This window comes from Sulfuricurvum sp. (assembly GCF_028710345.1).
Taxonomy (GTDB): Bacteria; Campylobacterota; Campylobacteria; order Campylobacterales; family Sulfurimonadaceae; genus Sulfuricurvum.
Genome location: NZ_JAQTUH010000001.1, coordinates 1 through 115,343, shown reverse-complemented (window position 1 = coordinate 115,343; position 115,343 = coordinate 1). Strand labels below are relative to the sequence as shown.

The window sequence follows — 115,343 nt, the reverse complement described above, 5'->3', positions numbered from 1 at the left end:
ATGTAGAAGCCAAGATCATGAATTTAATCAATGGACTTGCAGCTACTTGTTGCCATTCACCCTTCATTGTCAAGAGCATATTGATCGCAGAACCCCATGATGGGAGAATCAATACAACCGAGAATACAGAACCCATGGTTTGCATCCAATCCGGTACTGTAGAGTAGATCAAGTGGTGTCCGCCTGCCCATAGGTAAACAAACATCAATCCCCAGAACGCAAGGAGAGACAATTTATACGAATAAACCGCTTGGCCTGATTCTTTTGGAAGGAAGTAATAGATCATTGCAACGATAGGTACAGTAAACCCGAACGCAACCGCATTGTGTCCATACCACCATTGTACCAACGCATCATTAGTACCTGAGTACATTGAAACTGAGTGATACCACGCACCAACTCCGCCTGAAGCAAAATAGGTTGGAATTTCCATGTTATTGAAAAGATACAACATTGCAATCCCAAGGAATGTTGCAATGTAATACCAAATAGAGATGTACAATGATTTTTCACGGCGAATTCCGATCAAACCAAAAATTGACATACCCCAAATAACCCATACCAATACCACTCCGATATCAATTGGCCATTCAAAATCAGCATACTCTTTACCTGTTGAAACACCAAGTAACAATGTGCCGACAACAGCAACTACGACTACCATGTAAAGTGCAAAATGCAATTTAGCAAGAAACATCAAAAATTTTGATTCTGCCATAGATACTTTTAGTACACGTTGACCGACGTAATACCATGTTGCCCAAATACCACTTAGGGTAAATCCAAAAATGACTGAGTCAGTGTGTAGCGGGCGAAGACGGCTGAAGTTTGTATATTCTGCCACTCCTGATCCCGCAATGGTATTAACAGCAGGAAATGCCATTTCCCACGCCAAAATTACGCCGACAAGCATCCCGACAATACCGAGAACAACAGTTACAAGCATAAACCACTTAGCAACCGTGTAATCATACTCCAATGGACGATTCTCCATTTACGACCTCCTTAAAGATTCAAAGCATAAAAGCCTATATTATGTTTCTTAACACAAATGTAACATTTATAGGCTATTAGACACTCTAATGATAGCAATGGGTTCTTTTAACTAATCTTAAAAAATTAAAATTTCTTAACACTATTGTAACAAATGGATAATATTAAGATTTATTAAAGAAATAGAGGTGAAAAAGTAACACTTGAAAGTTTGTGTATCTCAGAGGAAGGGGAATTTTCCCCTATATATTGTATTAGCGTTGAATAAGTTGAAGAAATTCGTTAAAGATATAGCGACTCTCTTTAGGACCCGGGCTTGATTCTGGATGGTGCTGTACCGAAAATACCGGAGCATCTTTATAACGAAGCCCTTCGATTGTATTATCAAAAAGATTTACATGGGTTACATCGGCAATCTCACGGACTGATTCAGGAACATTATAATTATGATTTTGTGCAGTAATCTCAACCATCCCTGTTTTAAGATTTTTGACTGGATGATTCCCGCCGTGATGACCGAATTTAAGTTTATGAGTATCGTGCCCATGAGCTATACTGAGCAACTGATGCCCTAAACAAATACCAAATAATGGAACTTTATGTGCGATCAGTTTCTTGATCTCATCTTGCTCTTTTTTTAAGACCAATGGATCTCCCGGACCGTTCGAGAGGAAAACTCCATCGATCTCTTTATTCTCATAGCGTGCTATCAACTCATCGCCATTAAAACTATTCGGCAACACTTCAACTTCGAGACCTGCTTGAGTGAGTTCATTGAGGATATTACGTTTTACACCGAAATCAATAGCCGCAATACGTGCTTTTGGTGCAGGTGCATCATTGTAACGAAAGCTAAACGGATCATACACACCGCTGGTATGTTTGTAGGCTGCTTTAGTACTCACCTCTTCGATGTAGTTTACCTGTTCGATACGTGGTGAGTTTTCTAAAATCTTTTTGAGCTCTTCTTTATCTGAAACTTGTGTTGATGCAACCATCATCATTGCCCCCTCAGTTCGGAGCATTTTAGTCAAATAACGGGTATCAATATCACAAATACCGATAACACCGTGTTTTTCTAAAAACGTATGCAATGCCTCTTCTGCACGAAAAGAGGAGTGGTGAGGCTGGTACTGACGAACAAGCACCCCTTTACAATGGGCATGAGCACTCTCCATATCTTCACTATTTACTCCGACGTTACCGATTTCCGGCATTGTAAAAGTGATGAATTGTCCCGCATACGATGGATCAGAAATAATCTCTTGATACCCACTCATCGACGTATTAAAAACGATTTCACCGACACTGGTTGTATCCGCTCCAAAACTTTTTGCCTCTAAATAGATACCGTTTTCGAGATAAATCCACACATTTCGCATCATGCCATCCCTCTTCTCGTTAATTCATCTTTGTATAATTTCTCATACATGATCTCATATTCATCCGTCCCTGGAATGAGACGACGCTTATAGCTTTTGATTTTCTCATACACCGCATTTTCAATCTCGCTCGCATCGGCGATAAACGTGGTCATTGCATCGTAAATAATATTTTTTATACGATTTTCACTCACATCATAGTGAATCAAATCTTCTTCATATAATTGATCAAGAATTTTGTGTGCAATATCGGAGTAACGATCTTCATACGACAAAATAACCCCAAATTCAGGGGCTAATTTTTTCTTGATCATAAAAAAGAGTTGTCGCTCATCGGCAAGATAATAATCGATTTGCTCTCCATTAGCATTAACAATCTCTTTAACTTTTTCTTCAAGTGCCATTTCACGCTTAACACTCTCAATTAAGATCTTTTCAGCTTCATGTGCTGTTGCCTCAAGACCATGTGTCATCGTAACCAATCCGCTACGGGTGAGATCTACGGCAATGCGACTTGAAATATGGGGAATATGCGCGAGTGAAACTTTCATGATTTGCCCTAATGATGATACTTTTTTGGTATTGTACTAAAGATGTCCTCTAAAATGGCTTAGAAAGTTTTTGTGTGATAACGCAATGTCACCAAAGCAACGCTTCCCCCTAAAATAAGCCCTCCGATAACATCAATAAAAAGGTGCTGTTTTACCGCTAACGTGGAGTAGATTATTGCGCAACACCAAAGGAAACTAAGTGCATACAATATTTTACCGCCCCGCATCTGTTTTAACTGATAATTGAGCCAAATAAAAGAGAAGAAAGCACTCGCTACGTGCATCGAAGGGAATGCATTCCCCCCCATATCCATTGATTTAAGCCAAATCATATCGGCTGATCCCCCCCAATCAGCACTGTTTTGCTGGATTGTCGTAGGAAAAAAGATATAAAAAAATATCCCGATTAACGAGAGGATTGCAGCATACACTCCGTACTGTAATAACTCTTTTTTGCTCTTAGTTAATGCTGGCGGCAAAGATACATAAACCCATAATGAGAGGTAAAAATAGAGCCATGAGCCGTTAAACGATATCCATTCGTCCATCACAGTAGCTGGAATAACTGTTACATAAAAATAATGGTGCGTTAATAGATAAAAGTAAAGGACAAAAAATAGGGTGATGAAACTCATTGATCCGACCGCTTTTAAACACCACCATACCCACAAGCGATACAGTAAGTTTTTACCGAATGAGTGCGTATCAGTATAGTCAAAATGACCACACAGTTTTCTCCACATTATTTTTTCTTTTCTGGTGGCAAGGCACGCAAGGCGGCTGTTATCTCAGACCCTTTTTTCGGATCCATTTTCGCTAATATTTGCCCAACAACTTTAGAATTTAATGTCCCCATGATTTCCGCTACATCAGCGGTTTTCATATCGGCAAAAATAGCTGCTGCTGCACCCGGTTTCATTTTCGCAAAGGTTTGAGAGACTTTATCACTTTTAAGTTGCTTCATCTCTTCTAATACTTTTTTGTTTTCATCAACCATTTTTTTGGTTGACTCTTCACGTGATTTGATTTCAGCAAGCTTTTGGTCAACCGCAGACCCTTTCCCCTGAACCATTGCCTCTTTTTTCTTTAATAAATCTTCTGTTGCCCGCTTCAATGCATCAAGTGATTGCTTTTGCTCATCAATTTTTTCAAGCTCCAATAAAAGCTCATTTTTTCGAGATTCAAATACTTTTGTACATTCGTATGATTTTGTTTGGGCACCAAAAACAATCCCATAAGCCGCTATAAGGAGAAGTAAAATTTTCATAAAGGCTCTCTTTTGTGGGTCATCACCCCGATTTCATCGAGCATTTTAGCCTCTTCTTTTTTAATTTTTGCACTATGGGCTTGTAGTTCTTGCATTTCAAGGTATTTAAACTTTTCATACTCAATCATCGCCTCTTTAAATTGTTGTTGGATTAAGAGTTGATAGTGTTGAGCTTTTGCAAGATTAAGATTGCAGTTTTCTATCTCTTGATGTTGCGCTTGAAATAACATTTGTGCTTGGGTAAATTCACTGATACTACCGCTGGTAGGCAAAGAAAGAGACTGGAGAAGCATGTATGCTTCTTCACAAAGTTTGGTAGCAAGCTTGATACGATTATTAGCGGCAATAAGATCACGCTCAACACGGTCAAGCTCTTTTTTTTTGAGCTTGACCAATGGAGTGTATTTTGACTTCATCGAATCACTCCTTCGGAGTTAGATAAGCTTCTTACGAGATAAATTACCCCTATTATTTAAAAAACAATAGTGTCGTTTCGATCCGGTGAGGTGGAAATCATACCGATTTTAGTTTGCGTCAACTCTTCGAGTGCTTTTAGATAGATTTGTGCCGTTTCTGGAAGATCATCAAAGTTACGGACACCCTCAGTTTTATCCCAACCTGCAAATGTTTTATAGACCGGTTTAACGTTCTCAAGATCAAGCGGCATATAGTCGATCACTTCGCCGTTGACTTCATATCCGACACATACTTGGATTTCATCAAAGCCATCAAGTACATCGAGTTTCATAATAGAGAGATCATCACATCCGTTCAAACGGCTCGCGTAGCGACATGCTACCGCGTCAAACCATCCGCAACGACGAGGACGACCCGTAGTGGTTCCAAACTCATGCCCTTGCTTACGCAAACGCTCACCGATTTCACCATGATCTTCAGTTGGGAAAGGGCCGTTTCCGACACGGGTACAATACGCTTTGACAATCCCTGTCACTTTGCCGATGTCTTTTGGATTCACCCCAAGACCCGTACACGCACCCGCTGAAATGGTCGATGAACTCGTAACATACGGATAGGTTCCGTGATCGATATCGAGCATCGTCCCCTGAGCACCCTCTAGGAGGATTTTTTTATCCTCATCCATAAGTTTCCACGCCATCTGCGTCGTATTCGCCAAAAATGGAACTAATGCTTCAGCAAATATTGTTAACTCTTCGGTTAGCTCTTCACGGCTTGGTAATTTGATATTCAATGCTTGAAAAATTGCACTGTTTTGCTCGAAATATTCCATAACACGGTTCGTCAAAGTTGCAACATCACGAAGTTCTCCGAGGCGAAATCCTGCACGGGCGATTTTTTCGCTGTAGGCTGGTCCAATACCTCGACCCGTCGTACCGATCGCTTTTTCACCACGAAGTTTCTCTTTGGCTTGGTCAATCAACGTGTGAAACGTCAAGATCATGTGTGCCGACTCAGAGACAAACAAACGTCCGAGGAGGTTATCAAACTGCTTCATCTCTTTGATCAACGCTTCCGGAGAGACAACAACACCGTTACCGATGATATTGATTGCTTTAGGATTTAAAATCCCTGAGGGAATCAAGTGAAGTGCATGGGTTTTGCCATCAACAACGATGGTATGACCGGCATTGTGTCCCCCTTGGTAACGGGCAACACAATCGTATTTTTGCGCGAGTAAATCGACGATTTTCCCTTTTCCTTCATCTCCCCACTGAATCCCTACTATTAAATCCGCTTTCATTCTCATTCCCTATAGTAATATGTTATTGGTGTAATGCGTCAATCAACGCATCGGTGTAAATGGCGAATCCGACTGAAACGGTTTCATCGCTTTTATAGCGTCCGCCCATCGCATAGACTTCATTCGCCTCGATAACACGGAAAAAAAGCTCATCATAATAGAGCATTTTAGCGTAATACAAAGGGGCTATGACTACATTCGGATATTCGAGCCCTTCGCAGAGCTCTTTTATTTTCAAAAGCTCCGGTTTGATCGCGTCTGGGACGATTGCGGCAACAGCATCGATCTCATCAGCATGCTGCATGTAAACCAATCGGGTAAGCCAATCAATCTTCAAGGACAAAAATTTCTCGATGTTCACATGACGAAAATCATCCAAATTCAAATCCAACATCTCGGTAAGGAGTCGTGGAATATTAATATTAGATATTTGCAATAACGGCTTCATCTCCAACACGTTTAAAATCCGCGTTGCTTGAGTAAGGGCAACTGAGAGATTGGACTCATCAATGATCTCAACCCCGATTTGATACTGCTCATCAGCAGGATAACGGTACACCGGCTGAATATAGAACCATTTTTTGTGTTCCGTATTACCGCCGAGGCGTTTGTTGATGATACGGACGACATCGATCGTCGAATCAGCACGGAGGCTGATCGGATGATTTTCGCTGTCATTAACTCGGATCAATTCACGCTGATCGCAAACACTCATGTGCTGATGATATGAAAACAGCGGTGTAATGATCTCTTCAAATCCGGCATCGCTCAAAAGTGTGCTCGCTTTGGTTTCGATGAGTCGTTTAGTCTTTGCCGTAGCGGCAAAGTAGAGCTTGGAACCCTCAGGGATTTCGTGTTCAAATACCATAATATTAGAGTCCAAAATAAACGGTGTTAAACACGCGGTTAGCGGTTCCGTCATAGGTACGGCGTCCCATTTTATCGAGTGCCAATTCCACCGCGTTAGCTGCCCAACACGCTTCATACGGAGCAATCAGACCCATGTGGTTGATACGGAAAATTGAATCTTTGATATGGTCTTGTCCACCCGCGACGTTTACATCGAACGCTTTAAGAGTTGAGCGGATTTTTTTCGCTTCTGCGTCCCCTACCGTCGTCATCGAATCAGCGGGAGCTGTTGGATAGATAGAGAGACCGATTGCTATCATCGCTTCACGGGTCGCTTTTGCGCGACGTGCCGTATCGGCGTAAAGTTTATCCAAACCGCCTTCGGCTTTGATACGGTTAAGTACCGACTCTAAACCGATGGTAATCGTCGTTGCCGCCGTCCATGCGGTCGTGTTTTTGCGCTGATTTTTAATCTCGGTAACGAGGTTAAAATAATACCCTTTACCGCTTCCCATTTTTTCAATCGCCGCATTGGAGAGACCCATAATCGCAAGCCCCGGAGGGAGCATCAACGCTTTTTGGCTCCCTGAAATCAAACAGTCGATATTGGTTATGTCGATTTTCTCAACACCCACCGCCGTGATACCATCAGCAATTACCATGATAGATGGGTTGTGTGCTTTTACCGCATGTGCAATCGCTTCAACACTGTGGCGCAATCCACCCGCACTTTCACAGATTTGAATCGCAATCGCATCGATATCAGGGTTTGCATCGAGTGCCGCTTGCACCTCCTCTACTGTAGCAGGAGTGTCCCATTCGTGTTTGATCTCCACATTGGCGATCCCGTGAGCTACGGCGATTTTACCGAAACGCTCACCAAATTTTCCCGAATTAATCGAGAGAAGTTTAGAATGTGCGAGGTTAATCACTGCCCCCTCCATCGCTCCCGTGCCCGATGAAGCGAGCATCAACACCTCATCCATACCGAGAAGTTCAAACAACAATGTGCGAGTGCGCTCAAAAATCGCTTCAAATTCCGGAGTACGGTGGTGAAGAGTCTCACCTGCCATCGCAACGCGAACAGATTCAGGAACAGGGGTAGGGCCTGGAGTAAAAAGTAACATTCAAAAATTCCTTGAGGAAAGTGTCATAAATCCGCGCATTTTACCCTAGTTGAGGTTAGGGGAGGTTTAAGGTTAATAATCATGTGTTAAAATTCTACGAAAAAGAGTATTAATGACATTATTTGACTCGCTGATTTTGGGTGCATTAGAGGGGATAACCGAATTCTTGCCTATCTCTTCGACGGGACACCTTATCTTAGCCTCACAACTTTTAGGATTACAACAAACCGCCGCCCACAAAGCGTTCGAGGTCTCCATTCAACTCGGAAGCATCCTCGCCGTTTTATTTTTATATGCACAGCGCCTCATGCAAGACAAAACCCTTTGGTTTAAAATCGCCATCGCTTTTCTTCCGACAGGGGCACTCGGATTTTTGCTCTACAAACATATTAAAGCCCTCTTCGGTGTTGAAACAGTGAGTATCATGCTGATCGCGGGAGGGGTTCTGTTTTTAGTTATCGAGTATTTTCGTCGGGACAAAGCGATCGATGAGGGGAAAGATCTGAGCGAGCTAACGATCAAAGAGGCATTTACCATCGGCTTTTTCCAAAGTCTCTCGATGGTTCCGGGGACAAGCCGCTCAGGTGCCACCCTCATCGGCGGGTTGTTTATGGGGTTGAACCGCAAAAGCGCAGCGGAGTTTTCGTTTCTCCTCGCGATTCCGACGATGTTTATCGCCACCGCGTATGATCTGATCAAACACCGCCATGAGCTTGTCGTGGATGATTGGTCGATGCTCATCATCGCCTTTATCACCGCATTTGTCTTCGCATTTGCAACCGTCAAAGCGTTTGTCGGTTTTGTGAGCCGTCATACATTTGTCCCATTTGCGATTTACCGAATCGTTGTCGGGATTATCTTCTTTTATTTTGTTAGTGCGCTTCCGGTGTGAGAGCGTAAAAACTTGATCTGATCAATCAAAATCTTCGCCAATTCCAACGCTTTAGAGCGGTGTGATAGCCCTTTTTTTATATCGTTCGGCAACTCACCCAATGTTTGTTCAAATCCATCAGGAATAAAAATCGGATCGTATCCAAATCCGTTCTCGCCACGTAGCTCAGTGATAACATCCCCGTGCATCCACCCGTGAACGCAATTCTCCCCTTCTCGCGAAACAATCGCAATCGCCGCCGTATAGTGAGCGGGAGAAGTATTTAACCCTTTTTCTTGTAATGATTCCACGAGTTTAAGGAGATTATCCCGATCACACGAGCCCTCACCGCCGTAGCGAGCACTGTAAATCCCCGGAGCACCGTCCAATGCATCGACGCTGATACCGCTATCATCGGCAACAACAATCGCATTTTCATCCCCTAATGCCCTATAGACAGCGCGCGCTTTAATCAAAGCATTGGCTTTAAAGGTATCACCGTCTTCGATAATCTCAAACCCTTCTATCAAATCGGTATAAGGGAAAACTTCCCGATCGTGCAATAGTTCAATTATCTCTCGAACTTTCCCTTTATTTGACGTTGCCAAGACGATTTTCATTTCATTCCTTACAGTAGACTTTAACGTTCTGTGTTTACCCGACGTTTCATCTAAGGGTATATTATAATACTGAAAATTTTAACGTATTTAAGGTTGCACGGTGTTTAAAACGGTTCTCCCACTCTCCGCGATTTTATCGCTACGCTTTTTTGGTCTTTTTCTCGTCCTTCCGGTTCTATCGGCTTATGCGCTAAATCTTGAAGGTGCTACACCACTTCTTATCGGTGTTATCGTCGGAGGATACGCCTTGACGCAGGCGATTTTTCAAGTCCCTTTTGGAATCATGAGCGATAAAATCGGTCGCAAACCGACACTGCTCCTCGGACTCGTTATCTTCTTGGTCGGTTCCATCATCTGTGCGGTAAGTAACGATATTTACACTCTGATGGCGGGGCGATTTTTACAAGGAGCAGGAGCTATCGGTGCCGTTATTCCCGCGATGATCAGCGATTTGGTTAATGAAGAGTCACGCGGTAAAGCGATGGCTCTTATGGGGGGAACTATCGCAATCAGTTTCGCCGCCGCAATGGCACTCGGACCCGTCCTTGCCGCAGGGTTTGGATTTTCATCATTGTTTTGGATCGCAGCTGTTTTGTCGATTGTATCGATGATCGTCCTCTTTACCAATGTCCCGACCCCTCCGCGTATCCGTCATATCTACCATTCCACCACAACGACCAAAGATATTCTCAAAGATCCAAATCTCTTTAGTATGATTATCACCAACGGGATGCAAAAAGGGCTGATGACCGTCTCTTTCGTCCTTATCCCTATCTTTTTGACCAATCCCGAATACGGTTTTTTATGGGATAAAAAAGATCTCTGGCAGGCATTTGTCCCCGCAATGGTGATGGGGCTTTTGGCGATGGGACCCGCCGCTATTTTTGGCGAAAAATACAATAAACCGCGTGAAATTTTCCTCATCTCCATCGTCCTCTTCATCGTCTCATTTACCCTCATGGGCTTTGCGACCAAAGGGTGGGAATTTATCGTCGGAGTGGTGAGCTTTTTTATGGCATTTAATATGATGGAACCATTGGTTCAATCGATGATTTCCAAATACGCCAAAGTACACCAAAAGGGTGCCGCTCTCGGTATCGCCAACGGATTTGCTTATTTTATGACGTTTGTCGGAGGAGCGGCGGCGGGAATTGCGTTGCAGTACTCCAGCCGCGAAGTGTTCACCATCGCGTTGATCGTAATCACTACGCTGTGGTTGTTGTGGACACTCAAAATGCAAAACCCGCATAGATATTCCCATCTCTATATCTCGATGGATCATGTCGATATGGAGAAATTAAATAGCTTGGAACATGAGCATATCGCGGAATGGTTTATCAATGAAACTGAAAATATCGTCGCGGTCAAATACCGTAAAGACATGATTGAAGAAGAGGCGATTAAAGCGAAGATAGTGAAATAGTTGGTCATTGCGGACTGCACGTGCCCTTTTGGGTAGATCCGCAATCTAAGATCCTGAATCTAGTTCAGGATGACAAAATTATAGTTTGATAACGCGAACGAGTGTCCCCGCTTCCAAATCCCCATCCTCTTCACCACAAATCATCAATCCCGAGTTACCAAGAAGATTGGTCAAAATAGCAGAACTGCCTGTCTTTTTCCCCTCGAAATCGACCCAATAACGCCCATCTTCAAACGTCAGATTACACGCGGTAAATTCGCTTTTGTTGGAACGTTTGGCAAATGGTACTTTGAGCGTCGCTTCGATCACGTCATACGGATTAGCTACCCCTAACATCCGTGCGATAAGCGGTGCGGCGTAGAGGATAAAGGTAACGGTAGAAGAGTAGGCAAATCCAGGGAGAGAGACGATAAATTTTGACCCTCTCTGCGCTACCATCACGTGTTGACCCGGTTTGATATTGACACCTTTAAAAATCACTTCGGCACCGAGTTTTGGGACGATGTGTTTGACAAAATCGTAATCGCCGACACTCACACCGCCGGTACTGACAACGATATCGCTTGAGCGCAATGCCTCTTCAAACCGTTCCATAATATCATTTTTATCATCACCGACAATCCCCATCTGTAACGGTTCGCCTCCGAGCTGTTGAACCAACGATTGGAGGGTGTAGCTGTTGGAACTTCGGATTTGCCCCGCATGACGCATCGTCTCACCGACATCGAGAATTTCACTCCCTGTAGCAATCACCGCGACACGAGGTCGTTGAGCAACACGTATCATAACGCGGTTAATCCCCGCTAAAACACCGATTTGCGCAAATCCGAGAGTCGTTCCGCGCGGAATCAAAATCTCCCCTTCACGGTAACTCTCAGCGATTGGACGAACCGCAAACCCACGTGGAACCGGTTTTTCGATAATGATTTGCGACTCCTCAACACGGACGTTTTCGATAGGGATTAACGTATCGGCTCCCTGCGGCATTAATGAGCCCGTAAAGGTTTTAATGCACATTCCGCTCATCACCCCACCAACCTCATCGGCACCTGCGGGGTTGTCTCCCCATATTTCGAGCGAATCAAATTCCCCTAAATCACTGTGGAGGATTGCGTATCCATCCATCGCCGATGTCGGATACAGCGGATAATCACTATCGGCGATAATATCCTCTGCCAACACACGCCCCAATGCCGCCGTTAAAAAAACACGCTCGCTTCGGAGATTGCCGATACTGAGGAGACTAATCATATTTTGAGACGTTTCATACGAAATCATGAATCTCTCCCTAATAACCCAAAACCGCTAATCGCGGTAGAGCGTTCACGCGCATAGAGTCTCTCACCGCCACGTAAATCGTATTTCCAAATAGGGGCTGAGGCTTTAAAATCTTCAACAAATTGCTCAATCATCTCCAATGCCACACGCCGTTTCGGAGAGAATACCGCCGCGATATAAGAGCTCTCATGTACCAATACATCCCCTTGACTGTGCGCCATTTTGAGCTTTGCCCCAAGAGCCTCAGCCTTTACTTGCCATGAAGCAAACCAACTCGACAAAATCGGCTCATACACATCGAAACTCAGCCCCTCAATCCCATCTTCCTCACGTACCGTCCCGATAAAAGGGATATAGGCACCGTAGTTATACTCCGATTCCTCAGCATACCAGCGGGTAATGATTTCAGGAACATTCAATGCCCCATTATAGAGTTCTACCATACTCATCCGCCACATACCGGAGGGAGTAAGGATACTTTATCGCCCGACTTGAGCGGTGTATCGAGCGATGCAACCAGCGTATCATTGACCGCTACCGCACAACTTTCTAACCATTGCGCCATCTCACTATCTTGCTTTAATGCTTTAGCAACATCATGCAAAGATGCCGCATCCAACGTTAACGGAGCCTTTTGAATCGGGCCTAAAAATTCGATTGTCACCATGACAATTCCCCTTTTTGGTTCTATTAAATATTATGCACTAAAATGAATGCATCCGTTTTCTGAAGAAACATTTTTGTTTCACAAAAAGCGCTATGCTTGTTTTAGTGGCAACGACTAAAGTCCTTTGCAATCCCCTAAAGCTACAAAAACTACGTTTTTGAGAATTTAAGAGCTATCTATACATTCTTTTAATTATATCAAAAGAGAACTAACAGAGCCTTTGAGTATAATTTTATCTTTAGTTATAAGGAGTTCGTGTGATTTTTGGGAAAATTGATTTTTTAAATCTTCTGCCGTTTCATGTTTTTATAAAACGTTATGTCCGAAGCACCCAGTCTCACCAAAGCCTCCATTATCACAAAGGTGTCCCCTCCGCACTCAACCTCGAATTTGCCATGCGTCGAATCGATGCGGCGTTTATCTCCAGCATCACCGCCAAAAATTGCAGACATTTCGGGGTCGGTATCGTCGCACAACGCGAAGTGCTCAGTGTCCTCTCCCTCCCCAATGCCGACAAAGCCGATGAGGATTCAGCAAGTTCCAATCTCCTCGCTCAAATCCTTGACGTTCACGGAGAAGTACTCATCGGCGATAAGGCACTGCGATACTATTATGCTGGTGGAGAACATATCGATTTGGGGAAAGTTTGGCATGAGAAAACAGACCTTCCGTTCGTCTTTGCCCTACTGTGTACTCACCATCACACCGACGAACTTCGCCGTCTCAGTCGTGCGTTTATTGCTAAGAAAGTGAAAATTCCCCACTATATCCTGATGGAAGCATCTCGTAAAAGCAACCTAAGCCCCGCTCAAATCACCCATTATCTAAAATTTATCAGTTACAAAGTGGGTGTGAAAGAAGAGAGAGGGTATAAACGGTTTGTGAGTGAGGCGAAAAAGAGGGGGTTAAATCCCTCGATGAGGGAAATACGTTATCGTTAAATATGTTACTTCTAAAATCGATAGGTTACATGGAATGCAGGTAAAAAACCTAATGCCTCATCATAACCTACGTTTTGATAAGAATCATTGTAGTTAATTCCAATCGCATTTTTTCTAAAAATGGCATTAAGATTCATCAACTCAAGTGAAAACTCAACACTTTTATCATTAGCCAAATTTAGTTTTTTGGCTATTTGAAGATCGACATCAAAGGTATAAGGTAATCGTTCAGAGTATGGTTCACCATAGATTGGACGTACATAAGTACTTCCATTATAGTTATAATTTTCTGTGTTAATGATAGGTGTATAAGGGGAACCATCACTGTATTTAAAATAGCCACTTGTACGCCATCCATTATGAAAGCGATAATTGGCGCTTAATTGTAACGTATGAGGAATATCTCCCGAGAAACGATATTGTTGAGGGGAGTCGGTATTTAACTGTCGCTTTGCTTTGATAAACGTATACGCTGCAATAAGATCGAGATTGTCGATATTTTTCTTATAGGTTATGTCTACGCCGTAAGCTTCACCCTTTCCAACGGTTTCATAATTATGTAAATTATCACTAATCGCTAAATTATCAAATTTTTTAAAATATGGTTCAACACTCAAACTGGAACCATCAACAAACTTCATTTGCATACCTAGAATAAAGTGATTAGCAAACTCAAAAGTATCGATTAGTGGATTTCCAAATTCATCAATGACGGTGATAGGCTGAGGCATCTGCGAATAACGTCCTATAGATGCTGAAACACTTAGAGCATTAGAAAAATCATGCACATACGCAATTCGAGGATCCATTCCACTACCAAAATTTTGAAAATTCATATCCCACGTTCTAATTCCATAGCGTAGATGATCGGTTTCTGTCACATCCCACAAATCTTGTACAAAAATGACACCATAATTTGCCTTTAAAGTCTTGGTAAGCTTAATGGGTGTTTGGTCGGTTAGCAACGGATCATAATCTTCCATAGGAGGATTGACAACGTATGCATCGAGATCAGTTTTTATAGTGGTTACTTCAAATCCAACGGTAGGTTTATGATTCTTAAGTTCAAAAATACTTTCATGATAAAGACCCATTTTAGTATTAGTTTGATTGACATAATAATCTGCATCAAAAAAATTTGAATTTGCACTGCTGTTCAAAAGATACAAAAGGGTGTTCGCACTGTAATTATTTGCGGCAACCATCCACCGAGCACCTAAGGTTTGAGAGTCCTGAGCAAAATTAATCTTACCTTGAGCGATAGGATCTTTGTTTTTTTGCATGGTATCATTGAGCTTGAATTTATCATTGGCCAAAAATCCCTCTAGCGAAAAAGCATGATGCCCCAGTGTTTTAACAACGATAAGTTGAGCATCATAAAACTGTGGGAAAAGGGTAAATGTCGTTTTTTTCGTTGGATCATTCTCGTCTTTATTAAGTTCTTTAACCACTTTGTCGGCAATAAGATCAAAATAACTTCGTCTTCCCCCAATAAAAAAATTGGTTGATTCATTAATCTTCCCATCATAGGCAAAATCAGCATCATACATCCCGATATGCACCCGCCCTTTTCCACTCCCAGTTGGGTACTTTGGTGTGATATCAACTACTGCACCCATGGCATAATAGGTCGTATCAAATCCCCCAAGATACGCATCAATTTGTTCAGTAGCTTCAGGTGCAATTATCGAATAAAACCCTGCTAAATGATAGAGATAAGCGATAGGCAAATGGTTGATAGTGTACTGTGTTTCATAAGGTTTAGAACCATGAATATAAAGTTCACTGGCACTATCACCTTTACTTGCAACACCTGCAAAAGTTTTTAATGACCCTAGCGGATCGCCATTACTTCCAGCTTGTTCAAGTGCATTTTTGACAGAAATTTGCTTTTGCATGGGAGCAGATTGGAGATAGTTTTCTTTTTGGATAAGTCCGGAATCGTTAAGCCAACTCTCTTTCGAGATTACAGTGTTTCCTATGGTTTGATTTGTCTCATTGGTTATTTCTATTTTTTCGAGTTCAAATGTCTGAGCGGATAAGAAAAATGGTACGCACAATAAGATTAACCTTTTTGGCATGACAATTTCCTTATGGTTTGATAAACAATTATAGCACTATCGTTGAATTAACGCATCAATCCGTGCCAATGTCTCATCAAGACCGATAATCGCCATCACGGTATCGAGCCCCGGACCTGAGAGCTTACCGAGTAATGCGATACGGAGCGGTTGACCGATTTTTCCAAATCCGATTTCGAGCTGCGCGACGACAGCTTCCATCACATGGTGATAATCGGTCGGCAAATGGAGTTCAGGGGCATTTTTTAAAGCAAGAGCAAACGCTTCTAATATCCCTTTGCTCTCCTCTTTATACCCTTTCTTCAGTGCCGCTTCATCGTATTCAGCCGGTGCAACCAAGATTTCACTCACCAACGTTGCCATCTCTACCAATGTTTTTGCACGATCTTTGAGAGCATCGAGGAGAATCTCCCGTTTATCGTGGCTAATAAGCATTACCCCGTGAAATTCGAGTAATTCACACAATGTATCATTGGACATATTTTTAAGATAGTGACTGTTGAGCCAATCGAGTTTTTCAGTATTGTACACCGATGCCGAGCGGTTAATATCACTCGGATCGAACAGCTCCAACATCTCTTCCATCGAGAAAATCTCTTGATCGCCGTGACTCCATCCCAAACGAACCAAGAAATTGAGCAAGCTTTGCGGTGTGTACCCAAGAGTTTTATACATCATGACATCGGTCGCACCGTCACGCTTGGAGAGCTTTTTCCCCTCGCTGTTATGGATCATCGGTACATGGAAAAAGCGAGGAAGTGGAAATCCTAAAGCCTCATAAACAACAATCTGTTTTGGGGTATTCGAGAGGTGATCGTCCCCACGAATAACATCGGTAACTCCCATGAGGGCATCATCGACGGCGACAACAAAGTTATAGGTCGGTGTTCCATCAGCGCGGGCGATAATGAAATCATCCAAAATATCCTCAACGTTGAAAACCACGTCCCCTTTCACTCCATCGTGTACCGTAATAGAACCTGCAAGCGGTGCTTTGATACGGATAACCGCTTCACGACCCTCTGGAGGTGTCCCTGTAAAATCGCGGTAGCGGTTGTCATATTTCGCCCGCTCTTTACGTGCCATTTGCTCTTCACGCAGAGCATCAAGCTCTTCGCGACTCATATAACATTTATACGCTTTTCCACTATCAAGGAGCTTTTGCGCGTATTCTTGATAAATTGCCAAACGGCTCGATTGGTACTCTATAGTCCCATCATGTTCCAGTCCGACCCATTTAAACGCTTCGACTATCGCGCGGGCTGCCGCTTCATCATTACGGCTAAAATCGGTATCTTCTATCCGAAGTAAAAACTTCCCCCCATTACGACGTGCCCAAAGATAACTGAGCAATGCCGTTCGCAAACCGCCGATATGTAGATATCCCGTGGGACTTGGAGCAAAGCGTGTTACTATCATCAAAAAATCCTTTTTTACAATTATCAAATTTTAGTTAAGACTAGGTTAAAAGCGGGTAAAATAAAGGACTTTCCCTTTAGGAGCATATATTGCGTTCACTAGTTCTCTCATCTCTTCTTCTGACATCATTGTGGAGTGCCCCAATAGGAGGTGTTGCCATCATGGTTAAAAATAGCCCTATCACCCTCTATGAAGTTCAACAAGAGATGAAACAAAGCAAAACTTCCGCACAACAAAGCGCCGATACCCTTATCCGCAAAAAACTTGAACAGCTTGAAGCAAGTGAGAAAAAAATTACCGTCTCTGCTGCCGAAGTACAAGAGGAGCTTGAGAGAATGGCAAAACAAAACAATCTCTCAATGGAGCAATTTTTAGATGCCATGCAAACCGCACGCGGAGTAACACAAAGCGAACTCAAAACCAGAGTGGAAGAGTCCATTTTAGGACAAAAACTCTACAGTACTATCGCCTTTTCTAAGATTGCTCAACCAACTTCCGCCGAAGAGGAGGAGTATTATCAACTTCATCTTGATGAGTTTTCACAACCGGAACGCTATGATGTCACCACCTATCTCTCTAATTCAGCGGAAGCATTGCAAGCAAAAATTGATGATCCAATGCGTAATATAGAAAATGTCGTTTCCAAAGATGATAGCATCCCTTCTAAAAATATCAATCCCCAATTTTCTCAAATTCTCAATAAAATAGAAGTAGGAAAATTTGGTCCGATACTCCCCAATGGTAAAAATGGTTTCATGAGTTTTTATATGAAAGACAAGCCTAATATTATAACTGAATCGATTGATTCACTACGACCGCAACTAGATAATATGATTATGGGAGAGAAACGTAATCAAGTATTAAACGACTATTTCACGCGGCTACGTCTCAATGCAGATATTCAAGTAGTCCGCCTTCCTGAATAATAAAATGCTTTACTGACACCAAAGGGCTAATCCTTTGGTAACACACAATCTGCTTATGAATCTACCATAGCATTAAGGATATCGAAAAGCTCAACACTCGCTCTCTCAGCTTTCTCAAAACATTCTACAATTGCTTTAGAATTTTTCATTGGATTTTCACTCAGTAATTGCACCGCTTTTTTTACCTCGTCATGCACTTTTTTATGCGGTTCTAACAATCTTCCATACGAAGGGCTGGAGGAAAATACCGATTTTCCATCACCCGATTCATACCATTTTCCGAGCGCACATGCATGATGATCGCTAAATTCTTTATTGGTATTGCCTTCAAAGCCGGCAGCATACGCATTGTTTTTGAAAATCATATGGTCAATTTTAGCCATATTGGTAAATATCTCATAACTGATCGATTGGCTGTCTTCTTTTATCTGTTCAACATTACGAATTAGTTGTCCCATAACTGTTTTAAATTGATCGAGTTTTTGTGTCGAATCCATTGCATATTCTTCAACCCGTTCACTGTTTTCTAACATCCCGACCGAGTTTTGTTTCAGTATACTGATATTCGCTTCCACTTCACTGGTCGCTTTTTGTGTTCTTTCAGCAAGCTTTCGAACCTCATCGGCAACAACCGCAAATCCACGCCCGTGTTCACCTGCACGCGCCGCTTCAATCGCAGCATTAAGAGCCAATAGATTGGTTTGATCGGAGATATCTTTAATCAACGTAATGACATTCGAAATTTCACTGACATTATGGTTCAGTTGCTCAGAATTTGCTCGAGAATCATTGATCATCTCGGTAATTTTAGACATACTACTCATTATCTCATCGGTTTGATCACTTACCGTATCAACCACATTGCCCGTATCGTGATTGAGAGTATTTACTTCATTAAGATTTTGTACACTACTCTCCAGTGAACCTCGAAGGTTTCCAGCATTATGGATTGCACCTTGAATCATCTGATGTGCTAATCTCAATGACATCTCATTTTGTGCAACCTGCTCTTCTGATTTAGACTTTGCACTTATCGCTTCTCTCGCACGCTCTTCAGCAAGCAACGCTATACTTTCAACTTTTTCAATAAAAATATTAAAGCTTTTTGCTGCCTTTCCTATCTCATCATTCGAAGTGACATCCAAACGTTTACTCATATCCGCATCACCGCTTGCTAACTCTTTGGCAATTAAATCAAGATTCTCAATCGGATCAGTCACCGCTCGGCGAACAATGAGAATAAGTAAAACCAAAATAATTACATCTAAAACCGTCATAATAACCACTTGACGCAATAGTGAATCTTTCGATTGATTAATCAGATTTTCAACCGTTTCCAACTTCTTTGCTGAAAATGCATAGGCTACCGCTTCGCCCGAAAAATCTTTAATTACAATCGGCTCTATATAATAATTATCCGTTACAAAAGAGCCTTTTTTTGGGTCAAATTCACTTTTGCTCAATTCAGCCAAAAATTCTTTGTCTACAGCATCCTCTTTAACTGCCAATGTATAATCTTTACCAATTTTAGGTGAATCTTTGAGCTCTTTTGCATTCTCTAAATAACGATTATCAAGCGCTATAATCACCTCATCTCCAAAATTTTTATGCATATCTTTGATAATTGAATTAAGCCCTTGCATAAACTCAACCGATCCAACATATTCACCACCGGATAATATTGGAGCAATCCCACGCAACTCCAATCCTGCGACACCAATCTCTATCGCTACAAGAGGTTTTTTTGTCTCTTTTACTGCGAGAATCGTTTTGCGAAAACTGCTCAGATCATCTCCAAATTTTTCGGGTTTCCATACACGAAGAAAACTGTGAACATCACGATCATGCACATGTATTTTAACATTCCCGAATTTCGTATTCTCTTTATAATCCTTCGAAAGAGATTGTAGACTTTTTAATGTCCCTTCGCGATCACCATTCATAAGACCGTTGACAACAGCACTATTCTTGGAAATACCAATAGCATTGGTTATACCTACACTATTTTTAGCTTCGATTGCTTCAGCAAAAACCGTATTCATCTCTTTCGATTGACTCGCATAAATATCGTCACGGATATCATGAACAGAAAAAATATAGTTAATTAAAACTACTATAAATCCAACTATTATTGATGCTATCAATGGAATATGGACTTTTTGCGCGATACTAAGATTGTTCATAAATCCCTCCTGTATGTCATTTTATATTCGTTGATAGACATATTATAATACTATTAGACAATAAAATCAGCCTAAAATGTACTAAATAATCAAAAGAATAAAGATTTAAAAATAAAGAGAGGTTTTATAGTTATATTTTATGAAATTAAAAAATATACAATTACAACAGCGATTAGCCGTTGTAATTTTCGAGGTATTTGGTATCGAAGTTGTTATTGATAAAATCGGGATTTTTCATCATTTTTAGATGAAAAGGGATAGTTGTTCTAATTCCTGATATCCTAAATTCACTAAGGGCTCTGTGCATACGGGAAATCGCATCATTACGATCTTTACCATAAACAATTAACTTACCGATCATAGAATCGTACGTCGGAGGAACCATATATCCTGAATGGGCATGAGTATCAATACGAACATTACGTCCACCAGGGGCAATCCACTCAGTAATACGTCCCGGTGAAGGTAAAAACTTGATCGGGTCTTCTGCAGTAATACGGCATTCAATCGAATGACCAGTAAGGATGACACTCTCTTGAGGAGGGAGAGCTTCACCTTCCGCTACACGAATCATCATTTCGATTAAATCAAGCCCGCTCACCATTTCAGAGACACAGTGTTCTACTTGAAGACGGGTATTCATCTCCATGAAATAGAACTTTTTATCAGCATCAAGAAGATATTCAAACGTTCCCGCACCTTCATATTTGATATACTTGGTCGCACGAACCGCTGAAGCGTGCAACTCGGCACGGATTTCAGGAGTCAGCGCTACTGCGGGAGATTCTTCGATAAGTTTTTGGTGACGACGCTGCATAGAACAGTCGCGCTCACCGATATGAAGGACATTACCATGAGAGTCGGCAATCACTTGCACTTCAATATGACGAGGGTTTTTAATGAATTTCTCCATATAAATGGTTCCATCACCGAATGCACCGATTGCTTCTGCTTCTGCAGCTAAAAAGGCGTTTTCAATACCGCTCTCTTCTTCGACGACGCGCATACCGCGTCCACCACCACCGGCTGCCGCTTTAAGGATGATTGGATAACCCACCTCTTGCGCGCGCACTTTGGCTTCCGCGATATCTTTGATAGCTCCATCAGAACCCGGAACCACGGGAACACCTGCTGCAATCATGACATCTTTCGCTTTGGATTTATCCGACATCATCACCATAACTTCAGGAGTCGGTCCGATGAATTTAATCCCATGATGGGTACAAATCTCTACAAAATGTTGATTTTCGGATAAAAATCCATATCCCGGAAACACCGCATCGCATCCGCTAATTTCACATGCAGCGATAATAGAAGGGATATTAAGATAACTTTGAGAGCTAGGAGCGGCACCGATACAAATTGCCGCATCGGCAACCTTGAGATACGAGGCATCTTTATCGGCAGTTGAGTAAACCGCAACTGCCTCTTTTCCCATCTCCTGAATCGTACGGATAGCTCGCAGTGCAATCTCACCACGGTTGGCAACGAGAATACGTTTAATTTCTGCCATGATTAGAGCTTCTTAACGGTATATAAAGGCATATCATACTCTACCGCTTGACCATCGGATTTCAATACCTCAAGTATTTCACAATCAAATTCTGCTTCGAGCTCATTCATAATTTTCATCGCTTCAAGAATCGCGACAACTTGACCTTTTTTAACTCGATCTCCCACTTTTACAAACGGAGCTGAATCTGGAGAAGGGGCTGAGTAGAATGTCCCAACCATCGGAGAGAGGATTGCATCACCACTAAGCGGAGTTGCGACAGGCGCTGTTACAGCCGGTGCCGAAGCAACCACAGGGGCACTTACTGCTACAGGGGCAGCAACCATTGCAGGCGCTGCTACAACACCTACATTTTTCTCTAATTCAATCGAAAAAGCATCCATTGTAATTTTTAATTTTGAAAGAGTACTTGAGTCAAACTCTTGTACCAGTGTTTTGATTTGTTTCATATCCATGAGGTAATCGCTCCTAAAAGTAGGGTAATAGATGTGCTATACTACCATAAATAAAATTAACAATGGATTGTACATGGGTCTCAAAAGTGATGGATGGATTCGAAAAATGGCTCTCGAAGAGGGGATGATTTCCCCGTTTTGCGAGGATCAAGTGGGTGTTGGGGTCGTCAGTTACGGTCTCAGTTCATACGGTTATGATATTCGTGTGACGAATGAATTTAAAATTTTTACCAACCTCAACTCTACAGTTGTTGACCCTAAATTATTTGATGACGCTAATGTTGTCGATTTTGTAGGTGATGTATGTATCGTTCCACCCAACTCGTTTGCTCTGGCACGGACAGTAGAATATTTTAAAATTCCTCGTGATGTATTGGCTATTTGTCTGGGTAAATCAACCTATGCACGTTGCGGCATCATTGTCAACGTCACTCCGTTTGAACCTGAGTTTGAAGGACATATCACTATTGAAATTTCAAATACTACCCCACTCCCGGCTAAAATCTACGCTAACGAGGGGATTGCTCAGGTTCTTTTCTTACAAGGCGATGAGATGTGTGAAACTTCTTATAAAGATAAAAGCGGCAAATATCAAGGACAAGAGGGGATTACCCTTCCACGAATTTTAAAATAAATAATGATAGAATTTCATACCAACCTATTAAGGAGCTACCATGCTACATGAATATCGTGATGTTATCACCCATATGAAAGAAAATAATGCGGCAAATGCCCATTTTTTGAAAATTTTTGACCGCCACAATGCGCTTGATGATCAAATCACCGAAGCTGAAAAAGGGACTATTCCTCTCACCGATTTAGAGCTGGAAAAACTAAAAAAAGAAAAATTACTTCTCAAAGATGAAGCATACGCGATGATTATCGAGTACAAAAAAGAGCATGATCTCTAATTTTAATTTCAACCTCTCTCACCGATTGCGGAGATATTCCGCAATCACAATGATCGTCAATCTTCTTCCCTTTATTTTCATCAATTTGTCATCATTGAGTTAACTTTCAGCTTAGCAGTGATAGCATACTTTTTTATGTGTGAAAAAATTATTCCAGGAAATCACTATGGATCCACATCCAACTTTCACTAAATTAGCAGATTTTGGACGAGCCTTACTTAGTCGCCCTTCCATACATGAAGGACTCCCTATTATCTCAGAATATGCCAAAAACGTCAGTGGAGCAGAGCGGTGTTCTATATTTATCCGCAACTTTACCAATAAAACTCTTTGGACAACCCTTGCCGACGGAATAGAAACCATCACAATTCATGAATATGACGGGATTGCCGGGCACACCCTTAAAGAAGGTAAGCCATTACTCATTAATGATCCTTATCATGATGAGCATTTTTTATCTACTATCGATAGTAAAAGTGGTTTTGTCACGAAAAATATTGCGTCACTCCCTATATTTGACTCCAATCGTAAAATCATCGGAGTGTTTCAACTGCTTAACAAACCTAATGGATTTAGTGCCGACGATGCCAAATCGATGATATTTTTTGCCCACTATATTAGTTCGTATTTAGAACTTGCTATCTCTTATGACACCCGAGGAACACTACTTAAAAAGGAAACACATGGGTATTGAAACATATCAACGTATCGCCGTTTTTGGGAAACGGTTAGCACAATCAGAGAGTATAGAAAATACCCTTCCTGAGATTGCAGAAGAGGCAAAAGCGATTGTCAGTGCCGAGCGATGCTCTATTTTTATTGTTGATTACGAAGGCCATATGGTATGGAGTAAACTGAGTGATGGAATCGGTAAAATTGTTTTGGGGATGGATACCGGTATCGTCGGTGAAACCATCAAAGCTAAACAGCCAATTGTAGTGAACAATCCGTATGAAGACAGTCGATTTTCGCCAAAAATCGATGATAAAAGCGGATTTATTACACGTAATATTTTAGCCATTCCCATCCTAAACTCTAAACAAGAGGTAATAGGTATTCTTCAAATGCTCAACAAATACAACGGTGATTTTACCGATGCGGATGAGGGGATCATGAATTTTTTCGCCAACTATATCAGCGGAACATTAGAATTAGCACTATTAATAGAAAAAAATACAAAATAAACGATTATAGCAACTCCCGCTTTATCCAATGGCTGAGGACATAGAGTCCCCAGCTATGCTGTTTAAATTTCCCTCGGCGTGCTAAATCTATATATTTTTCAATCTCTTCGGGATAAAATAGCCCCGTTTTTTCATTCACTTCTCGTATCAATTCCAGACGTCCTGATGCAATCAGCCACTCCATATAGGGATTTGCAAACCCTTTTTTACGGCGATTTAAAATCTCATCATTTAGATACTTTTTTCCCAACTGTTTGAGTAGATATTTTGTTCCACCCTCTCCGATCCGCTCTTCGGGAGATTTAGCAAAGACACGCTCCGCTAACGTATGATCCAAAAAGGGGGTTCGAGCTTCGAGCGTATGTGCCATCGATACGGAATCGAGTTTACTCAGAAAATGTTCCCCGACAAAAAGTTTCAAATCGATAAAACTATACCAATGCGATGGGTGCGAGAAATCACTTTGGGCAAAACTCTCACGATAGGGTTGTAAAAATCGGAGCGATTCATTATCACGTACATTTTCACGCAATAAGAGATTTTGTTGCAAATCGGTAAATTTTTCTCCCGATGTTCGAAAAAGGAGGGTCTCATCAAAAATCCGCTTATACCACTCCCACTCACGATTCATCGAAAAATTACTGTGAAAATATTTTTTGAGCCAATTTTTGTGATGGAGTGATGCCGCTTTTTCGATATCGAGATACTCAAAATACTGCCGATACCCTAAAAATAGCTCATCCGAACCTTCACCGCTGAGAACGACTTTGTACCCATCTGAGCTAATTTTTTTCATCAGTAAATAGAGGGGTAATGCAGCGGGATCATTGAGCGGTTCATCCATTTGATCTAACACCTCATCCAAACAGGAGTCAAAATCGGTGCGTGAAATCACCACCTCGGTATTTTTTAACCCTAAAAATTCTGCCGTAGCTTTAGCGTTTACCCGTTCATCGTATCCACTGTATTCATCGTATCCCAAGGTAAACGTTGGGAGCCTTTTTCCCTGTTGAGAGGCGATTGCACAGATCATTGCGCTATCAATACCGCCGGAGAGCAGTGCCGCTACCCCGACCTCAGTATCGAGCCGTTTGTGGATACTTTCATGAAGCAGTTCTTCGAGTGTTTTGGAGCTAGTCGAAGAGGTGTGTGAAAGGTCATAATAGGTTGTTTTGGTGATTTTTCCCCTCTCAAAACAGAGATATTCCCCCGATTGGAGCTTTTCAATCCCCGCATAAAACGTATGGGGTGGGGTGGGCGCTAGAAATGAGAGATAGGAGCGCATCGCGTCACGATTCATTTGCAGAGTTTTCAAAAACGGTCGGAGGGCTTTGATTTCGGAAGCAAAGCTAAATGATTCACCGTTTTGATGGTAAAACATCGGCTTTTTACCGAATCGATCACGTACCAAATAAAGTTTCTCTCCATCAATCAGCGCGAACGCAAACATCCCCTCAAAACGGTGGATTGCTTCTATCCCCCACCTCTCATACGCCGCTAAAACAACTTCGGCATCACTGGAGGTTTGCCACGGATAATCAAGCTCGTGACGCAACGCTTTGTGGTTATATATCTCCCCGTTAAAACTCAAAAGGAGTTGTTTATGGCGCATCGGTTGATGGGAACGGGGATGATTATCGGTAATCGAGAGGCGGTGATGGGCTAAAAACAACCCCTCTTCTTCGATAATACCGCAATGATCTTGACCGCGATGGTGTAACGTTTTTAATGCTTCACGTGCGCGATGGGGTGAGTAGTTACCGATAATACCAAATACTCCGCACATACCATCCCTTTTTTTCGACATTATACGCTATCATAAGAAAAACACATTTAGGTCGAATAGAAACATAATGATACCTATTTCCATATCTCAAAAACAGATTGTCCTTGATTTTTTTGCCGAAGATATCAAAGTTGTCAAAAAATATTTTAATGCCATCGGATTTGATTTTGACGAGCGGTTTAAATTTGATGTTTTTAAGGAGTTCATCTACTCAGCGGCAGGGATGTTTAAAGACATTGACCCCACTATCTACAAAGAAGAGTTAGTCAAACAATTCAATACGATCCGCTTTCTCCATGAACGGTTCAGCGAATTTGAACAACGAACCCAATATGCACTGAAAGTGTATACCAAAGATTTTCTCACCGCTCAAGAGAATTATATGATTGAGAAAAAAAACTTTGACACCCTAAAAGCAGAATTACAGATGCTGATAACCAAAGAACAAGTACTCACTTCCAAGCGTGATCTTATGGAGCTTCAAACACCTACTATTTCACCTGATAATGAAAAAAGTTTTACAGAAGAGTTAAAATTTGTCCGTCGAGAACAAGTAGACACGATCCACTATATCGGTACCCATCGTCAAGAACTCGACACTCTCTATAACACGCTAAAAGCTTTTGAAGATCTCCACCGTGAAGAGTTTATCCGTTATTTTAATGAGGTAAAAGAGAAGCTCACATATCAATACAAAGAAGCACTTAATTATTTCGGCTTTGAATTTAACGAAGCCCTCTTTCGAGACTCCGAACGCTCCAGTGCCATCCAAAAGTTTAAAGCAGATGCCGGAATACAAGGAGCTATAAACCTCTGCAAATATGTTGAGTATTATCTACGTAACGTCGTACCCGAAGCACTCGCTGATGCCAAGCATAAAGAACGGTTACTACAAGCAAAACGATATTGTGAACAAAATAAGAAGAATGCGTAATAATACTTATGAAAAAACTTTATATTAACCTTTTCGTATTATGTTCAAAATAGTTTTAAATCTTGATTTTCGTTATGCAGCTATAAATCAAACTTGGCGACTTTTTTCAGGACTTGCACTTCTTGCTTTAATTCCTTTATATTTAAATGCTGAAACTCAAGGTTATTGGTATACATTTACAAGTCTTGCAGCATTAGCTGTATTTGCAGATATGGGATTCTCAACCATACTTCTTCAATTCTCAGCACATGAATTCGCTCATTTAAAATTTGAATCCGATAAAACGTTATCCGGTAACCACTTACATTTAGAAAGAATAGCTAGCTTGCTTCGATTCGCGATGAAGTGGTCGTGGGGTATTGGGCTTTTAACATTCCCAATTATTTTATTCTCAGGATTTGTGATACTCAGTCAAAAATACACCACAGTATTGTGGGGTTTACCCTGGATTATTTATGTTATGGCTTCCGTATTGGCTTTTATCAATAGTATTCTGCTATCGTTTATCGAAGGATGCAATAGCGTAGGAGAAGTTCAAAAAATACGATTTTTAATCTCTTTTATTACCATTATCTCTACTGTTATTTTTCTTATGATAGGTTCAGGACTTTACGCATTAACCGTTTCACTATGCATCGGTACACTAAGCGGTACAATGCTTATCTTTTATCGATATGCACGTATGTTAAAACAGCTACATGGGCTTGGTACTAAGATATCACATAGCTGGAAATATGAACTATTGCCACTTATGGGTAAATACGCTATCAGTTGGGCTAGTGGGTATTTTATCTTTTTTATTTTTACCCCTATAGCCTTTCACTATTACGGTGCCGTAGAAGCAGGCAAAGTTGGTCTTAGTATTGCTGTTTGTACTGCAATATATGGTATTTCAAATATTTGGATAACTATCATTACACCTAAAATAAATATACTAGTTGCACATCAAGATTATGAAACACTGGATTTTATATTTAAAAAGCATCTTAGTTTAGCCATTCTTACCTATATGTTAGTGATAACCGTACTTTTCATCGCCGTCATATTTCTTGGAAAATATCTACATTTTGCTGATAGACTTGTGAACCCATTTTCACTGACTATACTTTCTTTAAGTTGGTTAATGCAAATTACCATAAATAGCTTGGCTTTATATATACGTGCACACAAAGAGGAACCTCTCGCAATACCCTCATTTATAAGTGGAGTTTATATTACCACTACAACATGGCTCATAGCACTGTATTTACCTTTTGAGTATTTTTTTATTGCATTTTTAAGCAGTTACCTATGGGGAATACCTTGGGTTATAATGATATTTAAAAAATATAGAAAGAGAGATTCTGTATTATGATCGCTAATCCATTTTTATCAATTACCATCCCAACCTATAACCGTTCTGATTTCTTAGATTATTGTCTTGAAATTCATATTCCTCTTGTAAGAAAATTCAATATTCAAATATTTATTTCCGATAATGCTTCTACCGATTCGACAAAACAAGTAGTAGAAAAATGGCAACAAAAATATTCCCTACTGTATTATTATAAAAATGAAACCAATTTAGGTGAACTCAATTTTGAAATTGCACTCAAATATCCAAATACAAAATTTGTTTGGCTTTTAGGTGATACCGCCATTTTTCCTGCTAAAAGTTTAATTGAAATCATAAAACAGTTAAATTTAGACTACGATATGATTATTGTTAATAGTAATGCTAGGGTCACTAATGTTTCAGAAATGATCATTAGAGATAAAAATGCTCTGCTAAAGAATCTTGGATGGCACATGACCCAAATAGCCTCTTTGATTTACAATAAAAAGATAATAGAACAAGCATTATTTGATAGATACTATGATACAAACTTTATTCAAACAGGTATTATTTTTGAAACACTTGCAAAACAAAAAAATATTTTTGTTTTATGGTTACAAGAATGCTACACTCATGAAATACAATTGCCTGGTATCAGAAAAACAAGTTGGAGACCTTATACATTTGATATATGGATAGTACGCTGGTCCAATTTTATCCTCTCTTTACCTCCACAATACACACTTGAAAACAAACTATTCGCAATACAGCAGCACAACAACAAAACGAAGCTTTTTAAACTCAAAAATCTTTTAACACTAAGAAGTGACGGTTATTATAATTATAAAATTTTTAGTACATATAAGAGCATATTTTCAATAGCATTAAAAAATTATTCTATCTTTGTACTTTTCATTATTTCCATTCTTCCTTCCTTTCCGCTAAATATTATGATTAATATCATAAAAAAGTTAAAAAAATATGACACATAAGCGTTTAATCTTGCCTTGTAATTCAGATAGTATTGTTTGGATTATTGTTTTAAACTACAATAACTCGTATGACACTATTGAATGTGCAGAAAGCGTCCTTAAAAATGGATACCAAAACTTTCAGTTACTTCTCATCGATAATGCTTCTACCGATAACTCACTTCATGAGATTTGTTTATGGGCAGAATCTTATGGATATTTATTGATTAATGAATCTGATAGCAAACAATCATCCAATAAAATAACCATCATCAACAATAATCAAAATTATGGTTTTGCTGGCGGCAATGCAACGGGAGTTCGATACGCACTAAATAATAGTGCAGATTATGTTCTTCTTCTCAATAACGATACCATCGTCGAACCAAAGTTTATAGAACCCCTCCTCAATGTTTATCACTATGAAGAAAAAGCCGGTATAGTCGGAGGGATTATACGATATGCCGATGAGCCAAATCGTATTTGGTTTTCAGGAGGAAAAATCGGGTGGTACCGTGAAGCGATACACTCCACTGATCTCTTTTCAAACCCTTATCGGGAATCACCCTTTATTAGCGGTTGCTTAATGATGATACCTACAACTCTAATTCAAAAATTTGGCTTTATGGATGAGCGTTTCTTTCTTTATGTTGAAGATAGCGATTACTGTACTACCCTTCGTGAAAACGGTTATCAAAATTTTGTAGCACGTGAGAGTATAATCTATCACAAAATTGGTCGTTCAACCGGTGGTGATTTTGCCCCTTTTTCATACTATTATGGGACACGAAATCGGCTTTTGTATCACTATAAGCATAAGAAAAAAATAGGTTTTTTCTTTTTTCTCACCTTTTTTATCGGTATTAAATTCATTCGTACACTCCTCTTTAGCATCCAAGGTCGAATAGCAACTCGTGATGCAATGTTTCGCGGAGTACGCGACTTTTTTCGACTTATCGGTTCTTGAGAAAATGGTTATGAAAAAACTCCTCATTATTAAACTTGCTAGCTTAGGAGATGTTTTAGCTTCAACACCTCTTTTTAGCCACTTTGCGAGCCTGAACTATGAAGTGCATCACCTCGTCATGGAAAATTGTGCGATTATCACCCAACACAATCCCCACATTAAGGAACATGCTATCATCCATACTTTCCCCTCAAAATCGTTATTCCAAAATATCCGAACCATCTGGAGACTATTTCGTATCATGAGACGTGACAGATATGATGCGGCACTTATCCTCCACATTCATCCACTTTTTCAAATACTTTCTAAAATAGCGGGAATTAGAACAACGATAGGGTTTAACAACCGCATGTCAAGATTTTTAACCATCTCTATCTCCTATAACCACAATACTATCAATCGAACAGTACAAGAGTTTATATTGGCACAAAAATTTGAACCTGCTTTAAAAATGGGGGAAGGGTTAGAGTATTATCCCTCTCCCACAGCAACGATAACCCATCAACTCCCTTCACAATTTTTAGCCTGTAATATAAGTGGTGCCTCAAATATTCATAGCAGTATGCCCAATCGCCGTTGGCCGACTCAATCGTATATTGAACTTTTCAAACAGCTCTCTATGCCGATTGTTTTATTGGGAAATGGGGAGGAAGATACCTATCTGGCCTCTTTGGTTATGAAAGAGTTACCACATTGTATTAATCTCGTCAATCAAACTACGTTTGATGAAACTGCATTAATTCTTCAAAAATCGTGTCTCTATCTTGGTAATGACAGTTCACTTCTCTATTTATCCGCCGCAATGGATAAACCGACAGTAGGGTTGTTCGGTCCAACTCCATCTGAAGCAGCTAATCCCATAGGTAAACACCAATTTTCAATCGTATCCTCAATGGAATGTTCCCCATGCTATATCCCATTACACGGAATAAAAGGGCGTGCATACACATGTGATAATAATCTTTGCATGAAACAAATTAGTGTATCTTCCGTTTTAAATATGATTCAAACTCTACAAAAGAGCTCACCATGTTAACATTGAAACGATTTATCCAAAAGTATCTTTCCAAGCTATCTCTTTCTAAATCAAAAGTCGTATCCGGAGTCTATTTTATCAATCCCCCTCCCATCATTTCAAAAGTACTTTTTTATTTTAACGATCCCAAACGGTTCCATTTAGGAGATCACTTTTTTATAGAACCTCTCGTTCGACTCATGCGAGACAACCATATAGAGGTTGAGATTATCCCTCTTCCTCAAATGAACTTTTATTTTGAACGTATAGGGGTTATAGTTCCAAAACATTTCGAACCCTCTCATTATGATCTAATCATCAGCAGAATCGAGTTTTACCCTCTTTTAAAACAAATTTCAAAAACACTGTTGATTCTTGATACCACCGAGAACAGAATCAATCAACCTATTTGTAATTATTTTTTAGAACATGTGGCAACACTACTGCAACTTAATCCTAAAAACACCTCCTCAAAACCCTCTATCCCTACTTTTGAAACACTAAGTCATTTTCTTGACCCTTCCAAAAAGTATCTTATCTTTAATAATTACCTTGCATCATCGCGATTTCTCATCACTAAAAATGATCTCAACAACCTAGCACAAACCGCACTCAAGATTGCGCATGAAGGTAATATGCAGATTATCCATACGGGTACAGAACAAGAGAAACTGCACGATCCCGAGTTTTACAATTTTGTTGATATCGATTTACGTGGTCAACTTTCCGTTGAAGAACTTTTTATTTTGTATGCATCCAACAATGTTCTTCACAATGTTTCCTTTGATGCCTTTGGAATGCACCTATTTTTACTATATAATAAGCCTTCGCATATCCTTTTTCGGGGACGATTGTTAAGATGTAATCAAAAATATGTGCTCAATTATTTAAATCCACCATTTCACCTCGATGAAAAAGAGAAAAAAAAGTTAATAACCTATATAGGAACATCCGAATGAAACAATATTTACATCCAAAGTTTTCAGATACTATCACCAAAGCACAACTTACTTTACTCATTATTATCGCTTTTCTATTTAGTTTATCCATACGCTTAATATGGGTATACCAATTTCACGGAACTGACCCTTTTATATGGAATGATCAATTTATGATCAATACCAATGATGGCTACTACTGGGCAGAAGGGGCGAGAGATATTCTAAGCGGTACCCACCAACCAAACGATCTAAGCCCAATAGAGATGGCTCCAGCAATTCTGACAGCTATTTTTGCAAAAGCACTCCCTTTTTCATTCGAATCTATTATCTTTTATATGCCTGCAGTTCTTGGTTCGTTAATAGTTATTCCTATAATTTTAATCAGTCGTCTTTTTGGTCAAAGTGGTGCCGGGTTCATCGGTGCAGTTTTAGCTTCTATTACCTACAGCTACTACAACCGAACCATGGTTGGATACTATGATACCGATATGCTCAATATCGTGCTCCCTCTTTTTATCGTATGGGGAATCCTATTTGCCCTTATAGCTCAGCGTAACCGATATTTGCTGATTCCTACACTAGGGGTCATTGCTTATGGATGGTGGTACAACAGTAGCTATACATTAAGTGCTGCTCTTGGTATTGGGCTGCTTTTATATACACTGATATTTGAACGAACGAACAAATTCAACTATAAACTAATTGCGTTTTATCTCATCGGGATTTCACAAATTGCAATTTTACTCAAAGTGTTATTTTCATTAACTCTTTTTCTTGTTTTTCATTTCGAAAAAGGTCGTATAAAACACCTTGAATACGGAGCTCTCGCACTAACACTTATTGTATTCTTGGCAACAGGTGGATTTACCCCGATTATTAACCTTTTTGATGCTTATGCCCTACGCAACGGAAGTACAACAACTTCCGTAGCAACTTTACATTTTTATAATGTTATGGAGACGGTACGAGAGGCAGGACATATTCCGTTCGAAACACTTGCAGAGCGTATCAGTGGTCATGTAATCAGTTTTTTTCTCGGGTTAGTGGGGTACGCTTTACTGCTTTGGCGTTATCGACTTATGTTACTTACCCTTCCACTATTTGGGCTAGGGATGTTTGCTATTTGGGGTGGGCTCCGTTTTACTATTTATGCAGTCCCACTATTTACACTTGGTATGGGTTATGTTATTATCGTCATCAGTCAGTTTGTTTCATCAAAATTTGTCAAAATTCTTTTAGCTGGAATACTCACTATTCTACTAACTATTCCCAACATCCTTCATGTCCTAGATTATAAAGTACCATCTGTTATGCAAAAAAATGAAGTTGCTCCTTTAGTAAAACTCAAAGATATAACCACTCGAGAAGATTACGTCGTGACATGGTGGGATTTTGGCTATCCTATCCGTTATTACGCAGATGTCAAAACATGGGTTGATGGAGGTAAACACTCTGGTGACGTCAACTATCCGGCATCTTTTGTTTTAACTGCTCAAGATCAACTATCCGCTGCACACATGATGCGACTTTATACAGAATATACGGAAAAAGGTTTTACGGAAAACAATAAAACTTTTTCGACCGATTTTGAGTACATGATGACGAAAGAAGGGTATAATGACCCCGATGAGCTTTTAACCTCTATTGCCTTGCCTGAGTACAAACTACCGACAAAAGCACATAATGTTTACCTCTATTTACCGCTTCGAATGATGGAAATTTTCCCAACAGTAGCATTATTTAGTAATCTCGACTTAAAAGCACCGGATAATCGTCAACAACCTTTTTTCTATGCTTCCGATACAATTCATGATAATGGAGAAAGTATCGATTTGGGTCAGGGAATATCTATCATCAAAGCAAAAAACACCCTTAAACTAGGGGCACAAGAAGTACCGATAAAATCTTTTTATCAAGTAGGATATGTTCAAGACAACAAACTCCAAACAAATGAACAATCGTTTGCTTCTGAGGGACTTAATGTAATCTACCTAGCAAGCTATGGTAAGTTTTTGGTAGTTGATGATTTTTATCTCCATTCAACCTATTTTCAAATGTTTATTTTTGAACATTATGATAAAAATCTTTTTGAGCCTGTATCACTTGACCCGATGACAAAAATTTATCGATTAAAAATTTAAACGTGCATGAAAATATTAGTTATTGGGGGGAACAGTACAATTGCAAAAGCATTTGTTGCAAGTTCTCCTCCTAATATACAATGTGTTATTCTACGACGTGATTCATCACTTCGTGATTATTTCCATCTTACATCCGACACATTTAAAGGTTTTGATACCATCATAAATTTTACCGCAGCTGTTCATGATTCTATCAAAGACCCCAATCTTATCCATCGTATTAATGCCGATCTTCCTCTATTTTTAGCACATAAAGCAAAAGAGGCCTGTATACAACATTTTATACAAATGAGTACCATTGCCGTATATGGTAAAACAGCCTTGCATATTGATTTAAAAACCGCAGAGTATCCCGACACATTATATGCTAAAAGTAAATACGAAGCTGATAGTGCGTTACAAAACATTCAGAACGACACATTTCACGTTACAATCATCCGTCCCCCAATAGTTTACGGATACAATACCCCAGGCAATATGAAGCAACTCCAGAAAATCATTCGTACCCTTCCTATACTTCCCTTAGGATACAATAAAAATCAGCGTTCCCTTATCTACATTGATAATCTAGTCACCGCCTTATGGGCAACAGTTCGCTCTAAACCAAAAGGGGTCATTCTACTCCGTGATCATACTATGCCATCAATCCAAGAGATAACCGAACTGATAATCCTCAACATGAAGATCAAACGCTACATCCTACCACTTCCGGAGTTCCTTATTCGATGGCTCTGTAAATTTCAATCATTACCATTCTATAAACTTTTTTCTTCCCTAATTATCGATGATTCCTACGCACAAGAAAAACTGGGAGATTATGCCAAAATACCTATCCATCTTGCATTTACAAAGATGATTCGAGGGGAGAAATGATCTATCTTATCCTTTTCGCCCTTTCTATTATCATCACTTTTATCATTCGAAAATATGCATCTGTGCTCAAATTGATTGATATACCCAACGAGCGAAGCTCCCACACGATTTCAACTCCAAGAGGCGGTGGAGTTGCTATTATTATTACCTTTTACACCGCTTTCTTCTATTACCATGCATTTATAGAATCTCAACTTTTTTGGGCTATATGCATGGGGGTTCCTATCGCTATTATTGGATTTTTCGACGATATAAAACCACTACCTGTTTATGTACGCTTAAGCGTTCAAATACTAAGTGCACTAACCGTATTACTCATCTTAGGAGGGGTGAATGAAATTCAATTTGGTTTTTTCACACTACATGGTATGTGGTTAAATGGGATTGCCTTCCTGATGATTGTATGGTTTACTAATCTTTATAACTTTCTTGATGGAATAGATGGGTATGCCGCAAGCCAAACTATTTTTGTATCCATAGCTGCCTTTACCCTCTTCAAAGAGCCGACTCTTCTCTTTATAATACCCGCTACCGCTGGTTTTTTACTTTTTAATCGACCAAAAGCTTCCATTTTTATGGGTGATGTCGGAAGCACCTCTCTTGGTTTTATCTTTGCAATTTATATGATACACGATGCATCAACACTCCATTTTTCAGGATGGCTTGTTGTGTTAAGTCTCTTTTGGTTTGATGCTACCATAACCCTTATCAGACGATGGTTAAACCATGAAAAACTCTCCGTAGCACACAAGAAACATATGTATCAACGCTTACACTTAGCAAAATGGAGTCATCAAAACATCGTTTTACTTGGACTTGTTTTTAATCTTACCCTGTTTGGTTTACTACTAATAACTCCGGAAAAATATTTTCTTGTTATTTTAGGAGTTACACTTTTATTATTAGCTAAACTACTCTATTTTGTCGATTCGAAAAAAGAGTTCCTATGAATTTATTAACCCCCAGTTTTTTTAAACGGTTTGTATTTTTTTTATTGGCTGATTTTATCCTTTTCTTCTTATCACTCCGTTTTGCCTACGAATTGCGATTTGATTTTAATATTCCCACTGAACACATGGTAAAATTTTATACCGTATTTTTTGTATTAACACTCTTAAAATTGGGAAGTTGTTATCTCTTTGGTATTTATCGACTTACGTGGCGATTTTTTGGTTTAGATGATGCCAAACGACTTTTTTATGCCCTAATTGTTTCTTCGTTTGCATTTTTTATCCTCTATTGGTTGGATTCAACCATATTCTTACCCATGCCAAGAAGTGTAATCGGTATTGATTTTATCCTCTCGCTAACATTAGTAGGAATACTAAGATTATCAAAACGAATTTTATCAAGCCAGTCTAAACAATCTTCTCACAAACTAACCCTCATCATCGGAATTTCTCCCCATACAGCCTCACTTATCAAAACTTTGTTAGACAATCCACTCACCTACTATCCTGTCGGTATTATCGCTATCCAGCCAAAGAATTTTAATATGATTCGCTCTACCATCGGAAACATTAAAATATCAGGGATTGATGATCTACCTACATTAATACAATCCAAAAATATTTCCGCTGCAATCATCGACGGAACGCTTCCACAAGAGATATTACGCGACACCTACCAACAACTCAACACGCTTGGTATTCATACTATCAAACGCTCTTCCCTCCTCGAAGACAGGATGATTCAAGACTTCTCTATCGAAGATTTACTTGCACGTCATCCAAAAGACCTCGATACTCCGATTATCGAGAGTTTCATCCGTAATAAAACTGTTTTAATAACCGGTGCTGGAGGAAGTATCGGGAGTGAGATAGCCCTACAATGTCATGCGTTCGGTGCAACTAAACTCCTACTTGTTGATCACAGTGAATACAATCTTTATCAAATCGGAGAAAAGCTCCCTCACGCCACCTTACGACTTCTCAATATTTTAGATAAAGAGCCCCTAAATACTCTATTCCTCTCATCCAAACCCGATATCGTGATCCATGCCGCAGCATACAAACATGTACCTTTGTGTGAAGATAATATCAATGCCGCACTTACTAATAATATACTCGGAAGCCGTAATGTTATCGATACCGCCATTGAGCACAACGTGACTAAAATCGTCATTATCTCTACCGACAAAGCGGTACGACCGACCAATGTGATGGGTGCATCCAAACGGGTTGTTGAACTTTATGCCCAAAATGTTAATCCGAAAAACAGCGAAATCGTTGCCGTCCGATTTGGTAATGTCCTTGGCTCTAGCGGAAGTGTCATCCCGAAATTTAAAGCCCAAATCGATAGCGGAGGTCCCATCACCCTTACCCATCCCGATATCACCCGCTACTTTATGCTCATTAGTGAAGCGTGTCAGCTCGTCCTTCAAGCGGCAGCTATTGCGCGTGGAGGGGAGCTTTTCATCCTTGATATGGGAGAAAGCGTTAAAATTGCCGATTTGGCTGAAACCATGATTCGTCTTTACGCATCACAACCTATAGAGATTGTTTATACCGGATTACGCCCCGGAGAAAAATTGTATGAAGAGTTATTGATTAATGATAGCGAACAAAAAACAGCTTTTGACTCTATCTTGATTGCCGGTTCGACGCACTATCCGATTGAACAATTAAAAGAAGATATCGAAGAGCTTATAAAAAGCAATGCTCCAATTGAAGCGTTACGTGAGATTGTACCTGAGTTCAACCACACTTCTTAATATCATCCTCATAGTATTTAGAGTGTATATATCACTTCCATTTTAGTTTGATGTATTATAATAATCTATCAATATCAAGGATATGAAGTGCTCAAGGGGTCAATTTACCGTTTTTTAACCGCCAACTTCGAACCTATTGAGATGAGCATGATGCGATCATTAATGATGATCAATTCTTTTTTATTGATTGGGGTGCTTGCTTTTAGTACGTTTGCATACACTAATTTAGTAATTTTTCATTCCTATTTTATAGGAACCCTTGATACTGCCGCAGCTATCATATCTTTTAGTGCACTCATTGACCTACAGGTCAATAAAAAATTAAACCGTACCGTCTACATAGGGACAGCCAATTTTTTCTTTTTTTTTATCACTTTCTCCTATACCAATCAAAATAGCGATTTTGGGCTTATTTGGACGATTTTTTTTCCTATTTTTGTTATCACTCTCATGGGACACAAAAAGGGATTAGCACTTACTTCTTTTTTTTATTTAATTCTCTTTTCTATGGCTTTCTACCATATAGGAATATGGGATGAGGGGAGATGGAATATTCGTTCTTTTTTACGCTTTAGCATCGCATCTATTGTCTTAACTTATGTTGTATACGTATATGAAATGGCTATAGCTAGAGCTAATGAGACGCTTGCGGAAGTACGGAAGAAAGAAGCTATTTATCTCACAGAGCTAGAACGTCTCTCTTCTACTGATCCCTTAACAGGTCTTTACAATCGTCGTCAAATGGATGAAATATTGGAAAATCATTTTGAAGAAGCAAAACGATATTCGACCCCTTTCACGTTAATTATGTTCGATATTGATAATTTCAAACTGATCAATGATACTTATGGACACAATATTGGAGATGAAGTATTGACCACCATTGCCGATATTACACACTCTATATTACGAAAAACTGATCATTTTGCTCGGTGGGGTGGAGAAGAATTTTTAATCTTAGCATCAATGACAACATCAATCGATGCATTGGTTTTAGCTGAAAAAATTCGTGAAAAAATTCAAGAAACTATTTTTCCTCTTGATATCACAGTCTCGTGCAGTTTTGGCGTTACCCTCTGTAACCCATCGTTGGATATTTATACCCTTATTGATCAAGCAGATACCGCCTTATATCGTGCAAAAGGTGAAGGAAAAAATCGAGTTTGCGAATATCATGGAGAGCGTATTAATGCTTGATAAAGGGTATGGGGAGAACATTCATGCGGATTCAAATCTTTAAAAACTGCTAATCGGTTTAAATAAGAGCAATATTTCTCGTTATTAGAATCTCTCATCAAACGATACGCATAGACTAAATCATCTGCATTACTTTTAGAACAAAACCACCGTTTTTTATTATGCCATCCTAATCGAAAAACTTGCGAAAAGAAAATCCCGATCCAATCGTACTGCGTCCCGTTCTTTTCTAATTGTCGCTCTTCAACCCGCGCAATAATCTCATAGGGTAGCTCGATTTCACAGACATCCCAATCGAGGGGATTAATCTCCATAGTGTGCGTTCGAGAAATCAATCGAAAACGATCATTAGAGTGAAATAGCCCATCACTTCGCCTAAATTCACAATGGGCATACGGACTTTTAGTCCAAAGACGAATTATCTTTTCGGCTAAGGTTCCCTCCCCTTTATAAAAGACGATACTAACGGATTGAACTGTGCTCATAAATCTCAAACCGTCCATTATAATGTTCCACTATGGCGCTACACGATTCAACCCAATCACCGCAATTAAGGTATTCTACACCGTTAATATTTCGCATTTCGGCATGATGAATATGTCCACAAATCACCCCATCAAACCCTTTTTCTTCAGCATGAGAGGAGAGGATATCCTCATAATCGGTGATAAAGCTAACCGCTTGTTTAACACTCTGTTTTGCCATTTTAGAGAGTGACCAATAATGATATATCCCGAACCATCGACGAACAGTATTAATCGGTCGGTTAAGACGAAGCATAAAAAGATAGCACCAATCTCCCAAATGGGCAACCCATTTTTTCGTCATCGTTACCGCATCAAACATATCGCCGTGTACAACAAGATAGTGTTTGCCATTTGCACCGTAATGAACTTTTTCATGGCTAATCGTAATATTATCCCCCATAATCATCGGTAAAAAAGGGCGTAAAAACTCATCGTGATTACCGATAATATAGTGGATTTTTGTCCCTTTACGGGCTTTTCGGAGGATTTTTTGGAGTACATCCGATTGTGCTTGAGACCATCGCCAATTGCGCCTGAGCTCCCATCCGTCGATAATATCACCGACGAGATAGAGATTTTCACATTCGACTTGACGGATAAAATCTAAAAGTTGCTCAGACTGTGCATCACGAGTACCTAGGTGGAGGTCGGAGATAAATACGCTACGATAATTTAGTACATCCTCATTCATGCCCGAGAGTGTAATCTCGAAAGATTACAAAGCGGTGACGAAATGATTACAATTCGGTTTTAAGGGCAGCACCGTTAGAAGCATTCGAGACAAGGAGGCTGTAACGTTTGAGCCATTTAGACGGAATCTCTTTTTTGATCGGTTTCCAATGGAGGCGGCGTTGCTCCAACACCTCATAACTCACATTGAGTTGTAATAGATGGGTATCGACATCGAGTTCAATCTCATCACCATCTTCAATCAACGCGATCAAACCACCCTCAGCCGCTTCAGGGCTGACATGCCCTATAGAGGCACCGCGTGTCGCACCCGAAAAACGTCCATCGGTGATAAGAGCAACGCTCTCACCCAATCCCATCCCCATGATGAGTGCTGTAGGGGCGAGCATCTCTTGCATCCCCGGTCCACCCTTAGGTCCTTCGTAACGGATAACCACGACATCGCCTGCTTTGACTTTATGTCCTACAATCCCCGCAATCGCCTCTTGCTGAGAGTTAAAACAAACCGCGCTCCCTTTGAACTTACGCATATTCGGCGTTATCCCCGCAGTTTTGACAACTGCACCCTCTTCCGCAAGATTGCCAAAAAGGATAGAGAGCCCACCCACCGGAGAGTAGGCATTTTCATTGGTATGGATGATGTTAGCATCTTTAATCACCGCATCTTTGATACGCTCACCGAGTGTTTCACCCGTAACCGTCATCGCATCGGTGTGGAGGATTCCACCGCGTCGAGAGACCTCTTTCATTACGGCATTCACCCCACCCGCACGGTTGATGTCATCCATGTGCACGGTTGAGAGGGATGGAGAGATTTTCGCGATGTGTGCGACGTTTTCAGAGATTTTATTGATTTGGGTAATATCGAAATCAACACCTGCCTCTTTAGCGATACTGAGCATATGCAATACGGTGTTAGATGATCCACCCATCGCCATATCGACAACGAACGCATTATGGATCGCTTTTTCATTTAGAATATTTTGCATATTCCATTTACTAGAGTTTTCATCCATAACCATCTCGACGATACGTTTCGCCGCTGTTTTTACCATCTCGATTCGCTCAGGAGTCATCGCCAAAACCGTACCGTTCCCAGGTAATGCCACCCCCATCGCTTCACAGAGGGTATTCATCGAGTTAGCGGTAAACATCCCTGAACATGACCCGCCACTCGGACACGCTTCACACTCGATTTCATAGAGCTCTTCATCGCTCATTTTACCATCAGCATGTTTGCCGACCGCTTCAAACGCCGTTGCCAAATCGATCGGGGTACCGTCTTTTTTATGCCCAGCCTTCATTGGACCGCCTGAGACAAAAATCGTCGGAACATTAACGCGGAGTGCACCCATGAGCATCCCCGGAACGATCTTATCACAGTTAGGGATACAGATAAGCCCATCGAGCTTATGGGCATTCATCACCGTCTCGATACTGTCCGCAATCAACTCACGACTAGGGAGGGAATAGAGCATCCCATCATGCCCCATCGCGATACCATCATCCACACCGATGGTATTAAACTCAAACGGAACGCCTCCCGCTTCACGGATCGCCTCTTTGACAATACGACCGTATTCTTGGAGGAAAAAGTGCCCCGGGATGATGTCGATGTGGGAGTTCGCTACTCCGATAAACGGTTTGTTGAAATCTTCGTCTTTGAGACCCGTTGCACGGAGCAAACTTCGGTGAGGGGTTTTATCAAATCCCCGTTTGATGGTATCACTGCGCATGAAGTATCCTTATATATTTTGTCATTCCCACGAAGGTGAGAATCTAGCTCATATTATTATGTTACCGTGATTATACGGAAATTTTCTCTAAAAACTCTTTACACCGCCTATTTTTTTTGCTATACTTCCAGTCCACAAAAACAATGCGGGAATAGCTCAGTGGTAGAGCACAACCTTGCCAAGGTTGGGGTCGCGAGTTCGAACCTCGTTTCCCGCTCCATAATATCCCAGTTGAAACACTCTTTTTTGGATGTTTGAGCTGGGATATTTTTTTGTTATCGTTGCCCGGATGGCGAAATCGGTAGACGCAAGGGACTTAAAATCCCTCGGTGGTAACACTGTGCCGGTTCAAGTCCGGCTCCGGGCACCAACATTACATAGGTGGTGGCATGGCCAAGTGGTAAGGCGCTGGTTTGCAAAACCTTGACCCCCGGTTCGAATCCGGGTGCCACCTCCACCAATGTAAAAAAATATTCACTTTTCTCACGGGTCACTGGCAGAGTGGTCGATTGCACCGGTCTTGAAAACCGGCGAGGGTTATACCTCCTAAGGTTCAAATCCTTAGTGGCCCGCCATCACAATTTTCTTAAACTTCCCCCTTACTTTTCTATTTCTATCCATTTTTAATCCATTGAGTGTTACAACGTAAACTGAAAATTCCTATTAGGAGAGTTTTCATGAAACGGATTATTACAATCTACACCAAACACAAAAACAGTGTTCAACACTACCTCCGTACGACGATGAAAGATTTTCATCCTCCAACAAACAGTTCAAATGATTTACGCCGATTTTTTGAAACAGAGGTCGCAAGCGAAGTTATTTATACGGTCAATAGTAACTTTTTTCAATCTTCTCCAAGTTTTGGTAGAGACTATATCGAAGAACATCGTAATGGAACAGACAAGTCCTTTTATTTTAAATGGGTCAGCTTTAGCGAAGAACCCATCCATATCAGCAACCCATATCTCCATCATCTAACAGGACTACCGACACTCACTGCTGTCAAAGAAGCTCACGATGGGTATATTATTGTTGATTTTGATATGTTAAAACTCCTCGAAGAGCTCCGATTAATCGAGCACAATAGTGCCTTTGAGAAAGTAAACCGTTTAATCATGGGAAGTGGCGGTGTATTATTAGGATGTGTTGCTATTTTTTTGATTCTCTACGGTGCGTTTATCTTTCTTTCTATGCTCATCTTTCCCACCTCAAAAGAGCTCATTATGCATGAGATATTTACCTCTATCATTTCTATCACCATCGGACTTGCAATCTACGATTTGGCTAAAACCCTTATTGAGAATGAAGTTCTGTTTAAAACATTTAATTACGGTAATGATTTGCAGAGCAGAATCCTCAGTAAGTTCTTAACCTCCATCATTATTGCCCTCTCTATAGAGTCTCTAATGGCTGTCTTTAAAATAGTCCTCGATGATTACAGTAAGCTAATCAATGCTTTTTATCTTATCATCGGTGTAACCCTCCTCATTATCGGAACAGGTATATACAATAAGCTCTCAAGTCGAACTACATCCTAAGGAGTCATTTATGGAAACGCATTTTCAAAATTCACCGTTTAAAGCATCTCTTGAAGCGAATAAAGAGTATTGGTACTGCACGTGCGGGCAATCAAAAACCTTTCCATTTTGTGATGGGAGTCATGAAGGAAGTGATAAACGACCCCTCAAGTTTAGTGTCGAAATCGAGACAGACAAATGGCTATGTCGCTGCGGACGCTCAAACCGTAAACCCTATTGTGATGGATCGCATCAGCAAGGGGGCTAAAATACCCTCTCCATCACATACACTATTATCGGCAATGTCACTAATGAAATAATGATTCCATACCCCACCAATGCCGCGCTAAGTGCCGGAGCAAATCCCGATGCAATCGCAAGTGCTCCTGCTGTAATCATCGAGGGCATCCCCGATTCTAATACACCCGTTTTTAATGCCAAAGGGTCAGTTCCCATAGCCAATAGCCCTCCAAAGGCGATGAGGGGCATGATGATGAGTTTGATGATCAACGCTTTTGAAAAAATCCCATAATCCAATTCTCCCCCTAATCGGAGCGAATAGCCGACTGAAACGAGTGCAAGCGGTACAAGTGTCGAAGAGAGGAGAGTAATATAGGGGATACTTTTTTCAGGCATTGCTCCAAAAATAAGACCAAACACCAAAAACCCAAACGGGGGAAACAGCACCAATTTTTGGACAATCTCACGCACATTAAAAAATCCACTCTCATAGCGTGCCACTACCGCCGTCCCATAGAGGGATAACATCAAAAATGTCCCGAACTGATCGTACATCAAAACGTACGGAATCGCCTCTTCCCCCAACAACGTATGGATGATAGGGATTCCCACAAATGAGGTGTTTCCTAGTGGAAGAACGAGCAATAAGGCGGCACGAACATGGGTAGGCTGATGCTTGGTCATCCACAGTACAATTCCTACCACCATCGGTAACAAAAGCCACGGAATCAAAATCAGTGACATAGCGGAACTGTCAAAATGGACTTTCGGTATTTGAATCAATATCGTCGCGGGGAGAGAGATATAGATGATAAAAAAGTTGAGACTTTTGGAAAAATCAGCCGGTGCGGGAGTTTTTTGGAGAAGAACACCGATAGCCAATAATGCGATGATAAAAATAAACTGTTCCAAAAAACCCTCTGTAAAATAGTTTTCACATGGTAATCACATCCCCCTTTTAAACCTCTAAAAGGTACAATAACCTAAAAAATTGAGAGCTGGATGAGTAACCGTTATACCTCCCCGAAAATATCACTCCTCACTATCCTCAAATGGCAATGGTCGAAATTTCCCCATGCACAAAAATTACTCCCTTCCAAACTCCCATTTATCTCCCAAGAAAATCTCCCTAGCGGTGAATACGCCCTGTGGCTAGGGCATGCGACTCTTTGGTTAAAACTTGGAGAAACGACTGTCGCTATCGATCCAGTACTTGGCAAATTACCCCTCTATCGTCGATATTCCCCCCTCCCCATCTCAAAAGAGAAACTTTTTGCCGATGTGATTCTCATCACCCATTCTCACTACGATCACTATGACCACCCCTCTATACGCTATCTCCTCCAACAAAATCCCCAAACGATTATCGTCGCCCCTGCCGGATTTTGGCGTTATCTAAAAGGGACGATTAATCGTGAGAGGTGTTTTGAGATGGAGTGGTGGGAATCGGTGATGATTGGGGGGTTGTTTATCACCTTTGTCCCCAGTCTGCATTGGAGCAATCGGATCTATTTGGATAGGAATAAAACACTGTGGGGAGGGTACGTCATCCAAAACAATGACCACACCCTCTATCACTCAGGAGATACCGCTTATGGGGAACATTTCAAAGAGATAGGGGAGAAGTTTGCCATCGATGAGGCATTTTTACCCATCGGTGCCTATCGTCCCGAAGTAATCATGAAGCTGGTTCATACCAGCCCGCCCGAAGCACTTCAAGCGGCACATGATTTAGGGGCAAAAACACTCATCCCTATCCACTACGGAACATTTAAACTCTCCGATGAATCGGTGGATGAGCCAATAGAGTGGTTTGAAGAATTGACCGACACAAATATGTTTACTTTTCAACCGAGGACACTTCGTATAGGGGAGACTTATCATTTTAATAGCAAAGTACAGTAAACCCTTTATATAGGGCTTAATACGCCAAAATAGGGTAAAATTCTATTATTCAAATAATTTATAATTTATGTTTTAGATATTTTTGTGAGGTTTAGATGAAATTGCGCTCAAACACCCTTTTTCTTATTGGAACTTTTATCCTTTTTGCACTTGCAGTAGTAGCTTTTAATTACTATGAATACCAACAAAATAAAATCGAACTGTACCGGCAAATTGACGAAAAGCTTCTCGCTTCAGCGGAAGGGGCATCTTTGGTTTTATCGACCGATTTTTATGCGCGTGCGATTGATGCATCCTCTATTTCCACAAACGAAGATGAACACAATATAGATCGGTTAAGCCACTTTGCCAAAGCGATGCAAGTCGTTTATGTCTACACCATGATCCAAAAAAGCGACAAAATTTATTTTACCGCATCCAGTGCCACCGATGAAGAACGCAAAAGTGGGATTAATCTTACCCGATATTTTGACAATTATAACGATGCTAGTGATACGCTTAAAAATGTTTTCCGAATGCATACAAAACAATTTGCCGAATATACTGACAAATGGGGGACATTTCGAAGCATCTTCATCCCTATGAAAAATCAAAAAGGGGAAACATACGTTATCGGTGCAGATGTCCGAATCGATACTATCAACCACATTCTAAATGAAAGAACTCTAAATCGCTTACTAAATCTATCGATAGTTACCCTTCTCAGCCTCCCATTTTTTACCTGGCGTTTACGACGGATCAATAGCAATTTGCAAGAAGAAAATGACGTTTTGGGTAAAAAGGTAGAAATACGAGAAAAAAATCTCAAACAAAATGATATTGAACTGCAAGCTATCCTCGATGCTACACAAGAAAGTATTTTTTTACTTGATAAAAGCGGCATAGTTTTAACTATGAATTCCACTGCTGCAGAAAGATTAAACCGTAAATCGTCCGACATAATCGGACACTGTGTTTATGATTTTTTTCCTCTGGATGTTGCCAATCGACGACGCAGTAATGTGGAAAAAATTGTTTCTACCGGAGAAGCCTTAAGCACCGAAGATTGCCGTGAAGAGAAAATCTTCGCTCTTAATTATTATCCTGTCTTTGATGAAAACAAAAACGTCACCTCAATTGTCGTTTTCGCTCAAGAGATTACTGAGCGCAAGCTAGCAGAAGATCATATCTATCATCTTAGTAATTTTGATACACTGACAGGATTACCAAACCGGCAAAAGCTCTTGTTAGATATGGAACAGTCTCAGCCTAGTGGATGTGTTATATTCAACATCGATAATTTCAAAGAGCTGAATGATTTTTTCGGTATCAGTTCAGGGGATATTCTACTGCGAGCGGTTGGCGAATGGTTTAGAGAAATGGGATTTTCACCTTACCGAATCGGAGGAGATGAATTTGCTCTGTTATTTTATGACAATCTAACTCCTGAGAAATTACACATTCGTATGTCAGCACTTATATCAGCATTGGATGAAGAGCGCTTTATTGTTGAAAATGAAACCCTCGATGTCCGTATGAGTGCCGGAATCGCATTAGGAGCTCATAAACTGCTAACACGTGCCGATATCGCATTGCATACGGCGAAAGAGCGCAAAATCCCGATCGCTTTTTATGAAGAGTCGGAAAATGTCGAGAAACAATACCACATCAACATTGCCATGGCGACTACCATACGCAAAGCGTTGGCAAACGGACGTATTTTTTGCCATTATCAACCTATCGTCAATGTCATAACCGGAAAAGTCGATAAATATGAAACCTTGGTTCGAATGATCGATGATGATGAAAATATTATTATGCCCATGCAATTTTTGCCGATTGCCAAAAAAACAAAACTTTACCCCCGCATCACTAAAGAAGTTCTCCATCAAGCTTGTCATCTTTTTAGTTCCCGCTGTGAAGAGTTCTCCATCAATCTATCGATCGACGATATACATGATCCCTCTACCGTACAGGATATTCTTTCAACGATGACACAAACCGGTACCGCTTCACGAATCGTATTTGAAATTTTAGAATCTGACGGGATCGAAAATTACGGTGAAGTCGCCCGATTTATTGATCAGGTCAAAAAGCTTGGGGGAAAAATTGCAATCGATGATTTCGGAACGGGGTATTCCAATTTTGAGCATATTCTTAAACTAAATGTCGATTATATAAAAATTGACGGTTCGCTAATACGAGAAATTGCCGACAACCCGCGTCATCAAATTATCGTCGAGACAATCATCGATTTTGCACAAAAAATGGGAGCGAAAACCATTGCGGAATTTGTCAGTGATGAGAAAATATTCCAAACCATTAAAAGGTATGGAATCGACTATTCTCAAGGATACTACACAGGAAGACCTGATGCTCTTGAATAATTATATTTATCGTTTCAACGAGATATCAACATTCAAATCGACTTGATCGCGAACCGTCAAAAACATCATTTTGATTGGTTTGATTCCGAAATCAGTCATTTTGAGAGAGCTTTTTGCGACGATATGGACTTTGCCACCTGCTTCACTGACACTCCCTTCAAAGCTAATCGGCTTAGTAACACCATGTAAGCTCAAAGCACCTTTAAGGGTATATTTATCACCCCCTTTTGCCACCATCTCTTTAATATCAAATGAGATTTTAGGAATAGCACCTGATTCAAGAACCTCGTGCATATGTTCATCACGTTTTGCATTATCACTAAAAAGTTCAGCCGCATTCACCTCAATGACGCCATGTAATGAATCTGCTTTATCATCCATACTCAAACGAGATTGAGCTTTTTTAACCATTGGATCAATTGTGTTATCCCCAAAAACTTCAGTATGCGCTTTAATCATTCCTGAGTCAAAACTCAAATTTCCTGCGGTAAGCGATGATGCTAACAACAGTGCCGTTATACTTAATTTAATCATGAAATCCTCCTAAAATAAAATGGAACTATAAGGGTAAATACCCCTAAAACTACTGCTGCAATCCAAAGCTGATGCTCTAATGCGATCGCATTGGCAATGGATGTCGCAATCCAACCAACCCCTATCATCGATAACCCGATAAGGCGAATATCCGCTAAACGGATCAGTGCTTTAAATAACAGCACATTATAATACGAAATGGCAATCGGATAGATAATGGCAAGGGCAATTGGCTCTTTTACCCAATACAATGTGTAACTAAGAAGAAATAGACCCAAAATTATCGGTGTTTGGTTCATCAACTCTTTGCCATAACGGTATGCTAAAAATACCCCTATCAAATGCGATGCAATAATCAAATAGGTATAGTCACTCCAAATATCCATATCTCCCGATCGACTCAGCGTCTCAAAAAGTGCTGAATCGGCAAAAATCCACACCATCATCACCGCAAGCAACCACCCATGAAACGGTTTTTTTTCTTCGTAAAGGGTCTCTTCAAGCTTCGTAAAATACAAAGCACTCATCGAAACAAGGGGAAGAAGTAGTGCAATACCTCCGCGAGCCTCAAATGGATAGGTGTACAAAGCGGTGCCCACCGCATAGGAGATTGCTAATCCTATTGCAATGTGAGCTTTGCTTTGGGAGGTAAAACTATACAGAAGCAAAGGGGTTGTATATCCAACAAGAAACCCTAATGCCATTAACATCCCAAGCGAATAGTCTGGATAAAACCATGAAATCGCAATTTGTGCGCCAAACATAAGATAAAGCTCTCGCTTTAGAGCAGTGTGTCTCCGATAAGCACTCAGTAAACTCCCGATTATCCCCCCTATGGGAAGAGTGTAAAGGTCGTGAATGTGAGAATCAAATACCCCAACTACCCCCGTCTGTGCGATAAGGAGATAATAGAGCAGCTGTGAGCTGAGAACCAAAACGAGAAGATTCAATGTTTACCCCGTAAAAACAACCAGTACACCAGTGCAAAGCCAGCATCGTATAACGCTACCAAAAGGGCAATTCCATCGAGTGTTCCTGCTAAGTATAACGCTACGAATACCGAAGTGCACACGGCACGTACCGATGCAGTAAACTCAGCGAATCGGTGCGAATCATGATGTATCCCATACCAGTGTGCTAACCCCGTCCCGATCATAAAGGCAAAAACGATGTACTCATACGTTCCGCTAAAATGAAATCCCAGCAGTGGAAACAATGCCGCACCTGCGAGGATAAGAATCACCCCACCCCCTGCATCGCTCAAAAATCCACTCACATGATAGAGCTTTAACGGTGAATCAAGTTTGAATTTAAGCCTCTCAACGGTAATCCATACGATTATCCCCACAAGCAACGCACCAATCAACGCACGAATTTCTAAAAATGGCTCTATTGCACCACCCTCACCCCTTGCTTCGAGTACCCCCGCTATGGTGAGGGCAAGTGCCATCAATGCCATTAACACCGTCCAAGCAATAGCATAAACTCGACGAAAAAGGGCGGGTAAAAGATGGTGCAAGATGGCAAGTGCCATAAATGCGACCCCCAGTCCCATTGCGATATGGGCATGTCCCACCACCAAATCATTACGGTGAATCAATGCACGAATTTCAGGGATAAAGAGAAAGTTTCCCTCCACATCGACAAACACAAATGCCCAAATCGAGAGAATCAAATAAGGGTTGGTGTTAAAACTTACCCCTGCATCACGAAGCCACACCCACAATAGCGGCAGATACAAGAGGGTGAGATATTGGAAAAACCACTCTTCGTTGTAGCTTAGATTATGCAAAAAATTACGGATAACCAAAGAGATGACGTAACCGACAAGAGGGATAATCCACAACCAATGCCAGCGCGGTTTAAACTCCTGTGTGGTTACCAGTTTAATAAGGAGATAATAGATTGGTATCAGGGTAAAACTCATCCCCAACGTATTATCCCCATGCGGTCCGATAAGGGTTTTCTCCACCTGACCGTATTGGGGATTCATTAAAATCACTAACGCAATCGGAGCGGCGATGACGGCGACGAGCGAGACATTCACCCACAACGGTCGTTTCTCGTAGCGGCGAAGCGCATCGAGCAGAGCAAGGAGATAAAACAGACCGCTAAATGCAAGGAGAAAGTTCAGTTGATAGGGGAAATCGTAAAACGGCAACCCCCGAATATTTCCAAACAACAATGCCATGCTCATAAAAAGCAAAAAGAGGTTCCAAACGACGAAATAACGGCGTAAATGCCCTATCGCGGTTTCGGATAGAATCCCCTCTTTTTCGAAAAGGGCAAAAGGGAGCAATGAGAGCATCAGCGGGAAAAATCCGTACAGCATCTGTGAAATATGGAGTGACCGTGCACGCTCAGGTGATAGAAGCGTCATAGAGCCATCCAATCCCAACATCTCTATCGCATACACAAGCCCCGCAAATAATCCCAGAATCAACCAAACAAACGCTAAAGGAAGTTCATCATTTAAAAACTTTTTTAACAAGTCCATCCTCCATCTCTATAATTATGTCCGCATAATCGGCTATTTTTTTATCATGTGACGCGACCACGAAACCCGTCCCCTGATGTGAAAACTCTCGAAACAACTCATACACCCCAAGGGCATTTTTGCTATCAAGATTCCCTGTCGGTTCATCAGCAAACACGACCGAAGGGGCATTTACCAGTGCACGAGCGATAGCGGCGCGCTGACGCTCTCCGCCGGATACCTCATCACTGTAACGGCTGGAGAGTTTGGCAATTCCCAGTGATTGCAATAATGATTCGATTCGACTCTCCTCCATCGCCCCAAGAGCAATATTTTCACGCAAGGTCAAATAGGAAATCAGATAATGAAACTGAAACACAAACCCGATATTGTGACGACGAAAACGGTCGATATTTCCCAATTCATTCAACGTTTTTCCATCGTATCGGACACTTCCGCTTGAAGGTTGCAACAGTGTCGAAAGGATCGAGAGGAGTGTCGTTTTGCCACTCCCGCTCTCCCCGATAATAGCGGTAAAACTTCCCGAGGGGATCGTAATATCGACACCGTTTAGCACTTTTTCATGTCCGTAGAAGTGCTCTAGCCCTAGTGCTTCGATTGTCATGCACCACCTCGTTGTATCAAGCTCATAGGGTCAATTCGGGCGGCATAGATCGCGGGGAGCAATGTCCCAAAAAGGGCCATACTCACCGAAACAACAAAAACCTTGAGGGCTAAGGCAAAGGTGATCTCTCCGTTAATATAGCCTTGAAACTTATCGGCATGTTTAATCATCTCCAATACCGCTTCTGAGACACCATACGCCACCGCAAACGCCAACACAGCGATAATCAGCGTCTCACTGAGGAGTTTAAAAATAATGGTGGTTGAGGAGAGACCTATAGAGCGCATAATCCCAAATTCGGCTTTGCGGTCATTCACCACCATACTCATCATGCTCACAATCCCCAAAATTCCCATCAAAAATGCCATCGCTCCGATTACGTCGGAACTGGTTTTGATGATTTTGAACTGGTTATACGAGTCGATAAAACCATCGGTTGTTTTCGCCTCCATTTCGGGGTGTGTTTTGTTAATGTGTGCAATAAGGGAATCGCTTTTGCCCAAATCATTCAATGCCAATAAAAAGATAGAGGCACTTTTATGAAAGACCTCTCCCGCATCACGCAAAGGCATAACAACACCACCATCTTCAAACCCGATACGGCTTTTAAATACCCCGCTCACATGAAACTCTTTTTTAGAGAGAGAGATCGTTTTGGGGTGCTTGAGCGTTTCATAGATTTTTGATCCCAACATCACTTCACCCTCTTTAGGATAAGAGCCTTTTTTGAGGGTATAGCTTTTAAAACGGTTTTCACTCGCACCATAAATTCCGACAATAGGGAGAGGCTCGACCGGTGCCGCACCCAAGATCAGAGCACTCACCTCTTTGACCCCCTCCATCGTCGCAATCTCATTGGCGACGGAGCGGTTAATATCACTAAAAAAAGTATCGGCAATCCCTTTTTGAGTGACGATAATATCTCCATCAGTTTTAAGCATCGAACTGTACATACTCACAACACCCCCCGAAATGGCGCTGATCAGAAATATAGCGGCAATGGAGACGCTCATACTGATAAAGATGAGGGCAGTCTTAAACCGATTCTTCCGAAGTGCTTTGAGGGGTGTAATCACTGCTCAATCGCTTTTTTGAGTTCATCGGCAGTTGAAATGAAATCGATTTTGGTTAAAAAATTGCCCCGAAATTTCATCACAGTGATTTTTTCCTCCTGAAGCGGAAAATTCAACCCCTGCTCTTCATCACGAATTAACAATACCGTATGGGGGTATTTTCGCATTTTAGGCAAGGCAAACGCTTGGGTAATAAAGTTAGGCATTTGTGAGATATCGGCAACAAAAACGGCATTATTCTTTTTGAGATATTCTTTACCTTGAAGCGCAAGATATTCATTAACTGTCGCTCCCGTCCCTTTTTCAAATGCCATAATGAGTGTTTTAGGCATCAATTTGAGGGTACTGCGTTTTCCAAATTGATCTTCCAAATCCAACGGCATGACTGATTGCCCGATTTTATAGGGTGCGGCCATTAAGCTTATCGCCACTAAGGCAAATAAAACAACTTTTTTCATATTAATCCTTGATTTAATTCTTTCAAAGTGTAACCTATCAAGGGTAAATAGGGGAATTTTTTCGGAACTATAGAGCCAATTTATGAATTTTCAGTGAAAAGGGAGCTTGTCGCACCCTTCATGGTGAACGGACGTACTTTACTTATGTGTTATTGTCGCTAATTTTTTTTCAATCTCACGATGTTGTTCGAGAGTGAGCACAAAACTCTCATCCATCATTTTGTCCAAATGGTTCATCTCTGTGAGGGTGATCCCCAATGGATCTTTTTTGACCACTTTAGAGACACCGTTAACAAGGGTCACATTATCAAGCTTTTTACCGCTATGCCGAATAAAATAGGTGAGGAAATACCCTCCCGTATGATCTTTTTCGATTCCGACGATAACACGCTTCGCTGATGAGTTTTCAAACACCAAATCGGGTGCCAAGGAGAGGAAATCTGCTACATTCAAATACCCGATATAAATTTTGGTATAGATGTCATGATAACGTTGGGTTGCTGGGCGTGAGAAAAACTCCCAATCCATTGGATTTTTAGCACGAAGTGAACGCGTCATCCATGAGAGGGTTGCATAGTATTTAAATGATGCAGTTTTGATCTCTTCGGCATGTGCTATTTTATCGCTCTCAACCGCAATCATAGGGGCTTTTGGAGCTTTGGCGCTAATTTTATCGAGCAGATGCTGTGCACTATAAGGTTTTGTAAACCAAACCGATGCATACGGTGGCAGATCAGAGGTTCCCGTCGCCCCCTCATTGAGCACCAAAACAGCCTTCACCGTATAACGGGGAAATAACACTTCCAACAATGCTTTCTTTTTTCGTAACCGTTTTTTCAGATTGCTCGCCGATTTTACCAACGTCATTTCGATAAAATAGAGCTCTTTGTCGGTAAAGAGCAATCCGTCAAACTCCCCGATCTCTTTGTGCCTTGCACGGTAAATAATTTGCCCTTTCCAACTCACCGATAACGCATCGCTTTGAGCATGGGTACGGCTTTTATGGGGGCCTTTAATAATAAAACTTTTGATTTCTGGCTCATTTGTCGCATAACGGAGCAGTTTTTCATAAATGTAGTTTTCATACACCTCCCCCTCAAACGAGCGAAAAGCACTAATATACCCCTCATCTTCCATAGTCATCCCTTTGGCTTGGAGTGAGAGGAGATGATTGACATTGTAATCGTAGTAGAGGAGATTATCCCCGAGATCTTCGTCTCCGTGAGGAATTACAGTAGAATTTATAGTTAACACATAGAGCCTTTTTATCGCTATCTAGGCACATAGTATATGCCCACTGTATTTTAGCGAAATTGTGTCAAAAAAACTCTATTTCTCCATCAGAACCTAAATCTACCTCTTTTTCCGTAATGATTGATTCAATTAACATGCACGAACTAAAAAATGAAGCATCTAAATAATGGATATCTTGCGCATCTTGATGTTCAAATACATGTTCAATCCATGATGTAATATCATTTTTAAATCCATCTAAAAGCGATACTACTTTTCCCCTTTTTTCACTGTCCGTTGTCAATAACGTCGCATTTGTTTTAATCAAATTCGCTAACGAAACTATCGCGTACGATAAGCCTGAAAATTCATAAAGGCTACTGATTACACTCACATACACTCCCAATATCACATCAGCAAAACGGATAAAATCTTCTTCTTTACCATCAGATTCTAACAACATCATGCACGAACTCCATTGCACTTCCGCCATTTTCAAATCATGAATTTCCAATAAATCATCATTATCAATACTATCAATATACTCTCGTGCAGTTATTTTATTCACAAGGCTATCGCGCAAAACCTGCTGTTCCATCATCTCCAATGTTCGTGATGCCCCACTTTCCTCAGGCAACGTGCACTTTTTTTGCTCCGTTTCTACACCATTTAGTGAGATTCGAAAAGCAACCATCTTATCATTAATGATACATTTATCTCCCAAAACGAGGATTAAGTGTTCACTTATTGCATCCAGCGGAATCTGTTTGGGAAGCGGTGCATAGATAAAGAGTTCATCAAAACTCTCTTCAATCGTAATATCGAGTATTACTCCATTTCTAATCTCTTGATTAAGTAACCCATAAAGCAATTCAATAATCATATCGATATTACTGCATGCTATCGCATGGGCACACTCAAATCGCACCAGTAACCACATCCCGAAATCCATAATCGCATCAACGTTATAAATCGTAAAAAGTATTTTAAAATTACGGAGTTCATCACTAAAAGGGTTGAGCGTTTGGGGATGAACCGTGATAACTTGCTCTATCCCCGAACGGGTTAGCGCACCGGCATAACTTTGAAGTTTGAGACGAAACAACTCTTTATCAATCGGTTTTCGGATATACGCTGCTACTCCGATGGAAGCCATCTTTTCTTCCATCTTTGGATCAATAACAGCCGTAACGGCCATTATAACCGTCTCCGGATAACGCTCTTTTATCAATTTTGAGGCTTGAAATCCATCCAAGCGAGGCATCATAATATCCATTAAAATTATATGCGGTTGTATCTTGTCACACAAATCAACCGCATCGAGACCATCAACTGCCTCATATATCTTAAACCCTTTAAGGCGACGGCAAATGGCTTTTAAGACCAACCGATTATCTTCCACATCATCGACGATTAACAAACGTATCTCTTCCATCTTAGACCTCCCCTACCAGTGGTATATTTAACACGAAACGACTCCCCTCGCCCAACACCGAGTGTACCTCTAAGTGCATATTCATCCTTTTTGCATATTCATTCACTATACCGAGCCCAAGCCCTGTCCCCTGATCATGAAATCCTACTTGCTCAAACGGTTCAAATATTTTCTCTATCTTTGAGGCGTGAATCCCTACTCCAGTGTCTATGATTGAAATACGGCATTGATTCTGATCCGATTCAAGATGGAGGGTTACATTGCCGTGATAGGTAAATTTCAGTGCATTCGAGATGAGATTGATTAATATTTGGCGTGTTTTTAAAAAATCACAATAGACTATTATAGGTTCATTACTACTTTCAAGATTGTACGCAACGGTCGGCTTTGTATTGAGCGTTTCGGTCAAAGCATAAATATCTTCCACCAATCTTGTGATATTGCACTCTTCCATATCGTAGCTCTCTTTTCCGGCACGTAGTTTTGCCATATCGAGCAGTGAATTAATCAGTTTTAAAAGGTGCTGCGAGTTATTGTGTGCCCTCTCTATGTACATTTGCACCAGATCTCTACTCTCTTCATCCAACGCTATCTCATCGAAACTCTCCAACGCACTATCGGTAAAGTTAATAATAGCATTCAAAGGGGTACGTAATTCATGCGACACTTGATTGAAAAATTTATTTTTAGATTCAAGCATTTTGACAGCTGTCTCTTTTGCCTCAAAAACATCGGTAATCTCATGAGAAAGGGAAAAAAACTCAACAATATGATCCTCTTCGTCGTGAATAGGGACAAACGAGATATCAAAATAGTGATGCCCCTCAAATTTATCGGTGATCTCCAGCGTACTTCGGTAAATTTTCCCTTTTTGAATCTGTTTCCACAACTCTTCGCATACTTTATCAGTCGTACTTGCCCCGCGAAATATCGAAAAATGTTTCCCTTCAAGTTCGCCGTTTCCATACAAAAGTGCTTCACATAATGCTCTGTTAGCGAAAGTAATAATCCCCTCCATATCGCATTTAAACACTAACGTCGCTGCATCCATTGCTTTATCGTATTGGCGTAAAAGGTGTTGTGTTTTTTCCCGATTTTTGGCATTTTTTATCATACCGTTTTCTAATGCCGCTTTACACTCCATTATCTCTGATTTATCGCTCATATTCAGGATATAACTATCCGGATGATCGCTTATCGGATGCAGTGCTATACTAAAAGTGGTAATTTTCCCCTCTTTCTTTATCCCGACATAATAGATACTTTTCTCCCCTTTTAAAACCGTCTCATACCAAGGAAGATTATCGTGCCCTTCAAAAATATATCCGGCCATCTCTATCGGTTCAAAAAGATTTGAGAGAAAAAATGAGGGGCTAAAAATATCTACTTTAAGAGCATTGCAGAGTTCTATCATTTTCTGATTAGGATCAATAATCCGTTTTCCATCGGTAATAGCAAACAAATCAGAGGTAGCATTAACGATGGTTTCATAACAAGAGCATTCTAAACTTTCCATACATTCCCCATTTACACCTAAAATCACTGTTATAGAGAGACTATCGAAAACGACCATTTCAACTCTTTACTCCATCAACTACTGATGTTAGTGGAAATTAAAAGTCACATCATGGTCATAATTTAGTTATATATTGGTCATGTCATGATAACACTTATAGCTTGATAATTATTTAAAATTGTTCTTGATACTCTTTTATCCTCCCCTTATAGTATGAAATGCTATACTTATACTATGCAACACTACACACCGACCGATGATCAGATACGTTCCCAGTTTGTCACCTCGCTGATGAACTATTTTAAAATCGATGAGGACGTATTTTTACGCTCCCACATCGATGAGCTTATCCGCCCCATTCCGATTGCCCGTTATAGCGAATTTTTGCGTCGTCTCTCCACACGCGATTTGGCGTTTAAAACAGGAATCGAAAAAATATCCCTTATCGCTCAAGAGATGTTTGAAGAGCAACGCTCCCCACTTGAGCACCAAGCACACGAACGCTCTCAAAAACTCTACCAACTGATGTACGACCTCAGACGTCATGTCAGTGAAGAGAAAAACAGCGAGCATAGTGCGTTAGAGCGTTTTGAAAATATCCGCTTTACCTCGATTAAACAAGCAGATTCCACCGAAGCGTTACTCGATTCTCTCGATATCGATGTGGTTCGAATCCTCACCAAACGGTGGATTTACGATTATGTTTCGAATGATCGCGGTCTTTTTGAACTGCGTTGTGCCCAAGAGTATCTCAAAGCACTCATCGAGCGTCAACGCCTCTCCACTCAGCCCACCATCTCCAATACGACCAAAAAAGTGCTCAAAAACAGATGATTACCATACCGATTTCCCTCATCGACCGCGAAGATTTGAGCCTATTGGAGCGGGCATTACTCCCTCTTATTATCCGACACACAATGGTGTGGGGAGATAAACCCAAACCGCTTATGGCCTCTTTTTTAGCCGAACAGCTCCGACACAGTAGCCGTGAAGTGGTCGAAGCACTCGATGGACTCGTTGCCAAACAACTCCTTAAAATCGTCCGTGAAAAAACAGCTAACGGGGTGATGATTACCTATACCCTCATGCCGATTCAGCCTAATACTCCGATATCGACCTCACTAGCTCCCTCAGAGTACACCGATAGTAACTACTATCTCAACCTCTCCAATGAGGCATTTGAAGATTTGCACGCCTATGCTCTCGAAGTGTGTGATCGCGAGGGGTTACGACGAGATTTGTTTGAGGATTTTAATCTCTATCAACGGAGCCAAAACCGCCGATCGTTTGACTGGGCGGCAGAGTTTGAGCGGTGGATTCGTCGTGAAATCTCCTCCAAAGCTCCCGCATTGCTCCAATCATCCGATGAGAATAAACCCTCACCGGAACAATTTGAGATGGCACAATATTTTATCCGCCGTCTCGCCTCTATCGATCCCCAGTTTGAAGAGCCGTTTGATGTGATGAGCTGGGCGCGCCAAATTCAGTATCTCGCGGAGAGTGGAGGGTATTCGCTGTTGGAGATTAAATCAGGGATTGATTGGCTCTTTAGTGCCAAAGGGGATTGGTTCCGTCCAAATGTCCCCGATGCGTACCATCTGCGCAAACATTTTAAACGCCTTATTGCCCATACCCGAAACTTCCGCGAGGGGGCAGTGAAACTCCCCGATGGAATCAATATCTTCGATATTATTGGACGGGAGTGATTGAGATTTCGACTCTCGCTTTTTCGCTCGGTTTATCCACCACTTCACAGTGAATCTGCTCACTGCTCAACCCTAAGGCGCTCAACTCTTTAACCATAACTTCAGCACGTGCTTGGGAGAATTTCTCAGCACTCGGATAGAGTGTGGCGAGCCGTTTAGGGGGAACATGGTCTTGTAAAATCGTAACCATCAATTTCGATGAGCTTCCGACACGAGATACAAGCGTTTTAAGCAACTGCTTACCCTGAATACTCACGTTAATATCCCCTATCTCAAAAAGCTCTAAATTGGAGTAGACAAGCGTAGAGGGAGTTATAGATTTTGGGGTTAACTCTTTGGCTTTTGATGAGGGAGCAGACCCTTTTGCCAGCTCAAGATAGATACATGCCCCTTTGACCTTCGGGGCAAATAACGTATAGGTATTATCGGTAATCTTCCACTCTTTATTGGTAAGCTCTTTAAGATTATTGTCCAACCCTTTGTACCCGATAACACTATAGCCATCAGGAATCACTACGGTTAAAATATTGCGTCCGGTTAGACACTCTCCGGCGCAATCTCCTCCGCTCATCAGTAATTTAACACTATGTCCATTATTCTCAACGATAAAATCCTCTTTTTTAATCTGTTTCATGTACGAATAACGATCGGTCTTATCAAAACTCAATTTGACCTTTTTGTCTTTAAGTGTTTCGAGTATATAGTTATCCGGTTGGGCGTAAAGTATCTGTTTCGGGGAAAATTTCTCATCAAACAAAAATCCGTATTTTTCAGCTTTATCCCCTTGGTGATAAAAATGGGCAACCGCCGATGAAAAAGTAGAGTTTGGATACAAAACCATTTCCGAAACATCGGCGTGTAAAACAGACCATCCTAAAAAATTACACACCACCATCATCAACACGCTTTTTCTCATTCATATTCCTTCCTGATAAAATTAGCTTTATAACAATTTTTCAAACTCTGCTGCCGGAACCGGCTCACTTTTAAAGTACCCCTGATACATCGTACACCCTCTCTCTTTGAGAAACTCAATCTGCTCAATCCGCTCAGTCCCCTCAGCAAGAACCTGAAATCCTAACGCCTGAGCCATTGCAATGATTGCCGTAACTATCGCCATATCATCTTTCTCAAACGGCAAATCATCGACAAAACTTTTATCGATTTTTAGCACATCTATCGGAAAACGTTTAAGATAGCTGAGGGATGAATACCCTGTACCAAAATCATCAATTGCAAGCCGTATCCCCCGAGCTCTAAGACTATGTAACATCGCGACCGTCTCTTCCTCGTGCTGCATCAAAGCACTCTCTGTGAGTTCCAGCTCAAGCCTATCAGCAGGATATCCTGATTGTTTGAGGGCATATTCTACCATCTCAATAATATTTTGATGTCGAACCTGATGGGCGGAGAGATTCACCGCTAACGTAAGCCGATGTCCCTGATCGAGCCAAATTTTCCCTTGACGGCACGTCTCATTAAGCACCCATTCGCCTATCTCTCCGATTAATCCCGTCTCTTCTGCAATAGGGATAAACTCCGCAGGTGATACTATTCCCCTTATTGGATCATTCCACCGAACAAGCGCTTCAGCACCAACGATATGTCCGGTTAAAATATGGACTTGCGGTTGATAATAAACTTCAAACTCGTTATTCGTCACCGCTCTGCGCAATCGCATCTCGCACTCTATTCGGCGACGCGCCGATTCAGTCAACTCATCAGTATAATACCGATAGGTACCTCGCCCTTCATCTTTTGCTTTATACAAAGCGGCATCTGCATGTTGCAACAGTACAGAGGATTCCCCCCCATGCTCAGGAAATAAAACAATCCCTACACTCGCTCCGATATGAACCGATGAACCGCTTGAAAGTTTATACTCTAACGCAAGCGCACTAATCATCTCTTGTGCCAACCGACCTGCATCCTCAAAACGATCCAAATTTTCGACCACTATCGCAAATTCATCCCCCCCTAAACGGGCGATTAAATCTCCTTCTCGCAAACGTGAGGCAAATCGTTCTGCCACTAATTTTAGCACCTCATCCCCTGCGCTGTGACCGTAGCTATCATTGATATCTTTAAAGCGATCCAAATCGAACATCATCAAAGCAATGATGCTCTTATGCCGTTTCGCCTGATTGATAGAGTTTTGCAAATGCGAAAGCAAACGGGCACGATTCGCCAATCCGGTGAGAGGATCAAAATTAGCCAGTATTTCGAGACGTTCTTCGTATTTCTTACGCTCTGTTATATCGTGATATACGGCTATCATATAAGGATGTTTATCCAGTTCAACCGCAACAACGTTTACCCAGACGTTATACAATCTACCATCTTTCCCGCGATGGATGGTTTCAAAACGATCTTTACCCTCGCGCATAATAACGTCTATCCGTCGTTGTGTCTCATCGGGCAACTCAATACTTTCATAGTCATCAATACAAAGCTCTCCAAATTCCTCTGCCGTATAGCCCAAATGTTCATGCGCCGCTTGATTAAACTCTACTGCCCGAAGCGTTTCTCGATCAATCAAAAGAATACTATCAGGGAGTGCCTCAAAAAGCTTTCGAAGCTTTGTCTCATTTTTCTCAATCTCTTTCTTTTCATTGCCTAATATGCGCTTTCGTTCATTGATGCGTGCAATAGCAGCACTTTTTTCATCAATCACCCGAATCAAATATTCGAAATAAGCCCCATGAACTGCATGAAGTACATCATGACGGGTAAGAATACCCGAAAGGCTCCCCAATGCATCAACCACTATCAGCTGATGAACCCCATGCTCTTCCATCATTGATGCTGCATGATGCAGTGCTATCTCTTTTTCTACAATCACAATATCACTGTGAAATAAATCTTCAACCAGCTCTTCAGAAACACAACTATCTTTAGCGCATCGATGGGCAATATCCCGTTCCGTAATCACCCCTATAGGATTAACGCCCCGAAGGACGATTGCGTAATCACACTTACGCTCATTCATCAGAACCGCCGCTTCAACAAGGGTCGTTTGCAGTTCTACAATCAGCGGTGATTCACTCATCGCTTCACCGACTGTTTTAAATTTGGTCAGATGCTCCAACCCGATATGACGGAGAAAATCCCCCTCGGTAATCACACCTGCAAAATACCCCTCTTTATCGACAACGATAAGATGACGAAAATGCTTCTCTTCCATCAGGGCGTATGCATCATGCATCTGCATCGTTAGAACCACACAAAATGGATTTTGTGTCATCACTTCGCCAAGTTCGGTAGAGGTCTCGATTGCCTCTGCTACTACTTTTAGTGCATCATGTTCGGTAAAAATACCTATAGGACGCTTTTCATCATCGGTAATAACTACTGAACTGATTGCATAATCTGTCATTAATTCAAGAGCTTTGACAATAGTATCACTCGAATTAAGGGTAATGACTTTATGCGATAAAATCGTCTCCAATGTAACCTGTTTCATTGATGTACCTCACACGCTATTGTGCGGTTACGCCCCGCATCTTTTGCCGAATAAAGGGCGTTATCGGCTCGCTCTATAGCACTTTGAATCGTATCTTCAGAATTCACCTCGGTTATCCCTATACTGCACGTTATCTGCCCAACCATATCAAAGTTCTCCGCTTCAAGATATAAACGGATCTTTTCTCCGACACTATATCCCTCTTCACATCCGCTATTGCGCAGCAAAAGGACGAATTCCTCTCCACCCCATCTTGCAAAAAGATCGGATTCACGTACTAATGAGCTTACTAATTCTGAAAACTGTTTTAAAACCAAATCACCCATATTGTGCCCGTGAGTATCATTCACTCGCTTAAAATGATCCAAATCCATCATCAATAACGAAAGTTTTGTCGATTGACGTTTGAGAATGGAAAGTTCTTTGGCAAAAAGCTCCGTAAACATATGGCGGTTATGAATTTGAGTCAGAGAATCTTTGGTCGCTAGCTGTGTCAAGTGGTGATTTTTTTGTTGCAAAATTTGGGTAATCTCTTCAAACTGTCTAAAATGATCTTGCATCAATTGTGACCATTTTAGATACGTACGGGAGATAAGATCCTGTTGTGTCACAATCCCCATCACCTTCCCCTCATCATCGGTGACGACAATCCGTTTAAAATGACTGCTTTTAAGATACTCTAGCCCTTCGCCGATAGAAGCCGTTGCACTCAACGTATCAACCGGTGTAGACATAACATCAGAAATAGGCAATTTAATAGCACTTTCATCACCGATAAATCGGAGGATATCTTTGGAGGTCAGTATCCCCAGAGGTAAAGAACCCTCTTGAATGATGACACAATCACTCAGAGAATCTTTCATATATTCCAGCACCTCTATCATCGGAGTGTACGGCGGAAAACTTTTGTAGCCGTATTTTTTATCAAATATGGTGGCAATTTGAAGAGTATCTAAAATAACCTGCGGGTCAACACTGGCAACAATATCGCTATTAGTCACCAAACCATAGAGACTACCGTCAACGTTACAGACACAAATATGTTCATCCATCTCATTGGTAAGGTTGAGAGCGCTGATAATATTGCTATCTTTATCAACCATGGGGAGAGGACGGAGTGAAATTTGAGAAAGAGGGGTTGAAAAAGTGGTCCCCTCTAGCTTGAGACGGATAATATCTTTCGTCGTGATAATATAGTGGAGCGTTTTATTCACAACGACAACACTACGATGATTATGGTGATGCATTTTATCGAGCGCATCTTGAATAGTATGGTGGATATCGACCGTTATAACATTGGTTGTTGCAATCAGCCCAAGTGTAGGAAAAAACATTAAATAAGCTCCTATTTGATCTTTTAATAATACTGCTACTCATCTTAAAAAGAAAATAGAATCTTAAAAACTTTTTTTTCTCCATTCTAAGCTATAATTTTTCACCTATTTTTGCAGGATATTGATGTTCAAACTACTACTCTCTCTCACCATCCTTAGTGGTTTTATCTATGCTAATCCTCAATGTTACGTACAAGGGTATCCCGACCTTGTCCAAAGTGCTGATGAAAACACACTGATTCTAAAAGATGGAACAAAATTTCCGTATCATACAAATGATTCAAAATCCTCATGGGATGAAAAAATAAACCATGCCGATCTCGCAACCCAACTCGAACAACACTATGATGCAGGTGGGCACGATACCCCGCCATCGTATCTTTTCGATCCAGGGCGTTTACGTTATCAGCCTTTTTTTCAAGCCCTCTATGGCAAGGATCAAAAAGCGATAGAGAAGAATCTTGTCCAAATCAAATGGCCGACACTCAAGGGGTCTATTAACCTCCCCGTGACCAAAGTAGCCGGTGCGGATAAAGCCCTTTACGCCATCGGTCAAGAGATTGCGCGTCTTCCTAAAAAAGATCGCATCTGGGCTGAGGGGGCAACTACTTACTGCTACCGCGTCATCAAAGACACCGACCGCCTCTCAATGCACAGTTATGGTATTGCTATCGATTTAGCCCCCAACACGACACAATATTGGAAAGACGAAGCCCCCTCTGAAACGGCTCTCATTGGCTATAAAAACACCATGCCTCTCTCTATAGTCCAAATTTTTGAAAAACACGGCTTTATCTGGGGAGGTCGATGGTATCACTACGATACAATGCACTTCGAATACCGCCCTGAGCTTCTCGCCCCATCGTGCCAAAGAATACAATAATTAATGATACTAACAAAAAGTATTTCTTACTTTATTTTATGGTATTATAAATTTATTTGAAATCATAAGGATTACGAGTGCATCTAAAAAAATTTCTTTCTACCCTCATCCTCGTTTCCATCTCTGCACAATTATACGCTTATGAATTAGGGCATGGTGCCACCCTAAACGATACCTTAACAGTAGGGGGATATTTCTCTAGTGGGTTCCAATCAAATGAGCAAAAAGACACATTAACTTTTGATGATGTAGCCGTTTTGGCATACGGTGATATTAATTCACGTTTTTCGTATTTGGGAGAGCTGGAAGCGGTAGGTTTTTACCAAAAAAACTTTACCGATGGAAGCGATGGTGGAACCCAAAAATTTCACATCGAACGACTTTATGGAGATGCATGGATCTCTGATGCCTTTAATATCCGTTTTGGAAAACAAATCACCCCCATCGGATATTGGAATCTTGAACCTATTAATGTTTTACGCGATACTACCTCTAACCCTCTCTACAGTATGCTTTTATTCCCAAAATTTTTAACCGGTATTGATATTAATGGCTATATCCCTCAATGCGATTCAACTCGATATCATCTTTTTGGACAATCTACCCACGATATGGATGAAGAGTATATCAATATCCCTAATACCCATTTTTATGGGTTATCACTGGAACATGAATTCCCTTCAAATATAAGTGTAGGGGGAAGTATAGGGGAATTTACACCCCTTAATTCAAAAGAAAAAACACGATTTATCCAAGCAAACTGGAAATACGACAGCCAACCATTACTGCTCACCGCAGAAGGGGTTATTGCAAAAAAAGAGTATTCTGATAGTCAAAATGATTACGTTAGAAGCGGATATCTCCAAAGCGTTTACCATTTTTCAAACGAACATGCCCTTATCGGACGATATGAGTATTATAACGATCAGCATCAAAACTATACTGACAATATCGGTATCCTCGGATACAGTTATCGGCCACTCTATCCCGTCTCCATCAAAGGGGAATACCAATGGCATTCTCAAGAAAACCTTGATTGTGTCCTACTCTCTTTTTCGGTACTTTTTTAATGAAAACGCTAGTTTTACTTTGCTGCTTTATCGGAATCTTTTCAGCATCTGAGTACGCTGTAATTACCTCGAAAAAGTCCCCTTTTTCTACTGCTACAGCACAACAAATACGAGATATTTTCCTGATGAAACGCCACTCATTGGGAGATCAAAAAGTAATCCCTATCAATCTCGTGGGGCAAGAGGATTCACGTATCTTATTTGAATCACAGATTATAAGAATGAATCGAGAGAGCTTAAATACCTATTGGATAAAACAACACTTCCAAGGGATATCCCCCCCCATCACCCAATCCTCTTCCGAATCGGTCAAACTGTTTGTCCAAAATGTTGAAGGGGCTATCGGGTATATCCCTGCTTCTATGGTTGACTCGGGAGTAAAGGTTATTTATGAGTTTTAAACTCAAAACTATCCTCCTCTTTTTGGCAATAAGCCTCATCCCCTACGCTCTGACAATGTTTATGCTGGGTAACTCTTTTCGACAAGAGCTCTATGAATCGGCAACACAGGAGATGAACACCCAGCTAGGGATGAGTGTAGAGAGGATCAATCAGCACCTCCATACCCTTCATAACGATATGGACTTTTTAGCCAAATCTGATATCATGAACGATATTTACACAAAAGATTTGGACAGACGGATCAGTAACTCCCTTCTCTCCAAAAAAACAGACCTCAAAATTACCGGAGATTTTTATCTCTCCGATACCAAAGGGGTAATTGTCGCTTCAAGCGATTTTACGATGATCGGTAAAGAGACTCCTCAAAACCCTTTTTTTAGTATCCCCGTTTTTTCCAATATCTCCTCTGACAAAGTGGGGACACTTTCCCTTATCTACCCTGTCACCAATTTTTCCAATTTCTTTTCCAACACCGCAGATCGACACTACTATCTCCTCTATTTGGATGGACAAACGGCACTAAGACCTTCTGTTTTTACCGATTCGATTGAAGTCTCTAAAACACTGGAATCGACTCCCAATATCACTATTGTTCTCGAAGAAGAGAAAGCATTAGCCTATAAATTGCTATACAAATACGAACTATGGTTTGTCCTCTTGTTGTTAGGGGGAGGAATTTTTATCTCTATCGCCGCTTATTACATCGCAACTTACTTAATCCAACCAATCATCACCCTCTCCAATACCGCCAAAAAAATCACCCATACCCAAGACTATACCCAACAAGTGACCCTCAATCGTCACGATGAAATAGGGGAACTCGCCTTCTCATTTAATACCATGATTAACGGTATGGATCACGCTCTCCATGAAATAACCGACCTTAATGAAGAGATTGAAGAGACCCAAAGAGAAGTTGTCTTTACGATGGGTTCTATCGGGGAGAGTCGTTCCAAAGAGACGGGAAATCATGTCAAAAGGGTAGCCGAATACTCGAAACTTCTCGCCCTCTATTATGGATTAGACTCAGGGGAGGCAGAAATGATTAAACAAGCTTCTCCGATGCACGATATCGGTAAAGTGGCTATCCCCGATGCCGTACTCAACAAACCGGGACGTTTTGATGAAGAGGAGCGACGGATCATGGACACCCATGCGGCACTTGGGTATGAGATGCTCAAACACTCCAATCGCACCCTGCTCCAAGCGGCCGCTATCGTCGCTTATGAACATCATGAGAAATGGGATGGAAGCGGTTATCCCAGAGGTTTATCGGGGGAAGCCATCCATATTTATGGACGTATTACCGCGCTAGCCGATGTCTTTGATGCCCTTGGAAGTGATCGCGTTTATAAAAAAGCGTGGGAAGATGAACGTATTTTTACACTCTTTAAAGAAGAAAGAGGTCGCCATTTCGATCCTCAACTCATCGATATCTTTTTCGACCATTTAGAGGAGTTTTTACTCATTCGTGAGACCTTTAGAGATCACTGCCTTTAATAAGCTATCTTTCCCTAATATTTACCGCTCCCAATTTACTATTTTAATAGTCTAAAAGAAAAATTAAATAAAATCACTAATCACTTAACACAAATGTAACACTAGAATGAAATAATAACACTCTGAAATAACCAAATTAGAAGAGAGAAGGAGGATTAACGTCGTAGTAAGCCATCAAAACGATCCGTCTGCTGTGAAAATTGCAGCTCTCAAGCAAACGGAAAAACGTATTGCATAGCAACGTCTTATTATAGCAAATTTTTGGCTATTTCTCCGACGTTGTCGTGCATATACACCTTTCAAATGCACTCTTTTAAAATCTTTTGTATTTATGCAAAAAGCTTTAGGGAGTTGTAAGGGACATCTGTTCCCTGCCATGCCAATGGGCTTCGCTCATGGGCATGATATAAAACATAAAGGATATATATGTTCGATTTCCCCATATTCGAAATGCCTACGATTGGGCTAAGAATGCTCATGGCAATCAATGCGATCATCCACGTATTCGTCTCTCATGGCGGTGCTGTCGGAGGGTCTGTGGTGCTTGCTCTCGCCGCTTGGTGGACCAACAAGAAAAATGATTTGGCGGGGTATGAAACCGTCTATCGTCTCCTCATGGTCTTTTTTATCATCACTACCTCTGTCGGTGCCCTCACTGGAATCGGGATGTGGATTCACGCTAATATCATCAGCCCAAATGCTATCGGCGGACTCATCCGCGTCTTCTTTTGGAAATGGTTTATCGAATGGATCGTATTTAACTTCGAAGTCGTATTGCTCCTCTTCTGGTTTATGACATGGAAACCTAAAGCCGAAACAGCAGAAGGACGTTCTAAATCGGTTAAATTCGGAATTTTTTACGCCGTCTCTTCATGGGTAACAATGCTGATTATTACCGCGATTTTGGGCTTTATGTTGACACCGAACTTCGATGGTCAGCCATGGATTGATCCGGAAGTATATCCGGGAGTCGTTAATTACAACAATGCCCTTTTTAATCCGACATGGATACCGGGACTTATGATGCGAACCTTTAGTTCCATCGCGTTTGCCGGAGCACTTGCTATTCTATGGACGTGGCTCATAACCAGCTTCAGTAAAGATGAAGAGATTCGTGCAACCAAAGAGCGGATGATCAAATTTTTCGCAACCATTATGATAGTCACGGTTCCGGTTGCTGCAGCATTTGGATATTACTATCTGCTCCAAATCCCTGAAGCGGCGCGTGCGATGATCCCAACCGCAATGATGACGAGAGCATTTGCCGATAAAATGGATTTGATGCACATGATTATCAGCGGTATCGGCGGAACGGTTGTTCTTACAACGATTATTGCCTACTTCTCACCAAAACGTATGCCATACATTGCCGCTACTCTTATGGTTGCGGCATTTATGCTCTTTTGGGGTTACGAAGAGCGTACCCGTGAGTTTATCCGTAAACCTTACCTCATCTATAACTACATGTATGCCAACGGTATCCGTGTTACCGACGTGCCATACCTAAACAAAGTAGGGATTCTCAAACACGCCGTCTTTGTCGATGAAGATAAAAAAGTGCTCAAAGAGGATAAATCAAACCTCATCGAAGTGGGTCACACGATTGCCCAAATCGAATGTCGTGCCTGCCATACTGAAAACGGTATCAACGGTCTCAAATTCCTAACCAAAGGGTGGAGTCAAGAGGCGATTCGTAACCGACTCAACAACCTACCGGGTGGTGGAACACCGTATATGCCTCCGTTTACCGGAACCGAAGCCGAGAAAGACGCGTTAGCGGCGTATCTCGCATCACTTAATAAAAGAGGAGAGATCAAATAATGAACTGGAAACTCCCTTTTGACATCCCCCTCGTCGTACCGACGATGGGACTACCGGGCTGGTTTTTTGACAGCCTCGGTGTTATCGTTTTTGTCGTGCACATCGCATTTATCTATACCCTAATCGGAGCTTCGACGGCGTCGGTTCTCTACAATATCTTTGGGGTATTCAAAAAGTCCAAAACAAACGATTTGTTGGCATACAAAATGACCAACCCTACCACCATTAGTGAAAATATGGGGGCATTGTGGGGGGTCGCTCCACTCTTGGTTATCTCGGTACTCTATACCGGATTTTTCTATACGGCGATTCTCAAAGTATCTCCGCATATTTTGCATATCATTTACGGGAATATCTTCGCGTTCTTACTCTCGTATGCGTACAAATTTAGCTGGCATGCATTGCATGAACACAAAGGGTTCCATATCTCTATCGGGCTCGTTGCAGTATTGACGTTCTATACGTTGCCTCCGGTGTTTATGTCGATGTCAAATCTCTATTTGCAACCGGAATTATTTGCAACGGTGAAAAATATTTGGGACATTATGTTGACTCCGTTGACGTTCTTCCGTCTCATCAACTTCTTCCTCACCGCATTTGCTTTCACAGGGATCGTCATGATCTATCTTGGAGTCAAATGGGTTAAAGCGGGCGGAGAAGATGCAGAAGTAGGTCGTTTGGCGATTGATCAAGGTAAAAAATGGTTTATGTGGGCAGCACCTGTCAATATTGCTGTTTTACCGTTGGTATTTTTCGCCTTCAGCCCACGTATCAGTGAAGCGTATATTCATACACCGTTTGTCTTCTTGCCATTTGCGGCATCAGCGGTATTGTTGATTTTGTTTTTCTTCCTCCTCAAACGCTTTAGCAATGAAGAGTTTAATGGATCGGATGCAACCAAAGCAATGGTATTGATGATTGTAGCAGTAACATTGATGGCGACAGCTCGTCACGGTATCCGCGTGGTAAGTTTCGAAGAACCGCTTCAACTTCAAGCCGAAGCGACTCAAGAATACATGACCAACGTCATCACCGAGTACAAAGCACACAAAGAGGAGATGAAAAATGCTCCGGCTGTCGTTCTCGATCCGGCGGTATCACTAGCAGATTCGAAAGGGTGTTTAGCATGTCACAGTGTTGATACTAAACTCGTAGGACCTGCTTATAAAGAGGTTGCTGCCAAAGGCGAAAGCGCCGATGTTCTCATCGCCTCAGTCAAAAATGGTAGCCAAGGTAAATGGGGTGAAACTCCAATGCCTACACAAACACTCACCGATGACGAGGCAAAAACTCTCGTTGAATGGGTGTTAAAACAAAAGTAATATTCCCGTCATCCCCGTAAAACGGGATGACACCATCAATCTTCTATTCGTTATAAGCTTGTCAAACCCTAAATCAACTACTTTTTGACAAGCTCAGAGCGAATGAATTTTGAAATATTTTCAAAAGAGAACCCAATATGCAAAAATCGACCTCCTTAAAGATTCACAACGTATTCGGTTCTCTTGTGAGAATATTGTTTTTTCCTATTCTCATGACGATTTCGGCATTTAGCACCCCTCTTTCACTCAAAAATACCCCCTATTTTCAACCAAGCGCATCTGTAAACATTGTCACCTTTTACACTTCATGGTGTCCACCCTGCAAAAAAACACTCTCCTTAATGGAAGAGATGACAAAAAAACACCCTAATCTTCATATCAGCACTATCAATGTGGAAAGCCCAATGGCCCTAAAAGATGCCAAAAAATTAGGGTTGGGTGAAACTATCCCCTATATTCTTATCGCCGATCATAGCGGTATGGTGGTCAAACGATTTCAGGCGATTCCTGACAAAACAATCCTCAATGCTCTGATTCAACGACTCGAAGAGGGGCGGCTGGAGAATGGCACTCTCCCACCCGAACAACGAATTGATTCGTGGAAACAAAATAGAAAGGGGATGTAATGAAATTTTTACACCAAAACAGAGCATTTTTAGCCCTCCTCATCCCTTTTATGGCAATTCCGTGGATAATCCTCGGAGATTTTCATCTCTTGCTCTTCAATTTTTCCCATAACCGCCTCGAAATGGGTGGATTTGGTATCGAGATGGGAACCTACTCCCTCATTGCACTGCTCCTCCTTTTAGGAATCGGAATCGCACTCATCAGCACACTGACCCTATCGCGATTTTATTGCGGAACATTGTGCCCCAACACCTTTTTTGCCCATTTACTTACTCTGTTTAGTAGAAAGAAAAAATCGATACTCTCGAAAATCGGAGGCTTTACCCTCCTCACCGCTTTAGCTTCCATGCTGGCATTTTCAGTAGTGGCGTATGGAATCAGCACCAATGAGCTTATCGATGCGATAGCTCATCTCACTTTTGCGGGGTGGTTGGTCATCCTCCTCTCATTGCTGATGATTGCCGAGGTGTATATGGTGCAGGGGTGGTATTGCGCCTATCTGTGTCCTTATGGTGCGATGTGTGCCATATTGCCGATAGAAGATCGCCTCACCTACCGTTTTGATGATCCGAGTAGTGAGTGTACCGAATGCGAAGGGTGTGTTAAAATTTGCCCCATCCCCTCTCTCGATATTCGTCAAGGTTTTGACATCCGATGTATCCAATGTGGACTCTGTGAAGTGGCATGCGAAAAAACATTTGCCAAAAATCCCAATATTACGACGCTGATTTCACATGATCAACGCTCAAGTTTGAGAGCAGGAGGGAGAGGAAAAGGGTTTATGATTGCACTAATAGCCATTACCCTCTTTATGTTTGCCGGAGTGATATTTTTGAGCAACTCCAATCGACTCGACTCTTGCCGACTGGAGAATCAACATTTACATACTAATAGCTTTAAAGGTAACCAATGAGCGAATTACACGCATCACCAAAACCGATGTCGCCATCAAATAAAAAATTGACGACATTAACACTAGTATTGTCTATATTGGTGCTGCACTCAATACTCTTAATGTGGATGAATAATTAGACTCTCACTTTTTTCTTTGCAATAGTCAATGCTTTTTCATGCATCCCTTGAAACATATCCAATAGAAACTTTTTCACGACTTTAGGAGCTTTTTCCGGTGAGCCTGAGTTAAAGGGTGGTGCGGGATCGTATTCTAAATACAGTTGTATCGCTTTCGCATAGGTTTGGTTCCGTAGACGTTCGGTTATGGTTAATGCCAAATCAATTCCAGCAGTTACCCCGCCCCCTGTTATACGGTTACGGTCTACAACAACACGCTCATCGCAAACAATAGCACCAAATTCACTTAACACATCCTTGAGCGACCAATACGAAGTTGCTCTATAACCATTCAATAACCCCGCTGATCCTAAAATCAACGATCCGGTACAAACGCTCGAAATGTAGCGTGCTGTTTTCCCTTTTGTAGCTAAAAAAGATAACACTTCCAAATCTTCCATCATCGTAAACGTCCCTGGGACACCGCCTGGGACGAACAACACATCCAAATGTTCAGGACAATTTTCAAACGTGGTCGTAGGGGTGATTTGGATATGAGACGATGTACTAGAAATAGGTTCTGAATTTTTCCATATCAAATGTATTTCGCGGTTCATCAAGGATTCAAAAACGCTCAGGGGACCGACAAAATCCAAAAGATACATTTCTGGATAAACGAGCATACCGATTATGAGATGTTCACCACCACTTAAATCGCTGTATTGCGCCATCGCATCTGCGTGTTGTTTCTCTTCACTCACGTGTGTTGATTGTTGCGATGCGCAAGACGAGGTTGCTCCGCCAAAAAGCGAAGCCATCCCCATCATGGCTACTATTTGTGTAAATTTTCGGCGTTCCATTCTAGCTAACTTTTTAGAACGTAAACATTGCGGTAGCCATAACCGTTCTTGGAGATGCCGGTGTCACTTGCCCGCCACCGAAATAAGCTGAGGGGATGTAATACTCTTTACCAAGTAGATTGTTAATGTTAATTCCATAACGCGCATGTGCCATTTTATAAGAGAGCTGCGCATCCCATACAGACGCTGATGGGGTAAATGCCGTATTGGTTGTATTTACAGGGAGTTCTGAGCGATACGTCATCCCCAACCCCATCCCTAATCCATCCAATGTACCACCCATCACATCGTAGCGGGTTGCTATTCGTGCCGATTTTTCAGGGACGTTAAAGAGTTGTTTTCCAACCCTAGATGTGGTTGTATCTTCGGTAATTTTTGCGGTTTGGGTTGTGAAAGCACCGATCCATTTCCACGACGGGTTCACTTCCCATAATACGTCCAAATCAACACCTTTAGACTGTTGTATTCCGGTTTGTATTGAATAACCAGGGTGTGCAGAATCGGCAACCGCTGCATTTTTACGTTTCAAATCAAACCATGCTAAAGTTGCACTAATCCCTGCAAATTTACTCAAACGCAAACCAATCTCTTTTTGCTCTGATTCTTCGGGTTTTGGAGGGGTGGTAAATTTAGAGCCCGTAGGGACTTTTATCCCTTCGCTGTATCCTGAAAAAATCGAAAACTCAGGGGTAAATTCATAGGTTGCCCCTACACGAGGAGTTGTTGATGTGTTGGTGGTATGGTTGCTCGTACCACCGAAAAGTGGATCTGTATTGGCATCATCAATGTTGATTCTTGAATGTCGTACGCTTCCCAAAAGATGCAAATTGCCAATATCCATTTGATCTTGTAAATAGACGACGCTCGAACGATAGGTATTTTGTTGAGTAGGTGTAGAGGGTGCTACGGGTTCCACCCAGTTAGGATACGTCGGATTCGTTAAATTAACCGGAGTAAATCCGTTCAACGGTGAAATCATATATCCCAGTGGATCCGATACGACCATAAAGGCATCATCTTTTGTTTTTTCATAATCAATCCCTCCCATCAAGGTATGCTCGATAGAACCTGTCATAAATTTTCCTGTTACACTTGGAGAAAGCGTAGTTGTTTTCCATTTATCCCACAAACGCACCCCAAAAAGATTTGCTGATATATCCGCAGAACCATAGGACATTCCGAAAAAGTCGGCTGAAGTGGTCGCATATACACCACGCTCATCCACTTCGATCTCATTGTATCCTGCCACCAAATTAAATTTCCAATCTTTTACAATTACTTGATCGACTTGTAAATTTGCTCCCTTGGAAGTTGTGGTTGTTGCGGGAAGTCCATTCGCAGTAATGTTGGTACTACGTGCTAAAGTATGAGTAGAAGTATCAAGCGTCCCTTTGATCGGCAATCCACTGTAATCAAGCGTTTCATCATCCAAATAACGTAATCTTAATACGACACTTGTTTGTCCGCTTGGTCTCCATGAAAAGGATGGGAAAAGTGCTTTTTTCTTAAAATATACATTATCTGTTTCGCTGTCGCTATCCGATATTTCCCCAACCAATCGAACTGCCAACTCATTATTAATCGGTTGATTAATATCAAATGATCCACCTTTCTCTCCGTAGCTACCAAATTTCATCCCTAGCTTTTGTGTTGCTACCGCTTCAGGCTCACTGGTTGTTATCGCAACCGTTCCCCCCAGCGTTCCATAAGTTCCTGCACCTTGTGAACTGCCAAACAAAGCACCCGATGGTCCTTTGACAACATCGATACGCTCGACATTAACCAAACTTTCCTGATTTGGAAAATACCCCGGCATCGCAATCCCATCGATAACGGTTGCAGAGTTAAACCCTCGGATTTTAAATCCGACGATATTGGAGTCACGTTTATCGACACTATTCACATTACTCACATTTCGTAAAGCATCCGATAGAGTTTTTGATCCCTGATCCTCAATCACCTCTTTTTTAACCGTAATAATCGATTGAGGTATCTCTACGATAGAAGTATCTGTTCGAGTCCCCACACTTGCTGACGTAGCGCTATAGCTTTTTTCCGTATCTGCCGTTATTTGAATTTTTTCGATTTGCACCGTATCTTGTGCATTAGCAATACATAAATATCCAGCCGCCAAACTGGATAATACAGTTCGTCGTATGATGAAAGAAGAAGTCATGTCTAGTCCTATAAGAATATATGCTAGACAATAAAACAGAAGTGTTACAATAGTGTTAAGAGAGCCTCTTTAGGCAACTCAACATGACGTAAAAATTACTAAAATTCACACTATTGCTTTGAGAATCAAAATTTATACACATTTGGAGTGAAATAAACATAAGTTAATATAATATAACTTATTACGTAAAAATTATAAATTTTTCCCTCTTCTTAACACTAATGTAACACTTCTTATCCATAATTATAAGATAAATCTTAAATTTCAAGGAAATATAATGGTAAATAATCGTCGAATTGCTCATAGCATTCTACTTTCATCTTTAATTGTTAGCTCCTGTTTTGGGGCTGAAAACACGACCGAACTCCAGTTGGACAAAATTTCGGTTGTTGCAAACACCGACAATACCAGCGAATCCGTAATCAAACCTGAGCTATCAAAACTGCGTGCGGCAACCAGCGATACAGCATCGCTTTTGCGTGACGTGCCGGGTGTAAATCTCTACGGTGCCGGTGGTGTATCTAGTTTACCTGCCATCCACGGACTCGCGGATGATCGTCTGCGGATTAAAGTGGACGGTATGGATCTGATTGCCTCATGTCCGAACCACATGAACCCTGCACTATCCTATGTCGATCCGACGAATGTAGAGTCAATGAAAGTGTATACCGGCGTATCTCCGGTAAGTGTCGGCGGTGATAGCATCGGCGGTAGTATCATCGCTGAAACACGTACACCGAAATTTGCTCTGCCGGGACAAGGTAACTTATTTGAAGGTGAAGTCGGTGCATTCTACCGTAGCAACGGCAATGCTTATGGTGCCAACTTGTCGGCTACCTACGCTACCGAATCGTTAAACATTAGTTATAACAGCGCAACCGCCAAATCTGATAATTACAAAGCAGGTGGCGATTACAAACACTTTACCCTCACTACTGCCATCAATCCGTCCAATACCCTCAACGCCGGAACACCTACACTGCGCCAAGTAGATTCAGACGAGGTGGGTTCGACAGCGTATGAGACGCGTAACCACACACTAGGGCTTGCATTCCAAAACAACAATCAGCTGTTCGAGGCTAAATTCGGCTATCAAGATTTACCGTACCAACTTTATCCGAATCAGCGTATGGATATGTTAGATAATGAGGAAAAACGGCTCAATCTACGTTACGCCGCCTCGTTCGGATGGGGTAATTTAGAAGCGCGTGCCTACCACGAAACCGTAGATCATTTCATGGATTTTGGAGAGGATAAACTCTACAACTACGGTGCTCTTGTAAACAATACCTATCCCGTCAACGGTATGCCGATGTACACCGAAGGAAAAACCAACGGTGTTTCTATCAAAACAGATATCGAACTTAACTCCAGAGATCTGTTACGTCTCGGTATGGAAGGGCAAACCTACCGATTGAACGACTGGTGGCCACCGGCACCTGATTGTGGCTATACAGGCTCAACCGCCAACTGTACCGGAGGGATGGCACCCGATACGTTTTGGAATATTCGTGACGGCAAACGTGATCGTTTAGCAGCATTCGGTGAGTGGGAAGCCACATGGAGTCCTCAGTGGAAATCATTGCTTGGTTTACGCTTCGAACAAGTAAAAAGCGATAGCGGTGATATCCAAGGCTACAATACCGGTATGATGTATGCCAACAGCTCCGTAGGGACACGACAAGCTTGGAATGATTTGGATCACAAACGAACCGATAACAATCTGGACATAACACTATTGACACAAAATGCCCTCAATGAACAAAGTTCAATCGAGTTCGGTCTTGCTCAAAAAACCCGTTCTCCAAACCTCTATGAGCGATATCCGTGGTCAACCAACGCCATGGCAATGGAGATGAACAACTTTGTCGGTGATGGTAACGGCTATGTCGGAAATCTTGATCTCAAACCTGAAATTGCTCACACCCTCAGTCTCACTGCAAATTGGCACAGTGTCGGAGGTAAATATCAGTTTATGATGACACCGTATTACTCTCATGTCCAAGATTATATTGATGCTCGCCGTACATACCCTGGTGCTCCGGCAGCCAATGCAACCGCCACCAACAGTTTCGTCAGATTACAATACGTCAATCAAGAAGCACGCCTTTACGGTATCGACCTTGCCGGTAAAATGTCACTCGGAAGCGATTTTAGTCTAAAAGGTGTAGTAAACTATACCAACGGTAAAAATCGTGAAACAGGGGATGATTTATACAATATCATGCCGCTCAATGCGAAACTAGCATTAACACATACATCAGGCAACTGGGATAATGCACTTGAAATGATTGGGGTTAAAGCAAAAGATAGCGTCTCAGACGTGCGCAATGAAATCAAAACGCCCGGTTATAGCCTCGTTAATATGCGTGGCAGTTACTCATGGCAGAAAGTGCGTGTTGATTTCGGTGTAGAAAATCTATTCGATACCCTTTACTACTTGCCACTTGGCGGTGCTTATACCGGAGAGGGTGCAACCATGTCTCTTAACAAAGAAGCTGGTACAATCAGTTATGCAACACCAAATGCAGGCTCATACGGTGCCTCAGGAAGCGCATCCATGTGGGGTACTGCTGTCCCAGGTATGGGTCGCACACTTTACACTAGTGTGAATTATAAATTCTAATCTTCTTCTCTACTCTTCGCGTCGGCTCTTACGCCGACGTTTTACTAAAAATAGATAATTACCATTTCCCCTCAAGCGATAAAAACCTTAAAATCTTGGTATTTAGTATAGATTTATTGATTTTGATAGTATAAGATTCAAAATATATCATAGAAAAATGGTTAATTACGTCCTAAAAATCAAAATGGACAGCATGAAAAGCTACTAAAAACGATTTTTCCAGTAAAAAGGTTTTTGATTTTGATGCATTATGGCGATGATAATGATTTCATTGTTGCGTATTTGGTAAACAATACCGAAGGGAAAACGATTTGTTAAGCAGCGTCTTGTTTTTGTAGTCATAGCTTGCCATGCATTTGGAAAATCTACGACACGATGTATGGTTGCATAAATCTCTTGTGCAAACTCTAACCCTAAGTGTTCCTGACACTCTTCATAATAATCGATTGCTCGATTTAATTCAAGCTCAGCATCAGGATGAAAATGAAATTGCATCAAGCGAAGCGTTCTTGAATTTTACGAAATACCTCATTTCCATCGACAAGAGAGACTTCTCCTGATTCAATAGCATTCACTCGTTTATCAATCTCTTGTTTCCATAAAGTATCAATACTCTCAGAGTTAGGAGTAAGACTGCGTAAAAGTTTATCGATTAGTTTTGTTTTAAGATCGATTGGCATTGAATCAACCTCGGCTAATAATTGGTTAGCATTTAAAGCAATCATCAGTACCTCCTTTTATCATCATAATATTATAACGCACTAGAATATCAAATGTAGAATTTTGGGAGGGAAATCACCATTTCCCCTCAAGCGATAAAAGCACCTGTGGTTTTGAGTGCTCTTTGTCCACTTGGGTTTGCGTGATTGCCCCTGAGGTATCATACAAATGTGACGTTGTCTCTATCGTAGAAGCGGTAATATTTTTCACATTAAACTGCAATTTAAACGTTTTATCGAGCCGTTTATTAGCATAAAAATCGAGCGTACCGTACCCTTTTTGCGATTGGGATATAAAATACTCTTGCGGATCATCGTATCCGCCTACATAGCGATACGCCGCTCCATAGGTAATTTCAGACTCTTTTAGAGTGTGATCGAAACCAAGGTTACAGGTAAAACTCGGTGTTTGCAAAATCTCTCTTTTGACTCCGGTGAAGGTGTTGCTGAGCGATGAGTCTTGCAGTGTAGCATTGGCAAAAATGCCGAAACCTTCCACATACTCTTTGAGCGATTTTTTAAGCTCTAACTCAAGACCCCATAATGATCCCTCTCCTGCATTTGCAGGGGTTTGCTCATAACGTCCCGATATCGAGTTAAAACGAGTCATATTTTCAATTTTATCACTGATATTACGGTAAAACCCACCGATACTCGCCACCCCTTTATCGGCAAAAAAGTGCTCATATCGTAATTCATAACTCAAAGCTTTTTCTTCGGTTAGATTCGGATTTCCGATTACATCGGGGCGATGAATACTGTTTTCATCGAGGGTACTGTTGGTGCTCGCCGATAGTTGGCTGAGTCTTGGGAGGCGGACGGTTTGAGCGACACTTGCACGGATATTGTCTTTTGGTGTCACCTGAAACAGTGCGTGCAATGATGGGGCAAAGTAATCCAGATTCGAGGTTGAGCTATAGTCCCTCTTTAATGTCTCATAACGGAGTCCGGGTGTGAGAATAATCCAATCATTCATTGTGTATTCGTCTTGGACGTAGAGGGAGAGCTTGTCCTCTTTCATTTGAATTTTATCGTTTATAGAGGTGACATCTACCCCATTTAACACCCTTGTCGTTTCATCGATTTGATCGCTTCTTTTGAGCTCAAATCCCGCTTTGATAAAGTGCTCAGCTCGAAGTGCGGAATAATCCCCCTGAAGACCATAAAATCGGCTCAATACATAATCGTGTTCTTGACGGCTACTCCCCGAAGGGGTCGATAATGACTCCAAATCACCCCTCTCTTCGAACGAGTGGATTTTTGCCTTCCATTCAAAAATATCATCTCCGAATCGATGTTCTGCTCCCAACGCCGACCACAGCATCGTATTGGTAGCATCGTCATAACTATGGTATTGACGAGTGGGAGTGGCTGAGCCTTCGGTTAGGGTCGTTGAATTAATTCTATCGGTATCATGATTAAACGTTACAGAACCGTCATAGAGTATTTTAAGACGGGGAGAGGCAGTATAATTGAGCTTTGCTCGAAGCCCTACAGAGCGATTTTTATTTTTATCATCACGCTCCTCGGCAGTATTCAATACTGTTTTATCGACTAATATATCCGTCCGATCCTCTTTGACATTGTTAGACGCGTTCAGATTCATCAAATACGAAATTTTATCAATTTTCCCTTCTCGTTGAAGATACGCTGTTTCACTCAAATCCTCACCGTAGGCACCAAACGTTACCTTTGCAGAGCTTCGTCCCTCTGTCTTTGGTTTTTTGAGGACAATATTAACAATCCCCCCCATCGATTCAGCAGTATATTCCGCCGAACCGTTCGTCATTACCTCAATCCGCTCGATCATATCGGGTGAAATTTGTTCTAAAGGACTAACGCGCTTACTAGTTCCCGTCGAAGTTGCCTCACCGTCAATCATCACCACCGTATACCCCTTACCCGGAGCGCTAGCGGGTCCTTTGCCATTTGGAATCGTTACCCCCGGAGTGCGTCGGAGAATCTCTAACGCATTCGAATCCCCATACTGAGTCAACTCCTCTGCCTTGATAATCCGTTTGGCGATAGAGTTATCCCGTCGCTCGTCGATAGCGGTATACTCTTCGGAGATTTGGATTTTTTCTAACGTCACAATCTCTTGTGCACACACACTTGATAACAGTGTACTCGCTACCAATAAATACCGTATATAAGGTTGATGTTTCAAAGTAGCTCCTATTTATTTTGTTTGTCAGTGACAATATAGAGCTGTTCATGCCCCAGACGTTTGAGAACATCCATCACTCCGACGAAGTTTTGGAATGCCGCATCTTTATCGCTATAGAGGACGACAGTCATCTCTTTTCCCCCTGAAACAACCCGTTGTTCGAATTGTTCTAAACTCACCGTGGTGGTTTCATCAACCCAGAGGGTTCCATCTTTTTTGATGGTGAGTTTTAATTCTGATGGTTTATGCTCGGTTGCGCTCCCCTTGGCATCCGGTAAATCAACGGGGATAAGTCCGGTTCGTATAAAGGTCGCGGTGGTGAGTACCATGACGAGCAGTACGAGCATAATATCGATAAAGGGGATAACGTTGATGGTATCCATACGTTTCATTTTCATTTTTTCTCCTTAATACGCCATCGGAACTCGTCCCGATAGCTACGCTAACGCTAAGTTTACTTCAGCAGTAAGCTCATGCACGTTTACGTGCATTAATAAACTTACCCTTTGTTTTTAATTTCCCACATGGTGAGGAGTCTCTCCATTTTACGGAGCAGGATGTTATAGAACACGATAGAGGGGATAGCGACGACGAGTCCCATTGCGGTTGCTTTAAGGGCGAGTGCTAGTCCTGTCATAATTTTTTTGGGATCGACTGCTCCGATATCACCAAGGCTATAGAAGGTAATCATAATTCCCAGTACGGTTCCGAGTAGTCCAACGTAGGGTGCGTTTGATCCTATGGTGGCGATAGTACCGACGTTGTTACCCAAATCGAGTTCGAGTTCTTCTTTATTTTTGTACTCATCGAGTCGGATGGAGCCGTAACTCATCATTCTCTCTATAAAGAGCCATAACGAGGTGATACTCATGATAATAAGGATTCCGATGATTCCATAATCCACTCCCATATGGGCGAACTCTAACATGCTGCTGTTTTCCATTTTACTTTCCTTTTTATTGATGTTTCTAACTAATCTTACTATTTCATCGGAAGTGGGGCTTTAGCCCCGCCAAAAGCTTCGCAATCATTGAAACTCCTAACAAAGCAACTATGCGAGGCTAAAGCCTCACTTCCAAAAATAGCATTTGACCTGCAAATTTTACAAAATACAATAACATCAGTTTCTAACTCGCTGATTCACTCAAAAACGCATCACACGCCAACACCGCCGCGCCGTACGATGTCGTGATTTGCGGATACTCAGGGACAAATATTTTATGCCCCAACTCATTTTCGATAGCACTCACCAACCCATCATTGAGAGCCGGTCCTCCGTCGAAATAGACGTTCTCTTTGACCCCTACCCGTTTCACCAATTTTACAATCCGTTTGGCGATAGAGTAGTGCACCCCTGAGACGATGTCTTCGACGCTGTGATTATTCCCTAGCAACCCGATAATCTCCGATTCGGCAAATACGGCACACGTACTGCTGATTGAAAGCGGTGTCCCTTTGGATTTAAAATGATAATCACTCAGTTCATCCACCCCTATCTCCAAATTCATCGCTACGACATCGAGAAATTTCCCCGTCCCCGCCGCGCAACGGTCGTTCATGGCGAAATTAACCACATTCCCCTCGGCATCCAGTGAAATCGCCTTGCTGTCTTGTCCGCCGATGTTGATGATTGTTTTGATATTGCCATAACTTTTGGCGGCTTGTTGCGCACCGATTGCATTGGCGGTAATCTCACTGATATTTTCATCCGCCTCTTTAAAAAGCTTTCGACCATATCCCGTAGCCACCGTATAGACCACCTCGCTCTCATCAATACCTAACTCTTTTAACAGCTCTGCTAACGCCTCTTGGGCGTATTTGTAAAACATACTCCCGCTCGCGCTGATTTTATGCCCGACTAAGTTTTTATTCTCATCCGCGACACTGATTTTGATCGCGGTAGAGCCGATATCTATCCCTACAAAATATCTCATTTTTTCATTCTCTTTCGATTTTTTAATGACTCTATAAACGCTTCAACCCGCGTCGTAAGTTGTCCGTGTTGTGAGGGGCTGTAATCGCTCTCGATGTAGAGAATCGGAATCCCCTCTTTCTCCATTGCCGCCAAGACACTGCGTTGTTCCATCTCATACACTTGACACCCTGCAAACGCCTGATAGATCACCCCATCACCGTTATAACTGCGCACCAACTGGATGATTCTGCGGATTCGATCATCGTTTTGGGTGAATATCGGGCAAGTACACGCTTTGAGATATTTATCCGAAACCGAATCGATCATGTCATAGAGATTCCACTCATCCACTGCCACCATATCGTTAAACATACGGTTCGAACTGCACGTCTCATCGGCGACGATGATTGCATCGCTTTGTTCGATAATGAGGGGGATTTTATAGTTGGGGAAAATCGGCGGTGAACCGGTATAGACGATACGCGGACTCGCTTTTCCAGCCACGTTGACACCCTCACTCGCCCGTTGTTCCAACTCTACAACCAGTTTTTCGACCGCACTTATCCACTCATCTATTTTGTCAAAGAAAAAAGCGTTCGTGACCAAAAACATATCGACACCCAAAATCGGAACCGCTTTGTTTTTTCGAAATTCGGTGAGCTTATGATAGAGCGATTGTGCATACCCCACCTTTTTGATCGCACTCTCCAGATTGGACCGGGTCAGCTTTTTCCCCTGAAATTTAGAGAGTTTCACGGCAAAACTTTTGACACTCTCGCGCCAGTAGTGACGACTCTCTTCACTCTCTTTGGTACGGGGAAACCCGACATCGATCACGGTATGTCCGAAACTCTCGATGATGGCTCCCGCTTTGGTCTTTTGGTCACACGTCGTCGGAGAAAAAGTGATGTCGGGCTTATCGGAAAAATTATCCGAAGCGAACCATCCTACCGTTGCTTTGACCAGTGGACATGACTTTTGCGGTAATAAATCACCGCCGATTTCATCGTCGGTATAAAACCCGTTACATAATCTTATAGGCACCCCATCAAGTGCATAAATGATTTCCGAGGGGATTTGGATACACATCGTCCCGATTTTCGCTTTCCCCTCGTGGAGCGGTTGGTGATGACAATAGACTTTTTCAAACAAATCGTAAAAATAGCCCATACTGTGGATAGGGGATTTAAAATCCTCCCTGAGTGCATTGATGACGCTTATCGCCTCCATCGCTTTGTGGCGGTTTTGACGCTCTGCCGAGGTCTCAATCGTATGTTCAGTGTGCATGATTCTCCTTGTTTTGATCCATCGCCATCCGTAGAATGAATCCCTCTTTGGTCGATTCGAAAATAGTAGCTCCCATAAAATTAGCTTCCAAACACCCCTCCTCAGGACATGCCGCAACACATTTGAGACAGAGGGTACAATCTTCGGTGACTAAATTTTTGCTCGTCACGTCATCGGCGATTTCGAGGATATCCATATCGCATGCGCGGTAACAATCGCCGCATTTGGTACATTTTGAGCCGTCTTTGTAGAGTTTGAGTAATGCCGGTTTCGAGAAAACATACTGCAATGCCGCCATTGGACAAAAATAACAAAAAAACCGTTTTTTGATAAAACTTCCAACCAAAAACAGTCCCGTTATAATCATCCCCAATGTCGTCATCACCAAATCCGTTTTCGATGAAAAATCGATATAAAACTGATTAAAATGACCTGTAAATGCCGGAATCATCATCCGTCCGGGACAAATATCACAAAACGGCATCGAAAGACCGTTCGGGAGTTTCGGAAGTCCAAATACTGAGTTAGCAATCATCACGGGGAGCAGTAGCAACAAGATCAATAAAATGTATTTGATACTTTTAATCTTCCCGCGATTCGCCCATGAGTATTCACTGTAACGGATTTTTGTTTTTTCGCGTAACATTGTGAGCCAGTCTTGCATTGTCCCCAGAGGGCAGACAAAACCGCACCACCCTTTATTCAGTGCCCAAAACCACACCGCAAACATCCCCAAAGAGATGAGAAACGCATATCCCGCAAACCCCATAAATCCCTCAAGCGGATGTTTTAAATCGTGTTGAAGCTCTCCAACATAACATTTACCCCCTGTCCCCTCTCCGTTAAACACACACGCAAACGTCGGAAGTTTATCGCCTAAATCAAGCCCGATGTATCCCCCGTAAACGACCAAAGCAAATGCGACTATCTGAAACCAAAACCGAAACCGCACCAAATTCATATTATTGACAGCACGGCGGAGACTAAATTTATTCTTCGTCAAAATAGATCTCCTTGGGCGTTTTACGCTTGCGTCGTCGGTTATAATAAAACCCTAGTGAAAAGACGAGCATCACCCCGATTGCGGTTGCAAATCCTAATACTTGTGATTCGTATTCGAGCGGTGATGCACCAAACGAGAGGGGTAAACTCATCACATAACGGACACCATGATAGGCTTCTCCATTATATACCCCCGATTCGTTCACATCATACGACGCTTCGACAAGCATCTTTTCGGAACGCTTCTTCTCTTTTTCCGTTTTGGCATAAGTACTGCGCGGAATTTCAAATGAGAGTGCCCCCGCATCATCGGGTTGAATCGTAGCATTCCAGCCACTCTCCATACTCACACGCAACGGAACATCTTTACGTTCTTCTCCTTTGTAATAGACCTTGAAAGGGGCAATGTCACCCGAATAAAGACAGCAGTTAATATGGTGTTTACGGATTGGTCTCTCCATAATCAGTTCAAAAGGGAGTTGTGCGAGAGGTTCATGATCGTAATGCGAATCATTCGTTTTCCCTCGAATCTCTTTGAGGAGAGACTGTGAAATATTCCCCTCTTTGTTATGAATTCTCATCGAGGAGAGATTAACCTGCAAAATACCGTCCTGAACCGTTTTTTGTTCAAAATAGAGACGATAACCCCCCTTATGCACAGGGGTAAAAGAGATTTTCCCACCGCTCACATTCAGCTCAGTGACGGCATGATCCATATCACGAACATAGATAATGCTATTATTTAAATCACGGACCTTTTTATTCTCATCAAATGTCCCTTTTTTAATAACAAACTCTTTGGCTCCAGATTCTTTATCGGCACCTTTGCAGCACGATTTCTTTTTAACCTCATCGAGCCATACAAAATCATCCGCGAAAAGAGCTGTGCTTATGGACATTAGCATAACTACTAGTTGTAGTTTAATCATTAAGTTTTTCACTCATTCCTCCCCATTATGCTATCAATCAAAAACATTAGAATGTCACTTTTAACGTACCATAGACAACGCGTCCCGGAGATACATAATACTCGGTATACCCACTATCAAACAAATCGTTGATTTCCAAAGCCGCCTCAACCATTGATCCGATTTTTTTAGAAAGCTTCAAATCATACATAGTGTAACTGCTGTATTGCACCGTATTAACATCATCGCTAAAACGTTTCCCAACATAGCGTGCAGCACATTTCGCATCAAACCATTCAGGATTACTATAAGAGAGGGTGAGTGACCCTTTGTGTTTTGGCACTTCAATCAGATATTTACCCTCTAATGCGGTATTTTGTATGTATTCATCAATCTTAGAAACGTTATACGTGTAATTTGTCAACAATTGAATATTCTCATACAACGGATAGGTAAAATCCGCTTCAACACCGTGTATCTTTACCTTTCCGACATTGCTTTTTGTTTGAGCTTTTGTATAGCCTCCGCTCGGTGGAGTTGTCACAAAATAAAAGAAATCTTTTGCATAACTCTGATAAGCCGTAAGATTGATCTTTCCATCACCAATCTTTTGATCAAGCCCAATCTCGTACGACACTACTTTCTCAGGTTTTAAATCTGGGTTACCGTAGTAAATTAATGATCCTGAAACATAGGTGTTATACAAATCTGAGAGGGTAGGTGCACGATAAGCACTTCCTGCTGATGAGCGAAGCGATGTTGAGTCACTAACATGGTACACTGCCCCTATTTTTGGGCTAAATCCGGTAGTGGATGTTTTTGCGTAAGTAGTCTCATTTGGTGACCTAGAGGTATCATAATTGTATCCGTCATAATTGTCCCACGTATCGTAACGACCTCCGACGTTAATAATAAAATTATCTCCGATAAATGTCTCATCTTGTAAAAACAGTCCAACATATTGTTGTTTTCCCTGAACTTTAATATCTTTTCCACTGCCGTCTATATAAAAATTATGACGATTTATACTCCCCTGTCTCAAATCGACACCACTAACAAGAGTACTCGTTCCGAGCACCCCATTATCTGTTAGAGGAAGGGTGTATTGTAACCCGCCTCCTTGATCGAGATTTGTACTGGAACTTTGATATTGAACCGCTGTTTTAGCAGTGTTAGCAGAGTCATATTTGCTGTATTCGTCTTTATAAAATGCTCGTACTGAGAACTCTGCATGATTGTCAAATTTTTTGGTATACCCGGTAGAATAGTTCTTTAACTCCTGATGGTAAGGGTTATATCCCGCCAAACTCATAGTTCCCGTTGTTTGGTTATCATAATAGGAACCGGAAAGATAGATCGATGATGTCGGGTCGATATCGTACGTCACTTTTCCATTAAAATTGTTACGTTCCGCCCCTTTGTCGCGAGTATATGTTTTTGTATTTGCTGTCGTTTCCGGATTGTATCCATCACTGGTCATAGTATCGCCGGAGAAGATAAATCCAAAATCATTATATTTCCCTCCCGCACCCAGAGACGCTATTTTCGTATTCATACTTCCATAAGTGAGTGCAACATCGGCATTAAATTTCTCTGTAGGATTTTTCGTAATGATATTAATAACACCACCCATAGCACCCGAACCGTATAATGCTGATGAAACCCCTTTGACGATTTCGATACGCTGAATCATCGAAACGGGGATTCGGTTCCATTCTACCTCTCCACCATACATATCGTTCATGGGTACACCATCTATGAGCAGTAACACACGCCCCTCAGTAGAACCACCTAAACCGCGCATCACAATTTTATTGGTAGTACTCGCACTCATCACCCCGATATTGTGTTTAAAATCGATACCGGAGACCTCTTTGAGCAACTCATCGGCACTTCGTGCAACAGAACTTTCAATATCTTTTTGGGTAATAATTTCAATACTCGCGGGAACATCGATAACTTTACGTTCCGTTCGTGTTGCCGTAACCGACACATCTCCCAAATTAACCGCTTCACTCGCATAAACACTACTGCAAAACGCCACTGCTGCCAATGATAATGTAATTCTTTTCATCCTATCTCTCCGTTTATTTAAAATTTAAATGCCAACTCGCCGTATACCGTTCGTCCCGCGTTTAACCCATACTGATAAAACTCTTTATCAAAAATATTATTGACCGCCAACGAGCCGTTTAACCATTTTGTAAACTGATACCCTATTTTTGCATCCGCCGTAAAATAGGATTCATAAGCACCATACACCCCTTTGACTACATCAGTATTTGTCTCAGTTGTATAGAGATCATCCATATAATTTGCAATCAATGACCCGTTCCAAGAACCTTGTTTTCCCGTTACACCGATATTGAATTGTTTTTTAGGCATATAGGTAAGCTCTTTACCGACCAAAGCAGGATTAGCATCGTTTTGGGTGATTTCAGTATCGCTATAGGTAAAATTTGCAAATGCGTTAATTCCCTCTACTAACTCTTGTTTAACCTCTACTTCCACTCCATTAATTTTCGCTTTTCCTGCATTACGTTTTTCATTTAACGTCGTACTAACCTGTGTTGAATAGATTAGATTTGTAAGATTGTTGACATAATAGGTCGCTTTTAGTTCCGTTTTTGTACCAAAACGTTGATCAAATCCAATCTCCCATGATGTTGTCTTTTCCGGTTTGAGATCCGAATTTGCCTGATACAATGTACCGTTGCTACCAACATACGATGAATACAAATCGGATAATAACGGTGCTTTAAATGCTTGCCCTATTGATGTTCGAATAGTTGTATTGTGTGTAGGGAGATAGACAAGTGATGCTTTAGGACTGAATTGAGAATCTTTTCGGGTATCGTATGCTAATGAGTATGTAGGTGCTACATAACTCTCGGCTAACCCTTTGGTTTTCCATGTATCGTATCGACCTCCGACATATAAAACCCACTGTTCAGAAAAATCTATAGTATCTTGGAGAAACAACGCATTTGTTGTACTATCCCCGTTATTAATCGAGTTCAAAGTCGTCGTTGTTGAATCGTCTCTCCAATTCGGTAAGACTTTTACCGATTTATCCAGTTCGTTTTTATTGGTATCCACACCGATAACGATATAGTTCATTTCACCGAGAGGAAAATCAAATTGTGCCGATGCATACGTTTTTTTGTTGGGAATATCAGTAAATGTCCCTGCCCCACCATTCGATGTTGCCCCCGTAGATTGAGAAATATACCAATATCCAAACTCCGTATAATCAGCTTTAAATTTGGCTTTGACCGTGTTCATAAATTTTGTTTCGTACGCAAGAGTATACTTTTTCGTCTCTTCTCCGGTTGGACCTGAGAGATAATCTTTTTCACTCATAGATGCTACTTGTGTCGAATTTAATTGTGCACTTCCCGAATAAAACGGATTTCCTGCACTGTCTCTCAAATAGGTATTAAAACGATCATAATCATTTTTATGTTCATGATAGCTCATACCGAACGTCAGCTTTGAAACATCATCGAATCTATATATTAACTTGATGCCCGCATTGTTCATCCACCATGGTTTATTCCCTTTGTCTCCTACGATATAAACCGTTTTGCCTGTCGAATCCGTTGAAGCCTCTTGACCAAACACACTTGTCCCGCTTGTGCCATTGGAGGGAGACTTGGTTACTACTAAATCACCGACATAACCATCACTTTGTTGTCGGTTATAATCGAGCGTAATACCGAGTTTATCGGTAATTTTATCCCGATAAATAATTGAACCGTTTTTATAATTATTGCTTCCATAACCCGTTTTTACAGATATTTCTCTCTCTGTAGGCTCTTTAGTGATGATGTTTATAACACCCCCCATAGCATTCCCGCCATACAATGACGAAAAAGGTCCCTTAACTACTTCAATTTGTTGAATATCATCCACCATCATATTCGACCAGTTTACACCACCAGAAAATGCATTGTTCATAGGGGAATCATCCACCATAACAGCCGTTCTGTAATACCCCGGTATACCACGTAAGGTCACTTGATTATTATAACTGTTCGGAGCGTGATCCCCTGTTGAGCGCACCGTAACACCCGCGACATCTTTAAGTGCCTCATCCGCTCGCTGAACCGATTTTTGCTCGATTTTCTTTGCACTCACAACCTCAACACTTGCAGGAGATTCAAATGTACTTTGCGTTGTTTTCGTCGCTGTAATCGATACATCCCCCAAATCAACTGTTTCACTTGCATACGCACTACTACAAAATATGACTGCTACCATTGATAACTTAATTCTCTGCATTAATATCCTTGTATTAAATAAATCCAAGAATTATTTCAAAAGAGTGTTACATTACTGTTAAGCCTTAACACAAATGTAACACTCTTATCTCATAATTGCAGTAAATGTTATTTAAACCTTAAGGAAGTTATATGTTTACTATATATCAGATTAGTCACAGTATCATATTATTTTTACCTTTGGACAGCTGATGGAAGCTATAACATTTTTCTCCCTTTTTATCGTCGCTCTCTCCTATGGGGCAACCGCGTGTATGCTCACTTGTATGCCGTTGTTATCGCCGATTCTTTTAGCAAACAGCGGTACACGTCAACAAAGCCTCCGCGTGTTGCTCCCTATTAGCCTAGGGCGGATTAGCGGATATATTTTTCTCTCCCTTATCGCCTACGCGGGTGCGAGCATGGTTAAATCGATTCTCAGCGATACCGCTCTCATGGGATACTTGCTCGGAAGTATCACCATTATCCTCGCGGGGCGGTTATGGTTTTCACTCAAAGCCTCCTCTTCGTGTTGTTCCACCTCACCGCATACACCGCAAGGGCAGATTCCTCTGTTTATCACGGGAGCTCTTTTGTCGATGTCACTCTGCGCCCCCGTCATCACCATGATGGCACTGAGCGCATCATCGCATTCGCTTGTATGGGCGATAGCGTATGGTGCGGTATTTGGTCTTGGGGCAACACTTTTGTGGTTTCTCTTTTTCTCAGTGGTTCTCACACGGATACTCAAAGAGAGCCTGATTCACCTCTCCCGTTATCGAAATTTTCTCCAACACGCAGCTCCTATCCTCCTCGCGGGGGTCGGAATCGCTATATTTACAGGATGGATACACCTATGATGACAACTGCACGTAAATCATTTTTCCTCTCTCTCATGTTTCATTCCCTAATGGGTTCATTGGCATTTTTTGTCTTAGTCAAAATGCACACACCGCCACCGATGATAAAAATTGATACCAAACATATCATGGTTCTCTCACTGGCAGATTCGGCACCAAAACCCAAACACCAAGAGGTACGTGATATCCCCGCTGAGATTACACCCCCTACCCCTCAGCCGATAGTACAACAGCCGATTATTCCCAAACCAATCATCCCGATAAAGGCTCAAACGCCTCAACCCACCCCCCCTATCCAAACGCCGGTAGTGACAGCACCCCCAACCCCCATCGTCACGACACCGCCAGTAGCTCAACGGGTTCAAAATGCTCCCGCAGCCGAAGTGGTTCAAGCACCCTCAAAACCAAAAATCGATCTTGCATCTGAAAAACGCTCTTTTTATGCTCTGTTACGCAACGCTATCCAAAAAAATCTTCGCTACCCTCCCGCTGCACGGCGTCGTGGAATGGAGGGGGAAGTTGCGGTTCGATTTACTCTTTTAAACGATGGTTCAATCCGTAATATTTCGGTTCAGCACGGCGAAGATATTTTCCATAGCGCCGCCAAAGCAGCCGTTGGATCAACCGCCGGTATAGATATTCCTAAGAACCTCAACGACTCGTTACCGATGGAGATGGATTTAACATTAGAATTTAAGCTGACTAGCTAAAGCACACAATAAGGGAATAAAATGTCATCACTTTCACACCAACTCAGCATATTTTTGATGAGTCTTTATGTTGTAACAACACCGTTGTCTGCCGATACCTCAGGTGAAGCACTTTTCAAAGAGAAGTGCTCCCATTGTCATTTAGAAACACGACCATCCTATGATAAAATCAATACCATGATCGCACCGCCAATGATGGGAGTTTTGTTTCATGTTCAGCAATCAAAACCGACCAAACCCGAAGCCGTCGCATTTATCAGTGACTATATTATCAATCCACACCTCTCCAAATCACTTTGTCAAGAGAGCTCTATCAAGAAATTCGGTCTAATGCCCTCTTTGAAAGAGAATTTAACACCCAAAGAGGCAAACACCGTTGCGGAATATGTGTATGAGCGTTTTGCAAACAAAAACGAGTAAGCACTGCAAAACTCCTAAGCCTCTCTGTGGTATAATCGCGCCATTATTTAGCCCTATATAAGGTTTTTATTATGCGTCAAACCATTACCGAAAAAATATTCTCCGAGCACGTCGGGCACCCCGTTTACGCGGGTGAAATCGTCCGTTCACCCATCGATATGGTTATCGGAAACGACATCACCACCCCTATCTCGATCAAAGCATTCGAAGATTCAGGGGCAACGGCTCTCGCTAATCCTGATGGATTCTCGATCGTCCTCGACCACTTTATCCCTGCCAAAGATATAGCTTCAGCTAACCAAGCACGTATCAGTCGCGATTTTGCCAAAAAACATTCGATGAAAAATTTCTTCGATGAAAAAGATATGGGGATTGAACATGCATTGCTCCCTGAAAAAGGGTTGGTAGTTCCGGGAGATGTTATCATCGGTGCCGACTCACACACCTGTACACACGGTGCGCTCGGTGCATTCTCGACAGGGATGGGCTCTACCGATTTGGCATTTGCGATGGTGACAGGGGGAAACTGGTTCAAAGTTCCTGAGTCGATCAAAGTTATCTTAAGTGGCAAACCGGGCAAATACACGACAGGTAAAGATATCATCCTCGAAGTGATCCGGATGATCGGGGTAGACGGTGCACTCTACCGCACCCTCGAATTTGTCGGAAGCACCATCCCTCACCTCACGATGGATGATCGTTTCAGTATGTGTAATATGGCGATTGAAGCGGGGGCAAAAAGCGGTATTGTTGCGTATGATGAGATTACGGCTGAATTCTTAGCCGATAAACCTCTCGCACGTGAACCAAAAATCCACTACTCTGACGCCGATGCAACCTACGTTCAGGTGCTCGAAATCGATGTGGCTAATCTCGAACCGGTTATCGCTTACCCGTTCTTACCGTCCAATGGGCATAGTCTATCTCAAGCGGTAAGCGACCAAATCAAAGTCGATCAAGCATTCATCGGAAGCTGTACCAACGGACGCCTTAGCGATCTTAAAATCGCCGCCGAAATCCTAGCGGGCAAACGTGTCCATCCGGATGTCCGTCTTATCGTCACCCCAGGAACTCAGCGTATCGCACGCGAAGCGACGAAACTCGGATATATGGACATCATCATCGATGCGGGCGGTGTTGTCTCTAACCCGACCTGCGGTGCATGTTTGGGCGGATATATGGGGATTTTAGGGGACAACGAAGTAGCTGTTGCAACAACCAATCGTAACTTCGTAGGACGCATGGGATCACGTTCATCCAAAGTCTATTTGGCGAACTCTGCCGTCGCGGCCGCTTCGGCGATCACAGGGTACATTACCGATCCTTCAACCATCAAATAACCTCTTCTATGGGGTTATTATATCCCGCGTAAATTACTCATCCGTATCAAAAATAATATGCTCTTCTAGCATCAAAACATTTAGCGTCTAAAAGAGCCATCACCATTGTGAATAGGGATTGAGAATAAGATTAGAATTGTGATATTTACGCTCACTAGTTACTTCTTTGGTAACCCAGTCAGGAATATCAAACGTTTCATTTTCATCATTCAGTTCTATTTCTGCGACTATTAATCCTTTATTGATACCATGGAAGATATCTATTTCCCATACATGGTTTCCTACTTTTAGTTCATATCGTGTTTTATCAATCACAGATTTTAAACAGAGTTTTTCTAACATCACGTTCGCATCATCCAGTGGTATTTCATACTCAAATTCCAATCTTTTTATACCATTATTTTCACCTTTTATGGTTAAAAAAGCATTTTGATCTCGAATTCTTACCCTAACTGTAGTTTTATTGGTTGTCTCAATATAACCTTGTTTGATGATATAACCTTCGTCTAATGTATCGATTTTGCTAATATCCACTAAAAATTTTCGTTCTATTTCATACGCCATGTTTTCGACCCATCCTATAATTTAATTTTTGTTCGCTCTACAACCAAACAACTTCTTTCTGTATTAATTATATATACCTTTTTCAGCCACTAATCATGGAGCATATCAACCCTATTGTTGAAAAATTTTATCAAACTCCGGATTCGTCTCTTTGCGACAAGCAGCGCGTTGTTGCTCTATTTTCAGGCGATCATCGCGAAGTTTTTCAAGATGCTCTTTCGTAACCACAGTTTGGGGCAATAGTATAGCATCGGTACTGTACTTGCCGCTGTAGCCAAACATCGTTTTACCTATAACTACTTCAATATTCCGAATAATGTCAAGCCCGTTGCTCCCTTCACAATGGAACATAGCTCCATGACAATCGCATTGTTCACTCATCGAATAACTGCCTAATTGCCCATCAAAAGCTAAAAGAGGAACAGTTGATGGCAAATTACCGGAAATCTCAGTTCCTGGATTATAAGCTGAATAAACGATTGCCTCAATCTTGACTTTGTTAGGATTTTCAACAATCCAATTAACCCCACTGTAAGAGCTCAGCACCAAAATAACCGGCTCCTTATGCGCAGCCAGTTTCAGAATGATGTTTTGATCTTTTTGGCTGCTCTCATAAACACCGGCATATAAGATCTTGGCATTTGCAGAGACTTTGCTTTTCAAAGCAAATTGCAAATCATCGCGGTTATACTTCTTTTCTTTTGGTTTGATTGTTAACATAAAGCCCGTAGTATGCCAATTATTGACATATTCTACTTCGATCTTATTACTGCCTTTTTTAAATGTATAAGGGAAACTCGTACTGTTTCCACCTTCATAAACGACTCGCCCATCAATAATTACACGAGATTTTGCCCAGCTCTGTTCAAGACTGATCTCCATCGTCGTCTCTTCTGGATAATAGTAATCACCGACCCAATACCCGCCGAAATCTTCAGACTTTATACCGTGAAATTGATCCCAAGGGTAGTTAATGCTCACCTTAGGAACTTCTTCGGTAGCAATCACTTTATTCGGTTCTTTCGTATTGATATAAAACGCCTTAAAACGGTTGCGCGGCATAGTACCTAATGGATTGAGGTGCTTTCCCCACGTCTCAATTTTTTGAGACTTTTCATGTTTTGCTTTGTATGCTTTGTCATCAATTTTATAAATAATCTCGATAGAGCGAAGCCGATCTTCCATCAGTTCTACACCCTGATTATGACGATAGCTCATGCCCCCCTTATATCCGTTTTGCGGAGTCATGATAATACGCTCTATCGATGGTGCAGGATTTTCCCACAAAATCACGCTATCAGTCTGTAATGTCGGTTTTTTGTTGATTAACTCACTATTTTTTTTAGTGACCCATAAGCCTAGCGGCTCATCATTAACATAAAGTTTGTTCAAGGATTCAGGTTCAAAAGGCAATTCTCCGTTGTTCACCGCATTTCCGTATATAAAGAGCTTACTAACTCGTCCGTTGGTGTCATACAATATATCAAGACCATTAGCCTTTTTACAATATTCTTCACCTTTATACGGCTGACATTTTTGGGAAATACCATAACGATTTTCTACAAATGCCCGATCAGCATTCGCATAAGAACTGATATCGAACATCTCATGATTCATTCTATGAGATTCCAAAGCATTTTCATCGCTTATTCTCATACTGCGTCCATCATAGGACTCAATTTTTGCTTTTGAATTATAACACTTGATAAGACCGTTTCCTTCTCGTTTAAATACACTTCCCTGATCTAAAATCTTAGTAATACGCAGTTCTTGTTTAACTTGTATCCGCTGCTTGATCCCGTATAACTCTTCCTCTTTAAATTCGGCACCATAAAAAGCATTACATAGCATTGGTTCAGCCGTATCATTACGGATCTGTTCTGTATCTCCGAAAAGAACACCGACACTCATAAACAGTATCCATAACTTCCGCATATAAACCCTTTTGGTAAAAAATTGAATGTAACGCATCTAACATCTATTTAAATCATTTTAGCATATAGTTCTTCCAAAATGTTTATTTCTATTTTTTTTAGTCTGTGGAACATACAAGTTTGGAGGTTACACCCCCGTATTACACCCTTCCAATGTCCCTTTAGCAAACCCTCTTTTAAACCATTTCATCCTCTGTGCTGATGTTCCATGCGTAAATGCATCGGGGACAACATACCCCTGCGCCTGCTTTTGGAGCGTGTCATCGCCGATCTGACTGGCGGCGTTGAGGGCTTCTTCGATGTCTCCCTCTTCGAGTACCGCTCTCTCTTTTTGGGTGTGGTATGCCCATACTCCGGCATAACAATCAGCTTGAAGCTCTACTTTTACCTGCGTAGCATTTGCCTTGGCTTTTCCCATGTCACTTTGCTGTGCCCGATGTGCCTTATCCAATATTCCGAGCTGATTTTGGACATGGTGCCCGATCTCATGGGCGATCACGTACGCTTGAGCGAAATCTCCGGGGGCATTGTGACGCTGGGAGAGTTCATCGAAAAAGCTCAAATCCAGATACACTTTTTTATCCACAGGACAATAAAACGGTCCTACCTGAGCATCAGCATATCCACATCCGCTTTTTACACTTCCGCGAAACAGCACTAACTTTGGTTTGGGATAGCTCATCCCATTTTGCTCAAAAATCTTCGTCCAAATCTCTTCCGTTTGCCCCAAAATAGCAGCTACAAACTGTGCACTACGCTCATCATCCGATTGACTAACAACCGCATTAGTGCGTGTTTGGTTTTGAGCATCGAGTAGGGCAAGAGGATTGTATCCCATAAAATAGGCAACAGCCCCTATCACTAAAACAATCCGTCCAATAGTACTCCCCATCAAAAATCGGATAATTGGAATGAGCAGATTTGCCCCTCTTCCACTGCCGAGGTTCATCCGTCCCCCTGAGCCTCGATAGCGTAAATCTTCGACATTACTACTGCGCTTTAAATCTTCCCATTTCATAACACTAATCCCTATCTTCTTCTTTATTGATTCCAAAATTCTGTTTAAATATCTATCATTTTACCTAGAATATGAGCGCTATTACAATTCAAGTACATTCATTATCTATAATACTTATTATTGATAGCTGATTTCAAAATCTAATCAACATCATATTTTGGATTGGCTATACTTTATACCACTATACGAGGAATTATTAATGCGCTCTTTTTATGTCACTTCTTTACTACTACTTGGCTCTTTTACCCATGCCAATGCTTTTGATTTTGGTTCTGCCATGCAAACAGTTGCTCCGATTGCAACCGCTGTAGCCCCAAGTGTCGATACAAAACTTGCTACCAATCCATTGATCAGCACCCTTACCACCTCTTTGGGAGTCACTCCGACACAAGCAATCGGGGGAACAGCAGCGATTTTGAACGATACCAAAGGGAACATGAAAGCCTCTGATTTTAAAACACTCACCAAACAAGTCCCGCAAGTAAACGCTCTCCTCTCTGCCGTACCTGCGGGAATGCTCGCAACAGGAGATGTCGGATCACAATTTTCACTTCTGGGAATGGATTCTTCGATGATTTCCAAATTTTCTCCGTTCATACTCCAATACCTTCAAAGCGGTGCAAAACCGAGTATGGATAAAATACTTTCAGCGACATTCGCCCAGTAATGTTTACTATCCCGTGTGTCCTTTTTGCAGGGGGTAAAAGTTCCCGCATGGGGGAAGATAAATCACTCCTCCCTTTCGGAGACTACTCTTCGCTCACCGAGTTCCAATACAAACGCCTCTCAAAACTTTTTACCCACGTCTATATCTCCACCAAAACTGCCGATAAATTTAGTTTTGATGCCCCCTTTATCCTCGATTCCACCAGTGCGGAGTATGCACCGACTGCCGGATTTGTCAGCCTCTTTAGCACACTCTCAGATGAGAGAGTCATTGTCTTGAGTGTTGATACCCCGTTTGTGGATGAGACAATCTTCCGAAGCTTTATAGAAGCAGATAATGAGACAATCGATGCCGTTATTGCCAAAACCTCATCAGGTACACATCCTCTATGCGGTCTCTATCATCGATCTCTAAAAGAAGAGTTCGAACGTATGTTACGCGAAGGTGATCATCGTCTCGGTAAACTTTTATCCCAATCTGCTACACTTTACCTACCGTTTGAAGATGATACCGCTTTTGCCAATCTTAACCATCCTCATGAATACGAAGCAGCACTTATCCGCTATAATACTAAATAAAAATACGATAAAGAGCCCCTATGCAATTAACCCATCTCGATGAGCGTGATCGTCCGAAAATGGTCGATGTCTCCGATAAAAACACTACTTCGCGTATTGCCGTGGCGAGCGGACTTATCACTATGTCTCAAGAGGCATTTGATGCGGTTAACAACCAAACCGCCAAAAAAGGGCCTGTCCTCCAAACTGCCGTTATAGCCGCCATCATGGGGACGAAAAAAACATCGGATATGATCCCTATGTGCCATCCGTTAAACCTCAGTGGTGTACACTGTGATATCGATGAACTCCCTGAACTGCCGGGATTTCGTTTGAGCGTCACCGCCAAGCTTAGCGGTCAAACAGGGGTAGAGATGGAAGCATTAACGGGGACAAGTATAGGCTTACTCACCATCTACGATATGCTCAAAGCAATCGACAAATCGATGGTCATTGGGCCCATTCAATTAGAGAAAAAATCAGGAGGAAAAAGTGGCGATTACTTGCGAAATTAACGGACAAAAACTTGAGCTTGAATACCCTTGCACTTGGTGCTACAAAGTCGTAGCGACCGAACGCGCCGGTATTGAGATAGCGGTAATGGAAGTGTGTGTTGAGCGAAACTACACACTCGAACACTCCAATGCTAGCAGCAGTGGAAAATACATCAGCATGAACTTAGAACTCTTAGTGCATAATGAGGACGAACGTACCTATTTTTACGAAACATTAAAAGCACACCCCCATATCAAAATGGTCTTATAAGGATACCTATGAGTCTCGAAACTTTTGCACAACAATTTAGTGAACACAACATGAATTCCCTGTCGATGGAAGAGCTCAAAACACTCACAACGACTCTCGTTAAAAATGAAGCAGAAACCCTCCACAACGAACTCGAAGATCTTTTGGAACAAAAAGAGAAAATTGAGCGTCAAATCTCTCGCAAAAGTGAAGAGCTTCAACACCTCAAATACCAATGTTTTGAAATCCTAGAGAAAAAATTCAGTGACGATAATAACCTGTTAGAGAAACTGCATCAAATCAAAATACAATCGGTCGATTTGCTCGATATTCTCGAAGAGATGGTAGAATCCGCCATTATTACCACATTGGAAAAAAGCTCCGATATTGAAGAGACCCTCCATGAAATCATCAAAGAGATTACCTACCAAACCCTTAACGCCAACGTCCTCAACGCCGTGCGTATTCGTAAAATCTTTTCAAGTATCCTTCAAAGTGCACTCAACGTAGCCGAAGCGACACCGAACCAAGCCGAACCGATTTTACGCGGTACACTCTTGGGGATACGCTCTGCCCTTCATAAATCGATTGAAAAATTCCGTCAATATCTCCTCTACGTTCCTGATGAGATTAGAGCCCTATATCATAAAGAGTACCAAATGATCGAGGATGAGTTAGAACAGATTCACACCCTCTTTGGACAAATTGTCCACGGGCTCTCAAAAAACAACTCTTCCGTATTGATCGAAAAACTAACAGCAATCGGTACAGAAATCCGTCTTGATAGCGATGAGCTCTCAATACTCTCCCAAGAAACAGCAAAACTGCTCCAAGGTAAACTCTCTAAACTCCGCCAAGAGGTAACCCAACGCAGTGCGGCTCTCCTTAACTCACAATCAGCAAAAGATGCAAAAGCGATGGGGAAACGGGCATGGAGCGTTGCGAAATCAACGATGGAAGGGGCACTCAAAAGTGCCAAAGAGGCGATGGATAAAAAATAGCATCCTGTCATCCCCGCCTACGCGGGTATGACGAAAGCTACATATCCTTCGCTAACGTAAACATATTGCTAAACTCTTTTTTATACCCCTCACAACGATCGCATATCGGGTCTCCCCCCTTATAAGGGTAGGGACAACGACACTCGTGACACATCACCATATCGTAATGTACCAGCTGTTCGGCACGCTCATAAGCGATGCTTACCAAATCAAACCCCTCTTTTGAGGTGATTGCCTTTGTCTTACAAATATCCTCACAAATACCACATCCGATACATTTGCCTTGGGAGAAATAGATTCCCTGTTTATCCGATGTTGGGAACAGTGCATCGGTTGGGCAAAACTGGGTGCAATCACCACAATTGGTACATGCTTGAAAATCAATCTGTTTGTTAAAAAAGAGGGGAGAGTTCTCACTAAAACTCGTAATCTCCAATGAACCCACAAACTCTTTGAGGCTGTTTTTAAGCAATACCCGCTTCAATGGCATACGAACATTAGGAAGTGCATGATGTGACGCCGTCATACTCTTTTGCGGTTCACTCGGTGTATCGGCAATCACCTCTTTCGCTTTTTCAAACCCTTTGCGAAATAGGGCTCGTCGCGTGGCTTCTACCTCTATCTCTTCGAATATATCTATCTTTTTGTCAATAGCTATCTGTACCAAAAACTCATTCGCTAATCGTATATGTTCACGAATTGTATTTTCCATTTTTCCATTTTCATTTAACGGGCAACTCCCACAATGGCTAATATCACAAACCGGAACCATCTCACCGCGCAATGCCATAACCAGCAAATGATCAGCATCAAACACACCCAAACACGGTGTGGTACTTTTACATGATATCTGCGGATTATTTTGCGCTTGAAACGATACTGCAAACTCATTGGGATCAAAACTCTCTATCTCATACGCTTCGCTCGGACAGCTTCCGATACACCCTGCACATTCGATGCATTCATTATCAAAGAGTGTTAGTTTATTTCGGACAAGGTGAATTGCCCCTTTCGGACACAAATCGATACAGATATGACAATCGTTATGAAAATACTCATTTCGCAAACATCGGGTGGCACTAAAACTAAAAAGGTTGCTTTTTTGGACAAAGTTATGATTACCCATTGATGATCTCTTGGTGTAAATACTCATAATCAGCGCACAAAAACTCCACCATGAAATCGCATATATCACGATAAAACGGTGTTGATGCCATACTTTTCATCCCCAACATATAAGGGACGACCCACATAAAGAGATGTTCATCCATAAATGCTATTTGGGCACTACGATCTTCTCGAAATACCAACATCTGCATAAACGCCAACTCTATCGAGAGATGATCGGGTGCCATAAGCTCGGTTTGATCCATGTTGAGTTCAAACCCATGGGTGAAGTAAAATGCCATTACCGGATTTTGTAATCCCACAAGGGTTTCATTTTTAGCATCCAAAACAAATGATTCAATCGGCTGCGTATTAAGATAAAACATCGACGTAAAATCGGTATTAAGCTCATCATAGAGGATATCTTCACTGCTTTGGGTAAACCACACTTTGGTCTCTTCACCAATAACCTCAAGTAAATCATCATTGTTTTTGAGATCAGTGATAAAACGACGGTCAGGGATATTACTCATAACACGCGATAAAAAAGCATAGATATAGCGTCGATATTCAGTATTCATTCATTAGTCCTAAAAAGTAGTACAGGATTGTCTCACAGAGTGGCTTTCAAATAGCCTATGAAGCTAGATTATATCTAACCCGAAGGGGGTTAGATTAGGTGTTATAAACACCCTTTAAAAAATGATTTTTTTGGTGGAGGTGGAGCTTTAAACTCGGTTGCCGCGATAGTATTGGTTTTTTCATCCAGTACCCCAACGATAACAACACCATTTTTATTCATCCCTTCACCCAGCTCAGAAACTTTGAGTTTAGAAACATCAATTTCATAAACTTTTCCTGTCGCATGTTGGAAAAGAGCTAATTTTGGATGAGTTGTTTCACCCGCATTAATCTTTTTGAAGCACCCATCAGAACCGCACGTGTAGTTTTCCAAATAACAATCGTTAAATGCACCTTGTGCCGCACAAGCAGGTGTGGTTAACAACCCCTCAAACTCTTTACCTTCGTTTGCAAATGCACTTACAACGAGCGCAGCACATACTAGAGCTATCTTTTTCATTATTCTACCTCCGCTTTCAAGGTTTGAAGATAAGCAACGATATCATCTACACTCTTTTTGTCTAAATGACTAAAATCGGTCATAGTTGAGATACGCTTACCTTTTTCAATATTGTACCATGGTGTATTAGCGTGCGCATTACGATTATAACCTGGTACAACAACCGCAGACGGCTTTAAGATTGACTCGCGTAAATATGATGCCGTTGAATAACCACCGACATCTTTTAGTGAAGGTGCCATAAACGATTTAGGATCAGCCGCACTCATTTGGTGACAACCGTTACATCCATTGGTCTCTAAAGCTACTTTACCATTAGCAGCGTCCCCTTTAGCATCAGTTGTCAAATCTGCAACCAATGCAGCGTTAGGTTTCTGCCCTTCAAGATTCACCGCAACCCATGAAGATAAATTTTTTACCCCGTTGCGACCCATTTTAGATCCATCCCATACGGCAATAGCGACAGGGACTGTTCCGCTCATGTTCACATAATCATCTTTGAGAGGACGGACTAAAGTGCCTGACCATCCCTTAGTGTCATGACTCATTGAGCTATTTGATTTCACAGATTTGTCTTTAATCTCTGTCAATGAACGAAATCCTTCACCGACAAATACACGCTCATAATCTTTATTAGCTAAAGAGGCAACCTTAGCATCATACTCCGCCAACTCTTTTCCAAATACGCCTGTTTGTTGACGATTAAGCTGTGTAGAAACATCACCGTTTCCATTTGGCTCATACACTTTTTCATTTGCTTTTTGGAGGTGTACCACAACTGGACGACCGGTTGAACCCATTCCGATGTAAGGGAGCGGTTGAGCACCTTTGGTGATACCGGCGAATTGAATCGCGAAACCGTCTCCATAGGTTGTGGTTGCATATCCTGCTTGTACGTCTTTGGTTTTATCCAACCATTTCACGCTCAAAGCAATATTTTTACCATCATACAAAGCTGCAACCGATGCTGCTTTAGCTTTGTTATTTTCATTTGCTTCATTCGCATTTTTATCGTTCATTTCGATAGCCATTTGCGGATAAAGATTGACAGTGGTATATTTAGCTTTTGCCCATACCGCTGAATTGCCATCAACATTCGTTAAATCATCTGTTACTTTCACAGCACTAATCGCTGGATTGGCTGCCAATGCCGCAGAAGCGGCAAAACCTAATGAAAGAATTGAAGTAAGAAGCTTGTTCATTAGTGGTGCCCCCCCGCTTTTGTAAATTTACCGGCAATATAGCGTGTATCTACTGGTGCCAATGGTGTTCGTTTATGCTCTTTTGCTACCTCTTGGTAATAGTGGTTATCCAAACGGAACATATCAGCATGTTGATACGCAATCAAGATATCCATGAGCTCACTCACACCCGTCTCTTTACGTTTTTTCATCTCAGCTTTAAGCGTTTTGATAGAATCGTGAACTGCAGGACCAAATAATTTTTCCAACTCTTCGATTGGAAGACGCGTTGAGCCTTCAATGATTTTACCTTCAGCATCAAATTTTGCCGGAGATTCGGTTGGCGGTACATAATAAACATTTGGCTGAGTACCATAATCAGAACGAAGTCCGATAGCTACCTTATATTTGTTAACCAATTTATACACTTGTGATTCTTCATCATCCAAGAACCCTACGAAGCGGATACGACCGACACATTGTTGCGCACACGCCGGTGGAAGACCCTGCTCGATACGTGGGAAACAAAGGATACATTTCTCTGATTTAGAGATTTTTGGATTGAAATAGATTTTTTTATAAGGACATCCCGCGATACAATAGCGGTACCCTTGACAACGATCCAAGTCAACCAAAACAACACCGTCTTCTTCACGTTTAAAGATTGCGTCACGTGGACATGCACTCAAACAACCCGGATTGGTACAGTGGTTACAAATCCGTGGTAAATAGAAGAAATAGTTATCTTGTGGGAATGCACCCGCACCTTGGTCTTCATCCCAGTTTGGTCCCCATGTAGGTGATACATGTGGTTGGAAGTGGCTGTGATCTGCACTGCTGGTTACCAATGACTCATAGTTATAATCCCAAGGTACCCCATAATCTGCTTCGAGATTCGGGATGACACCCGGTTGAAGATCGCCGGCAGCGTCAAATCCACCGCCAAGCTCCATCCAATTTTTTGGATAACCTGTCCCTGGATAGGTTTCAACGTTATTCCAGTACATATATTCACGACCATTACGGTTCGTCCACTGTGTTTTACATGCCACAGTACATGTTTGGCACCCGATACATTTGTTCAGGTCCATGACCATTGCTAATTGTCTTTTAGACATCTAAACCCCTTAATATTTTACGTCAGTTGCTTTTTCATAGTTCACGGCACCATCATAAGCGTATTGGTTACCATCCCATAGACCACCGAATTTCAAGTGACCCCATCCATCAGCCATTTCAAGAAGGTTCAGTGCAGTAGGAACAACTTCATTATGACCTTTATTTTTCAAATACATGTACGGTTCCCATCCATGCTCTAAAACTAATCCATCAGCCGGTGCAGATGAAGAGAGTTTTGCCATTGCATAGAACTCACCAAGAGCATTATAAATACGGATAGTATCTCCATCTTTAATCCCTTTGGCTTCTGCAACGACACGATTCACTTGTGCCGCAGGAACACCGCGTTGTAGGCGTAGCAACGTACGTGATGTTTTATAGTTCGAGTGGATTGACCAACGAGCATGCGGAGTCATAAATACATACGGATAGTCTTTAGACTGTGGACGAATCCCTTGCATACCAGTGTTAGTTGCTGCACCCATTTTGATATACGTATCGTGGTCAACATAGAATGTTTGACGACCTGACAACGTTTCAAGACGCTCAAATTTATACAAGTGATACTCCATAGAGCTGTACGGACGATCAGAGTACAATGGAGATGATTTTGCCGCTTTTTCATTGATAAGTAAGAATCCACCCACTTTGTACATTTTTTCCATTGTCCACGGCTCATATTGCTCACATTTTTCCAATGCCGCTTGTACTGCCATTTTATCAGTACCGAGATAGTTTTCACCAGCTCCTTCGGATTCAGGGTCAGTGTTAGTGTACTCTTTATGGAAAATAGTCAAATCATGGAAACCCGGTTTTGCGTATTTCGGATGATCTTTAACTTTTGCTTTATCGATATTTTGAGGTCGGTTTGCAATCTCTTCCATTTTCTTAGCGAGGAAAGTAAACATTGACCACTCATCCATCGATTCACCCACATTTTTGATGTTGGCAACCGGTTGAGCAAGGTTCGTAAAACGGTGATAACCCGGAGAAGTACGCAAATCATACACTTCGTAGTGTGATTTTGCCGGTAATAAAATGTCGGCAAATTGCGCTGCTTCAGACATACGGTAATCGACATAACCGTAAAATTTCGTTTTATTCAAGAATGCTTTACGATATTCAGACCCTTTATTACGACGGAATTTAGAATCGGCTACGATGAGAGCACAATCAGGTTGCCACCATGGTTTGTTTACATTACCATGCTTAGAAGCTTTGTTGATTGTATCGTTTTCACCCGATTTAAGCATTTCTGATAATACAGCCATATACTCTTTTTTAGACATACCGTTTTGGGCACGCTTAACATCCTCGTCACTAAAATACTGATCGAATGTTTTCATCCCATCACCAAATACGAACTCACCTACGAATCCAGAACCGAAACGGGCATTGTATTTACCACTGAATCCACCAAGAACACCAAGTCCTGAGAGAGTAAACTCATTTTCAGTGTTAAGACCGCCGTACGGCCCCATACGACCTGTTAAACCACAAATAGAAGAGATATTCCAAATCGACATAACACCATTGAAGTATTTGTTTAATGAGAATCCGGTAGTAATTTCAACCACTTTAGGGATAGCAATATCGCGTGCAAGTGTACGAACGGTATCCGGATGGACACCAGTGATCTCTTTGGTTGCTTCCGGTGCAAATTTTGCCGCCGATTTTTTGAGCATTTCAAATACAGTGGTTACCTTACGTTTGTCACCATGCACATCGGTAATTTTCCATACTCCTTCAAGCTCCGGCTCAATCCCCTGCTCGTCAAGACGAAGCGATTTGATTTTAGACCCTTCTGAACCTGGCATCAATGCAACTTTACCCGTTGCTTTGTTCATACAATAGAACTCTTCTTCGTATTTATGATGATCTTCTTCATTAGCCGCATGTTCCATATCAGAACGGCGAATCATTTTTTGAGTTTCAACATCTACTAAAAATGGAAGATCGGTGAAGGTTTTCATAAATTCAGGTTTATAAAGTTTTTCTTCCAAGATAACTTGGATAACACTCATTGCCAAAATATTATCGGCACCCGCTTTAATCGGAATCCAAAGATCGGCTGATTTTGCCGTTGCATTGAACTCAGGGGTGATAACGATGATTTTTGCCCCGTTATATTTCCCTTCCCATACGAAGTGAGCATCCGGAATACGAGAAACCGATGGATTTCCACCCCACATTACCGCAGTATCAACGGTATACATGAAATCCCATGTACAACCTACGTTACCTTCACCGTAGGCAATCGCCGCACCTGAGAACATATCCCCAAGGTATGATGACGGATAGATACGGATGGCTCCAAGCTGAGTAGAGAAACGTAATGGAGCACCACGGCGACCTTCAGTCAAAAGACCGGTTCCCGCGTGAACCATCAATTTATCCGGTCCACGTTCAGGGTCTGTTAAACAATCAAAGATTTGTTGACATACCACTTCTGCCGCTTCATCCCAGCTAATACGTTTCCATTTCCCTTCTCCACGCTCACCGACACGTTGCATAGGATAGAGGATACGATCTTTTTGGTACATCACTTGTGAGTGCTGAACCCCTTTGTTACATCCTCTCGGGTTGAAGTCAGGGATTTTAGCATTGATTACCGGATAGCGAGCCGATTGGTTTTCACGGGTAACAACACCGTTATTAGACCAAACTTCCCACGCACAGTTACCTTGACAGTTTACACAGTGGTATGCAAACCCGTGTTCCTCTTTTTTGCCGTAGATAAAAGAGAATTCATTACGGTACATATTTTCGGTATAGTTGGTATTCGGGTAATTTTCCTTACCGTTTTCAACAGACATTACATTTGTTTTTGCAAAAAGTGAGCCTTGAGAAGCTACCAATGCAGCCGTCATCCCTGATACTTTGAGGAAGTCACGGCGATTATTATTCATTACTTTTGTCATATTTGAGCCTTATCGTTTAATCGGAAGATTCATGTCGTTACCCCAAACATCCCAGCTTCCTGTGAATACTTTGACGTTTTTGTAACCGAGCAATTGAAGTGCTGTAATATGTTCAGAACTTCGTCCAGCCCCTACATGACAATACGCATATATCGTTTTATCTTTAGTAACACCGTAATTGTCGTATACCTTTTGAATCTCATCCGCAGATTTAAAGGACATTTTTTTATCTGCATCCGAAATTTGACTCCACTCGATAAATGTCGCACCCGGAACGTGTCCTCCACGTGCTACATTATCCATTTTACGCTCACCGATGATCTCAGCAATACCGCGAGAATCGATAATCACATATTGTGAATTTTTCCCGTTTTTCAAGATATCTTCCATAGCGTGCTTAACTTCGTTTTTATCAGCAATGACGCTGTATTTGATTTTTTTAGGATCAATTTTGTACATTTTTGGGGTGTCAACTTCATCACCTTTTACAACCAAAAGGCGTTTTTCAACATCAGCCATTTTTGCTTTTAAATCTGCTGTATCGGCTTGTGCTTTTGCGATAGTCGCATCGAGAGATGCTTTGTCAGCTCCCTCTTTTTTCAATGCCTCTTTTGCATCTTTGAGTGCTTTAGTCGCCACTTTAAGATCTTTGTTTAGCCCGTCATACTCTTTTTGAGCTGGATCTATCGCCATAATAGCTGCACGTCCACCATTCAAAACTTTTACATTTTTATGACCGAAACTGTCAAAAAATGAGTATACGCCTGTTGCATTTGGTCCCTTAAAGTCATCATACGCAATAACCATCATGTCATTGCTAATCCCTTTTTTACCAATAACTTCCTCTGCATCATCGATACAACGATATAGCGGTGCACAATGCATCTCTCCGTCTATATCAGAGTGATGCAAATGGTGTGCATACATCTCAACTGAACCCTTGATGTGACCGAGCTTGTAAATATCTTCGTTATCACCCGATACAAACATCACTTTTGGGTTCCCGATAAGCTTAATCGCTTCTTCGGCTGAAATAAGGATATCCTTATTTACATAATCTGCAGCCAATACATTTGCTGCAGATAATGATGCCGCCAAACAGAGTGTTGTTAACAATCTATTCATCCGTGCTCCTTCATCTTTTATTAAAATTAATATTCTCAATATGTGCTGCATCATTAAAACAGCTATTTTACGGAATAACCGCATTTATTATAGATCGAGCACTCTTAATAACTCTTAAATCGTCATTCAAATTTCTTATATTGTTTACAAATTGTTACATTATTATCTCATTTTTTGTTTTATAAATAGCAACGTCTGTTTTTATGTTTTCTTATTTATCTATTAACTTTTCTTAACCTTAGCTATCAATATTAAAAGCAATTGTTTAATCAGTTTTTGATAGACTCACAATTACATTTATATCAAATTTCAAGGAGTTCTCGTATGAGTACTGCCATTATTTCCTCTGCTATTGAGCAATCTGACACCCAAAAGCTGATTGAATTACTTGAGGATAAAACACTTCCCATCGAAGATGTACGCTCTATTTACAATGCATTTCGTGATGATAAACAACTTGTAGGGCAAGTCGCAATGAACCTCTCATTACGAACCTCTGTCTATGAAAGAGAGAAAGAATACAGCCCCGTGATGGTTGAGCTTCTGATTGATATTTCAAAAAATCCTGTCGATATGGGGGCACGTTGGGCAGTTGCTAAAAACCCTCATACTCCGGTAGAAGTTTTACGTCATTTGGCAACCGATTCGATTAATCTTGTTCGTGCACTAGTTGCTACTAACCCCTCTACCCCTAGCGATGTATTGGATAAATTTTTCAGCGATGAAAAAATCGTTCGCGATGGGCTCTCCGGTAATCCCAATACCTCTCCTAAGCTTTTAAAAATTCTTGCAGACGATAACGATAAAATGGTTCGTATGCGCCTCGCTGAAAATCGTGGAGCACCCAGTGAAATTATCGAAATACTTCTCAAAGATCATGACATTGATGTTACCAAAGCAGCTCGTGCGAATCTGGATGGACGACAATGAAAAAAAATCATCAGGAAGCACCCAGTAAATTTCTCTCGCTAGAGAACCATTTTCTCAATACTTTTTTCTCAGGGCTCTACCTCAGTGCCGCTGATTTTATCACCATAGCAGATCAAAATGGGTTAGAACTTTCCATGCATTCACGTGAAATGCTTATAAAAGAGCTTCTCAACGAAAGTGACAAAATGGGAACAATCAATAGTGTTATAGCATCACTTAATACCCTTATCGATGAGCGTATTACCGCCTATCACCGCCTTAGTCTTGAATACCCATCAGCGCGTGTACCACTCTCTCGACTAGCACAAAAAGCAAGTGGTACCAAATCGCTTCTCGCACGTGAGAGCAGAGGAAATCCATATGAACGCTAAAACATTTGAACATTCTCTTCAGACTCTTAAATACCCAAATCTCGACCGCACCCTCGGTGAACTCAAGCTCATATCTACTGTTAAAGTGAATGATGGAAATGCCCATGTTGAACTCCTGACCGTCAGTGATGACTCCTATCTTGCAGTCAAAGCAGTAATTGAAACAGCCTTTACACATGAATTTAAATCTCTTAACGTCACCAAAAAAACACAAGCGCCAAAAGATACCAACTACGGGCATACTGCAACCCCAAATAACCGTGCCCCTTATGCCAAGAATGTTATTGCCGTTACCAGCGGAAAAGGGGGAGTCGGTAAAAGCACCGTCAGTGTTAATCTTGCTATTGCTCTTGCACAAAAAGGGTACCGTGTCGGTATTTTAGATGCCGATGTCTATGGTCCAAATATTCCCCGCCTCACCAATACCGATTTGGAAAAAATCCGTTGGAATGATGATAATAAAATCGTTCCAAGCGAAAATTATGGTCTTAAAATCATGAGTGTCGCCCTCACTACCCCCACCTCTGATACACCGCTTGTATGGCGCTCATCGGTTGCCGTATCGGCACTCATACAGTTTCTCGAAGATGTTGCATGGGGAGAGCTTGATTTTATGGTGATTGATATGCCTCCGGGAACGGGTGATATCCAACTTACTATGGCACAAGAGCTCCCTATCACTGCCGGCGTTCTTGTCACCACCCCTCAACTCGTCGCCTCTGATGATGTTAGTCGTGCCATAAGAATGTTCCAAGATATCCACGTCCCAATGGCAGGGTTAGTAGAAAATATGAGCTATTTCATCGCTCCAGATACCGGAAACCGTTACGATATTTTCGGTTCAGGAGGAGGAGAGAGATTAGCAGAACGCTACAATATTCCCTTGCTCGGTCAAATTCCGTTAAACATGGACATTCGTCAAGGTTCAGATAACGGAGAACCGCCAGTCGTTTTAGGAAACGATGAATTGAAAAGTTACTACAAAGATATTGTTGAAGAGATGTTAAAAGCGGTAAAGTTTAAAATCTAGGAGATGAGACTTTGCTCCCGTCTTGATGCGGGGTTAAAACCCCACTTCCTCAGTCATGCCGAACTTGATTCGGTATCTCTTAGAGCCTGAATCTACCCTAAAGGGCACGTGAAGTTCAGGGTGTCGAGATAGAGATTTTATTTAAACGATTTTTGAAGACTTTTTGTAACCGCATCAGGGATTGTCATAATGCCCATAAATCCACCCATGTCCAACAATGGATAGCTCACTGCAATATAATATTTAGCATTTAATGCTCTTGCTTGTCCACCTTCAATTAGTACAGCCCATGGTAAAAGTTCCCCATTTTGTGTACCAATTTTTTTAGGGAAAGCATTTGTACGCTTATCCAAATCAACGAAAGCAAGGTAACGATCATCACCCACTTGAACAACCGTTCCTTTTGCCGCTTTTGCACGAGCAACCAAATCAGCAGTTGAGCCTTCACCGACAATATCCATATCTTGATAGTATGGCATACTAATCATAAAACGGTAACTTCCTAGCCCCGTAAATTCCCATTGATCCTCAGAATTTTTTAACGGACCAAATGCTTTTTCTAGCGATGCCAATGTAGTAGACGCTAGTTTATGATTGTATTGATCTTGCATAAATGCAGCGCCGAAATAAATCGGATTCGCAATATGCACTTGCTTACGCTCATCATCAACTAAAATTCTTCCAACAGCTGCAAAACCTCTCATAGGCTTATTAGCATCCGCTTTCATAGCCGCATTGGTATACAAAATGGTTGTCCCATTCTCTCCTTGCTTAGAAGTACTTACAACTTCAAAACCATTAGCGATTAATTTTGCTTTTGCTGTTTCAACATCAACATACTCACCAATCTTATATGTTGCAACCATTTTCTCTATAGGAGCACCACCGTCAACCTTTGGTGCTGTCGCTGAACATCCTGAAAAGACAACAGCAAAAGCCAATGCCATTAATGATAGGGTTTTTTTCATAGCTCTTTTGCTCCCAGATCGGTCATAATAGTAGTGATCTCTTTGTCTAATTTCATAATTGAATCAACCATTTTAGGATCTTTAAGACCCATTACCGCAATCCATGTTTCCAAACGAGGCATACCCACCATCATTTTATTTGATCCTTTGTCAACATACATATACATTGAACACGGTGCGAATACACCCGCATCAGGACGTCCGTTATTGAAAATACCTTCCGAGAAACGGAAATGACACAATGAATAGACCCAATAAGCATCAAAACGGTCAAATTTAACCCCTAAATCATCCATAGACCCTTTCATGTCTTTATAGCCTGCGATAATGTATTTATGAGCTTCAAATGCCTCTTCAAATTTACTTTGAAAATCACTTTTAAATTTCTCTACACCACCTGCACGATCAAACGGTATTTCAAAGGTCATCATTGGTTTAGCAGGTAATGCTTTGTAATCAACATATTGAACTTTTGAGCCAACCTCTTTTTCGGTCATTTTATCAAGCTCTGCAAAAGAAGCATTAAATTGTTTACGCACATCTGCATCTTTTACTCCGACGATATCCAACATCGTATCTGGCATAACATGCCCTACATAAGTTTTATCTTCACCCATTTTTTTATAGATGTGGAGATTAAATGGCGAAAATCCACCCAAAGATGGCTCTTTCATCAGCAATGGCCCAACAGCCTTATCGTTAGTAATAGAGAAAAACCCTAAATTATCGAGGGTTTCTTTAAATGTAGGATCAAAATCCGGATGAGCTGATGTTACCCCTTTGATCGTTTGTGTCGGCGTTCCCCATTTTGTTTTGTAGGCAGAATTAATATGTTCGTGTGGATCAGACAAGACAAATCCGATAGAAGTGATCTTACTATTGACCAAATCCATATAAGGCTTTTCTTTATCTCCCTCACCAATGTAAAATTTAGCCCCTTGTGCACCAAATGCAACTGATGCTGCAAGTGATAATGCACATGCACTCATTAAAAGTTTGTTAAACATTTTTTCCCCTTGTATTATGTTGAGTAAAACTCATTTATATAGACTATTGTATCACAAAGTTATCTAATAAACGATGATAACACACCAACAATTTGATCTCTTATCATGACTTAAAATAGTGAATAGAATGTGAACCTCTCCAGAGTGGAGAGGAAAATAAGAAATAATTAAAAGTTGTAGTTAAGCTGTACACTTAATGCTGATTGAGAGTGCTTAACAGAAGTTGTATGATCATTTCCAAGACTATCTGGCATTGTCATAAGAGTTGTTGTTGTTTCAGGTGAATAGATATAGGCTAAGTCAAATGAAGTTGTTTTAGAGACTTCGTATGTACCACCAAGCGTATAGTGTGTTTCAACGATAGCAGGAAAACCAAGTAAATTAAACATATTCATTGCATTACCACCGAGATATGGATAAATATTTGGGCCACCTGCTGCTGCACCAGCTTGTGCTACCGTCATAGCACCTGCATCACTGATTGGACTCTTTGCATGATTATAACCCAATCGGATTGCATAGCCTTGTCCTGCATATTCATAACCAAGGGCTAAAACATTTTGATTATCCCAACCAAAATCTTTATATCCTTTAGCATCTGCCCATTTGATTTGTTTATAATCTACTGCAATAGTATTTCCACCCATTTTATACGATGCACCTACTCCAATTTCTGCAGGTTGCTCCAAATGATCACCCATTGCACCCGGAAAAATACCCATCGCCGCAAAAGGGGCAGTCGCACTTGATAGTTGACCTTTATACTCCATATCTATCGGCGATTTATATACCATACCCACTGTCGCGCTAGAAATTTCATAGGAAGCGCCCAATGTATATCCATATGCGATGTCTTGTGCAACACCATTTCCATAGTTTTCTGCTGTACCATCACCATTAGTGTCGGTTTTATAGTTAATATCCAATGCTCCGTATTGGATGATCGGTGTTACACCGAGACTAAATCCAGCGGCTTTAAACGCCATTGGAAGACCAAATTGCATTAGCTGAAGATTTGTGACCATATTCATATTAGATGTATAACCGGTACCATCTCTGTAGTCAACCCCCATACCTGCAGTTCCCCACATACCAACACCCATATAAAAATTGTCACTTAACTTAGATGCCAATGACACTTCAGGAATCATACTTAAATCTGATGCACTGTCTGTATATCCTGCACCCATATCAGCAGATACTTTAGGCATAAAAATAGTACCGCCGAATGAAACTTCAGTCCCTTTTACACTAGTGATCAAAGCAGGGTTAGCAAGTGCTGACTCAGCACCATGAGACACACCAATACCAACACCACCCATTCCACGTGCTTTTGCACCTAATCCAATTAGATGATCTCCGTTTGTTGCGAATGATGATGTTGCAGTTAACGCAACTGCTGCAGCTACTGCCAATTTAATAGAACGTTTCATTGATTCTCCTCAATCTGTTTAAAATTCAAATCGGTAAACGATTCGTTAACAGCACCATTATAGGGGCGATAAAATAAATTTAAACTTAACACGAAATTATCACAAAATAAGATTTTCAAATAGTAAGTATTACGTATGAAATACGACGGTGTTATTAGAGATTATTATCTGATATAACCGTCAGAATGGAGTAAAATACTTTACTATAGGAGAAAATTTAAAACTAGTTATTTGATAACAGCTTTTTTAAAATGTAATAATATTTTGAGAAAATGCTTTTTTGTTTCGAAAGGTAACAGTTATATTATTCAACCTAAAGTATACTTTAGTTGCGAAGGTGTGAAGAGCATTATAAAAGTACTTTGTAGATTAAACCTGCGCTTGCTAAAGGGTTAACATTGATATAAAAAGTATTTGATAAAAAGAAAGAATGTATATAAAAGAGTGTGATCGTAAAATGTAATTGGTATTGATTTTAATTTGAAAAGGAGGAGTTGATTTTGAAAGAAGAAAGAGTTTGAAATTCTAAGGCCAGGCGGCGACCTACGTTTCCACACCTGAAAGATGCAGTATTATGAGCGAAGAGGGTCTTAGCTTCCGGGTTCGGAATGGGACCGGGCGTTTCCCCCTCTCTATAGCCACCTGA

General features: G+C 41.4%; 107 protein-coding genes, 4 tRNA genes and 1 rRNA gene (1 of these 112 running past the window's edge). 50 read left to right on the top strand and 62 right to left on the bottom strand.

The features are described 5' to 3' along the window. From ccoN to PHC76_RS00520, 9 genes are all read right to left on the bottom strand, one after another. A protein-coding gene (gene ccoN, locus PHC76_RS00560; RefSeq protein WP_299969145.1) for a cytochrome-c oxidase, cbb3-type subunit I crosses the window boundary here: on the bottom strand, nucleotides 1-994 show its 5' portion. Its footprint begins 488 nt before the window's first position; 994 of the gene's 1,482 nt are visible here — the first part of the coding sequence; it begins with the start codon at nucleotides 992-994; its stop codon lies beyond the left edge, outside the window. A 253-nt stretch (nucleotides 995-1,247) separates the two neighbouring features. Continuing rightward, nucleotides 1,248-2,375 (bottom strand): glutamine-hydrolyzing carbamoyl-phosphate synthase small subunit, encoded by a 1,128-nt coding sequence (gene carA, locus PHC76_RS00555; RefSeq protein ID WP_299969368.1) that lies wholly within the window; start codon nucleotides 2,373-2,375, stop codon nucleotides 1,248-1,250. Then, nucleotides 2,375-2,926: a DUF507 family protein gene (locus PHC76_RS00550; protein WP_299969147.1), complete on the bottom strand. Its 552-nt coding sequence runs from the start codon at nucleotides 2,924-2,926 to the stop codon at nucleotides 2,375-2,377. The genes carA and PHC76_RS00550 overlap by 1 nt, the downstream gene beginning before the upstream one ends. 59 nt (nucleotides 2,927-2,985) lie before the next feature. Continuing rightward, nucleotides 2,986-3,669: a phosphatase PAP2 family protein gene (locus tag PHC76_RS00545; RefSeq protein WP_299969149.1), complete on the bottom strand. Its 684-nt coding sequence runs from the start codon at nucleotides 3,667-3,669 to the stop codon at nucleotides 2,986-2,988. After that, nucleotides 3,669-4,193, bottom strand: a complete 525-nt coding sequence (locus PHC76_RS00540; RefSeq protein ID WP_299969151.1) for a PDP protein — start codon at nucleotides 4,191-4,193, stop codon at nucleotides 3,669-3,671. The genes PHC76_RS00545 and PHC76_RS00540 overlap by 1 nt, the downstream gene beginning before the upstream one ends. Beyond that, on the bottom strand, nucleotides 4,190-4,609 hold the full coding sequence (locus PHC76_RS00535) for a flagellar FliJ family protein (protein WP_299969153.1): 420 nt from the start codon (nucleotides 4,607-4,609) through the stop codon (nucleotides 4,190-4,192). The genes PHC76_RS00540 and PHC76_RS00535 overlap by 4 nt, the downstream gene beginning before the upstream one ends. Nucleotides 4,610-4,665: 56 nt before the next feature. Beyond that, the gene (locus PHC76_RS00530; RefSeq protein WP_299969155.1) at nucleotides 4,666-5,913 is read right to left on the bottom strand and encodes an adenylosuccinate synthase; all 1,248 of its coding nucleotides are present in this window, start codon (nucleotides 5,911-5,913) and stop codon (nucleotides 4,666-4,668) included. Nucleotides 5,914-5,935: 22 nt separating this feature from the next. After that, a complete protein-coding gene (locus tag PHC76_RS00525; protein ID WP_299969370.1) occupies nucleotides 5,936-6,781 on the bottom strand; it encodes an ATP phosphoribosyltransferase regulatory subunit in 846 nt (281 codons plus the stop codon). Nucleotides 6,782-6,785: 4 nt separating this feature from the next. Further along, nucleotides 6,786-7,889: an alanine--glyoxylate aminotransferase family protein gene (locus PHC76_RS00520; protein WP_299969157.1), complete on the bottom strand. Its 1,104-nt coding sequence runs from the start codon at nucleotides 7,887-7,889 to the stop codon at nucleotides 6,786-6,788. Between the two features lie 112 nt (nucleotides 7,890-8,001). Here PHC76_RS00520 and PHC76_RS00515 point away from each other — a divergent pair, with 112 nt between their 5' ends. After that, a complete protein-coding gene (locus PHC76_RS00515) occupies nucleotides 8,002-8,781 on the top strand; it encodes an undecaprenyl-diphosphate phosphatase (RefSeq protein WP_299969159.1) in 780 nt (259 codons plus the stop codon). On the opposite strand, the gene rdgB is transcribed toward PHC76_RS00515, so the two are convergent. Then, nucleotides 8,754-9,380: an RdgB/HAM1 family non-canonical purine NTP pyrophosphatase gene (rdgB, locus tag PHC76_RS00510; RefSeq protein WP_299969161.1), complete on the bottom strand. Its 627-nt coding sequence runs from the start codon at nucleotides 9,378-9,380 to the stop codon at nucleotides 8,754-8,756. The genes PHC76_RS00515 and rdgB overlap by 28 nt on opposite strands. Before the next feature lie 100 nt (nucleotides 9,381-9,480). Between rdgB and PHC76_RS00505 the strand changes: the two genes are divergently transcribed. Further along, a complete protein-coding gene (locus PHC76_RS00505; protein WP_299969163.1) occupies nucleotides 9,481-10,803 on the top strand; it encodes an MFS transporter in 1,323 nt (440 codons plus the stop codon). Nucleotides 10,804-10,881: 78 nt separating this feature from the next. Here PHC76_RS00505 and glp read toward each other — a convergent pair whose 3' ends face one another. The 3 genes from glp to PHC76_RS00490 are packed head-to-tail and all read right to left on the bottom strand — an operon-like array spanning nucleotide 10,882 to nucleotide 12,748. Beyond that, nucleotides 10,882-12,081, bottom strand: a complete 1,200-nt coding sequence (gene glp, locus PHC76_RS00500) for a gephyrin-like molybdotransferase Glp (RefSeq protein WP_299969165.1) — start codon at nucleotides 12,079-12,081, stop codon at nucleotides 10,882-10,884. Then, a complete protein-coding gene (locus tag PHC76_RS00495) occupies nucleotides 12,078-12,524 on the bottom strand; it encodes a molybdenum cofactor biosynthesis protein MoaE (protein ID WP_299969166.1) in 447 nt (148 codons plus the stop codon). The genes glp and PHC76_RS00495 overlap by 4 nt, the downstream gene beginning before the upstream one ends. Before the next feature lie 2 nt (nucleotides 12,525-12,526). After that, complete coding sequence (locus PHC76_RS00490; RefSeq protein WP_299969167.1) at nucleotides 12,527-12,748, bottom strand: MoaD/ThiS family protein; 222 nt, start codon at nucleotides 12,746-12,748, stop codon at nucleotides 12,527-12,529. Between the two features lie 257 nt (nucleotides 12,749-13,005). Here PHC76_RS00490 and PHC76_RS00485 point away from each other — a divergent pair, with 257 nt between their 5' ends. Beyond that, the gene (locus PHC76_RS00485; protein WP_299969169.1) at nucleotides 13,006-13,689 is read left to right on the top strand and encodes an MqnA/MqnD/SBP family protein; all 684 of its coding nucleotides are present in this window, start codon (nucleotides 13,006-13,008) and stop codon (nucleotides 13,687-13,689) included. A gap of 11 nt (nucleotides 13,690-13,700) precedes the next feature. Here PHC76_RS00485 and PHC76_RS00480 read toward each other — a convergent pair whose 3' ends face one another. Together PHC76_RS00480 and gltX are read right to left on the bottom strand one after the other, a co-directional pair. Next, a complete protein-coding gene (locus PHC76_RS00480; protein WP_299969171.1) occupies nucleotides 13,701-15,770 on the bottom strand; it encodes a TonB-dependent receptor plug domain-containing protein in 2,070 nt (689 codons plus the stop codon). Between the two features lie 36 nt (nucleotides 15,771-15,806). Further along, nucleotides 15,807-17,189, bottom strand: a complete 1,383-nt coding sequence (gene gltX / locus PHC76_RS00475) for a glutamate--tRNA ligase (RefSeq protein WP_299969173.1) — start codon at nucleotides 17,187-17,189, stop codon at nucleotides 15,807-15,809. An 89-nt stretch (nucleotides 17,190-17,278) separates the two neighbouring features. Here gltX and PHC76_RS00470 point away from each other — a divergent pair, with 89 nt between their 5' ends. Beyond that, complete coding sequence (locus PHC76_RS00470) at nucleotides 17,279-18,115, top strand: peptidylprolyl isomerase (protein WP_299969175.1); 837 nt, start codon at nucleotides 17,279-17,281, stop codon at nucleotides 18,113-18,115. Between the two features lie 53 nt (nucleotides 18,116-18,168). Here the strand turns inward: PHC76_RS00470 and PHC76_RS00465 are convergent, their stop codons facing one another. The 3 genes from PHC76_RS00465 to accB all read right to left on the bottom strand — a co-directional run bounded on the left by PHC76_RS00465 (nucleotide 18,169) and on the right by accB (nucleotide 22,266). Continuing rightward, nucleotides 18,169-20,298 carry a methyl-accepting chemotaxis protein gene (locus PHC76_RS00465; protein WP_299969177.1) on the bottom strand — a complete coding sequence of 710 codons (2,130 nt, stop codon included), beginning with the start codon at nucleotides 20,296-20,298 and terminating at the stop codon, nucleotides 18,169-18,171. A 172-nt stretch (nucleotides 20,299-20,470) separates the two neighbouring features. Then, on the bottom strand, nucleotides 20,471-21,811 hold the full coding sequence (locus PHC76_RS00460) for an acetyl-CoA carboxylase biotin carboxylase subunit (RefSeq protein ID WP_299969179.1): 1,341 nt from the start codon (nucleotides 21,809-21,811) through the stop codon (nucleotides 20,471-20,473). A gap of 2 nt (nucleotides 21,812-21,813) precedes the next feature. Further along, complete coding sequence (gene accB, locus PHC76_RS00455; RefSeq protein WP_299969181.1) at nucleotides 21,814-22,266, bottom strand: acetyl-CoA carboxylase biotin carboxyl carrier protein; 453 nt, start codon at nucleotides 22,264-22,266, stop codon at nucleotides 21,814-21,816. Nucleotides 22,267-22,339: 73 nt separating this feature from the next. Here accB and dcd point away from each other — a divergent pair, with 73 nt between their 5' ends. The 4 genes from dcd (at nucleotide 22,340) to PHC76_RS00435 (ending at nucleotide 24,361) form a co-directional block, all read left to right on the top strand. Continuing rightward, entirely contained in the window at nucleotides 22,340-22,900 is a 561-nt protein-coding gene (gene dcd / locus PHC76_RS00450; protein ID WP_299969183.1) for a dCTP deaminase, read from the top strand. A gap of 40 nt (nucleotides 22,901-22,940) precedes the next feature. Continuing rightward, a complete protein-coding gene (locus tag PHC76_RS00445) occupies nucleotides 22,941-23,177 on the top strand; it encodes a DUF465 domain-containing protein (RefSeq protein ID WP_299969185.1) in 237 nt (78 codons plus the stop codon). Between the two features lie 166 nt (nucleotides 23,178-23,343). After that, on the top strand, nucleotides 23,344-23,871 hold the full coding sequence (locus PHC76_RS00440; protein ID WP_299969187.1) for a GAF domain-containing protein: 528 nt from the start codon (nucleotides 23,344-23,346) through the stop codon (nucleotides 23,869-23,871). After that, nucleotides 23,861-24,361 carry a GAF domain-containing protein gene (locus PHC76_RS00435; protein ID WP_299969189.1) on the top strand — a complete coding sequence of 167 codons (501 nt, stop codon included), beginning with the start codon at nucleotides 23,861-23,863 and terminating at the stop codon, nucleotides 24,359-24,361. The genes PHC76_RS00440 and PHC76_RS00435 overlap by 11 nt, the downstream gene beginning before the upstream one ends. 4 nt (nucleotides 24,362-24,365) lie before the next feature. Here PHC76_RS00435 and asnB read toward each other — a convergent pair whose 3' ends face one another. Further along, a complete protein-coding gene (gene asnB / locus PHC76_RS00430) occupies nucleotides 24,366-26,168 on the bottom strand; it encodes an asparagine synthase (glutamine-hydrolyzing) (protein ID WP_300209733.1) in 1,803 nt (600 codons plus the stop codon). A 46-nt stretch (nucleotides 26,169-26,214) separates the two neighbouring features. On the opposite strand from asnB, the gene PHC76_RS00425 reads away from it, so the two are divergent. The 11 genes from PHC76_RS00425 to PHC76_RS00375 all read left to right on the top strand — a co-directional run bounded on the left by PHC76_RS00425 (nucleotide 26,215) and on the right by PHC76_RS00375 (nucleotide 39,214). Continuing rightward, nucleotides 26,215-27,081, top strand: coding sequence for a hypothetical protein (locus PHC76_RS00425; RefSeq protein ID WP_299969193.1), 867 nt, complete (start codon nucleotides 26,215-26,217; stop codon nucleotides 27,079-27,081). 40 nt (nucleotides 27,082-27,121) lie between these two features. Continuing rightward, a complete protein-coding gene (locus PHC76_RS00420; RefSeq protein ID WP_299969195.1) occupies nucleotides 27,122-28,435 on the top strand; it encodes a hypothetical protein in 1,314 nt (437 codons plus the stop codon). Then, a complete protein-coding gene (locus PHC76_RS00415) occupies nucleotides 28,432-29,388 on the top strand; it encodes a glycosyltransferase family 2 protein (protein ID WP_299969197.1) in 957 nt (318 codons plus the stop codon). Before PHC76_RS00420 ends, PHC76_RS00415 begins: the two co-directional genes overlap by 4 nt. After that, entirely contained in the window at nucleotides 29,378-30,334 is a 957-nt protein-coding gene (locus PHC76_RS00410; protein ID WP_299969199.1) for a glycosyltransferase family 2 protein, read from the top strand. The genes PHC76_RS00415 and PHC76_RS00410 overlap by 11 nt, the downstream gene beginning before the upstream one ends. A gap of 10 nt (nucleotides 30,335-30,344) precedes the next feature. Beyond that, nucleotides 30,345-31,370, top strand: a complete 1,026-nt coding sequence (locus tag PHC76_RS00405; protein WP_300209731.1) for a glycosyltransferase family 9 protein — start codon at nucleotides 30,345-30,347, stop codon at nucleotides 31,368-31,370. Beyond that, nucleotides 31,364-32,308 (top strand): hypothetical protein, encoded by a 945-nt coding sequence (locus tag PHC76_RS00400; protein ID WP_299969203.1) that lies wholly within the window; start codon nucleotides 31,364-31,366, stop codon nucleotides 32,306-32,308. Before PHC76_RS00405 ends, PHC76_RS00400 begins: the two co-directional genes overlap by 7 nt. Further along, the gene (locus PHC76_RS00395) at nucleotides 32,305-34,431 is read left to right on the top strand and encodes an STT3 domain-containing protein (protein ID WP_299969205.1); all 2,127 of its coding nucleotides are present in this window, start codon (nucleotides 32,305-32,307) and stop codon (nucleotides 34,429-34,431) included. Before PHC76_RS00400 ends, PHC76_RS00395 begins: the two co-directional genes overlap by 4 nt. Before the next feature lie 6 nt (nucleotides 34,432-34,437). Beyond that, nucleotides 34,438-35,304 carry an NAD-dependent epimerase/dehydratase family protein gene (locus PHC76_RS00390; protein WP_299969206.1) on the top strand — a complete coding sequence of 289 codons (867 nt, stop codon included), beginning with the start codon at nucleotides 34,438-34,440 and terminating at the stop codon, nucleotides 35,302-35,304. Next, nucleotides 35,301-36,254 carry a glycosyltransferase family 4 protein gene (locus PHC76_RS00385; RefSeq protein WP_299969207.1) on the top strand — a complete coding sequence of 318 codons (954 nt, stop codon included), beginning with the start codon at nucleotides 35,301-35,303 and terminating at the stop codon, nucleotides 36,252-36,254. Before PHC76_RS00390 ends, PHC76_RS00385 begins: the two co-directional genes overlap by 4 nt. Beyond that, complete coding sequence (locus PHC76_RS00380; protein WP_300209729.1) at nucleotides 36,251-38,017, top strand: UDP-N-acetylglucosamine 4,6-dehydratase family protein; 1,767 nt, start codon at nucleotides 36,251-36,253, stop codon at nucleotides 38,015-38,017. Before PHC76_RS00385 ends, PHC76_RS00380 begins: the two co-directional genes overlap by 4 nt. A gap of 87 nt (nucleotides 38,018-38,104) precedes the next feature. Beyond that, complete coding sequence (locus PHC76_RS00375; RefSeq protein WP_300209727.1) at nucleotides 38,105-39,214, top strand: GGDEF domain-containing protein; 1,110 nt, start codon at nucleotides 38,105-38,107, stop codon at nucleotides 39,212-39,214. Here the strand turns inward: PHC76_RS00375 and PHC76_RS00370 are convergent. From PHC76_RS00370 to ilvD, 3 genes are read right to left on the bottom strand one after another with little or no spacing between them, the layout of a single operon-like run. Continuing rightward, on the bottom strand, nucleotides 39,190-39,699 hold the full coding sequence (locus PHC76_RS00370; RefSeq protein ID WP_300209725.1) for a hypothetical protein: 510 nt from the start codon (nucleotides 39,697-39,699) through the stop codon (nucleotides 39,190-39,192). The genes PHC76_RS00375 and PHC76_RS00370 overlap by 25 nt on opposite strands. Next, nucleotides 39,677-40,432 (bottom strand): UDP-2,3-diacylglucosamine diphosphatase, encoded by a 756-nt coding sequence (locus tag PHC76_RS00365; RefSeq protein WP_300209723.1) that lies wholly within the window; start codon nucleotides 40,430-40,432, stop codon nucleotides 39,677-39,679. Before PHC76_RS00365 ends, PHC76_RS00370 begins: the two co-directional genes overlap by 23 nt. Before the next feature lie 46 nt (nucleotides 40,433-40,478). After that, entirely contained in the window at nucleotides 40,479-42,167 is a 1,689-nt protein-coding gene (gene ilvD / locus PHC76_RS00360; protein ID WP_300209721.1) for a dihydroxy-acid dehydratase, read from the bottom strand. Nucleotides 42,168-42,312: 145 nt separating this feature from the next. Here ilvD and PHC76_RS00355 point away from each other — a divergent pair. From PHC76_RS00355 to PHC76_RS00330, 6 genes are all read left to right on the top strand, one after another. After that, a tRNA-Gly gene (locus PHC76_RS00355) sits at nucleotides 42,313-42,387 on the top strand. 63 nt (nucleotides 42,388-42,450) lie between these two features. Then, nucleotides 42,451-42,537, top strand: a tRNA-Leu gene (locus PHC76_RS00350). 13 nt (nucleotides 42,538-42,550) lie between these two features. Beyond that, nucleotides 42,551-42,624 (top strand) — tRNA-Cys (locus PHC76_RS00345). A 30-nt stretch (nucleotides 42,625-42,654) separates the two neighbouring features. Continuing rightward, a tRNA-Ser gene (locus PHC76_RS00340) sits at nucleotides 42,655-42,742 on the top strand. A gap of 102 nt (nucleotides 42,743-42,844) precedes the next feature. Further along, complete coding sequence (locus PHC76_RS00335) at nucleotides 42,845-43,708, top strand: hypothetical protein (RefSeq protein WP_300209719.1); 864 nt, start codon at nucleotides 42,845-42,847, stop codon at nucleotides 43,706-43,708. 10 nt (nucleotides 43,709-43,718) lie between these two features. Beyond that, entirely contained in the window at nucleotides 43,719-43,955 is a 237-nt protein-coding gene (locus PHC76_RS00330; protein WP_300209717.1) for a CDGSH iron-sulfur domain-containing protein, read from the top strand. Here PHC76_RS00330 and PHC76_RS00325 read toward each other — a convergent pair. Beyond that, entirely contained in the window at nucleotides 43,952-44,839 is an 888-nt protein-coding gene (locus PHC76_RS00325) for an AEC family transporter (RefSeq protein ID WP_300209716.1), read from the bottom strand. The genes PHC76_RS00330 and PHC76_RS00325 overlap by 4 nt on opposite strands. A 90-nt stretch (nucleotides 44,840-44,929) precedes the next feature. On the opposite strand from PHC76_RS00325, the gene PHC76_RS00320 reads away from it, so the two are divergent. Both PHC76_RS00320 and PHC76_RS00315 read left to right on the top strand, forming a co-directional pair. After that, nucleotides 44,930-45,832 (top strand): MBL fold metallo-hydrolase, encoded by a 903-nt coding sequence (locus PHC76_RS00320; RefSeq protein ID WP_300209714.1) that lies wholly within the window; start codon nucleotides 44,930-44,932, stop codon nucleotides 45,830-45,832. Nucleotides 45,833-45,927: 95 nt separating this feature from the next. Then, nucleotides 45,928-48,198 carry a GGDEF domain-containing phosphodiesterase gene (locus tag PHC76_RS00315; protein WP_300209712.1) on the top strand — a complete coding sequence of 757 codons (2,271 nt, stop codon included), beginning with the start codon at nucleotides 45,928-45,930 and terminating at the stop codon, nucleotides 48,196-48,198. A 6-nt stretch (nucleotides 48,199-48,204) separates the two neighbouring features. On the opposite strand, the gene PHC76_RS00310 is transcribed toward PHC76_RS00315, so the two are convergent. The 9 genes from PHC76_RS00310 to PHC76_RS00270 form a co-directional block, all read right to left on the bottom strand. After that, nucleotides 48,205-48,732 (bottom strand): YceI family protein, encoded by a 528-nt coding sequence (locus tag PHC76_RS00310; protein ID WP_299969233.1) that lies wholly within the window; start codon nucleotides 48,730-48,732, stop codon nucleotides 48,205-48,207. After that, entirely contained in the window at nucleotides 48,729-49,682 is a 954-nt protein-coding gene (locus PHC76_RS00305; protein WP_299969235.1) for a hypothetical protein, read from the bottom strand. Before PHC76_RS00305 ends, PHC76_RS00310 begins: the two co-directional genes overlap by 4 nt. Beyond that, on the bottom strand, nucleotides 49,679-51,229 hold the full coding sequence (locus PHC76_RS00300) for a hypothetical protein (RefSeq protein ID WP_299969237.1): 1,551 nt from the start codon (nucleotides 51,227-51,229) through the stop codon (nucleotides 49,679-49,681). The genes PHC76_RS00305 and PHC76_RS00300 overlap by 4 nt, the downstream gene beginning before the upstream one ends. Next, nucleotides 51,201-51,833 carry an ABC transporter ATP-binding protein gene (locus tag PHC76_RS00295; RefSeq protein WP_299969239.1) on the bottom strand — a complete coding sequence of 211 codons (633 nt, stop codon included), beginning with the start codon at nucleotides 51,831-51,833 and terminating at the stop codon, nucleotides 51,201-51,203. The genes PHC76_RS00300 and PHC76_RS00295 overlap by 29 nt, the downstream gene beginning before the upstream one ends. Further along, nucleotides 51,830-52,909, bottom strand: a complete 1,080-nt coding sequence (locus PHC76_RS00290) for an FtsX-like permease family protein (protein WP_299969241.1) — start codon at nucleotides 52,907-52,909, stop codon at nucleotides 51,830-51,832. The genes PHC76_RS00295 and PHC76_RS00290 overlap by 4 nt, the downstream gene beginning before the upstream one ends. Further along, nucleotides 52,906-53,364 carry a hypothetical protein gene (locus PHC76_RS00285; RefSeq protein ID WP_299969243.1) on the bottom strand — a complete coding sequence of 153 codons (459 nt, stop codon included), beginning with the start codon at nucleotides 53,362-53,364 and terminating at the stop codon, nucleotides 52,906-52,908. Before PHC76_RS00285 ends, PHC76_RS00290 begins: the two co-directional genes overlap by 4 nt. A 138-nt stretch (nucleotides 53,365-53,502) precedes the next feature. Then, a complete protein-coding gene (locus PHC76_RS00280) occupies nucleotides 53,503-54,618 on the bottom strand; it encodes a hypothetical protein (RefSeq protein ID WP_299969245.1) in 1,116 nt (371 codons plus the stop codon). Between the two features lie 64 nt (nucleotides 54,619-54,682). Continuing rightward, a complete protein-coding gene (locus PHC76_RS00275) occupies nucleotides 54,683-56,032 on the bottom strand; it encodes a response regulator (RefSeq protein ID WP_299969247.1) in 1,350 nt (449 codons plus the stop codon). A gap of 1 nt (nucleotide 56,033) precedes the next feature. Continuing rightward, complete coding sequence (locus tag PHC76_RS00270) at nucleotides 56,034-57,548, bottom strand: PAS domain-containing sensor histidine kinase (RefSeq protein ID WP_299969249.1); 1,515 nt, start codon at nucleotides 57,546-57,548, stop codon at nucleotides 56,034-56,036. A 234-nt stretch (nucleotides 57,549-57,782) separates the two neighbouring features. Here PHC76_RS00270 and PHC76_RS00265 point away from each other — a divergent pair, with 234 nt between their 5' ends. Both PHC76_RS00265 and PHC76_RS00260 read left to right on the top strand, forming a co-directional pair. After that, nucleotides 57,783-58,382: a hypothetical protein gene (locus tag PHC76_RS00265; RefSeq protein WP_299969251.1), complete on the top strand. Its 600-nt coding sequence runs from the start codon at nucleotides 57,783-57,785 to the stop codon at nucleotides 58,380-58,382. Further along, nucleotides 58,379-59,254, top strand: coding sequence for a hypothetical protein (locus tag PHC76_RS00260; protein ID WP_299969253.1), 876 nt, complete (start codon nucleotides 58,379-58,381; stop codon nucleotides 59,252-59,254). The genes PHC76_RS00265 and PHC76_RS00260 overlap by 4 nt, the downstream gene beginning before the upstream one ends. On the opposite strand, the gene PHC76_RS00255 is transcribed toward PHC76_RS00260, so the two are convergent. The 3 genes from PHC76_RS00255 to PHC76_RS00245 are packed head-to-tail and all read right to left on the bottom strand — an operon-like array spanning nucleotide 59,238 to nucleotide 64,051. Then, nucleotides 59,238-60,170: a hypothetical protein gene (locus PHC76_RS00255; protein WP_299969254.1), complete on the bottom strand. Its 933-nt coding sequence runs from the start codon at nucleotides 60,168-60,170 to the stop codon at nucleotides 59,238-59,240. The genes PHC76_RS00260 and PHC76_RS00255 overlap by 17 nt on opposite strands. Before the next feature lie 27 nt (nucleotides 60,171-60,197). Then, nucleotides 60,198-62,717 (bottom strand): EAL domain-containing protein, encoded by a 2,520-nt coding sequence (locus PHC76_RS00250; RefSeq protein WP_299969256.1) that lies wholly within the window; start codon nucleotides 62,715-62,717, stop codon nucleotides 60,198-60,200. Further along, nucleotides 62,714-64,051: a diguanylate cyclase gene (locus PHC76_RS00245; protein WP_299969258.1), complete on the bottom strand. Its 1,338-nt coding sequence runs from the start codon at nucleotides 64,049-64,051 to the stop codon at nucleotides 62,714-62,716. Before PHC76_RS00245 ends, PHC76_RS00250 begins: the two co-directional genes overlap by 4 nt. A gap of 124 nt (nucleotides 64,052-64,175) precedes the next feature. Between PHC76_RS00245 and PHC76_RS00240 the strand changes: the two genes are divergently transcribed. The 8 genes from PHC76_RS00240 to PHC76_RS00205 all read left to right on the top strand — a co-directional run bounded on the left by PHC76_RS00240 (nucleotide 64,176) and on the right by PHC76_RS00205 (nucleotide 72,589). Continuing rightward, on the top strand, nucleotides 64,176-64,934 hold the full coding sequence (locus PHC76_RS00240; protein WP_299969260.1) for a M15 family metallopeptidase: 759 nt from the start codon (nucleotides 64,176-64,178) through the stop codon (nucleotides 64,932-64,934). A gap of 77 nt (nucleotides 64,935-65,011) precedes the next feature. Then, nucleotides 65,012-66,004 (top strand): hypothetical protein, encoded by a 993-nt coding sequence (locus PHC76_RS00235; protein ID WP_299969262.1) that lies wholly within the window; start codon nucleotides 65,012-65,014, stop codon nucleotides 66,002-66,004. Beyond that, nucleotides 66,004-66,405 (top strand): hypothetical protein, encoded by a 402-nt coding sequence (locus PHC76_RS00230; RefSeq protein WP_299969264.1) that lies wholly within the window; start codon nucleotides 66,004-66,006, stop codon nucleotides 66,403-66,405. Before PHC76_RS00235 ends, PHC76_RS00230 begins: the two co-directional genes overlap by 1 nt. Beyond that, nucleotides 66,395-67,906 carry an HD domain-containing phosphohydrolase gene (locus tag PHC76_RS00225; RefSeq protein WP_299969266.1) on the top strand — a complete coding sequence of 504 codons (1,512 nt, stop codon included), beginning with the start codon at nucleotides 66,395-66,397 and terminating at the stop codon, nucleotides 67,904-67,906. The genes PHC76_RS00230 and PHC76_RS00225 overlap by 11 nt, the downstream gene beginning before the upstream one ends. Nucleotides 67,907-68,332: 426 nt before the next feature. After that, on the top strand, nucleotides 68,333-69,727 hold the full coding sequence (locus tag PHC76_RS00220) for a cytochrome c (protein ID WP_299969268.1): 1,395 nt from the start codon (nucleotides 68,333-68,335) through the stop codon (nucleotides 69,725-69,727). After that, on the top strand, nucleotides 69,727-71,049 hold the full coding sequence (locus PHC76_RS00215; RefSeq protein WP_299969270.1) for a c-type cytochrome: 1,323 nt from the start codon (nucleotides 69,727-69,729) through the stop codon (nucleotides 71,047-71,049). The genes PHC76_RS00220 and PHC76_RS00215 overlap by 1 nt, the downstream gene beginning before the upstream one ends. Before the next feature lie 137 nt (nucleotides 71,050-71,186). Beyond that, nucleotides 71,187-71,675 carry a thioredoxin family protein gene (locus PHC76_RS00210; RefSeq protein WP_299969272.1) on the top strand — a complete coding sequence of 163 codons (489 nt, stop codon included), beginning with the start codon at nucleotides 71,187-71,189 and terminating at the stop codon, nucleotides 71,673-71,675. Beyond that, nucleotides 71,675-72,589 (top strand): 4Fe-4S dicluster domain-containing protein, encoded by a 915-nt coding sequence (locus PHC76_RS00205; RefSeq protein ID WP_299969274.1) that lies wholly within the window; start codon nucleotides 71,675-71,677, stop codon nucleotides 72,587-72,589. Before PHC76_RS00210 ends, PHC76_RS00205 begins: the two co-directional genes overlap by 1 nt. A 115-nt stretch (nucleotides 72,590-72,704) precedes the next feature. On the opposite strand, the gene PHC76_RS00200 is transcribed toward PHC76_RS00205, so the two are convergent. Together PHC76_RS00200 and PHC76_RS00195 are read right to left on the bottom strand one after the other, a co-directional pair. Then, nucleotides 72,705-73,547: a DJ-1/PfpI family protein gene (locus tag PHC76_RS00200; RefSeq protein ID WP_299969276.1), complete on the bottom strand. Its 843-nt coding sequence runs from the start codon at nucleotides 73,545-73,547 to the stop codon at nucleotides 72,705-72,707. 13 nt (nucleotides 73,548-73,560) lie between these two features. Beyond that, nucleotides 73,561-75,723, bottom strand: coding sequence for a TonB-dependent receptor (locus PHC76_RS00195; RefSeq protein WP_299969278.1), 2,163 nt, complete (start codon nucleotides 75,721-75,723; stop codon nucleotides 73,561-73,563). 277 nt (nucleotides 75,724-76,000) lie between these two features. On the opposite strand from PHC76_RS00195, the gene PHC76_RS00190 reads away from it, so the two are divergent. Further along, nucleotides 76,001-78,349 carry a TonB-dependent receptor gene (locus tag PHC76_RS00190; RefSeq protein ID WP_299969280.1) on the top strand — a complete coding sequence of 783 codons (2,349 nt, stop codon included), beginning with the start codon at nucleotides 76,001-76,003 and terminating at the stop codon, nucleotides 78,347-78,349. A 204-nt stretch (nucleotides 78,350-78,553) separates the two neighbouring features. Here the strand turns inward: PHC76_RS00190 and PHC76_RS00185 are convergent, their stop codons facing one another. The 11 genes from PHC76_RS00185 to PHC76_RS00135 all read right to left on the bottom strand — a co-directional run bounded on the left by PHC76_RS00185 (nucleotide 78,554) and on the right by PHC76_RS00135 (nucleotide 90,631). Further along, complete coding sequence (locus tag PHC76_RS00185) at nucleotides 78,554-78,844, bottom strand: type II toxin-antitoxin system RelE/ParE family toxin (protein WP_299969282.1); 291 nt, start codon at nucleotides 78,842-78,844, stop codon at nucleotides 78,554-78,556. Then, nucleotides 78,844-79,074: an addiction module protein gene (locus PHC76_RS00180; RefSeq protein WP_299969284.1), complete on the bottom strand. Its 231-nt coding sequence runs from the start codon at nucleotides 79,072-79,074 to the stop codon at nucleotides 78,844-78,846. Before PHC76_RS00180 ends, PHC76_RS00185 begins: the two co-directional genes overlap by 1 nt. Before the next feature lie 70 nt (nucleotides 79,075-79,144). Beyond that, on the bottom strand, nucleotides 79,145-81,235 hold the full coding sequence (locus PHC76_RS00175) for a TonB-dependent receptor (protein ID WP_299969286.1): 2,091 nt from the start codon (nucleotides 81,233-81,235) through the stop codon (nucleotides 79,145-79,147). Between the two features lie 8 nt (nucleotides 81,236-81,243). Continuing rightward, nucleotides 81,244-81,633 carry a biopolymer transporter ExbD gene (locus PHC76_RS00170; protein ID WP_300209710.1) on the bottom strand — a complete coding sequence of 130 codons (390 nt, stop codon included), beginning with the start codon at nucleotides 81,631-81,633 and terminating at the stop codon, nucleotides 81,244-81,246. 101 nt (nucleotides 81,634-81,734) lie between these two features. Then, nucleotides 81,735-82,178 (bottom strand): TonB-system energizer ExbB, encoded by a 444-nt coding sequence (gene exbB / locus PHC76_RS00165; protein WP_299969290.1) that lies wholly within the window; start codon nucleotides 82,176-82,178, stop codon nucleotides 81,735-81,737. A gap of 184 nt (nucleotides 82,179-82,362) precedes the next feature. Further along, nucleotides 82,363-83,169 (bottom strand): acyl-CoA dehydratase activase, encoded by an 807-nt coding sequence (locus tag PHC76_RS00160; protein WP_299969292.1) that lies wholly within the window; start codon nucleotides 83,167-83,169, stop codon nucleotides 82,363-82,365. Beyond that, a complete protein-coding gene (locus PHC76_RS00155) occupies nucleotides 83,166-84,437 on the bottom strand; it encodes a 2-hydroxyacyl-CoA dehydratase family protein (protein ID WP_299969294.1) in 1,272 nt (423 codons plus the stop codon). Before PHC76_RS00155 ends, PHC76_RS00160 begins: the two co-directional genes overlap by 4 nt. Next, nucleotides 84,427-85,440 carry a 4Fe-4S binding protein gene (locus tag PHC76_RS00150; protein ID WP_299969296.1) on the bottom strand — a complete coding sequence of 338 codons (1,014 nt, stop codon included), beginning with the start codon at nucleotides 85,438-85,440 and terminating at the stop codon, nucleotides 84,427-84,429. Before PHC76_RS00150 ends, PHC76_RS00155 begins: the two co-directional genes overlap by 11 nt. Then, a complete protein-coding gene (locus PHC76_RS00145) occupies nucleotides 85,427-86,338 on the bottom strand; it encodes a hypothetical protein (protein WP_299969298.1) in 912 nt (303 codons plus the stop codon). The genes PHC76_RS00150 and PHC76_RS00145 overlap by 14 nt, the downstream gene beginning before the upstream one ends. Before the next feature lie 76 nt (nucleotides 86,339-86,414). Then, nucleotides 86,415-88,421 (bottom strand): TonB-dependent receptor, encoded by a 2,007-nt coding sequence (locus PHC76_RS00140; protein ID WP_299969300.1) that lies wholly within the window; start codon nucleotides 88,419-88,421, stop codon nucleotides 86,415-86,417. Nucleotides 88,422-88,438: 17 nt separating this feature from the next. Further along, on the bottom strand, nucleotides 88,439-90,631 hold the full coding sequence (locus PHC76_RS00135) for a TonB-dependent receptor (RefSeq protein ID WP_299969302.1): 2,193 nt from the start codon (nucleotides 90,629-90,631) through the stop codon (nucleotides 88,439-88,441). Nucleotides 90,632-90,821: 190 nt separating this feature from the next. Here PHC76_RS00135 and PHC76_RS00130 point away from each other — a divergent pair, with 190 nt between their 5' ends. From PHC76_RS00130 to PHC76_RS00115, 4 genes are all read left to right on the top strand, one after another. Continuing rightward, on the top strand, nucleotides 90,822-91,469 hold the full coding sequence (locus PHC76_RS00130) for a sulfite exporter TauE/SafE family protein (RefSeq protein ID WP_299969304.1): 648 nt from the start codon (nucleotides 90,822-90,824) through the stop codon (nucleotides 91,467-91,469). After that, entirely contained in the window at nucleotides 91,466-92,179 is a 714-nt protein-coding gene (locus PHC76_RS00125) for an energy transducer TonB (RefSeq protein ID WP_300209708.1), read from the top strand. Before PHC76_RS00130 ends, PHC76_RS00125 begins: the two co-directional genes overlap by 4 nt. 21 nt (nucleotides 92,180-92,200) lie before the next feature. Continuing rightward, on the top strand, nucleotides 92,201-92,599 hold the full coding sequence (locus PHC76_RS00120) for a c-type cytochrome (protein WP_299969308.1): 399 nt from the start codon (nucleotides 92,201-92,203) through the stop codon (nucleotides 92,597-92,599). Between the two features lie 71 nt (nucleotides 92,600-92,670). Beyond that, nucleotides 92,671-93,939 (top strand): 3-isopropylmalate dehydratase large subunit, encoded by a 1,269-nt coding sequence (locus PHC76_RS00115; RefSeq protein ID WP_299969310.1) that lies wholly within the window; start codon nucleotides 92,671-92,673, stop codon nucleotides 93,937-93,939. 99 nt (nucleotides 93,940-94,038) lie between these two features. Here the strand turns inward: PHC76_RS00115 and PHC76_RS00110 are convergent, their stop codons facing one another. The 3 genes from PHC76_RS00110 to PHC76_RS00100 form a co-directional block, all read right to left on the bottom strand. Further along, nucleotides 94,039-94,503 (bottom strand): CYTH domain-containing protein, encoded by a 465-nt coding sequence (locus PHC76_RS00110; protein WP_299969312.1) that lies wholly within the window; start codon nucleotides 94,501-94,503, stop codon nucleotides 94,039-94,041. Nucleotides 94,504-94,614: 111 nt separating this feature from the next. Then, nucleotides 94,615-96,438 carry a hypothetical protein gene (locus PHC76_RS00105; RefSeq protein ID WP_299969314.1) on the bottom strand — a complete coding sequence of 608 codons (1,824 nt, stop codon included), beginning with the start codon at nucleotides 96,436-96,438 and terminating at the stop codon, nucleotides 94,615-94,617. A gap of 126 nt (nucleotides 96,439-96,564) precedes the next feature. Then, nucleotides 96,565-97,455, bottom strand: a complete 891-nt coding sequence (locus PHC76_RS00100) for a neutral zinc metallopeptidase (RefSeq protein ID WP_299969316.1) — start codon at nucleotides 97,453-97,455, stop codon at nucleotides 96,565-96,567. Between the two features lie 199 nt (nucleotides 97,456-97,654). On the opposite strand from PHC76_RS00100, the gene PHC76_RS00095 reads away from it, so the two are divergent. The 5 genes from PHC76_RS00095 to PHC76_RS00075 are packed head-to-tail and all read left to right on the top strand — an operon-like array spanning nucleotide 97,655 to nucleotide 100,424. Then, nucleotides 97,655-98,122: a DUF2780 domain-containing protein gene (locus PHC76_RS00095; protein ID WP_299969321.1), complete on the top strand. Its 468-nt coding sequence runs from the start codon at nucleotides 97,655-97,657 to the stop codon at nucleotides 98,120-98,122. Further along, nucleotides 98,122-98,700 (top strand): molybdenum cofactor guanylyltransferase MobA, encoded by a 579-nt coding sequence (mobA, locus tag PHC76_RS00090; RefSeq protein ID WP_299969323.1) that lies wholly within the window; start codon nucleotides 98,122-98,124, stop codon nucleotides 98,698-98,700. Before PHC76_RS00095 ends, mobA begins: the two co-directional genes overlap by 1 nt. Before the next feature lie 20 nt (nucleotides 98,701-98,720). Beyond that, nucleotides 98,721-99,194: a cyclic pyranopterin monophosphate synthase MoaC gene (moaC, locus tag PHC76_RS00085; RefSeq protein ID WP_299969325.1), complete on the top strand. Its 474-nt coding sequence runs from the start codon at nucleotides 98,721-98,723 to the stop codon at nucleotides 99,192-99,194. After that, the gene (locus PHC76_RS00080) at nucleotides 99,172-99,444 is read left to right on the top strand and encodes a DUF493 domain-containing protein (protein WP_299969327.1); all 273 of its coding nucleotides are present in this window, start codon (nucleotides 99,172-99,174) and stop codon (nucleotides 99,442-99,444) included. Before moaC ends, PHC76_RS00080 begins: the two co-directional genes overlap by 23 nt. Nucleotides 99,445-99,452: 8 nt before the next feature. Next, a complete protein-coding gene (locus PHC76_RS00075; protein ID WP_299969329.1) occupies nucleotides 99,453-100,424 on the top strand; it encodes a DUF6781 family protein in 972 nt (323 codons plus the stop codon). A gap of 37 nt (nucleotides 100,425-100,461) precedes the next feature. Here PHC76_RS00075 and PHC76_RS00070 read toward each other — a convergent pair whose 3' ends face one another. The 7 genes from PHC76_RS00070 to PHC76_RS00040 all read right to left on the bottom strand — a co-directional run bounded on the left by PHC76_RS00070 (nucleotide 100,462) and on the right by PHC76_RS00040 (nucleotide 108,958). After that, nucleotides 100,462-101,550, bottom strand: a complete 1,089-nt coding sequence (locus tag PHC76_RS00070; RefSeq protein WP_299969331.1) for a 4Fe-4S dicluster domain-containing protein — start codon at nucleotides 101,548-101,550, stop codon at nucleotides 100,462-100,464. Further along, on the bottom strand, nucleotides 101,543-102,112 hold the full coding sequence (locus PHC76_RS00065; protein WP_299969333.1) for a molecular chaperone TorD family protein: 570 nt from the start codon (nucleotides 102,110-102,112) through the stop codon (nucleotides 101,543-101,545). The genes PHC76_RS00070 and PHC76_RS00065 overlap by 8 nt, the downstream gene beginning before the upstream one ends. Nucleotides 102,113-102,213: 101 nt before the next feature. Next, nucleotides 102,214-102,612, bottom strand: a complete 399-nt coding sequence (locus PHC76_RS00060) for a hypothetical protein (protein ID WP_299969335.1) — start codon at nucleotides 102,610-102,612, stop codon at nucleotides 102,214-102,216. Then, the gene (locus PHC76_RS00055) at nucleotides 102,612-103,814 is read right to left on the bottom strand and encodes an ethylbenzene dehydrogenase-related protein (protein WP_299969337.1); all 1,203 of its coding nucleotides are present in this window, start codon (nucleotides 103,812-103,814) and stop codon (nucleotides 102,612-102,614) included. Before PHC76_RS00055 ends, PHC76_RS00060 begins: the two co-directional genes overlap by 1 nt. Next, a complete protein-coding gene (locus tag PHC76_RS00050) occupies nucleotides 103,814-104,911 on the bottom strand; it encodes a 4Fe-4S dicluster domain-containing protein (RefSeq protein WP_299969339.1) in 1,098 nt (365 codons plus the stop codon). The genes PHC76_RS00055 and PHC76_RS00050 overlap by 1 nt, the downstream gene beginning before the upstream one ends. Nucleotides 104,912-104,920: 9 nt before the next feature. Beyond that, nucleotides 104,921-107,833 carry a molybdopterin-dependent oxidoreductase gene (locus PHC76_RS00045; protein ID WP_299969341.1) on the bottom strand — a complete coding sequence of 971 codons (2,913 nt, stop codon included), beginning with the start codon at nucleotides 107,831-107,833 and terminating at the stop codon, nucleotides 104,921-104,923. A 9-nt stretch (nucleotides 107,834-107,842) separates the two neighbouring features. Then, entirely contained in the window at nucleotides 107,843-108,958 is a 1,116-nt protein-coding gene (locus PHC76_RS00040) for a sulfurtransferase (protein WP_299969343.1), read from the bottom strand. Between the two features lie 324 nt (nucleotides 108,959-109,282). Here PHC76_RS00040 and PHC76_RS00035 point away from each other — a divergent pair, with 324 nt between their 5' ends. Genes PHC76_RS00035 through PHC76_RS00025 form a run of 3 tightly spaced genes read left to right on the top strand, consistent with a single transcriptional unit; the run spans nucleotide 109,283 to nucleotide 111,289 of the window. Next, nucleotides 109,283-109,888: a hypothetical protein gene (locus PHC76_RS00035; protein WP_299969345.1), complete on the top strand. Its 606-nt coding sequence runs from the start codon at nucleotides 109,283-109,285 to the stop codon at nucleotides 109,886-109,888. Then, nucleotides 109,885-110,259 carry a hypothetical protein gene (locus PHC76_RS00030; protein WP_299969347.1) on the top strand — a complete coding sequence of 125 codons (375 nt, stop codon included), beginning with the start codon at nucleotides 109,885-109,887 and terminating at the stop codon, nucleotides 110,257-110,259. Before PHC76_RS00035 ends, PHC76_RS00030 begins: the two co-directional genes overlap by 4 nt. Next, nucleotides 110,249-111,289 carry an Mrp/NBP35 family ATP-binding protein gene (locus tag PHC76_RS00025; RefSeq protein WP_299969349.1) on the top strand — a complete coding sequence of 347 codons (1,041 nt, stop codon included), beginning with the start codon at nucleotides 110,249-110,251 and terminating at the stop codon, nucleotides 111,287-111,289. The genes PHC76_RS00030 and PHC76_RS00025 overlap by 11 nt, the downstream gene beginning before the upstream one ends. 137 nt (nucleotides 111,290-111,426) lie before the next feature. Here the strand turns inward: PHC76_RS00025 and PHC76_RS00020 are convergent, their stop codons facing one another. From PHC76_RS00020 to rrf, 4 genes are all read right to left on the bottom strand, one after another. Beyond that, entirely contained in the window at nucleotides 111,427-112,257 is an 831-nt protein-coding gene (locus PHC76_RS00020) for a hypothetical protein (RefSeq protein WP_299969351.1), read from the bottom strand. Then, nucleotides 112,254-113,264 carry a hypothetical protein gene (locus PHC76_RS00015; protein ID WP_299969353.1) on the bottom strand — a complete coding sequence of 337 codons (1,011 nt, stop codon included), beginning with the start codon at nucleotides 113,262-113,264 and terminating at the stop codon, nucleotides 112,254-112,256. Before PHC76_RS00015 ends, PHC76_RS00020 begins: the two co-directional genes overlap by 4 nt. Nucleotides 113,265-113,431: 167 nt before the next feature. Then, nucleotides 113,432-114,697, bottom strand: a complete 1,266-nt coding sequence (locus PHC76_RS00010) for an outer membrane protein transport protein (protein ID WP_299969355.1) — start codon at nucleotides 114,695-114,697, stop codon at nucleotides 113,432-113,434. 530 nt (nucleotides 114,698-115,227) lie between these two features. After that, nucleotides 115,228-115,343, bottom strand: a 5S ribosomal RNA gene (gene rrf / locus PHC76_RS00005).

What these genes read in the sequence shown, in the direction of transcription:
- PHC76_RS00075 (WP_299969329.1), top strand. Translation starts at nt 99,453, where the DNA reads ATGAGTCTCGAAACTTTTGCACAACAATTTAGTGAACACAACATGAAT.
- PHC76_RS00480 (WP_299969171.1), bottom strand. Translation starts at nt 15,770, where the DNA reads ATGCCAAAAAGGTTAATCTTATTGTGCGTACCATTTTTCTTATCCGCT.
- PHC76_RS00260 (WP_299969253.1), top strand. Translation starts at nt 58,379, where the DNA reads ATGATTACCATACCGATTTCCCTCATCGACCGCGAAGATTTGAGCCTA.
- PHC76_RS00200 (WP_299969276.1), bottom strand. Translation starts at nt 73,547, where the DNA reads ATGGAACGCCGAAAATTTACACAAATAGTAGCCATGATGGGGATGGCT.
- PHC76_RS00065 (WP_299969333.1), bottom strand. Translation starts at nt 102,112, where the DNA reads ATGAATACTGAATATCGACGCTATATCTATGCTTTTTTATCGCGTGTT.
- PHC76_RS00195 (WP_299969278.1), bottom strand. Translation starts at nt 75,723, where the DNA reads ATGACTTCTTCTTTCATCATACGACGAACTGTATTATCCAGTTTGGCG.
- PHC76_RS00055 (WP_299969337.1), bottom strand. Translation starts at nt 103,814, where the DNA reads ATGAACAAGCTTCTTACTTCAATTCTTTCATTAGGTTTTGCCGCTTCT.
- PHC76_RS00530 (WP_299969155.1), bottom strand. Translation starts at nt 5,913, where the DNA reads ATGAAAGCGGATTTAATAGTAGGGATTCAGTGGGGAGATGAAGGAAAA.
- accB (WP_299969181.1), bottom strand. Translation starts at nt 22,266, where the DNA reads ATGGATATGAAACAAATCAAAACACTGGTACAAGAGTTTGACTCAAGT.
- dcd (WP_299969183.1), top strand. Translation starts at nt 22,340, where the DNA reads ATGGGTCTCAAAAGTGATGGATGGATTCGAAAAATGGCTCTCGAAGAG.
- PHC76_RS00395 (WP_299969205.1), top strand. Translation starts at nt 32,305, where the DNA reads ATGAAACAATATTTACATCCAAAGTTTTCAGATACTATCACCAAAGCA.
- carA (WP_299969368.1), bottom strand. Translation starts at nt 2,375, where the DNA reads ATGCGAAATGTGTGGATTTATCTCGAAAACGGTATCTATTTAGAGGCA.
- PHC76_RS00205 (WP_299969274.1), top strand. Translation starts at nt 71,675, where the DNA reads ATGAAATTTTTACACCAAAACAGAGCATTTTTAGCCCTCCTCATCCCT.
- PHC76_RS00120 (WP_299969308.1), top strand. Translation starts at nt 92,201, where the DNA reads ATGTCATCACTTTCACACCAACTCAGCATATTTTTGATGAGTCTTTAT.
- PHC76_RS00385 (WP_299969207.1), top strand. Translation starts at nt 35,301, where the DNA reads ATGATCTATCTTATCCTTTTCGCCCTTTCTATTATCATCACTTTTATC.
- PHC76_RS00135 (WP_299969302.1), bottom strand. Translation starts at nt 90,631, where the DNA reads ATGCAGAGAATTAAGTTATCAATGGTAGCAGTCATATTTTGTAGTAGT.
- PHC76_RS00160 (WP_299969292.1), bottom strand. Translation starts at nt 83,169, where the DNA reads ATGAGATATTTTGTAGGGATAGATATCGGCTCTACCGCGATCAAAATC.
- PHC76_RS00220 (WP_299969268.1), top strand. Translation starts at nt 68,333, where the DNA reads ATGTTCGATTTCCCCATATTCGAAATGCCTACGATTGGGCTAAGAATG.
- PHC76_RS00140 (WP_299969300.1), bottom strand. Translation starts at nt 88,421, where the DNA reads ATGAAAAGAATTACATTATCATTGGCAGCAGTGGCGTTTTGCAGTAGT.
- PHC76_RS00045 (WP_299969341.1), bottom strand. Translation starts at nt 107,833, where the DNA reads ATGACAAAAGTAATGAATAATAATCGCCGTGACTTCCTCAAAGTATCA.
- PHC76_RS00125 (WP_300209708.1), top strand. Translation starts at nt 91,466, where the DNA reads ATGATGACAACTGCACGTAAATCATTTTTCCTCTCTCTCATGTTTCAT.
- PHC76_RS00295 (WP_299969239.1), bottom strand. Translation starts at nt 51,833, where the DNA reads ATGACAATCGAAGCACTAGGGCTAGAGCACTTCTACGGACATGAAAAA.
- PHC76_RS00465 (WP_299969177.1), bottom strand. Translation starts at nt 20,298, where the DNA reads ATGAACAATCTTAGTATCGCGCAAAAAGTCCATATTCCATTGATAGCA.
- PHC76_RS00145 (WP_299969298.1), bottom strand. Translation starts at nt 86,338, where the DNA reads ATGTCCATAAGCACAGCTCTTTTCGCGGATGATTTTGTATGGCTCGAT.
- PHC76_RS00545 (WP_299969149.1), bottom strand. Translation starts at nt 3,669, where the DNA reads ATGTGGAGAAAACTGTGTGGTCATTTTGACTATACTGATACGCACTCA.
- PHC76_RS00240 (WP_299969260.1), top strand. Translation starts at nt 64,176, where the DNA reads ATGTTCAAACTACTACTCTCTCTCACCATCCTTAGTGGTTTTATCTAT.
- PHC76_RS00170 (WP_300209710.1), bottom strand. Translation starts at nt 81,633, where the DNA reads ATGAAAATGAAACGTATGGATACCATCAACGTTATCCCCTTTATCGAT.
- PHC76_RS00405 (WP_300209731.1), top strand. Translation starts at nt 30,345, where the DNA reads ATGAAAAAACTCCTCATTATTAAACTTGCTAGCTTAGGAGATGTTTTA.
- mobA (WP_299969323.1), top strand. Translation starts at nt 98,122, where the DNA reads ATGTTTACTATCCCGTGTGTCCTTTTTGCAGGGGGTAAAAGTTCCCGC.
- PHC76_RS00210 (WP_299969272.1), top strand. Translation starts at nt 71,187, where the DNA reads ATGCAAAAATCGACCTCCTTAAAGATTCACAACGTATTCGGTTCTCTT.
- gltX (WP_299969173.1), bottom strand. Translation starts at nt 17,189, where the DNA reads ATGATAGTAACACGCTTTGCTCCAAGTCCCACGGGATATCTACATATC.
- PHC76_RS00410 (WP_299969199.1), top strand. Translation starts at nt 29,378, where the DNA reads ATGACACATAAGCGTTTAATCTTGCCTTGTAATTCAGATAGTATTGTT.
- PHC76_RS00435 (WP_299969189.1), top strand. Translation starts at nt 23,861, where the DNA reads ATGGGTATTGAAACATATCAACGTATCGCCGTTTTTGGGAAACGGTTA.
- PHC76_RS00540 (WP_299969151.1), bottom strand. Translation starts at nt 4,193, where the DNA reads ATGAAAATTTTACTTCTCCTTATAGCGGCTTATGGGATTGTTTTTGGT.
- glp (WP_299969165.1), bottom strand. Translation starts at nt 12,081, where the DNA reads ATGATTTCGTATGAAACGTCTCAAAATATGATTAGTCTCCTCAGTATC.
- PHC76_RS00050 (WP_299969339.1), bottom strand. Translation starts at nt 104,911, where the DNA reads ATGTCTAAAAGACAATTAGCAATGGTCATGGACCTGAACAAATGTATC.
- rdgB (WP_299969161.1), bottom strand. Translation starts at nt 9,380, where the DNA reads ATGAAAATCGTCTTGGCAACGTCAAATAAAGGGAAAGTTCGAGAGATA.
- PHC76_RS00245 (WP_299969258.1), bottom strand. Translation starts at nt 64,051, where the DNA reads ATGTTTTTTCCTACACTTGGGCTGATTGCAACAACCAATGTTATAACG.
- PHC76_RS00535 (WP_299969153.1), bottom strand. Translation starts at nt 4,609, where the DNA reads ATGAAGTCAAAATACACTCCATTGGTCAAGCTCAAAAAAAAAGAGCTT.
- PHC76_RS00185 (WP_299969282.1), bottom strand. Translation starts at nt 78,844, where the DNA reads ATGCAATTTCATTTTCATCCTGATGCTGAGCTTGAATTAAATCGAGCA.
- PHC76_RS00335 (WP_300209719.1), top strand. Translation starts at nt 42,845, where the DNA reads ATGAAACGGATTATTACAATCTACACCAAACACAAAAACAGTGTTCAA.
- PHC76_RS00015 (WP_299969353.1), bottom strand. Translation starts at nt 113,264, where the DNA reads ATGTTTAACAAACTTTTAATGAGTGCATGTGCATTATCACTTGCAGCA.
- PHC76_RS00380 (WP_300209729.1), top strand. Translation starts at nt 36,251, where the DNA reads ATGAATTTATTAACCCCCAGTTTTTTTAAACGGTTTGTATTTTTTTTA.
- PHC76_RS00285 (WP_299969243.1), bottom strand. Translation starts at nt 53,364, where the DNA reads ATGAAAAAAGTTGTTTTATTTGCCTTAGTGGCGATAAGCTTAATGGCC.
- moaC (WP_299969325.1), top strand. Translation starts at nt 98,721, where the DNA reads ATGCAATTAACCCATCTCGATGAGCGTGATCGTCCGAAAATGGTCGAT.
- PHC76_RS00275 (WP_299969247.1), bottom strand. Translation starts at nt 56,032, where the DNA reads ATGGAAGAGATACGTTTGTTAATCGTCGATGATGTGGAAGATAATCGG.
- PHC76_RS00300 (WP_299969237.1), bottom strand. Translation starts at nt 51,229, where the DNA reads ATGGACTTGTTAAAAAAGTTTTTAAATGATGAACTTCCTTTAGCGTTT.
- PHC76_RS00010 (WP_299969355.1), bottom strand. Translation starts at nt 114,697, where the DNA reads ATGAAACGTTCTATTAAATTGGCAGTAGCTGCAGCAGTTGCGTTAACT.
- PHC76_RS00180 (WP_299969284.1), bottom strand. Translation starts at nt 79,074, where the DNA reads ATGATTGCTTTAAATGCTAACCAATTATTAGCCGAGGTTGATTCAATG.
- PHC76_RS00400 (WP_299969203.1), top strand. Translation starts at nt 31,364, where the DNA reads ATGTTAACATTGAAACGATTTATCCAAAAGTATCTTTCCAAGCTATCT.
- PHC76_RS00110 (WP_299969312.1), bottom strand. Translation starts at nt 94,503, where the DNA reads ATGGCGTATGAAATAGAACGAAAATTTTTAGTGGATATTAGCAAAATC.
- PHC76_RS00070 (WP_299969331.1), bottom strand. Translation starts at nt 101,550, where the DNA reads ATGGGTAATCATAACTTTGTCCAAAAAAGCAACCTTTTTAGTTTTAGT.
- PHC76_RS00095 (WP_299969321.1), top strand. Translation starts at nt 97,655, where the DNA reads ATGCGCTCTTTTTATGTCACTTCTTTACTACTACTTGGCTCTTTTACC.
- PHC76_RS00225 (WP_299969266.1), top strand. Translation starts at nt 66,395, where the DNA reads ATGAGTTTTAAACTCAAAACTATCCTCCTCTTTTTGGCAATAAGCCTC.
- PHC76_RS00370 (WP_300209725.1), bottom strand. Translation starts at nt 39,699, where the DNA reads ATGAGCACAGTTCAATCCGTTAGTATCGTCTTTTATAAAGGGGAGGGA.
- PHC76_RS00060 (WP_299969335.1), bottom strand. Translation starts at nt 102,612, where the DNA reads ATGAAAAAGATAGCTCTAGTATGTGCTGCGCTCGTTGTAAGTGCATTT.
- PHC76_RS00190 (WP_299969280.1), top strand. Translation starts at nt 76,001, where the DNA reads ATGGTAAATAATCGTCGAATTGCTCATAGCATTCTACTTTCATCTTTA.
- PHC76_RS00215 (WP_299969270.1), top strand. Translation starts at nt 69,727, where the DNA reads ATGAACTGGAAACTCCCTTTTGACATCCCCCTCGTCGTACCGACGATG.
- PHC76_RS00320 (WP_300209714.1), top strand. Translation starts at nt 44,930, where the DNA reads ATGAGTAACCGTTATACCTCCCCGAAAATATCACTCCTCACTATCCTC.
- asnB (WP_300209733.1), bottom strand. Translation starts at nt 26,168, where the DNA reads ATGTCGAAAAAAAGGGATGGTATGTGCGGAGTATTTGGTATTATCGGT.
- ilvD (WP_300209721.1), bottom strand. Translation starts at nt 42,167, where the DNA reads ATGCGCAGTGATACCATCAAACGGGGATTTGATAAAACCCCTCACCGA.
- PHC76_RS00315 (WP_300209712.1), top strand. Translation starts at nt 45,928, where the DNA reads ATGAAATTGCGCTCAAACACCCTTTTTCTTATTGGAACTTTTATCCTT.
- PHC76_RS00390 (WP_299969206.1), top strand. Translation starts at nt 34,438, where the DNA reads ATGAAAATATTAGTTATTGGGGGGAACAGTACAATTGCAAAAGCATTT.
- PHC76_RS00445 (WP_299969185.1), top strand. Translation starts at nt 22,941, where the DNA reads ATGCTACATGAATATCGTGATGTTATCACCCATATGAAAGAAAATAAT.
- PHC76_RS00115 (WP_299969310.1), top strand. Translation starts at nt 92,671, where the DNA reads ATGCGTCAAACCATTACCGAAAAAATATTCTCCGAGCACGTCGGGCAC.
- PHC76_RS00025 (WP_299969349.1), top strand. Translation starts at nt 110,249, where the DNA reads ATGAACGCTAAAACATTTGAACATTCTCTTCAGACTCTTAAATACCCA.
- exbB (WP_299969290.1), bottom strand. Translation starts at nt 82,178, where the DNA reads ATGGAAAACAGCAGCATGTTAGAGTTCGCCCATATGGGAGTGGATTAT.
- PHC76_RS00415 (WP_299969197.1), top strand. Translation starts at nt 28,432, where the DNA reads ATGATCGCTAATCCATTTTTATCAATTACCATCCCAACCTATAACCGT.
- PHC76_RS00520 (WP_299969157.1), bottom strand. Translation starts at nt 7,889, where the DNA reads ATGTTACTTTTTACTCCAGGCCCTACCCCTGTTCCTGAATCTGTTCGC.
- PHC76_RS00270 (WP_299969249.1), bottom strand. Translation starts at nt 57,548, where the DNA reads ATGGAAAGTTTAGAATGCTCTTGTTATGAAACCATCGTTAATGCTACC.
- PHC76_RS00155 (WP_299969294.1), bottom strand. Translation starts at nt 84,437, where the DNA reads ATGCACACTGAACATACGATTGAGACCTCGGCAGAGCGTCAAAACCGC.
- PHC76_RS00100 (WP_299969316.1), bottom strand. Translation starts at nt 97,455, where the DNA reads ATGAAATGGGAAGATTTAAAGCGCAGTAGTAATGTCGAAGATTTACGC.
- PHC76_RS00250 (WP_299969256.1), bottom strand. Translation starts at nt 62,717, where the DNA reads ATGAAACAGGTTACATTGGAGACGATTTTATCGCATAAAGTCATTACC.
- PHC76_RS00440 (WP_299969187.1), top strand. Translation starts at nt 23,344, where the DNA reads ATGGATCCACATCCAACTTTCACTAAATTAGCAGATTTTGGACGAGCC.
- PHC76_RS00230 (WP_299969264.1), top strand. Translation starts at nt 66,004, where the DNA reads ATGAAAACGCTAGTTTTACTTTGCTGCTTTATCGGAATCTTTTCAGCA.
- PHC76_RS00105 (WP_299969314.1), bottom strand. Translation starts at nt 96,438, where the DNA reads ATGCGGAAGTTATGGATACTGTTTATGAGTGTCGGTGTTCTTTTCGGA.
- PHC76_RS00030 (WP_299969347.1), top strand. Translation starts at nt 109,885, where the DNA reads ATGAAAAAAAATCATCAGGAAGCACCCAGTAAATTTCTCTCGCTAGAG.
- PHC76_RS00365 (WP_300209723.1), bottom strand. Translation starts at nt 40,432, where the DNA reads ATGAATGAGGATGTACTAAATTATCGTAGCGTATTTATCTCCGACCTC.
- PHC76_RS00425 (WP_299969193.1), top strand. Translation starts at nt 26,215, where the DNA reads ATGATACCTATTTCCATATCTCAAAAACAGATTGTCCTTGATTTTTTT.
- PHC76_RS00130 (WP_299969304.1), top strand. Translation starts at nt 90,822, where the DNA reads ATGGAAGCTATAACATTTTTCTCCCTTTTTATCGTCGCTCTCTCCTAT.
- PHC76_RS00525 (WP_299969370.1), bottom strand. Translation starts at nt 6,781, where the DNA reads ATGGTATTTGAACACGAAATCCCTGAGGGTTCCAAGCTCTACTTTGCC.
- PHC76_RS00265 (WP_299969251.1), top strand. Translation starts at nt 57,783, where the DNA reads ATGCAACACTACACACCGACCGATGATCAGATACGTTCCCAGTTTGTC.
- PHC76_RS00330 (WP_300209717.1), top strand. Translation starts at nt 43,719, where the DNA reads ATGGAAACGCATTTTCAAAATTCACCGTTTAAAGCATCTCTTGAAGCG.
- PHC76_RS00020 (WP_299969351.1), bottom strand. Translation starts at nt 112,257, where the DNA reads ATGAAAAAAACCCTATCATTAATGGCATTGGCTTTTGCTGTTGTCTTT.
- PHC76_RS00420 (WP_299969195.1), top strand. Translation starts at nt 27,122, where the DNA reads ATGTTCAAAATAGTTTTAAATCTTGATTTTCGTTATGCAGCTATAAAT.
- PHC76_RS00490 (WP_299969167.1), bottom strand. Translation starts at nt 12,748, where the DNA reads ATGGTGACAATCGAATTTTTAGGCCCGATTCAAAAGGCTCCGTTAACG.
- PHC76_RS00515 (WP_299969159.1), top strand. Translation starts at nt 8,002, where the DNA reads ATGACATTATTTGACTCGCTGATTTTGGGTGCATTAGAGGGGATAACC.
- PHC76_RS00460 (WP_299969179.1), bottom strand. Translation starts at nt 21,811, where the DNA reads ATGGCAGAAATTAAACGTATTCTCGTTGCCAACCGTGGTGAGATTGCA.
- PHC76_RS00255 (WP_299969254.1), bottom strand. Translation starts at nt 60,170, where the DNA reads ATGAGAAAAAGCGTGTTGATGATGGTGGTGTGTAATTTTTTAGGATGG.
- PHC76_RS00495 (WP_299969166.1), bottom strand. Translation starts at nt 12,524, where the DNA reads ATGGTAGAACTCTATAATGGGGCATTGAATGTTCCTGAAATCATTACC.
- PHC76_RS00035 (WP_299969345.1), top strand. Translation starts at nt 109,283, where the DNA reads ATGAGTACTGCCATTATTTCCTCTGCTATTGAGCAATCTGACACCCAA.
- PHC76_RS00550 (WP_299969147.1), bottom strand. Translation starts at nt 2,926, where the DNA reads ATGAAAGTTTCACTCGCGCATATTCCCCATATTTCAAGTCGCATTGCC.
- PHC76_RS00040 (WP_299969343.1), bottom strand. Translation starts at nt 108,958, where the DNA reads ATGAATAGATTGTTAACAACACTCTGTTTGGCGGCATCATTATCTGCA.
- PHC76_RS00310 (WP_299969233.1), bottom strand. Translation starts at nt 48,732, where the DNA reads ATGATTAAATTAAGTATAACGGCACTGTTGTTAGCATCATCGCTTACC.